This window comes from Nocardioides segetis, from assembly GCF_051390595.1.
Lineage (GTDB): Bacteria > Actinomycetota > Actinomycetes > Propionibacteriales > Nocardioidaceae > Nocardioides.
In genome coordinates this window covers 114,429-227,686 of the sequence record NZ_JBNINR010000003.1, presented here as the reverse complement: position 1 = coordinate 227,686, position 113,258 = coordinate 114,429, and the positions used below count along the sequence as shown (strand labels likewise).

General features: G+C 72.8%; 101 protein-coding genes, 3 tRNA genes and 1 pseudogene (2 of these 105 cut by a window edge). 69 read left to right on the top strand and 36 right to left on the bottom strand.

Going from position 1 to position 113,258, the window contains the following annotated elements:
• On the top strand, positions 1-775 hold the 3' portion of the coding sequence (locus ACPZVR_RS07365; protein ID WP_436698924.1) for a hypothetical protein. It extends 38 nt beyond the left edge of the window; 775 of the gene's 813 nt are visible here — the last part of the coding sequence; the start codon falls outside the window, past its left edge; it ends in the stop codon at positions 773-775.
• Positions 765-1,451, top strand: coding sequence for a helix-turn-helix transcriptional regulator (locus ACPZVR_RS07360; RefSeq protein WP_436698923.1), 687 nt, complete (start codon positions 765-767; stop codon positions 1,449-1,451). Before ACPZVR_RS07365 ends, ACPZVR_RS07360 begins: the two co-directional genes overlap by 11 nt.
• Here the strand turns inward: ACPZVR_RS07360 and ACPZVR_RS07355 are convergent, their stop codons facing one another.
• The 8 genes and pseudogenes from ACPZVR_RS07355 to ACPZVR_RS07320 all read right to left on the bottom strand — a co-directional run bounded on the left by ACPZVR_RS07355 (position 1,452) and on the right by ACPZVR_RS07320 (position 10,472).
• Complete coding sequence (locus tag ACPZVR_RS07355) at positions 1,452-2,966, bottom strand: sensor histidine kinase (protein ID WP_436698922.1); 1,515 nt, start codon at positions 2,964-2,966, stop codon at positions 1,452-1,454.
• A gap of 81 nt (positions 2,967-3,047) precedes the next feature.
• Positions 3,048-3,503 (bottom strand): TOBE domain-containing protein, encoded by a 456-nt coding sequence (locus tag ACPZVR_RS07350; protein ID WP_436699125.1) that lies wholly within the window; start codon positions 3,501-3,503, stop codon positions 3,048-3,050.
• Positions 3,504-3,650: 147 nt separating this feature from the next.
• Positions 3,651-4,127 (bottom strand): annotated as a pseudogene (locus ACPZVR_RS07345) (ABC transporter ATP-binding protein); the annotation flags it as partial.
• Positions 4,124-5,590 carry an ABC transporter permease gene (locus ACPZVR_RS07340; RefSeq protein ID WP_436698921.1) on the bottom strand — a complete coding sequence of 489 codons (1,467 nt, stop codon included), beginning with the start codon at positions 5,588-5,590 and terminating at the stop codon, positions 4,124-4,126. The gene ACPZVR_RS07340 and the pseudogene ACPZVR_RS07345, both read right to left, overlap by 4 nt.
• A gap of 71 nt (positions 5,591-5,661) precedes the next feature.
• Entirely contained in the window at positions 5,662-6,666 is a 1,005-nt protein-coding gene (locus ACPZVR_RS07335) for an iron ABC transporter substrate-binding protein (protein WP_436698920.1), read from the bottom strand.
• Positions 6,663-9,233, bottom strand: a complete 2,571-nt coding sequence (locus ACPZVR_RS07330; RefSeq protein WP_436698919.1) for an AMP-binding protein — start codon at positions 9,231-9,233, stop codon at positions 6,663-6,665. The genes ACPZVR_RS07335 and ACPZVR_RS07330 overlap by 4 nt, the downstream gene beginning before the upstream one ends.
• Positions 9,234-9,260: 27 nt before the next feature.
• Complete coding sequence (locus ACPZVR_RS07325; RefSeq protein WP_436698918.1) at positions 9,261-9,728, bottom strand: nitroreductase family deazaflavin-dependent oxidoreductase; 468 nt, start codon at positions 9,726-9,728, stop codon at positions 9,261-9,263.
• 141 nt (positions 9,729-9,869) lie between these two features.
• Positions 9,870-10,472: an RDD family protein gene (locus tag ACPZVR_RS07320; protein WP_436698917.1), complete on the bottom strand. Its 603-nt coding sequence runs from the start codon at positions 10,470-10,472 to the stop codon at positions 9,870-9,872.
• Between the two features lie 147 nt (positions 10,473-10,619).
• Here ACPZVR_RS07320 and mptB point away from each other — a divergent pair, with 147 nt between their 5' ends.
• Positions 10,620-12,158, top strand: a complete 1,539-nt coding sequence (gene mptB, locus ACPZVR_RS07315; RefSeq protein ID WP_436698916.1) for a polyprenol phosphomannose-dependent alpha 1,6 mannosyltransferase MptB — start codon at positions 10,620-10,622, stop codon at positions 12,156-12,158.
• 122 nt (positions 12,159-12,280) lie between these two features.
• Positions 12,281-13,330, top strand: coding sequence for a hypothetical protein (locus ACPZVR_RS07310; RefSeq protein ID WP_436698915.1), 1,050 nt, complete (start codon positions 12,281-12,283; stop codon positions 13,328-13,330).
• Positions 13,331-13,410: 80 nt separating this feature from the next.
• Here the strand turns inward: ACPZVR_RS07310 and ACPZVR_RS07305 are convergent, their stop codons facing one another.
• Positions 13,411-14,532, bottom strand: coding sequence for a glycosyltransferase (locus tag ACPZVR_RS07305; protein ID WP_436698914.1), 1,122 nt, complete (start codon positions 14,530-14,532; stop codon positions 13,411-13,413).
• Positions 14,533-14,762: 230 nt separating this feature from the next.
• Between ACPZVR_RS07305 and ACPZVR_RS07300 the strand changes: the two genes are divergently transcribed.
• The 7 genes from ACPZVR_RS07300 to rpmG all read left to right on the top strand — a co-directional run bounded on the left by ACPZVR_RS07300 (position 14,763) and on the right by rpmG (position 18,886).
• Positions 14,763-15,761 (top strand): pirin family protein, encoded by a 999-nt coding sequence (locus ACPZVR_RS07300; RefSeq protein ID WP_436698913.1) that lies wholly within the window; start codon positions 14,763-14,765, stop codon positions 15,759-15,761.
• Positions 15,758-16,141, top strand: a complete 384-nt coding sequence (locus ACPZVR_RS07295; protein ID WP_436698912.1) for a CidA/LrgA family protein — start codon at positions 15,758-15,760, stop codon at positions 16,139-16,141. The genes ACPZVR_RS07300 and ACPZVR_RS07295 overlap by 4 nt, the downstream gene beginning before the upstream one ends.
• Positions 16,138-16,845, top strand: coding sequence for an LrgB family protein (locus ACPZVR_RS07290; RefSeq protein ID WP_436698911.1), 708 nt, complete (start codon positions 16,138-16,140; stop codon positions 16,843-16,845). Before ACPZVR_RS07295 ends, ACPZVR_RS07290 begins: the two co-directional genes overlap by 4 nt.
• A 151-nt stretch (positions 16,846-16,996) precedes the next feature.
• Positions 16,997-18,394 (top strand): amidase, encoded by a 1,398-nt coding sequence (locus tag ACPZVR_RS07285; protein ID WP_436698910.1) that lies wholly within the window; start codon positions 16,997-16,999, stop codon positions 18,392-18,394.
• A gap of 62 nt (positions 18,395-18,456) precedes the next feature.
• Positions 18,457-18,529 (top strand) — tRNA-Thr (locus ACPZVR_RS07280).
• Positions 18,530-18,600: 71 nt separating this feature from the next.
• A tRNA-Met gene (locus ACPZVR_RS07275) sits at positions 18,601-18,674 on the top strand.
• A gap of 41 nt (positions 18,675-18,715) precedes the next feature.
• Entirely contained in the window at positions 18,716-18,886 is a 171-nt protein-coding gene (gene rpmG, locus ACPZVR_RS07270; RefSeq protein WP_028654832.1) for a 50S ribosomal protein L33, read from the top strand.
• Positions 18,887-18,938: 52 nt separating this feature from the next.
• Here the strand turns inward: rpmG and ACPZVR_RS07265 are convergent, their stop codons facing one another.
• On the bottom strand, positions 18,939-19,970 hold the full coding sequence (locus ACPZVR_RS07265; RefSeq protein ID WP_436698909.1) for a hypothetical protein: 1,032 nt from the start codon (positions 19,968-19,970) through the stop codon (positions 18,939-18,941).
• A 39-nt stretch (positions 19,971-20,009) separates the two neighbouring features.
• Here ACPZVR_RS07265 and ACPZVR_RS07260 point away from each other — a divergent pair, with 39 nt between their 5' ends.
• The 7 genes from ACPZVR_RS07260 to ACPZVR_RS07230 all read left to right on the top strand — a co-directional run bounded on the left by ACPZVR_RS07260 (position 20,010) and on the right by ACPZVR_RS07230 (position 26,606).
• Positions 20,010-20,405, top strand: coding sequence for an FAS1-like dehydratase domain-containing protein (locus ACPZVR_RS07260; RefSeq protein WP_436698908.1), 396 nt, complete (start codon positions 20,010-20,012; stop codon positions 20,403-20,405).
• Complete coding sequence (locus ACPZVR_RS07255) at positions 20,405-20,806, top strand: MaoC/PaaZ C-terminal domain-containing protein (protein WP_436698907.1); 402 nt, start codon at positions 20,405-20,407, stop codon at positions 20,804-20,806. Before ACPZVR_RS07260 ends, ACPZVR_RS07255 begins: the two co-directional genes overlap by 1 nt.
• On the top strand, positions 20,799-21,905 hold the full coding sequence (locus ACPZVR_RS07250; protein ID WP_436698906.1) for a UDP-N-acetylmuramate dehydrogenase: 1,107 nt from the start codon (positions 20,799-20,801) through the stop codon (positions 21,903-21,905). The genes ACPZVR_RS07255 and ACPZVR_RS07250 overlap by 8 nt, the downstream gene beginning before the upstream one ends.
• Positions 21,906-22,002: 97 nt before the next feature.
• On the top strand, positions 22,003-23,016 hold the full coding sequence (locus ACPZVR_RS07245; RefSeq protein WP_436698905.1) for a hypothetical protein: 1,014 nt from the start codon (positions 22,003-22,005) through the stop codon (positions 23,014-23,016).
• Positions 23,017-23,215: 199 nt separating this feature from the next.
• Entirely contained in the window at positions 23,216-24,316 is a 1,101-nt protein-coding gene (locus ACPZVR_RS07240) for a hypothetical protein (RefSeq protein ID WP_436698904.1), read from the top strand.
• Positions 24,317-24,425: 109 nt separating this feature from the next.
• Positions 24,426-25,445 (top strand): hypothetical protein, encoded by a 1,020-nt coding sequence (locus ACPZVR_RS07235; protein ID WP_436698903.1) that lies wholly within the window; start codon positions 24,426-24,428, stop codon positions 25,443-25,445.
• A 141-nt stretch (positions 25,446-25,586) separates the two neighbouring features.
• The gene (locus tag ACPZVR_RS07230) at positions 25,587-26,606 is read left to right on the top strand and encodes a hypothetical protein (RefSeq protein WP_436698902.1); all 1,020 of its coding nucleotides are present in this window, start codon (positions 25,587-25,589) and stop codon (positions 26,604-26,606) included.
• 72 nt (positions 26,607-26,678) lie between these two features.
• On the opposite strand, the gene ACPZVR_RS07225 is transcribed toward ACPZVR_RS07230, so the two are convergent.
• Entirely contained in the window at positions 26,679-27,698 is a 1,020-nt protein-coding gene (locus tag ACPZVR_RS07225; RefSeq protein ID WP_436698901.1) for an adenosine deaminase, read from the bottom strand.
• A gap of 222 nt (positions 27,699-27,920) precedes the next feature.
• On the opposite strand from ACPZVR_RS07225, the gene ACPZVR_RS07220 reads away from it, so the two are divergent.
• The 8 genes from ACPZVR_RS07220 (at position 27,921) to ACPZVR_RS07185 (ending at position 34,067) form a co-directional block, all read left to right on the top strand.
• Positions 27,921-29,357 (top strand): amidase, encoded by a 1,437-nt coding sequence (locus tag ACPZVR_RS07220; RefSeq protein WP_436698900.1) that lies wholly within the window; start codon positions 27,921-27,923, stop codon positions 29,355-29,357.
• 119 nt (positions 29,358-29,476) lie between these two features.
• Positions 29,477-30,475, top strand: coding sequence for a helix-turn-helix transcriptional regulator (locus ACPZVR_RS07215; RefSeq protein ID WP_436698899.1), 999 nt, complete (start codon positions 29,477-29,479; stop codon positions 30,473-30,475).
• Positions 30,476-30,626: 151 nt separating this feature from the next.
• Positions 30,627-30,699, top strand: a tRNA-Trp gene (locus ACPZVR_RS07210).
• 58 nt (positions 30,700-30,757) lie between these two features.
• Positions 30,758-31,021, top strand: a complete 264-nt coding sequence (gene secE / locus ACPZVR_RS07205) for a preprotein translocase subunit SecE (RefSeq protein ID WP_436698898.1) — start codon at positions 30,758-30,760, stop codon at positions 31,019-31,021.
• Between the two features lie 48 nt (positions 31,022-31,069).
• Entirely contained in the window at positions 31,070-31,984 is a 915-nt protein-coding gene (nusG, locus tag ACPZVR_RS07200; protein ID WP_436698897.1) for a transcription termination/antitermination protein NusG, read from the top strand.
• A 135-nt stretch (positions 31,985-32,119) separates the two neighbouring features.
• Positions 32,120-32,551 carry a 50S ribosomal protein L11 gene (gene rplK / locus ACPZVR_RS07195; RefSeq protein ID WP_282401252.1) on the top strand — a complete coding sequence of 144 codons (432 nt, stop codon included), beginning with the start codon at positions 32,120-32,122 and terminating at the stop codon, positions 32,549-32,551.
• A 63-nt stretch (positions 32,552-32,614) separates the two neighbouring features.
• On the top strand, positions 32,615-33,328 hold the full coding sequence (gene rplA / locus ACPZVR_RS07190; RefSeq protein WP_282401251.1) for a 50S ribosomal protein L1: 714 nt from the start codon (positions 32,615-32,617) through the stop codon (positions 33,326-33,328).
• Positions 33,329-33,440: 112 nt separating this feature from the next.
• Positions 33,441-34,067 (top strand): DUF4232 domain-containing protein, encoded by a 627-nt coding sequence (locus ACPZVR_RS07185; RefSeq protein WP_436698896.1) that lies wholly within the window; start codon positions 33,441-33,443, stop codon positions 34,065-34,067.
• A 20-nt stretch (positions 34,068-34,087) separates the two neighbouring features.
• Here the strand turns inward: ACPZVR_RS07185 and ACPZVR_RS07180 are convergent, their stop codons facing one another.
• Both ACPZVR_RS07180 and ACPZVR_RS07175 read right to left on the bottom strand, forming a co-directional pair.
• Complete coding sequence (locus ACPZVR_RS07180; protein ID WP_436698895.1) at positions 34,088-35,374, bottom strand: aspartate aminotransferase type Ic; 1,287 nt, start codon at positions 35,372-35,374, stop codon at positions 34,088-34,090.
• Between the two features lie 110 nt (positions 35,375-35,484).
• Positions 35,485-37,233: an RCC1 domain-containing protein gene (locus tag ACPZVR_RS07175; RefSeq protein WP_436698894.1), complete on the bottom strand. Its 1,749-nt coding sequence runs from the start codon at positions 37,231-37,233 to the stop codon at positions 35,485-35,487.
• A 110-nt stretch (positions 37,234-37,343) separates the two neighbouring features.
• Between ACPZVR_RS07175 and ACPZVR_RS07170 the strand changes: the two genes are divergently transcribed.
• The 20 genes from ACPZVR_RS07170 (at position 37,344) to ACPZVR_RS07075 (ending at position 65,197) form a co-directional block, all read left to right on the top strand.
• Positions 37,344-40,019, top strand: coding sequence for a helix-turn-helix transcriptional regulator (locus tag ACPZVR_RS07170; protein ID WP_436698893.1), 2,676 nt, complete (start codon positions 37,344-37,346; stop codon positions 40,017-40,019).
• A gap of 54 nt (positions 40,020-40,073) precedes the next feature.
• A complete protein-coding gene (locus tag ACPZVR_RS07165) occupies positions 40,074-40,589 on the top strand; it encodes a hypothetical protein (protein WP_436698892.1) in 516 nt (171 codons plus the stop codon).
• The gene (locus tag ACPZVR_RS07160) at positions 40,586-41,794 is read left to right on the top strand and encodes a hypothetical protein (RefSeq protein WP_436698891.1); all 1,209 of its coding nucleotides are present in this window, start codon (positions 40,586-40,588) and stop codon (positions 41,792-41,794) included. The genes ACPZVR_RS07165 and ACPZVR_RS07160 overlap by 4 nt, the downstream gene beginning before the upstream one ends.
• A 232-nt stretch (positions 41,795-42,026) precedes the next feature.
• Positions 42,027-42,695 carry a 50S ribosomal protein L10 gene (gene rplJ, locus ACPZVR_RS07155; protein WP_436698890.1) on the top strand — a complete coding sequence of 223 codons (669 nt, stop codon included), beginning with the start codon at positions 42,027-42,029 and terminating at the stop codon, positions 42,693-42,695.
• An 86-nt stretch (positions 42,696-42,781) separates the two neighbouring features.
• Positions 42,782-43,177 (top strand): 50S ribosomal protein L7/L12, encoded by a 396-nt coding sequence (gene rplL / locus ACPZVR_RS07150; RefSeq protein ID WP_436698889.1) that lies wholly within the window; start codon positions 42,782-42,784, stop codon positions 43,175-43,177.
• 277 nt (positions 43,178-43,454) lie between these two features.
• The gene (locus ACPZVR_RS07145) at positions 43,455-44,417 is read left to right on the top strand and encodes an ABC transporter ATP-binding protein (RefSeq protein WP_436698888.1); all 963 of its coding nucleotides are present in this window, start codon (positions 43,455-43,457) and stop codon (positions 44,415-44,417) included.
• A 55-nt stretch (positions 44,418-44,472) separates the two neighbouring features.
• Positions 44,473-45,255, top strand: a complete 783-nt coding sequence (locus ACPZVR_RS07140) for an MlaE family ABC transporter permease (protein WP_282401246.1) — start codon at positions 44,473-44,475, stop codon at positions 45,253-45,255.
• Positions 45,256-45,267: 12 nt separating this feature from the next.
• The gene (locus ACPZVR_RS07135) at positions 45,268-46,095 is read left to right on the top strand and encodes an MlaE family ABC transporter permease (RefSeq protein WP_282401245.1); all 828 of its coding nucleotides are present in this window, start codon (positions 45,268-45,270) and stop codon (positions 46,093-46,095) included.
• 7 nt (positions 46,096-46,102) lie between these two features.
• A complete protein-coding gene (locus ACPZVR_RS07130; protein WP_436698887.1) occupies positions 46,103-47,362 on the top strand; it encodes an MCE family protein in 1,260 nt (419 codons plus the stop codon).
• Positions 47,362-48,402, top strand: a complete 1,041-nt coding sequence (locus ACPZVR_RS07125; RefSeq protein ID WP_436698886.1) for an MCE family protein — start codon at positions 47,362-47,364, stop codon at positions 48,400-48,402. The genes ACPZVR_RS07130 and ACPZVR_RS07125 overlap by 1 nt, the downstream gene beginning before the upstream one ends.
• Before the next feature lie 18 nt (positions 48,403-48,420).
• Positions 48,421-49,389: an MCE family protein gene (locus ACPZVR_RS07120; protein WP_436698885.1), complete on the top strand. Its 969-nt coding sequence runs from the start codon at positions 48,421-48,423 to the stop codon at positions 49,387-49,389.
• On the top strand, positions 49,386-50,534 hold the full coding sequence (locus tag ACPZVR_RS07115; RefSeq protein WP_436698884.1) for an MCE family protein: 1,149 nt from the start codon (positions 49,386-49,388) through the stop codon (positions 50,532-50,534). The genes ACPZVR_RS07120 and ACPZVR_RS07115 overlap by 4 nt, the downstream gene beginning before the upstream one ends.
• On the top strand, positions 50,531-52,057 hold the full coding sequence (locus tag ACPZVR_RS07110) for an MCE family protein (protein ID WP_436698883.1): 1,527 nt from the start codon (positions 50,531-50,533) through the stop codon (positions 52,055-52,057). The genes ACPZVR_RS07115 and ACPZVR_RS07110 overlap by 4 nt, the downstream gene beginning before the upstream one ends.
• Positions 52,054-53,358, top strand: coding sequence for an MCE family protein (locus tag ACPZVR_RS07105; protein WP_436698882.1), 1,305 nt, complete (start codon positions 52,054-52,056; stop codon positions 53,356-53,358). The genes ACPZVR_RS07110 and ACPZVR_RS07105 overlap by 4 nt, the downstream gene beginning before the upstream one ends.
• Positions 53,359-53,380: 22 nt before the next feature.
• A complete protein-coding gene (locus ACPZVR_RS07100; protein WP_436698881.1) occupies positions 53,381-54,133 on the top strand; it encodes a PT domain-containing protein in 753 nt (250 codons plus the stop codon).
• Positions 54,130-55,008 (top strand): DnaJ domain-containing protein, encoded by an 879-nt coding sequence (locus ACPZVR_RS07095; protein ID WP_436698880.1) that lies wholly within the window; start codon positions 54,130-54,132, stop codon positions 55,006-55,008. The genes ACPZVR_RS07100 and ACPZVR_RS07095 overlap by 4 nt, the downstream gene beginning before the upstream one ends.
• A 296-nt stretch (positions 55,009-55,304) precedes the next feature.
• Positions 55,305-58,814 (top strand): DNA-directed RNA polymerase subunit beta, encoded by a 3,510-nt coding sequence (gene rpoB / locus ACPZVR_RS07090; RefSeq protein ID WP_436698879.1) that lies wholly within the window; start codon positions 55,305-55,307, stop codon positions 58,812-58,814.
• 88 nt (positions 58,815-58,902) lie between these two features.
• Positions 58,903-62,781: a DNA-directed RNA polymerase subunit beta' gene (locus ACPZVR_RS07085; protein ID WP_436698878.1), complete on the top strand. Its 3,879-nt coding sequence runs from the start codon at positions 58,903-58,905 to the stop codon at positions 62,779-62,781.
• Between the two features lie 149 nt (positions 62,782-62,930).
• Positions 62,931-63,482 carry a Uma2 family endonuclease gene (locus tag ACPZVR_RS07080; RefSeq protein WP_436698877.1) on the top strand — a complete coding sequence of 184 codons (552 nt, stop codon included), beginning with the start codon at positions 62,931-62,933 and terminating at the stop codon, positions 63,480-63,482.
• Between the two features lie 395 nt (positions 63,483-63,877).
• Positions 63,878-65,197 (top strand): HNH endonuclease, encoded by a 1,320-nt coding sequence (locus ACPZVR_RS07075; protein ID WP_436698876.1) that lies wholly within the window; start codon positions 63,878-63,880, stop codon positions 65,195-65,197.
• A 476-nt stretch (positions 65,198-65,673) separates the two neighbouring features.
• On the opposite strand, the gene ACPZVR_RS07070 is transcribed toward ACPZVR_RS07075, so the two are convergent.
• The 13 genes from ACPZVR_RS07070 to ACPZVR_RS07010 form a co-directional block, all read right to left on the bottom strand.
• Positions 65,674-67,446 (bottom strand): hypothetical protein, encoded by a 1,773-nt coding sequence (locus ACPZVR_RS07070; RefSeq protein ID WP_436698875.1) that lies wholly within the window; start codon positions 67,444-67,446, stop codon positions 65,674-65,676.
• A 36-nt stretch (positions 67,447-67,482) separates the two neighbouring features.
• Positions 67,483-69,255 (bottom strand): hypothetical protein, encoded by a 1,773-nt coding sequence (locus tag ACPZVR_RS07065; protein ID WP_436698874.1) that lies wholly within the window; start codon positions 69,253-69,255, stop codon positions 67,483-67,485.
• Positions 69,256-69,289: 34 nt separating this feature from the next.
• A complete protein-coding gene (locus ACPZVR_RS07060) occupies positions 69,290-70,858 on the bottom strand; it encodes a hypothetical protein (protein WP_436698873.1) in 1,569 nt (522 codons plus the stop codon).
• On the bottom strand, positions 70,855-71,208 hold the full coding sequence (locus tag ACPZVR_RS07055) for a hypothetical protein (protein ID WP_436698872.1): 354 nt from the start codon (positions 71,206-71,208) through the stop codon (positions 70,855-70,857). The genes ACPZVR_RS07060 and ACPZVR_RS07055 overlap by 4 nt, the downstream gene beginning before the upstream one ends.
• Positions 71,209-71,386: 178 nt before the next feature.
• Positions 71,387-72,844, bottom strand: coding sequence for a hypothetical protein (locus ACPZVR_RS07050; protein WP_436698871.1), 1,458 nt, complete (start codon positions 72,842-72,844; stop codon positions 71,387-71,389).
• Positions 72,841-73,551, bottom strand: coding sequence for a hypothetical protein (locus tag ACPZVR_RS07045; protein ID WP_436698870.1), 711 nt, complete (start codon positions 73,549-73,551; stop codon positions 72,841-72,843). The genes ACPZVR_RS07050 and ACPZVR_RS07045 overlap by 4 nt, the downstream gene beginning before the upstream one ends.
• 182 nt (positions 73,552-73,733) lie before the next feature.
• On the bottom strand, positions 73,734-74,411 hold the full coding sequence (locus ACPZVR_RS07040) for a response regulator transcription factor (RefSeq protein ID WP_436698869.1): 678 nt from the start codon (positions 74,409-74,411) through the stop codon (positions 73,734-73,736).
• Complete coding sequence (locus tag ACPZVR_RS07035) at positions 74,408-76,453, bottom strand: sensor histidine kinase (RefSeq protein ID WP_436698868.1); 2,046 nt, start codon at positions 76,451-76,453, stop codon at positions 74,408-74,410. Before ACPZVR_RS07035 ends, ACPZVR_RS07040 begins: the two co-directional genes overlap by 4 nt.
• Positions 76,454-76,500: 47 nt before the next feature.
• A complete protein-coding gene (locus ACPZVR_RS07030; RefSeq protein WP_436698867.1) occupies positions 76,501-77,046 on the bottom strand; it encodes a hypothetical protein in 546 nt (181 codons plus the stop codon).
• Entirely contained in the window at positions 77,043-78,320 is a 1,278-nt protein-coding gene (locus tag ACPZVR_RS07025) for a TolB-like translocation protein (RefSeq protein WP_436698866.1), read from the bottom strand. Before ACPZVR_RS07025 ends, ACPZVR_RS07030 begins: the two co-directional genes overlap by 4 nt.
• 136 nt (positions 78,321-78,456) lie before the next feature.
• The gene (locus ACPZVR_RS07020) at positions 78,457-79,266 is read right to left on the bottom strand and encodes an alpha/beta fold hydrolase (protein WP_436698865.1); all 810 of its coding nucleotides are present in this window, start codon (positions 79,264-79,266) and stop codon (positions 78,457-78,459) included.
• A 49-nt stretch (positions 79,267-79,315) separates the two neighbouring features.
• Positions 79,316-80,440 carry an FAD-dependent oxidoreductase gene (locus ACPZVR_RS07015; RefSeq protein ID WP_436698864.1) on the bottom strand — a complete coding sequence of 375 codons (1,125 nt, stop codon included), beginning with the start codon at positions 80,438-80,440 and terminating at the stop codon, positions 79,316-79,318.
• A 16-nt stretch (positions 80,441-80,456) separates the two neighbouring features.
• Entirely contained in the window at positions 80,457-81,734 is a 1,278-nt protein-coding gene (locus ACPZVR_RS07010) for a carboxylesterase family protein (RefSeq protein ID WP_436698863.1), read from the bottom strand.
• Between the two features lie 95 nt (positions 81,735-81,829).
• Here ACPZVR_RS07010 and ACPZVR_RS07005 point away from each other — a divergent pair, with 95 nt between their 5' ends.
• The 12 genes from ACPZVR_RS07005 to ACPZVR_RS06950 all read left to right on the top strand — a co-directional run bounded on the left by ACPZVR_RS07005 (position 81,830) and on the right by ACPZVR_RS06950 (position 93,396).
• Positions 81,830-82,405 (top strand): TetR/AcrR family transcriptional regulator, encoded by a 576-nt coding sequence (locus ACPZVR_RS07005; protein ID WP_436698862.1) that lies wholly within the window; start codon positions 81,830-81,832, stop codon positions 82,403-82,405.
• An 87-nt stretch (positions 82,406-82,492) separates the two neighbouring features.
• Positions 82,493-83,737, top strand: a complete 1,245-nt coding sequence (locus ACPZVR_RS07000) for a geranylgeranyl reductase family protein (protein ID WP_436698861.1) — start codon at positions 82,493-82,495, stop codon at positions 83,735-83,737.
• Positions 83,738-83,835: 98 nt separating this feature from the next.
• Positions 83,836-84,720 carry an NUDIX domain-containing protein gene (locus ACPZVR_RS06995; RefSeq protein WP_436698860.1) on the top strand — a complete coding sequence of 295 codons (885 nt, stop codon included), beginning with the start codon at positions 83,836-83,838 and terminating at the stop codon, positions 84,718-84,720.
• A complete protein-coding gene (locus ACPZVR_RS06990) occupies positions 84,717-86,006 on the top strand; it encodes a hydroxyacid-oxoacid transhydrogenase (protein ID WP_436698859.1) in 1,290 nt (429 codons plus the stop codon). Before ACPZVR_RS06995 ends, ACPZVR_RS06990 begins: the two co-directional genes overlap by 4 nt.
• A gap of 139 nt (positions 86,007-86,145) precedes the next feature.
• A complete protein-coding gene (locus ACPZVR_RS06985) occupies positions 86,146-87,480 on the top strand; it encodes a hypothetical protein (RefSeq protein ID WP_436698858.1) in 1,335 nt (444 codons plus the stop codon).
• A 148-nt stretch (positions 87,481-87,628) separates the two neighbouring features.
• Positions 87,629-88,834 (top strand): class I SAM-dependent methyltransferase, encoded by a 1,206-nt coding sequence (locus tag ACPZVR_RS06980; RefSeq protein WP_436698857.1) that lies wholly within the window; start codon positions 87,629-87,631, stop codon positions 88,832-88,834.
• Positions 88,831-89,832: a hypothetical protein gene (locus ACPZVR_RS06975; RefSeq protein ID WP_436698856.1), complete on the top strand. Its 1,002-nt coding sequence runs from the start codon at positions 88,831-88,833 to the stop codon at positions 89,830-89,832. The genes ACPZVR_RS06980 and ACPZVR_RS06975 overlap by 4 nt, the downstream gene beginning before the upstream one ends.
• Before the next feature lie 29 nt (positions 89,833-89,861).
• Positions 89,862-90,842: a DNA topoisomerase IB gene (locus ACPZVR_RS06970; RefSeq protein ID WP_436698855.1), complete on the top strand. Its 981-nt coding sequence runs from the start codon at positions 89,862-89,864 to the stop codon at positions 90,840-90,842.
• A 12-nt stretch (positions 90,843-90,854) separates the two neighbouring features.
• Positions 90,855-91,160, top strand: a complete 306-nt coding sequence (locus tag ACPZVR_RS06965; RefSeq protein WP_436698854.1) for a DUF1905 domain-containing protein — start codon at positions 90,855-90,857, stop codon at positions 91,158-91,160.
• Positions 91,157-91,651 (top strand): O-acetyl-ADP-ribose deacetylase, encoded by a 495-nt coding sequence (locus tag ACPZVR_RS06960; protein ID WP_436699124.1) that lies wholly within the window; start codon positions 91,157-91,159, stop codon positions 91,649-91,651. Before ACPZVR_RS06965 ends, ACPZVR_RS06960 begins: the two co-directional genes overlap by 4 nt.
• 203 nt (positions 91,652-91,854) lie before the next feature.
• Positions 91,855-92,130: a hypothetical protein gene (locus tag ACPZVR_RS06955; RefSeq protein WP_436698853.1), complete on the top strand. Its 276-nt coding sequence runs from the start codon at positions 91,855-91,857 to the stop codon at positions 92,128-92,130.
• 66 nt (positions 92,131-92,196) lie between these two features.
• Positions 92,197-93,396, top strand: a complete 1,200-nt coding sequence (locus tag ACPZVR_RS06950) for a hypothetical protein (protein WP_436698852.1) — start codon at positions 92,197-92,199, stop codon at positions 93,394-93,396.
• 10 nt (positions 93,397-93,406) lie between these two features.
• Here the strand turns inward: ACPZVR_RS06950 and serC are convergent, their stop codons facing one another.
• Entirely contained in the window at positions 93,407-94,525 is a 1,119-nt protein-coding gene (gene serC / locus ACPZVR_RS06945) for a phosphoserine transaminase (protein ID WP_436698851.1), read from the bottom strand.
• A 133-nt stretch (positions 94,526-94,658) separates the two neighbouring features.
• Between serC and ACPZVR_RS06940 the strand changes: the two genes are divergently transcribed.
• Positions 94,659-95,153 (top strand): GNAT family N-acetyltransferase, encoded by a 495-nt coding sequence (locus ACPZVR_RS06940; RefSeq protein ID WP_436698850.1) that lies wholly within the window; start codon positions 94,659-94,661, stop codon positions 95,151-95,153.
• A gap of 25 nt (positions 95,154-95,178) precedes the next feature.
• Here ACPZVR_RS06940 and ACPZVR_RS06935 read toward each other — a convergent pair whose 3' ends face one another.
• Both ACPZVR_RS06935 and ACPZVR_RS06930 read right to left on the bottom strand, forming a co-directional pair.
• Positions 95,179-96,045 carry an ABC transporter permease gene (locus tag ACPZVR_RS06935; protein WP_436698849.1) on the bottom strand — a complete coding sequence of 289 codons (867 nt, stop codon included), beginning with the start codon at positions 96,043-96,045 and terminating at the stop codon, positions 95,179-95,181.
• Positions 96,042-96,926 carry an ABC transporter ATP-binding protein gene (locus tag ACPZVR_RS06930; protein WP_436698848.1) on the bottom strand — a complete coding sequence of 295 codons (885 nt, stop codon included), beginning with the start codon at positions 96,924-96,926 and terminating at the stop codon, positions 96,042-96,044. Before ACPZVR_RS06930 ends, ACPZVR_RS06935 begins: the two co-directional genes overlap by 4 nt.
• 131 nt (positions 96,927-97,057) lie before the next feature.
• Between ACPZVR_RS06930 and ACPZVR_RS06925 the strand changes: the two genes are divergently transcribed.
• On the top strand, positions 97,058-98,194 hold the full coding sequence (locus tag ACPZVR_RS06925) for a sensor histidine kinase (RefSeq protein WP_436698847.1): 1,137 nt from the start codon (positions 97,058-97,060) through the stop codon (positions 98,192-98,194).
• Positions 98,191-98,853: a response regulator gene (locus tag ACPZVR_RS06920; protein ID WP_436698846.1), complete on the top strand. Its 663-nt coding sequence runs from the start codon at positions 98,191-98,193 to the stop codon at positions 98,851-98,853. Before ACPZVR_RS06925 ends, ACPZVR_RS06920 begins: the two co-directional genes overlap by 4 nt.
• Here ACPZVR_RS06920 and ACPZVR_RS06915 read toward each other — a convergent pair.
• The gene (locus ACPZVR_RS06915; RefSeq protein WP_436698845.1) at positions 98,786-99,514 is read right to left on the bottom strand and encodes a pyridoxamine 5'-phosphate oxidase family protein; all 729 of its coding nucleotides are present in this window, start codon (positions 99,512-99,514) and stop codon (positions 98,786-98,788) included. The two genes, ACPZVR_RS06920 and ACPZVR_RS06915, sit on opposite strands and share 68 nt — an antisense overlap.
• 68 nt (positions 99,515-99,582) lie before the next feature.
• On the opposite strand from ACPZVR_RS06915, the gene ACPZVR_RS06910 reads away from it, so the two are divergent.
• Positions 99,583-100,917 carry an aminotransferase-like domain-containing protein gene (locus tag ACPZVR_RS06910; protein ID WP_436698844.1) on the top strand — a complete coding sequence of 445 codons (1,335 nt, stop codon included), beginning with the start codon at positions 99,583-99,585 and terminating at the stop codon, positions 100,915-100,917.
• Between the two features lie 65 nt (positions 100,918-100,982).
• Here ACPZVR_RS06910 and ACPZVR_RS06905 read toward each other — a convergent pair whose 3' ends face one another.
• Entirely contained in the window at positions 100,983-102,326 is a 1,344-nt protein-coding gene (locus ACPZVR_RS06905; protein WP_436698843.1) for a CynX/NimT family MFS transporter, read from the bottom strand.
• 35 nt (positions 102,327-102,361) lie between these two features.
• Here ACPZVR_RS06905 and ACPZVR_RS06900 point away from each other — a divergent pair, with 35 nt between their 5' ends.
• Positions 102,362-103,033 carry a FadR/GntR family transcriptional regulator gene (locus ACPZVR_RS06900; RefSeq protein ID WP_436698842.1) on the top strand — a complete coding sequence of 224 codons (672 nt, stop codon included), beginning with the start codon at positions 102,362-102,364 and terminating at the stop codon, positions 103,031-103,033.
• Positions 103,034-103,099: 66 nt separating this feature from the next.
• Here the strand turns inward: ACPZVR_RS06900 and ACPZVR_RS06895 are convergent, their stop codons facing one another.
• Positions 103,100-104,053: an EamA family transporter gene (locus ACPZVR_RS06895; protein WP_436698841.1), complete on the bottom strand. Its 954-nt coding sequence runs from the start codon at positions 104,051-104,053 to the stop codon at positions 103,100-103,102.
• Between the two features lie 78 nt (positions 104,054-104,131).
• On the opposite strand from ACPZVR_RS06895, the gene ACPZVR_RS06890 reads away from it, so the two are divergent.
• Positions 104,132-105,004 (top strand): LysR substrate-binding domain-containing protein, encoded by an 873-nt coding sequence (locus ACPZVR_RS06890; protein ID WP_436698840.1) that lies wholly within the window; start codon positions 104,132-104,134, stop codon positions 105,002-105,004.
• A 49-nt stretch (positions 105,005-105,053) separates the two neighbouring features.
• The gene (locus ACPZVR_RS06885; RefSeq protein ID WP_436698839.1) at positions 105,054-105,668 is read left to right on the top strand and encodes a VldE C-terminal domain-containing protein; all 615 of its coding nucleotides are present in this window, start codon (positions 105,054-105,056) and stop codon (positions 105,666-105,668) included.
• A gap of 93 nt (positions 105,669-105,761) precedes the next feature.
• On the opposite strand, the gene ACPZVR_RS06880 is transcribed toward ACPZVR_RS06885, so the two are convergent.
• The gene (locus ACPZVR_RS06880; protein ID WP_436698838.1) at positions 105,762-106,865 is read right to left on the bottom strand and encodes a citrate synthase 2; all 1,104 of its coding nucleotides are present in this window, start codon (positions 106,863-106,865) and stop codon (positions 105,762-105,764) included.
• Between the two features lie 122 nt (positions 106,866-106,987).
• Here ACPZVR_RS06880 and pdxH point away from each other — a divergent pair, with 122 nt between their 5' ends.
• The gene (pdxH, locus tag ACPZVR_RS06875; RefSeq protein WP_436698837.1) at positions 106,988-107,659 is read left to right on the top strand and encodes a pyridoxamine 5'-phosphate oxidase; all 672 of its coding nucleotides are present in this window, start codon (positions 106,988-106,990) and stop codon (positions 107,657-107,659) included.
• On the opposite strand, the gene ACPZVR_RS06870 is transcribed toward pdxH, so the two are convergent.
• Together ACPZVR_RS06870 and ACPZVR_RS06865 are read right to left on the bottom strand one after the other, a co-directional pair.
• Entirely contained in the window at positions 107,611-108,624 is a 1,014-nt protein-coding gene (locus tag ACPZVR_RS06870; protein WP_436698836.1) for a hypothetical protein, read from the bottom strand. The two genes, pdxH and ACPZVR_RS06870, sit on opposite strands and share 49 nt — an antisense overlap.
• A 262-nt stretch (positions 108,625-108,886) precedes the next feature.
• Positions 108,887-109,891 (bottom strand): patatin-like phospholipase family protein, encoded by a 1,005-nt coding sequence (locus tag ACPZVR_RS06865; RefSeq protein WP_436698835.1) that lies wholly within the window; start codon positions 109,889-109,891, stop codon positions 108,887-108,889.
• A 61-nt stretch (positions 109,892-109,952) separates the two neighbouring features.
• On the opposite strand from ACPZVR_RS06865, the gene ACPZVR_RS06860 reads away from it, so the two are divergent.
• Positions 109,953-111,683: a CocE/NonD family hydrolase gene (locus ACPZVR_RS06860; protein WP_436698834.1), complete on the top strand. Its 1,731-nt coding sequence runs from the start codon at positions 109,953-109,955 to the stop codon at positions 111,681-111,683.
• Positions 111,684-111,733: 50 nt separating this feature from the next.
• Here the strand turns inward: ACPZVR_RS06860 and ACPZVR_RS06855 are convergent, their stop codons facing one another.
• Entirely contained in the window at positions 111,734-112,261 is a 528-nt protein-coding gene (locus ACPZVR_RS06855) for an rRNA adenine N-6-methyltransferase family protein (RefSeq protein WP_436698833.1), read from the bottom strand.
• A gap of 134 nt (positions 112,262-112,395) precedes the next feature.
• On the opposite strand from ACPZVR_RS06855, the gene ACPZVR_RS06850 reads away from it, so the two are divergent.
• Together ACPZVR_RS06850 and ACPZVR_RS06845 are read left to right on the top strand one after the other, a co-directional pair.
• Positions 112,396-112,983 carry a TetR/AcrR family transcriptional regulator gene (locus ACPZVR_RS06850; RefSeq protein ID WP_436698832.1) on the top strand — a complete coding sequence of 196 codons (588 nt, stop codon included), beginning with the start codon at positions 112,396-112,398 and terminating at the stop codon, positions 112,981-112,983.
• Positions 112,983-113,258 carry the 5' end (the start) of an ABC transporter ATP-binding protein gene (locus tag ACPZVR_RS06845; RefSeq protein ID WP_436698831.1) on the top strand. 1,467 nt of this gene lie beyond the right edge of the window, so only the first 276 of its 1,743 coding nucleotides appear in the window; the start codon lies at positions 112,983-112,985; its stop codon lies beyond the right edge, outside the window. The genes ACPZVR_RS06850 and ACPZVR_RS06845 overlap by 1 nt, the downstream gene beginning before the upstream one ends.

The window sequence follows — 113,258 nt, the reverse complement described above, 5'->3', positions numbered from 1 at the left end:
CGGCATCGCCGGCGGGTGCGGGGTGAGCGACGGCGCCGTACCGCCGCGGGCGCACGACCCGGCGCGGGGCCTACGGGAGGTCGACCTCGGTCTCGGCTTCGACGAGGTGGTGGTGCCGGGCGATCTCGTGCCGGGCGCGGTGAACGACGGCACCGCTCGGGTCGACATCAGCGTCGTCACCGCCGGCGGCGGCCGGCTCACCTGGACGCCGGGGCGCGGCGGTGGCGCGGCCGTGCGGACCCCGGCGTACGCCGCGGAGGGGGCGGTCCCGGCTGCCGCGATCCTCGTCCGCACCGACCCCGCCGCCCCCGACCCGTTGGACCCGGGCAGCAACGACCTCGTCGTGAGCGTGGACTTCCGGGCGGATCCGGCGACGGCCGGCCGCGCGGGGGACGACGGCGACAACCTGGTCCAGCGCGGCCGCTTCGGCGAGCCCGCGCAGCTCAAGATCCAGCTCGACCACGGTGTGCCCTCCTGCCGTCTCGCCGGTACGGCGGGCGAGGTTCTCGTCGCGGGGGACGGGCCCGTCACGCCCGAGCGCTGGTACCGGCTGACCTGCACCCGGGCGGGGGCGGCGGTGCGGCTGCGGCTGGTCGACCTCGAGGGATCCGCGGCGCCGCGGGAGTGGACGGCGACCGGCGATCCAGGGGTGATCTCCTTCGGCCACGTGCCGCTGTCGATCGGGGCCAAGGTCGCCGAGCGCGGCCGGATCGCCGGTGACTCCGCCGACCAGTTCCACGGAACGATCGACCGTGTCGTCGTCGATGTCCGTTGAGGAGCCGGTCCGCAGGATCGCCCTGGTCGCCGAGCGTCGGCTGGTCGGCCAGGCGATCGCCGCCGCCCTCCAGGGCCGGGGCCTGGCCCCGGTGCTGTTCGACTGGCCCGAGCGTGGCGGGCGGCTCTCGTTCCGCCGGGCGCTGGCACGCAGCGGGGCGTCGGTCGGCGTGATCCTGTGCGACCTGCGCACCCCGGACCTGCTGCACGACGTCGAGCTGCTCGTCGCCCGCGGCCCGATCCGGTGGCTGGTGCTCACCGACAGCGAGTTCGGCCCCCGCTGGGGGACGGTGCTGGGAGCGGGAGCGGTCGGCGTGCTCCCGACGACGACCACCACGGTCAGTCTCGCGAAGGCGCTCCGGGAGACGATGAACGGCCGGTCGCCGACCCCGCCGGCGGTGCGCCAGCGCGCCCTGCGGGCATGGGAGAGCGTCGCCGACGAGCAGCGGGAGCTGATCCGGCGCATGGAGCTCCTCACCCACCGGGAGTACGAGATCCTGGGCTCGTTGTACGACGGCATGTCCGTACGCCGGATCGCGGAGGCGTCGGGGGTCGCCGAGACGACGGTGCGCAGCCAGGTGAAGTCGTTGCGCCGCAAGCTGGGCGTCGACTCGCAGCTCGCGGCCGTCGCGCTGTACCGGCGCTCGCTGGAGGTGTTCCCGCGGGCCCGGCGCTGATCATTCGGTCGGCGGGTCCTCGGCCCGGGGGAGGGTGATCACGAAGACGGTCCCCCTGGCTCCGGGATCGTCCACGAGCTCCAGGGTGCCGCCCTGCTCGAGGACCAGCCGGTGGGCGCGGTGCAACCCGATGCCCTGGCCCGCGGACAGGCTGCGGTGGGCTCCCCACTGGAACAGGCTGGCGCGGATCTCCGGGTCGATGCCCGGCCCGTCGTCGGAGACGACGATGACCACGCGGTCGGCGATCGCGGCCGAGAGGATCGTGGTGCCCCGTCCGCCGGCATGGTCGGCGGCGTTGGTGACGAGGGTGACCAGCACCTCGACCAGCGCATCCCTGCGGGCGACGACCCGATGCCCGCCGGGGGTCCAGTTCACCCGGTGACCGAGGGCGTCCTGGGCGAGGACGAGCGGCGACACCACCTCGTCGATCGCGACGACGGTGAGCCGCCCGGGCTCGGCGGCGACGGTCCGCCGCAGCCGGGCGGCCTCGCTGTCGACCATCGCCTGGAGAGCGTCGCGCCGCGGGCCCGGTGGCACCTGTCCACTGGCCAGCAGCCGGGCGGCGGCGGCGATGCCCGCGGCCGTCGACCGTACGTCGTGCGCGACCTCTCGGTCCTGCTTCACCTCGGCCTGCGCCTCGGCGGCGAGCCGCGCGTAGTGCGCGACCCGGTCGCTGGCCTGCTCGAGGGAGAGCCGCAGCAGCGTCGCCGCGGTGGTGACGGTCAGGGCGCTGAACACGGCGACGCCGGCGACGGCCGGCAGCGGCGGGGTGGTCGCGGCGCTGACCGTCGCCCACAGCCGGGCCGCGAAGATGGCGAGGATCCCGACGCCGATCCGAGTGGAGGCCCAGGCCGGCAGCGGCGAACGGCGCAGCTGGAGCCCGATCGCGGCGAGGACGACGCCGATCAGGACCATGAGGGCCACGTCGAACGGGTCACCGGTGCACAGGTACGCCGGGCCGCGGTCCAGCGTCTGCGCGAGCGCGTGCAGGCCCAGGGTCGTGCCCAGTGCCGCGAGCCCGAGCAGCAGGCCGGCGGCGATCGGCCGCCGCGCCGGCACCACCGCGCGGCGACCCCGGCGCAGCACGACCAGCACGATGAGCACGGTGACCAGGTGGCCCGTCGTCAGGCGGTAGGAGTGCCCGGTCAGGGTCGGGTCGATCATCCCGAGCACCACCAGGGGCGCGTCCTGCATCGCGACGAGGGTGGCCGCGACCGCCATGCCGGCGCGCAGCGGGTCGCGCGTGAGGCGGGCGTCGACGGCGAGGGCGATCCCCGCCCCGAGGACCAGCAGGTCGGCGAGGAGGGTCGAGGACTGGCCGGCCAGCGTGAGGCGGGCGTCGCCGCCCTCGCCGAGGAGCGCGACGACCAGGTACGGGTGCAGCAGCAGCCCGGCGACGGCCGCGCTCCACCACCGCGACGCGCGAGCGCGGAGCTGGTCGTCGTGGCGAACCCGCCGTCGGGAGCGCGCCCGGGTGGGGCGACGATCCCGCCGGCCCCCCGGATGCGCCGTCATCCCCTCATTGTGGGGAGCGGAGCCGCCCTGCGGGAGTCGTTTGCCCGCGGACGACCGGCGACCGGTTGGGTGGACAGCGTGTTACAGCCGCTCCGGGACGTCGGAGGCGGCACCGGGGAAGGCGAGCACGTCACCGACGACCGTCACCTGCACGCGGTCGCCGGGGAGCGGGACGGAGCCGGCGGGCGTGCGCGCGGTGACCTGCTCGCCGGAGCCGAGCCGGACCCGGATGGTCGCGTCGTGGCCGAAGAAGCTGACGTCGACGACCTCGCCGGAGGTGCCGTCGGCGCTCTCGGCGGGCGCGCGGACCTGCAGCTGCTCGGAGCGTACGGCGAACCGGGCCGGTCCGGGCGGCGTACGGTCGCCCGTCGCGGTGCGGAGCGCGAGGTCGCCGAGCGCGCAGCGCCCGCGGCCCTCGGGCGTCACCTCGCCGGGCAGCAGCGAGGCGTGCCCGATGAAGCCCGCGACCCGCGGATCGGCGGGCGACAGGTAGACCTCGGCAGGGGCGGCGACCTGGAGGAACCGTCCGGCCACCATCACCGCGACCTGGTCGGCGAGCGAGAGCGCCTCACCCTGGTCGTGGGTGACGAGGACGGCGGCCGCGTCGGCCGCGCGCAGGGCGCGGACCACCGCGCGGCCGGTCTCCTCGCGCAGCGACGCGTCCAGCGAGGAGAAGGGCTCGTCGAGCAGCACCAGCGCCGGTCGGGGCGCGAGGGCCCGGGCCAGGGCGACCCGCTGCTGCTGCCCGCCGGAGAGCTCGTGCGGGTAGCGCCCGGCGAGTCCGGGGTCGATCTCGACGAGCTCGAGCGCCGCCGTCACGGCGGGCCCGGCGTCGCGGCGCTGGGCGCGGGGAAGGCCGAAGGCGACATTGCGGGCGACGCTCAGGTGGGGGAAGAGTGCGCCCTCCTGGGGGACGTAGCCGATCCCGCGGCTGCGGGCCGGCACGGTCCGGGCCCCGCCCACGACCCGGCTCCCGGCTACGTCGATGGTGCCGGCGGTGGGCTCCACGAAGCCCGCGACCGCGCGCAGCAGCGTGGTCTTGCCGCATCCGGACGAGCCGAGGATCGCGGTCACACCGGACGCCACCCGGAGATCGACGTCCTGCAGCACGGTGGTGCGGCCGTAGCCGGCCGCCAGCCCCTGGATCTCGAGTGCGGTCATCGGGTGCTCCTCGGGGACCGGATGCTGAGCCGGGCCAGCAGCCAGGTGGACGGGACGGACAGGACGATCAGGGCGAGCGCGTACGGCGCGGCGGCACCGTAGGCGATCGAGGACCCGTAGGACCAGAACTTCGTCGCCAGCGTCTCGGTGCCGAGCGGGGCGAGCAGGAGGGTCGCGGTGAGCTCGGTCGAGATGGCGAGGGCGACCAGCGCCGCCCCCGAGGCCAGGCCGGGGACGACGAGCGGCAGGGTGACCCGCCGCGCCACGGCCGGGCCGGTGCAGCCGAGACTGCGGGCGACCTCCTCCAGCGTCGGCGGCACCAGCTCGAAGGTGCCCCGCACGCTGACCACCGCGCGGGGGAGGAAGAGGATCAGGTAGCCGGCCAGCAGCAGGGCCAGGGTCTGGTAGAGGTCCGGCACCGCCCGGATCGACACCGTGACCAGGGCCAGGGCGATCACGATGCCCGGCATGGCGCTGGCGGTGTAGACGCTGCGCTCGATGGCGGTGGTGAGCAGGCCGCGGTGGCGCACGGCCAGCCACACCACCGGGACCGCGGCGGCGGTCGTGATCGCACCGCCGAGGACGGCGAGCAGCAGCGTGTTGCCCAGGGCGCTGGTGAGCTCGCCGGCCTCCAGGCCGGTCGACGTCCCGCGGACCAGCCAGCGCACCAGGCTGGCGAGGGGGACGCCGAGCGCCCAGACGGCGAGCCCGGCCAGGCCGGCCACGATGACGGGACGGCGCCGGCCGAGCCGGATCCGCGCGTACTCCCTGCTGGTGCCGGCCCCGACCCGCGAGCGCGGCCGACGTCCGCGCAGCAGTAGCTCGATGCCCAGCAGGAGCAGGCAGAAGGTGACCAGCACCAGCGCCAGCAGGGTCGCCTCGGGGCCGTTGAAGACGGTCGCGTACTGCTGGAGGATCGCCGTCGTCAGCGTGGGGTAGTTGAGCAGCTGCAGGGCGCCGTACTCCGCGAGCAGGTGCAGGCCGACGAGCAGCGCGCCGCCCAGCACAGCGGGGCTGATCGCGGGCAGAGTGACCCGCCAGAAAACCTGCCACGGCCCCTTGCCCAGGGCGGTCGCGACCTCCTCGACCGCCGGGTCCAGCCGCCGCAGCGCGGCGACCGTGGGCAGGTAGACGAGCGGGTAGTAGGACAGCGTCACCACCATCACCGCACCCGGGAACGACTGCACGGCGTGCGTCGTGGAGACCCAGCCGAAGCCGTTGACGAACGCGGGCACGGCGAGCGGCGCGCACAGCAGGCCGTGCCACCAGCCGCGGCCGGGTACGTCGGTCCGCTCGACCACCCACGCTCCCGCCACCCCGACGACCGCGCTGGTCAGCACCCCGGCGGCCAGCAGCCGGGTGGTGTTCCACAACAGCTCCCCGATCCGGGGCCGCCACAGGAAGTCGACGGCCTCGGCGCGGCCGAGCTCGGCGGTGGTCCACAGGACGTAGCCGAGCGGCACCAGCGCGAGCCCGGCGATGGCCAGGCCGGCGAGGAGGAGGACGGGGGTCGAGCGGCTCGACGTGCGGACGGTCAGAGGAAGCCGACCTCGGTCATCAGGTCGACCACGGTCTCGGCGTCGAGGTCGGAGACGTTGACCTGTGGCGGCTGGAGCTCGCTGAACGGCTTGGTGACGCCCTCGAGCTCGACCTCGGGGTTGAGCGGGTACTCCAGCGCGTAGCTGTCGGCGAGGATCTGCTGGCCCTTCTCGTTCACGAGGAAATCGACGAACTGGCGGGCCTCCTTCTTCATGTCGCTCGACTTCAGCACGCCCGCACCGGAGACGCTGACGAACGCGCCCGGGTCGCCGCCGGTGAAGTAGTGCTGGGCGCTCTGGTCGCTGACGTCGCCGTTCTCCTTGCGGTCGCGCTCCCAGTAGTAGTGGTAGACGATGCCGACCTCGACCTCGCCGGAGTCGACGGCCTCGAGGACGAGGTTGTTGCCGTCGTAGACGGTGCCGTTGGCCTTGATGCCCTCCAGCCAGGCCTTCGTCGCCTCGGGACCCTCGAGCTCGAGGACCGCGGCGACGATCGCCTGGAAGTCGGCGCCGGTGGGGGAGAAGGAGATCCGCCCCTGCCACTCGGGCTTCGCGAGATCGAGGAGCGAGGCCGGGAGGTCGGACTCCTGGACCTGCTCGGTGTTGTAGACGAGGACCGTCGAGCGGGCCACGAAGCCGGTCCACAGGCCGCTGACCGGCCGGTACTGCGCGGGGATCACGTCGAGGATGTCGGCGGGCAGCTCGTCGAAGAGCCCCGCCGCCTCGACCTGCGACATGGCGGGAGAGTTCTCGGTGAGGAAGACGTCGGCGGGCGATGCCTTGCCCTCCTGCACCAGCTGGTTGGACAGCTCGAGGTCCTTGCCGTTGCGCAGCTCGACCTCGATGCCCGTCTCCTCGGTGAACTCCGGGGCGAGCTCCTTGAGCAGGGGCTCGTGCTGGGCGTTGTAGATCACCAGCTTCGGCTCGTCCTCGCCGCACGCGGCGAGGAGAGGCGAGACCAGGGTGAGGGCGGTGACGCCGAGGACGAGCTGCTTCTTCATCGGGTTTCCTCATCGGTTGGTTGGACGGGAGCGTAGTGACGCCGCGGCCGGTCGATCCGCTGGGTCCATGCCGGCACGCGGTTGACGAGGCGCCAGGTCACGATGCCGACGGCGAGCGAGGCGAGCAGTCCGCCGAGCGGCCAGCGGCTCTCGAACCACGGGTAGACCTGCCAGTGGGTCAGGTAGACGTAGAGCGAGGCGCTGGCGAGCACTCCGGTGGGTGGGACGAGGGGCCGTGGCCACGGGACGCTCGGCACCCAGACCAGGGCGAGGGCGCCGGCGGCGATGAGCAGGTCGCGGTCGGTGCTTCCGGTGAAGCCCCAGCAGCCCGCGCACAGCACCACGCTGACCAGCACCCGGTCGCGCCGGCCGCGCGCGACGGCGGCCGCCCAGCCGCCGAGGAAGAGCCAGGCGACGAACACCGAGGAGTGGATCACGTCGCCGCCGTACGACGCCAGGTCGGCCCACGCGCGCGGCAGCAGGCCGAGCAGGGCCAGCCCCAGGGCGAGTGGGAAGCGGTGCCGGCGCTCGAGCGCCATCACCCGCGGGACGGCGGTCAGCAGCCCGGCCCCGATCGCGAGCAGCAGGACGACCTCGACGAACCAGTAGTGCCAGGCCGGCTCGGACCAGTCGCGGGAGCCGAGCACGTCGTTGAGCAGCAGGACACTGCGCCAGCCGGGCTGTCCGGTGAGGAGCGCGACCGCCCCGATCCAGAGCACCGCCGGCAGCGCGACCCGGCTCGCGGCACGCGCGACGCGCCGCAGCCGCTCCCGCGGGCCCTCGTCGGCGAGGTGGAAGCGCGCGAAGTTGACGCCCGCGACGGCGAGCAGCACGTGCGCGCCGCCGAGGACGACCCACAGGTCGGTGTGGGAGCCGACGATGAAGAGGATCGCCAGGGCGCGCAGCACGATCGTGGTGTCGACCCGCGCCCAGCGCGGGCGACGGCGGGGCGGGGAAGCGTCCGGGTCCCGGCGTGCGGCGAGCTCCGCCACCGTCCGGTTCTGCCAGTCGCCGGGCAGCGGACCGATCCGGGCCTCCAGGCGCAGCGAGAGCTCGACGTAGGACAGCGAGTCGCCGCCGAGACTCACGAAGGAGGCGTCGGGTCCGACCCGCTCGTGACCGAGGATGCGGCCGTAGAGCCGGGCGATCGAGGCCTCCGCGGAGCCGGGCTCGGCGTCGGCGCCCGCGGCCGGAGCCGGCCGGAGCCGTGCCAGCGCCTGCTGGTCGAGCTTGCCGTTGGGCAGCCGCGGCAGCACCGTGACGGGCACGCCGAGCACCGCATGCTCCGGCAGGCCGGTGGCCGTCGCGGCGGCGGCGACCACCTCCGCGAGTGTCGCCGGGTCGGGCGAGCCGGGGACGGCCACGACGAGACGGGTGCCGTCGGCGGACTCGGCGCACCCGGCGTCGTACCCGCCCAGGCCGAGGAGCGTCTGCACCCGGTCGAGGTCGACCCGCTGCCCGAAGAGCTTGGCGAAGCGGGACCGCCGGCCGACGATCTCCACCAGGCCGGTGGAGGTGAACCGGGCCAGGTCACCGGTTCTCAGCTCATCGAGCTCGGCCCCGTGGGCGAGGTCGGCGGGCGCGTCGGCGTACCCCATCATCACGTTCGGGCCGCGGTAGACGAGCTCGCCGACGCCCGACTCGGCGCCGGCGACCGGGTCGATCCGGAACGTCCCGCCGGGGATGGCGACGCCCACGGCGCCCGGGTGCGCGGCGGCGAGCTCGGGCGGCAGGAAGGCCATCCGGGCGGTCGCCTCGGTCTGGCCGTACATCACCACCAGCTCCCAGCCCTCGCGCGCGCCCTGCTCGGCCAGCGCGCGAACCCGGGCGGGGGCGAGCCGCCCGCCCGCCTGGGTGACCTGGCGCAGGGTCGGTAGGACCGGCCAGCCGGTGGTGCCGAGCAGGTCGAAGGTGTAGGGCACGCCCGCGAAGGACGTCACGCCCTCGGTCCGGGCCCGCTCCCACAGCCCCGGGTCGGTCACCGAGCGGTCGTCGAGGACGAGCGCGGCGCCGGCCAGCAGGTGGCTGTGCAGCACGGAGAGCCCGTAGCAGTAGTCGAGGGGCAGCGTCGTGAGCGCGACGTCGTCGCCCGTCAGGCCGAGGTAGTCGGCGATGGCGGCGGCGTTGGCGTCCAGGTTGGCCGCGGAGAGGCGCACCAGCTTGGGCGACCCGGTCGACCCCGAGGTGCTCAACAGCAGCCGCAGGTCGGGGTGGAGGCGGGGCGCTGGGCGCCCGGTCGGCTGCCAGGACCGGCCGTCGTGCGCCATCGAGGCGCCGTAGGCCCGGGCGAGGCCCTCGTCGTGCGTGAGGAGCGTGGCGTGCCCGCCGGTGAGCGCGGCCAGCCAGGCGGTCACGAAGTCGACGGTCGCCGCCGGCCGCAGGTGCACGAGCTGCGGCAGCCCGGTGCCGAGGGCGTCGAGATCGGCCCGCGCGGCGTCGACGCGAGCGGCCAGGTCGGCGTACGAGACCGTGCCGCTCGTCGTACGGAGCGCGGGGTGGGGGCCATGGCGGGCGAGGTCGTCGGCGATGCGCGCGACGACCTGTGCACCTGCTGTGCCTTCCCCCATGGGAGGAAGGCTAAAGCAAGCCTCGCCTTACTGCGGCGTCAGCAGGAAGACTGGGATGACACGGTCGGTCCACTCGACGTACTTCGCGTAGTTCGGCCAGATCGTCAGCATGTGGCCCCAGGCCCGCTCCTTCTCGGGCCCGGTCAGCTCCCGCCAGGTGCACACGTGGTGGCGGCGGTTGTAGTCGACCTCGACCGTCTCCGCCGCGCGCAGGTTCGCCGACCAGACCGGTGGCTTCGGGGCGCCGAAGGACGACCCGGCGATCAGCCAGCCACCCTGCCAGGGCACGCAGAGCAACGGTGTGGAGCGGGGGATCCCCGACTTCCGGCCCTTGACGGTCAGCAGCAGGCTCGGCAGGCCGGCGAGTCCCACCAGGCTGACCCGGCCGCCGGTGAGCCGCTGGAGACGGTGGTCGGTCCAGGTGATCTGGGGCAGGAGCCTCGGCATCCACGGCTGGGAGCCGAGCTTGATCGCGACGGGGGTGAACAGGCCCATGGTCGAACCCTAGAACGTGTTCTCGGCGCGGGGGTGGTGACGGCGTGACGCGCGGTCGGCGGAACTGTAACTACCTGTCCGTGTTGCCACCTGACCCGTAGACCGGTGCGGTAGTGACACGAACAGGTAGTTACAGCATGCTCAGCCGACCTGCAGGACGCGCGTGCCGCCCGCGAACTTGTCGTGCCAGCCCTGGTGGTCGGGCTGGTCGTTGTTGAGCGTGATCGCGATGTAGATCACCGCGGCCAGCGGCACGGCCCAGCCGAGGAAGAACCACCCGATGACCGGGATGACGCTCAGGATGCCGAGTGCGGAGTAGGCGTTGCGCTTGAGCGCCTGCTCCATGGTCGGCTTGCTCACGCCGTCGGGACCGTAGGTGCGCAGCTTCAGCACCATCTTGCCGACGGTCTGCCCGTAGTTGGACTCCATGAAGGCGAAGTAGCCGAGATAGATGACGGCCTGCACGATCGCCGTGACCGTCCAGAACAGGAACCGCTCGCCGAACGAGTGCACGAAGCCGGTCAGGAAGATCCCGCTGAAGACGGCATAGAGGATGCCGTACACGACGCCCAGCAGGACGTGGTCGATCAGCCGGGCCAGGAAGCGGTTGAGCAGCTCGCCGGGGCGCGGGACGCCGGCCGGCGCACCGCCGTAGCCGGGCTGCGGCGCGCCGCCGTAGCCACCCGGCGGGGGCGGCGGGGTCCCGCCCGGCGGGGGCGGGGGAGGCGGCTGGTTCTCGGACATGGGGTCTCCTCGGGTCATGGTGCAGGGGGCGCACCGGATGGCAGCAATGTAGTGCCCTGAGCGGCCTCCGAGCAGGCATTGCGAGCGTTCGTGCCCCGTTGCCCGGGCGTTCAATCCCGTGACAACGGACCCTCCTACGGTCCGACCGTGATCGCTCGCGGAACGCTCGGCAGCCTCCTCGTGCTGCTCGGGGGACTCGTCACCGCCACGCTGCCGCCGTCGACCCCGGTGCTCCGGCTCGGCACGCTGGAGGCGCTGCGGGCCCACGAGATCGGCCGGATGACCGGCCTGGTCGTGGTCCTGGTGGGCCTAGGTCTGCTGGCGAACGCGTGGCTGCGCCTGTGCCGCACGGTCGCGGTCGGCGACCGCGACACCGAGGACCCCGCGGACGGCGTGGCACTGGTGCGCTTCGCGGCCGTCGTCTGGTCGGCACCACTGCTGCTCGCGCCGCCGCTCTTCTCCCGCGACGGCTGGTCGTACGCCGCCCAGGGCATGCTCGCCGAGGTCGGCCTCTCGCCGTACGTCGTCGGGCCGGGGGCGCTCGCACCGGACACCTTCCTCCCGCTGCCGGGCTGGATCACCGGGCCCCCGATCGTGCAGGCGGTCGACCCGATGTGGTGGGACACCGCGACGCCGTACGGGCCGGTCCCGGTGTTCCTCGGCGCGATCGTCGCCGGCGTCACCGGCAACCCCTGGATCCTCGTCATCGGGCACCGTGGGTTCGCGCTGGTCGGCCTGGCGCTGCTGGCCTGGGCGGTGCCGCGCCTGGCGCGGTGGGGCGGCGCGAACCCGGCCGTCGCCACCGCCCTCGTCATCGTCTCGCCGCTGATGATGGCCAACGGCGTCGCCGGACTGCACAACGACCTCCTCATGGTGGGCCTGATGGCCGTCGCGCTCGTCGTGACCGTCGAGCACGGCTGGGTCGGGGGCGCGGCGCTGGCCGGAGTCGCCGCGAGCGTCAAGGTGCCGGGCGGTCTCGTCGCCGTCGGCATCGTCCTCGTGTCGCTGCCCGTCGGCGCCGGCCTGGTCGCGCGCCTGCGGCGGTTCGGGTCCGTCGGCGCGGTCGCGGTCGGCACGCTGCTCGGTCTGGGGGTCCTCACCGGCGTCGGCAACGGCTGGCTGCGCGCCCTCTCCGTCCCCGGCGAGGTCAACACGCCCCTGTCGGCCACGACGCTGGTCGGCGGCGTGCTCGACTGGCTCGCGCTCCAGGTCGGCCTCGGCACCGACCCGGCGACGTTCCGCGACCTCGTGCGTGGCCTCGGCCTGCTCGCGACGCTGGGGACCGGGGCCTGGGTCGGGCTGCGCTGGCCGACCGGCTCCCGGCGTACGGCGCTCGCGGCGGTCGCGGCCGTCGGGGCCGCGTTCGTCGTCCTCGCTCCGGTCGTGCACCTGTGGTATTTCCTGCTCCTGCCGCCGTTCCTCGCCGCCCAGCGACTGCCCCGGCACGCGACCGGCGCGCTCGTCGCCGTGTCCGTCCTGCTCGGCCTGGTCGCCCCCCTCGACTCCTCGCTCCACGGCGCGTACTACGCCATCGTGATCGGCTGCATGACCGTCGCCCTCCTGCTCCCGGTCCTGCTGCTCACCCCGCCCGCGCGCGAACGGCTGGCGCGGATCGTCGCTCCGCTCGCCCCGCCGCTTGTAACTAAGGGTTACGGCACGAAAACCGGCGCAACAACGCCCGGGTAGTAGCCACAGCACCCGGGTAGTCGCGCCGCGCACGGACCGACCGACCACCCGTCGTACGCGGCTATCCACAGGTCCGGGGATCCGATGTGTCGAGGGCGCCCCGGTCGGCAACCGTTCGGGTCATGCATCCTCGGATCCTGGCCGCGATGGCCGCCAACGGTGGCCTGATCACCCGTCATCAGCTGCACGACCTCGGCGTCGGGCCGGGCCAGGTCCGCTCGATGCTGCATCGCCGCCGCGACGAGGACGCACCGCGCCTGCGCGTGCTGAGGCGCGGGATCTTCACCGCGACCGAGTACTGGAACACCCTCGACGAGTACGTCGGCCGGCCACTGCTCCTCGCGCGGGCCGCGGGTCTCGCGGCGAAGCGCGACTGGGTGCTGAGCCACGACTCCTCCGCCCATCTCCAACAACTGCCGATCCTGCGCCCGCGCGACCCGCTGGTGCACCTGACCCGCCCGGGGTGGACGAACGCCTGGACCGAGTACGGCGTCAAGCATCATCTCGCCCGCTTCGACCCTGCTCAGGTGGTCGTGGTGGACGGGCTCCGCGCGCTCGACCTCGCCCGGACGGCGGTCGACATCGCCCGCGAGCACGGCTTCCGTCACGGACTCGTGGCGTGCGACGCCGCGTTGAGACGGGGCGTCGGTCGCGCCGACCTCCGGCTGGCGACGGAGATCATGACCTGTTGGCCGGGCGTGAAGGAGGCGCGCGCCGCCGTCGACCTGGCCGACCCCGGCGCCGAGAGCGCCCTCGAGAGTCTGGCGCGCGAGCTGGTCATCGAGGCGGGGATCGGAGAGCCGGAGACCCAGTTCCCCGTGCGTACGTCGCGTGGCGTCGCGTGGTGCGACCTCCGCGTCGGCAACCTCATGATCGAGGCCGACGGCGAGGTCAAGCTCACCGCGGTCGCGGACGGTGGGCTGTCGGGGGACCCGCAACGGACCTGGTTCGACGAGAAGCTCCGCGAGCGCGCCGTCACCGACCGCAGGCTGGTCGTGGTCCGCGTCGTCAACGACGACATCTGGCAGGGCCGCCGCCGCGCGGAGGCGATCCGTCGGATCCAGAGCGCGCACTCCGAGTCGGTCCAGCGGTTCGGAGCCGAACTGCACCCCGAACTGGCGCTCGAGGCCGCCGAGCTGCGCCGGGAGTACGGCGACCGGCGGTCGGCCTGAGCGCATCTACCCGGGTGCTGTGACACCTACCCGGGTGCTGGTGCAGCGCATTCCTCGCGGTAACCCTTAGTTGCCAGCGCTCAGGCGCTCAGCGCACCGACCCGGTCACCGGCATGCAGGGCGAGCATCCGGGCCACCGCCCGGTCCCAGCCGTACTGCTCCGCCCGGCGCCGGGCGGCGGTACGGCGGCGCGACTCGGACACCGCGAGCAGACGCAGCACGGCGTCGGCCAGAGCCACCGGGGACGGTGGCGCCCAGGCGCCGCACGACGCGTCGACGAGCTCCCGGGCGCCGCCGCGGTCGGCGGTGACGACGGGCGTGCCGCAGGCCAGCGCCTCGAGGACCGCGAGCCCGAACGTCTCGCCGGGGCACACGGACAGGGACACGTCGGCGCGGGCGAGCCGGTCGCGGAGGGCGGACCGCCCGCCGACGTACCCGTGGAACCGGACGGGGGCGCCGGCGGCCAGCGCCTCGAGCTCGTCGCGGTGCGGGCCGTCGCCGTACACGTCGAGCCGCAGGGGGATCCCACGCCGGTGCAGCTCGACGGCGGTCGCCACCGCGAGGTGGGGTGACTTCTCCCGGGAGAGACGGCCGGCGTGCACCAGGCGCAGGGTCCCGCCGACGTCGGGGTCGGACGGGCGCGGGCCCGGTCGGAAGGTGGCGAGGTCCACACCCAGCGGCACCCGCGCGACCGGGCAGCCGGCGGCGTCGGCGACCGCCCGGAACTCGCTCTCGGCGTAGGCCGACGTCACGACCACGGTGTCGAAGCTGCGCACGATCAGCCGGTTGAGCAGGGCGATGGAGACCTTCGAGGTCGTCTCGAGGCCCGTGCGCATCGCGAACATGTCGCCCATCCGCTCGTGCGACAGCAGCACCGAGCGCACCCCGTTGCGGCGCGCCCACCAGGCGACGGGCAGCAGCGTCAGCTTGTCGCTCCACTCCACGCTGGTCGGCGCGAACCTCTCGAGGACGTCGGTGACCCGCCACGGCTCCACGATCAGCCGGTAGCCGCCACCCACCCGGGGCGCCCGGACCTGGACCACGTCCCCGAGCGACGTGGTCCGTACGGCGTCCACCGGCCCGGGGATCACGAGCAGGCGCTCGGCGCCGGCGGCGACGTACCCGCGGCCGAGCTGCTCGATCGCAGTCCGCATGCCTCCCGACGTCGCCCCGACGAAGTTGGCCAGCTGGGCGATCCGCACGGGCACACGATCGCGGCGCCGGGTGAACCCGCACCCACGGCCCGGTTGACGGGCGGGGAAGGATGAGGGGCCTTGATCCGCGGGCAGGCGTCGTTGCGAGCGGCGGCAGAGCGGTGCGATGGCAAGGCGCCGGCGCGAAGCCAGTCTGGTTGACTGTCGAGCGTTGGCAACGCAGCCAGCGTGCCGCTCTGGCGTCGCGTAGTCGGCGCCTGTCCACGGATCGAGGCCAGATGAGCAACCCGGAAGCCCAGCCCGACGAGGTGATCTGCGAAGGCCGGCAGGCCGCCGGCGTCGAGCTGATGGAGCCCCGCGAGGTGCCGCTCGGCGGGCCGCGCGCGATGTCGGTGCGCCGCACCCTGCCCCAGCGGCAGCGCTCGCTGATCGGCGCCTGGTGCTTCCTCGACCACTACGGCCCGGACCTGGTGAGCGAGAGCGGCGGCATGGAGGTCGCCCCGCACCCGCACACCGGCCTGCAGACCGTGAGCTGGCTGTTCACCGGCGAGATCGAGCACCGCGACAGCGCCGGCAACGTCGCGATGGTGCGGCCGCAGGAGGTCAACCTGATGACCGCGGGCCGCGGCATCAGCCACTCGGAGGTGTCGACCCCGGACACCACGGTCCTGCACGGCGCGCAGCTCTGGGTCGCGCTGCCGGACGCGCACCGGGACACCGCCCCCGGGTTCGAGCACTACGCGCCCGCCGAGGTCGGCGGTCCCGGCTGGCGGGCGCACGTCTTCCTCGGCTCGCTGCTCGGCGACACCTCGCCGGTCACGACCTTCACGCCGCTGCTGGGCGCGGAGCTGGTGCTCGACCCGGGTACGACGCTCACGGTGCCCGTGGACGCGTCGTACGAGCACGGGGTGCTGGTCGACCTCGGCGGCGTCAGCATCGACGGCGTCGCCGCCCGGGCCGCCGACCTCGCCTACGTCCCGCCGGGCGCCGACGAGCTCACCGTGGTGGCGGGTCCGGAGGGGGCGCGCCTGCTCGTGCTCGGCGGACCGCCGTTCGGCGAGTCGATCGTGATGTGGTGGAACTTCGTGGGCCGCACCCACGACGAGGTCGTCGCCTACCGCGCGGCCTGGCAGGACCAGATCACCGGCGTCGACGGCCGGGTCGTCCCCGACAGCCGTCAGGTCGCGCCGGGCCGGTTCGGCGTCGTCCCCGACCAGCCACTGCCGCCGATCCCCGCCCCCGGGCTCCCCAACGCGCGGCTCCGCGAACGCCGGTGATCGCCGGGCTCACCTGGCTGCTCGCCTTCCAGGTCCTGGGGGAGGTGATCGTCCGGGTCCTCGACGTCACCGTGCCGGGACCGGTGGTGGGCATGTTGTTGCTGTTCGTCTACCTGCGGGTCCGGAGGTACGACGACCGCGGGTCGATCGTGCGCGCGGGCTCGGCGCTGTTGCGGCATCTGCAGCTGTTCTTCGTCCCCGCGGGGGTGGGGATCGTGGCCTATCTCGGCCTGCTCGGCGAGCACTGGCTGCCCATCTCCGTGGCCATGCTGGGCTCCTGGCTCCTCGGTCTCGTCGTCGTGGGCTGGACGGCAGTCGGCCTGGAGCGGCTGCTCGGCGCGCCGCGCGACGACCTCCCCGGAGCAGAGGAGGCGGCATGAGGGAGGACCTCCTCGACCTGGCGCGCTCGCCGCTGACCCTGCTGCTCGTGACCCTCGCCGGCTACCAGGCGGGACGCTGGATCCAGGCCCGGACCGGCGGTCACGCCCTCGCGCAGCCGGTCCTGGTCGCGATCGTCGTCGCCGGCACGGCGATCACCCTCCTCGACGTCGACTATGCGGACTACCGCGACGCCACCGAGCTGATCGCCTTCTGGCTCGGCCCAGCGACGGTGGCCCTCGCGATCCCCCTCCATCGGCAGGCGGACCGACTCAAGGGCTTCGTCGTCCCGCTCCTCGTCGCGGTGGTCGTCGGGGCGGCCACCTCGATCGTCTCGGCCGTCCTCCTCGCCCGCCTCCTCGGCGCCGACGACGCGCTGGAGAAGACGCTGTCCACCAAGGCCGCCACCACGCCCGTCGCCATCGCCCTCACCGACACGCTCGGCGGCATCCCGCCGCTCGCGGCCGTCTTCGCGATCACGATCGGCATCGTCAGCGCGATCACCGCCCCGGCCGTGCTCAACCTGCTGCGCATCCGCGACCGGCGCGCCCGCGGCCTGGCCGTCGGCGCGGTCAGCCACGGCATCGGCGCCTCCCGGATGCTCCGCGAGGACGAGACCGAGGGCGCGTTCGCCGGCCTCGGCATGGGTCTCTCGGCCCTCGCGATCAGCCTGCTCGTGCCGGTCCTTGCGCTCGTGTTGTTCTGAGTGCCGGCGGGTGCGCGGTTCACCTGCCGAATTCGTCGCCGATCACGCCGATGGACGACAAATTCGGTAGGTGAACCGTTCCCCACCGACCCCGCCGAACTCCGACCCTGGTCGGACGCCACGAGCGCGACGAGCGGCTAGGTTCCCCTGCATGCGCGTGCATGCCTTCACCGACGATGCCCTCGACGACCTCGACGCGGTCGGCCTGGCCGAACACCTCGCCGCCGGCAAGGTCTCCCCGCTGGAGGTCGTCGACGCGGCGATCGCCCGGGTCCAGGCCGTCAACGGCGACCTCAACGCGATGGCGTACGCCGACTTCGACCGGGCCCGCGCCGAGGCCCGCACCCCGCGTCCGGGCTTCCTTGCCGGCGTACCGACGCTCGTCAAGGACAACGTCGACGTGGCCGGCATGCCGACCCGGTCGGGCACCGACGCCTGGGAGCCGCGGCCGGCCAAGCGCAACGGCGACTTCGCCGACATGTACCTCGCCACCGGCCTGGTGCCGCTCGGCAAGAGCCAGCTCTCGGAGTACGGCTTCAGCGCCTCGGCCGAGCACCCGCGGCTCGGCGCCGTCCGGACCCCGTGGGACACCGAGCGGACCGCCGGCGCGTCCAGCTCCGGCTCGGGCGCGCTCGTCGCCGCGGGCGCCGTACCCATCGCCCACGCCAACGACGGCGGCGGTTCGATCCGGATCCCCGCCGCGGTCAACGGCCTGGTCGGCCTCAAGCCGACCCGGGGCCGGCTCGCGCAGGACAAGCTGTTCCGCGACATGCCGATCCGGATCGTCTCCGACGGCGTCCTGACCCGGTCGGTGCGCGACACCGCGGCGTTCTACCGCGAGGCCGAGCGGCACTACCGCAACCTCAACCTGCCGCCGATCGGCGACCTCACCCGGCCGATCAAGCGGCGCCTGCGCATCGCGCTCAACACCAGCGGGGTCGGCCGGCCCGCGGACGCCGAGACCCGGGCCCTGACCGAGCAGATCGCGAGCCTGCTCGAGGAGCTCGGCCACACCGTCACGGAGACCGAGGCTCCGGTGGCCCCGACCTTCGTCGACGACTTCCTCCTCTACTGGTCGCTGCTCGCCGAGGTGATGCTCCGGACCGGCCGGGTGCTGCACGGGCGCACCTGGGACCGCGGGCAGCACGACAACCTGACCCTGGGGCTGGCCCGGCACGCCCGACGCCACCTGCACCGCGTCCCGGGCGCGGTCGCCCGCCTCAAGCGCGCCAACGCCCACGCCGCGACCTACTACGAGCGGTACGACGTCGCGCTGACGCCGACGCTCGCGATGGCCACCCCCAAGGTCGGTCACCTCGACCCGACCCAGGACTACGACACGATCCTCGACCGGCTGCTCGACTGGGTGGCCTTCACCCCGTGGCAGAACATCACCGGCGCGCCGGCCGTCTCCCTGCCCCTCGCGACCACCGCCTCGGGGCTGCCGCAGGGCATGATGTTCGGGGCCGCGCCGGGCCAGGAGGCGCTGCTCATCGAGCTCGCCTACGAGCTCGAGCAGGCCCGTCCGTTCGCCCGGATCCAGGGCTGATCGGCCCGAGTGGGGCGCCGATTTCGCGCCACCCGGCGACGCGTGTATCGTTTCGCGGCGTTGCCCCTTTAGCTCAGTCGGCAGAGCGTCTCCATGGTAAGGAGAAGGTCTACGGTTCGATTCCGTAAAGGGGCTCTGAGACGGGGCGCCGCCGCACGACCCGCCCGGGATACTGGGCGGAGACGCGGAGGGCGCCCTCCTCACGTGGCGGGATAGCTCAGACGGTTAGAGCGCACGACTCATAATCGTGAGGTCACGGGTTCGATCCCCGTTCCCGCTACCGAGTACCCGGCACCACCACCAGCAACTGAAGGACTTCCTGTGGCCAGCAAGAGCAGCGACGTTCGCCCCAAGATCACGCTCGCGTGCGTGGACTGCAAGGAGCGCAACTACATCACCAAGAAGAACCGCCGCAACGACCCCGACCGCATCGAGCTGTCGAAGTTCTGCCCGCGGTGCCGCAAGCACACCGCGCACCGCGAGACCCGCTGAGTCTGCGGCTCGCACCGACATGGAAGCCCGTCTCCCTGGGGGAGGCGGGCTTTCAGCCTTCCCCCGTCGCGGGACAGCTCGACGGCTCCCAGTCGGCGAGGTCGCGTAGCTCGTACTGCGCCAGGGCCGGCACGACGGGCCGTCCGCCCCGCCGGAAGTACGGCGCCGCCGTCGACTCGCTCACGACCCACACCTTCCCGCGGACGACCGCCAGGCCCTCGGCGCCGGGCAGGAAGGCGTAGCGGCGGCGCTGGCCGCCCCACAGCTCGCCGCAGGACGTCGTGGAGCGGGTGAACCACACCTGGGCCGGGCCGGGGCCGAGGTCGGCCCAGACCGCGCCCTGGGCATCCGGCGGCCCGGATCGGGTCTCGTCGGCGTCCTCCGGCCCGACGTCGAGCCGCCCCGCCTCCAGCAGCACGGCCGGGTCGAACCAGTGCAGCGGCCGGCTCCGCTCCCCGTGGAAGCCCCCGAAGCCGATCCGACCGCTCCGGTCGGCCACCAGGTAGGAGCCGCGCAGCCGGCCGGTCAGGTTCCAGCCCCGCCGGACGACGAGCGTCTCCGGGTCGAGCAGCCACGCCTTCCGGCGCTGGGCCAGCCACAGGCCGTGCCGGTCGAGAGCGAGTCCGCCGGCGTGCTGGCAGCTCGGTGCGTCGGGCCGCCAGACCGCGGCGATCGCGGATTGGTGCCGGATCTCCTCGCCCGTGCGGAGGTCGACCACGATCACCCGGCAGGTGTCACCGCCCGCCGCCCGGCCGCGGTGGTTGTAGCCGCTCACCCACGCGCGGTGCCCGCGCACGACCAGCCCCTGCGGCACGAACCGGGGGCCGGTCGCCGGCAGCCACAGCCCGCGGCACAGGGCGTGCGCGTTGGGGACCTCGGCGAGCGGCCCGTCGACGTACGACGGCGCCGGGCCGCGCACGTCGTCGAAGCGCACCGGGCCGCACCCGGCGGCCCGGGCCGGCTCGGCGGTGTTCCCGGTGCCGTCCGCCGGGGTGCCGGACTCCCGCCCGGCGGCGCCGGTGCACGCGCTCACCGCGAGGCCCAGCACGACCGCCAGCGCTGCTGCTGTGCCCCGGACCGACATGCAGCGAGTATGCGGGACGGCACCCCATAGACTCCTCGCATGCCGATCGACGCAGCCCTGGTCGGGCGGGCCTTCCCCCCGACCGCGCCCGTTCCGGTGACCGCGGAGTCCGTCGCGGCCTTCGCCGCCTCCGTCGGCGGCCCCGGCGACGGACCGGTCCCGCCGACCTACCCGATCGTGGTGACCTTCGCCGCGCTGCAGGACTTCCTGGCGGCCGAGCAGGTCGAGCTGTCCCGGATCGTGCACGGCGACCAGCGGTTCCGCTACGCGCGCCCGGTCGTGGTCGGCGACGAGCTCACGGCGACCCTCACCGTCACCGGCGTGCGCTCCATCGGCGGCAACGACATCGTGAGCACCTCCAGCGAGATCACCGACGCCACCGGTGCCGTCGTCTGTACGGCGACCGCCACCCTCGTCCACCGCGGAGCCGCCTGATGCCCACCCTGCAGCCGGGCGCGGACCTCGAGCCGCGCACCTTCGAGGTCACCCGCGCCGACCTGGTCGCCTACGCCGCGGCCAGCGGCGACCACAACCCGATCCACCAGGACGAGGAGGTCGCGATCGCGGTCGGCCTTCCCGGCGTGATCGCCCACGGCATGTACACCCTGGCGCTGGTCGGGCGTGCTGTCGGCGAGTGGACCGGGCACGCCGAGGTCGTCGAGCTCGGTGCGAAGTTCGTCGCACCCGTCGTCGTACCCGCTTCCGGGGCGGCGCGGGTCACCGTCGCCGGCACCGTCGGCGAGCGCAACGACGACGGCCTGCTCGCCCTCACCCTGCAGATCACGGTCGACGGGACGAAGGTGCTCGGCGCACCCAAGGTCCTGGTCCGTGCCTAGCGGTCACCCGGAGGTGACCGCCGACCCCGCGCTGGCGGATCTCACGACCCTCCGCCTCGGCGGTCCGGCGCGCCGCTACGTCGCTGCGCCCGACGCCGACGCGCTGGTCGCCGCCGTCACCGAGGCGGACCGCGCCGGTGAGCCGGTGCTCGTCGTCGGTGGCGGCAGCAACCTGGTCGTCGCCGACGAGGGCTTCGCCGGCACCGTCGTCCACCTGACCGGCGGGGGAGTCCGGGTGGGGGAACGGTTCAACGACCGAATTCGTCGTGATCAGCGCGATCTGACGACAAATTCGGTAGGTGAACCGTCGGTGGCGGTGACAGTGGCGGCCGGAGAGCCGTGGGACGCCTTCGTCGCGCGTGCCGTCGTCGAGGGCTGGGTCGGCGTCGAGGCGCTGTCCGGCATCCCCGGCACCACCGGCGCGACACCGATCCAGAACGTCGGCGCGTACGGCCAGGAGGTCGCGCAGACGATCGCGGCTGTCCGCGTCTGGGACCGGGTGCTGCGCGGCGAGCGGACCTTCACCGGCGAGGAGTGCCGCTTCTCCTACCGCCACTCGCGGTTCAAGGCGGACCCCGGACGCCATCTCGTGCTGGACGTGACCTTCCGCCTCGGGCGCGGCGGCCTGTCGGCCCCTGTCGGGTACGCCGAGCTCGCCCGGACCCTCGGGGTCGCCGTGGGGGAGCGCGCCCCCCTGGCCGCCGTACGCGACGCCGTGCTGGGGCTGCGGCGCGGGAAGGGCATGGTGCTCGACGCCGACGACCACGACACGTGGAGCGCGGGCTCCTTCTTCACCAACCCCTTCGTCGACCCCGACCGGGTGCCCGACGGCGCGCCGTCGTACCCCCAGGCGGACGGACGCGTGAAGACCAGCGCCGCCTGGCTGATCGAGCACGCCGGCTTCGGCAAGGGCTTCGGCCTCGACCGCCCGGACGCGCGGGTCTCGCTGTCGACGAAGCACACGCTCGCCCTCACCAACCGCGGCGGTGCCACCACCGCCGGCCTCCTCGAACTGGCCCGCGAGGTGCGCGCCGGTGTCCTGGACCGCTTCGGCATCGAGCTCGTCAACGAGCCGGTGCTCGTCGGCTGCGCGCTCTGAGGCTGCCCGTGCTGGTTTGACGCGGGCCGCGGGCTGGTAGGTAGGGGGAGCGCGATGCCATGGGGCATCCCGATCGTTCCCGTCTCGAGGAGAGTCCGTGATCAGTCCTGTCCTGCGGCGCACCGCCGCTTCCCTCGCTCTCGGAGCCGTCGCCACGGCCGGCCTGACCGCTGTTGCGAGCCCCGCCGGCGCCGCCCTCGAGGAGGGTGCGGTTGGCGGCTCCTACTCCCTCTACGTCTCGACGCCGAGCAATGCGGGTTACACCTGTAATCCCCCCAACTCCACGAGCGGCAGTGACCGGGTGCAGTGGACCGACAACGGAGCTCCGGTTGCGCGGTCCTACACCACCACCACCACCGTCACGAGGTCCAACGCCCCGACCGACAAGGTCGTCGCACAGACCTCGGGCACGGCCACGGTCAGTGCCGGCCCGATCTCGACCGGTGCGGCCCCGGCCGCGATCACCGGCTCAGCGAACGTTACGGTAAGTGGCACGTCGGCGTTGGCCTCGACGGGCTGCAACGTCAGCATCAACGCCTACCGGGACGCCTACGGGTACTTCACCATCGACCGGCCCATGTGGGCCACGGTCTCGGGGTCGGGGACGGGCACCGGTTCCGGCATGGTCCAGGTTCAAGACGAGAACACCGGCACCATGGTCGACCTGGGCAACCGCGGGTCGGGAAGCACGACCGTCCTGCTGGCGCCGGGCGACGTGTACGTCGGGTTCGAGGCGCGCGCCGATGTCTATGTGACCGGATCGCGGGAGGGGACGTCGAGCTACTCCGGCACCTTCCGGATCGACCTGCAACCGGTCGGCGCGGCCGGTGCGCCGAGCGGCAAGGGCGCCGGCTACGTCCAGTTCGGCGCGCGCGACTGCGCGACGGGCAACATCGCCGCCGCCGTCACGAAGAAGGCCAAGAAGAAGGCCCGCAGCGTCCTGATCAAGTCCAACGGCGCCAAGGTCGCCAAGCTCAAGGGCAAGAAGCTCAAGCCCAAGTCGCTCGCCCTGCCGGCCGCGGGCGGCGCCGCTGCCACGGTCACGGCGAAGGTCGTGCTGAAGAACGGCAAGAAGGCGACCGTGACCCGGTCGTACCTTGCCTGCTCGTGACCGCCTGACCTCTCCCCGTACTCGGTGAGCACAGCGGGCCCGGCCGTCTCGGCCGGGCCCGCTTCGTGTCCCGCGGGTGACATCGTGGGCGACAATCCTGGTGAACGCTCGTCGGGAGGGGGCTGACGGCCTTAGCCTGCGCTCAGGAGACGGCCGCCGCTCCCGTGCGCCGTCACGCCCTTCTCGAGGAGCCTCCCCCATGAAGAACCATCTCGTCCGACGCAGCGTCGTCGGTCTCACGCTCGGTGCGCTGACCGCATTCGGACTCGCCGCTGTCCCGTCCCCCGCCCATGCCGCTGTCGAGGAAGGCCAGATCGGCGCCGAATACGGCATCTGGGGCAGTTACTGCGAAGGCAACAGCCAGGGGTCTGATGAGGACACGGTCACCTGGACGGACGACAACGTGCCGGTCTCCAAGAACACCTCCGCGTCCACGACGTACTCCGGAGGCGAGGGCGACACGGTCGACGCGGCGATCTCTACCAAGGCCACGATCACGGCCTCGCCGCTCGGCAGTGGACCGGCCACCATCACCGGCTCGGCGTCGGCCTCGGCGTCGGCTCTCGCGAGCGCGACCGAGACCGAGTGCGAGGTCGACGCACACGCGCAGTCCGCCGCGGTCGGCATGTTCACGCTCAGCCGGCCGATGTGGGTCACGCTGACCGCGACCGGTGACGGGCAGCGCCAGGGCCGGGCGGCCGGCGCCAGCTTCGTCGGCATCGGGACGACGGACGGCATGTCGGGCTGGTTCGGGGAGAGCTATTTCGGCCTGGGGCTCGGCGACGGCCTCATGGTGTCGGCGGGCAACCGCGGCTCGGCCGTCTCGTCGACGCTGCTGCCCGCGGGCCGGTACGGCGTCATGTTCGCCGCCGTCGCCTTCGCCGAGGCGACGCAGCCGTACGAGGGAGAGCCCGAGGAGTTCGAGTCCGCGACGGCGAACGACGGCAGCGCTTCGTACACCGGCAACTTCAAGGTCGAGCTGAAGCCCGCCGGCACGGCGTCCGCCGTCACCGGCAAGGGCGCGCCGCTGATCCAGTTCGGCGAGCGCGACTGCGCGAACGGGAATGTGTCCGTCGCCCTCAGCAAGAAGACGGTGAAGAAGGCCAAGCGCGTGAAGGTCAAGGTCAACGGTGCGAAGGCGGCCGTCCTGAAGGGCAAGGGGCTCAAGGGCAAGAAGCCGACAGCCCGGACGGTCGTCCTGCCGACCTCGGCGTCGAACGTGACCAAGGTGAAGGTGAAGCTCGTCTTGGCCAACGGCCGGCGGATGCAGGCCACGAGGTCGTACCTGCCCTGCTCGTGAGCGGGTGATTCGCCGGGCGACATTCGGCGTATGGGCGGGCCTGGTCGAAACCGACCGGGCCCGCTCCCGTTGCCGGGGTGTGTCCGTCCCCAATCTCGAGGAGCACCCCGTGAAGAATCCTCTCGTCCGGCGCAGCGCGCTCGGCCTCGCCGCCGGAGCTCTGGCCGTCACCGGTCTCAGCGCCCTGCCGACGCCGGCAGGAGCGGCGATCGACTACGGCGAGGTCCGGGCTTCCGTCGACTTCAGCAGGTGGGACCCGGAGGTGTGCGACATCGAGGAGCCGAGCCATCCGGACGCCGTCGAGCTCGTCGACAACGGCGTCCCGGTCTCCCAGTCGTGGAACGCCGCGGCGACCGTGACCCACACCGACGACGAAACCGATGTGATCGAGTTGTCCGGGTCGGGACAGGTCACCGCGTCGATGACGCCGATCGGCGCCGGTCCGGCCACCATCAAGGCCAGCGTCGCGGCTTCGGCCTCAGCGCATGCCGAGCTCGAGGACGGGGCCTGCAGCGCCAGCGTGACCGCCCGACCGGGGGCCGAGGCGGCGTTCGAGCTCCCGCAGCAGATGTGGGCGACCATCAGCGGCAGCGGAGACGGATCCGGCGCCGCGCAGGCGATGGTGGGTGACATGCAGGACGGCGTCGTGGCGCTCGTCGTGGGGCCGCAGAGCAAGGGATCGGTGTCGGCGCTGCTGCCCGCCGGACCGGTCTACGTCCAGATCCAGGCACAGGTGCAGGCGGACGGCGACGACATGGTCGGCGCCCGCAGCTACGCCGGCTCCTTCACCATCGAGCTCACGCCGGTCGGCGGGACGCCGCCCGCAGGTCCCAACGGCTCGGCCTCGCCCGTCTCCGGCAAGAGCAAGGGCGTCGTCGCCCTCGGTGCCCGGGACTGCGCCACCGGCGGCGTCGCCGTCGACCTCACCAAGAAGGCGAGGAAGAAGGCCAAGCAGGTCACCATCAGCGTCAACGGCGTCAAGGCCGCCAAGCTCAAGGGCAAGAAGCTGAAGCCGCGCACTCTCGTCCTCCCGGCCGCGAAGTCGGCCCCTGCCGAGGTCGTGGTCCGGATGAAGCTCGCGAGCGGCAAGAAGGCGACCGTCCGCCGGTCCTACCAGGCCTGCTCCTGATCACCTGAGCGCGTGGCGACCGTGGGGGAAGTAAAGGAAACGGCGAAGCCGCCTACGAGAGGGCCGCCGAGCACTACCGTCGCGGGTTGACTCCCAGATGGCGCTGGACCGAGGCGCCGTCGAACCTCTCGAGGAGCTTTGATGAAGCGACTTCTCGTCCGGCGCGGTGCTGTCGGGCTTGCCTTGGGTGGCCTTGCGGCCGCCGGTCTCGCCAGCGTCCCGACCGCGGCGCATGCTGTGGTCGTTGACCCTCAGGTCGGCGGCAACGTGTACTCCAACTCGAGCTACTACGACGACGTCCTGGACGCCTGGAAGCCGTGTGACGACAGCGGCGTCCTGGACATCGACGACATGGTCGCGTGGAGCGATAACGGCCTTCCCGTCTCTCGCAGTTTCAGCACTGTCGGAACCTACACGCACCCCGACAACCCGACCGACAAGGTCAACGTGAGCACGAGCGGCTCGGCGACGGTGTCGTCCACGCCCATCACCGGCGCTTCGTCGTCCACCATCACCGGCATGGCTCAGGCCACGGCCTCTGCGATCTCGCACGGCGCTACGACGGACTGCGACACCAACGTCGACGCTCAGAGTGGTGCGCGGGGCGGGATCACGCTGACCCAGCCCATGTGGGCGACGCTGACGATCACCGGCGACGGTACCGGCAGCGGCGGCATCCTCCTCTACAGCGAGGATGGCGGCACGCAGATCATGTCGGGCAAGCGCAGCTCTGCGAGCATCAGCACGCTGCTCGGCGCCGGTGAGGTCATGTTCCAGTTCGCCGCCATGGCCGATGCCGAGGCAGACGGCGCTGAGGAAGGTACTCGGTCCTACTCGGCGACCTTCAAAATCGAGCTGCAGCCGGTCGGCTCAGCTTCCGCGGTCACCGGCAAGGGCGGCGGCTTCGCCCAATTCGGTGCGCGTGACTGCGCGACGGGCAACGTGGCCGCGGCGATCACGAAGAAGGCCAAGAAGAAGGCCAAGCAGGTCGTGATCGCGGTCAACGGGGCGAAGGTCGCGAAGTTCAAGGGCAAGAAGCTCAAGAAGCGCTCCCTGGTGCTGCCGGCGGCGCCGGCGTCGGCCGCCGAGGTGGTCGCGACGATCACGCTGAAGAACGGCAAGAAGGTCACGGTGACCAGGTCGTACCTGGCCTGCTCCTGATCCTCTGACGCACGCAGCGACACCGCGGGCTCGGTCGTGTCGACCGGGCCCGCGGTGCGTGCCAGGTCCGGATCAGTCCGGCGCCTGAGCGAGCCAGCGGTCGATCTCGGCGAGGTTCGCGTCGACGACGTCCTTGGGTGCGCGGCTGGCGCGGAAGGACATCCGCGCCAGCTCGGCGAGCCGGTCGTCGGAGAGCTCGTGGGCGGCGCGCATGGTGGCGTACTGCCCAGCGAGACGTGAGCCGAAGAGCAGCGGGTCGTCGGCGCCGAGGGCGACCGTCGCCCCCGCGTCCAGCAGTGTGGGTAGGGGCACCGAGGTGAGGTCGGAGTAGACGCCGAGCGCCACGTTGGAGACCGGGCAGACCTCCAGCGCGACGCCGGCGTCGACGATCCGGGCGAGGAGGTCCGGGTCCTCCGCGGCGCGTACGCCGTGCCCGAGTCGACCCGCGTGCAGCTCGTCGAGGCACAGCCGGATGTGTTCGGGTCCGCGCAGCTCGCCGCCGTGGGGCGCGAGCAGCAGTCCGGCCCGTTCGGCGATAGCGAAGGCGCCGGAGAAGTCGGAGGTGCGACCCCGGCGCTCGTCGTTGGAGAGGCCGAAGCCGACCACGCCCCGGTCGACGTACTGGCTGGCGAGCCGGGCCAGGGTCCGCGCGTCGAGGGGGTGGCGGGTGCGGTTGGCGGCGATGATCACGGCGATGCCGAGGCCCGTGCGGGACGAGGCGTCGCGGACCGCGTCGAGGACGAGGTCGGTGAACGCGGTGATGCCGCCGAAGCGGGCGGCGTACCCGCTGGGATCCACCTGGATCTCCAACCAACGGCCACCGTCCGCGACGTCGTCCTCCGCGGCCTCGAGCACGAGTCGCCGCACGTCGCCCTCGGTGCGCAACACCGAGCGCGCCACGTCGTAGAGACGCTGGAAGCGGAACCAGCCCTTCTCGTCCGCAGCGGTCAGCCGCGGTGGCCAGTCCTCGACCAGGGCGTCGGGCAGGTGGATCCGATCGCGGGCGGCCAGCTCGAGGAGGGTCGCGTGCCGCATCGATCCGGTGAAGTGCAGGTGGAGGTGCGCCTTGGGCAACGCCTTGAGATCCCGCACGGCGCCATCCTAGGAGGGCCCGCAACGGCGAGGATCGGGACCCGACGCGACCGGGGACGGCCGCGGCGGTCCGCCCGCGGCAGCCGACGGAACCGTCCCGGTGGCCGGTCGATCGACCCGAGAGGGACCGGACCGCTCGCGCAAGGGGCAGTTCTGCCCTCTGCCCGGGGACGGATCCGGCGCCTAGCGTCCGGAGACGTCACCGACCCACGAGGAGCGCAGATGAACGTCGAAGAGTACGCCGTCCTGGACGGATATGAGCTTGCCCAGCTGGTGCGATCCGGTCAGGTCTCCGCCTCCGAGGTCCAGGAGGCGGCCGTGGAGGCGATCGCCCGGGTGAACCCGCTGCTCAACGCCACGGCGGCCCCGGCCTTCGCCGAGCCTCTCGCCCACGCCGCAGACGGCCCGTTCGGCGGGGTGCCGTTCGCGCTGAAGGACCTGGTCTGCCATGCCGCCGGCGTGCCGACCCAGATGGGCAGCCGGATCACGGGCGATCGCGGAGTGACCCATGGTCACGACACGGAGCTGATGAGTCGGTTCCGCAAGGCCGGTCTGGCGACCGTCGCGCTGACGACCAGCCCGGAGCTGGGTTACAACGCCAACACCGAGCCGGTCGTGCACGGATCGACTCGCAACCCGTGGGACCTGAGTCGGTCGGCCGGCGGCTCCAGCGGCGGCTCCGGAGCGCTCGTCGCCGCCGGCGCGGTGCCGATCGCCCACGCCAACGACGGCGGCGGATCGATCCGGATCCCGGCGGCGTTCAACGGCCTCGTCGGCCTCAAGCCGACCACCGGACGCGTCTCGCTGGCCCCCGACATGCAGGAGGGCCTCTACGGCTTCCTGGCCGAGTTCGTCGTCACCCGCTCCGTGCGGGACGCCGCGCTCCTCTTGGACGAGGTGGCCGGATGGGCGCCCGGCGACAAGTACCGCCTGCCCGATCCGGTGCGGCCGTTCCGGGAGGAGCTCGCCGGGGAGTCCCGCGCCCTGCGGATCGCCGTCCACACCGAGTCGTGGGCGGGAACGGCCGTCGACCCCGAGGTCGTCGACGCCGTGCAGGGAGTGGCACGCACCCTCGAGGGGCTCGGGCACCGCGTCGAGCAGGCTGCGCCGCGGTTCAGCTGGGACGAGTTCATGCTCGCCCACTACCGCTACTGGGCGGGCTTCGTCGCTGAGTCGGTGCACGCGGTGAGCCAGGTGTCCGGCGTCAAGCCGGGCCCGGACACCCTCGAGGCCTCGGTCCTGGCCGGCTACGAGTACGGCCGGGTCCTGACCGTCCTCGACATGGCGGAGGCCTCGGCGATCGTGACCTCGATCAGCCGGACGGTGGGAGAGTTCTTCGGGCAGTACGACGTCCTCCTCACTCCGACCACGAACACCCCGCCGCTGCCGCTGGGCTACCTCGACGCCGACGACCCGGCGCTCGGCCACGAGGAGTGGACCCGGCGGATCTTCGACGTCGCGTCGTTCACCCCGCTGCACAATCTCACCGGGTCGCCCGCGATCAGCCTGCCGTTGGCGCAGAGCCGTGGCGGTCTTCCGATCGGGGTCCAGCTCGCGGCCGGGCTCTGTCAGGAGTCGACCCTGATCGGGCTCGCTGCCCAGTTGGAGGCGGTGCTGCCGTGGACGGATCGCCGGCCGGCGGTCCACGCCAGCCGGTGACGACGGTCTGGGACCGCGCCGCGCCGGTCGTCGGCGCGCTCCGTCGGGACGGAGCGGTCGGGGGCTGACCGAGCGGCGCCGAGCGGTGATACTGACGGTCTACGGCGAAGGCGGCGGACATGACCGAGCAGATGCTGCGCCGGGAGGACGTCGGTTTCCGGCTGGCGGAGATCTCCCTGGCAGACCCGGCGGGGCGGTACGCGCAGGTGCTCGACCTGCTGCGCGAGGTGGGCGACGCCCCCGCGGCCGTGCTGGTCCGGCCGGCGGCCGCCGACAGCGGGGTCGAGGTGCTGGCGGCCTCCGGCTACACCCCGGAAATCGTCGACGCGATCGCCAGCAGCGACTTCGTCGTCAAGGACCCGGCCTATCAGGCGATCCTGGGCGACCCGGACCGTCCACTGCGGTGCTGGCGTGATCTCGAGTTCGACTATGCGAGCACCGACCTCGCGCGGGATCTGCTGCTCCCGGCCGGCTTCCACGGCGGTGTCTCGGTGCGTCTGGAGGACTCCGCAGGCGGCTATCGCGGTGATCTGCACATGAGCACCGAGGACCGGTCGTTCCCGACCGATGCCGCCATGGACCTGATGCGTCGCTCGGGGCCGATCCTCGCCGCGCTGTGCGGGGATCGGCCGCCGCCGCGGATCGCCGGCCCCGGCGCGCCGGGCGACGGCCGCTCCCTGCTGGTCCGGCCCGACGGCTCCGTCGATCCACTGGCCGACGGCTGCGCGGCGAGCGCCCCCGACCCGGAGCTCGTCGGTCTCGCGCGGATGCTGGCCGGCCGCGTCGGTGCCGTCGGCCGGTCGCTGCGACGGATGCAGCGCTGGCGGGGGGCCGACGGCACGCCGCGCAGCGTCTCGACCGACGTCGTCCCCGGGGGAACCCTCGTGACGATCCGCGACGAGCCCCTGCCTCATCGGCTGACGTGGCGCGAGCTCGAGGTCCTGACCCTGCTCACCGCGGGCCTGCCCAACTTCTCCATCGCCCGGCGACTCGAGCTGAGCGAGCGGACGGTCGCGCACTGCGTGGAGCGCATCTTCGCCAAGCTGGACGTCGCCGCCCGGGCGGAGGCCGCGGCCACCGCCGAGCGCGACGGCCTGACCCTCGTCGACGTCGGCTGATCACGCTCGGCAGGCCGAACCCGCCCGGGGTGCGGCGAGACGTCGGTTCGACGCGTCCGGGGTCGACCCCGTAGACTCCCCGCTTGGTGGTTCTGCCACATGGTGAGTCGCGCCCTTGGGGCGGTTGACACACTGGCGGCAGGACCTTCGGAGGGCACTAGCTCAACTGGCAGAGCATCGGTCTCCAAAACCGAAGGTTGGGGGTTCAAGTCCCTCGTGCCCTGCAAGAGATGACGACCAGCCGGCCGGACGGTCGGCGCTGACGAAGAGAAGGTGAGCAGCGTGGCGGATGCTCCGGCGGTCCGTGGCGGCCGCAAGGACTCCTCGGGTGGCAAGCAGCCCGAGAACCGCACGGGCCCGGTGACCTTCTATCGCCAGGTGGTCGCGGAGCTGCGCAAGGTGGTCTGGCCCACCCGCGAGCAGCTCGGCACCTACTTCGTGGTCGTGATGGTCTTCGTCCTCATCATGATCGCCCTGGTGTCGGCCCTCGACCTCGCGCTCGGCAAGCTCGCGTTCGAGATCTTCACCGGCGCCGACGACATCTGAGCCCGACGCGCCCGCGTCGGCTGACAACTGTTCGTTTTTCGACAACTGATGGAGCAGCACGTGTCCGAGCAGTACGACCCGGCCCAGGCTGACGAGGCGCTCGCCGAGGCGGCCCACGACGTCGCCGATGTCGAGGAGGCCGAGGACACCGCCGCCGAGGAGGCCCTCGCGGCCGACGAGTTCGCCACCGAGGCGGAGCTCGACGAGCTCGACGAGACCGTCGACGTCGAGGGTGCCGACGAGACCGCCGCCGTCGAGGACGACGCCGACGATGTCCCCGGGGACGACGCCGACGAGGAGCTCGACGGCGAGGAGACGGCCGAGGCCGCCGACGAGGACCCGCTCGAGGCGTTCCGCCGCGAGCTGTGGGCCAAGCCTGGCGACTGGTTCGTGGTGCACACCTACTCCGGCATGGAGAACCGGGTGAAGCAGAACCTCGAGAACCGGATCCACTCCCTCAACATGGAGGACTACATCCACGAGATCGTGGTCCCCACCGAGGAGGTCGCCGAGATCAAGAACGGCCAGCGCAAGATGGTCAAGCGCACCGTTCTCCCCGGCTACGTCCTGGTCCGGATGGACCTCACCGACGAGTCCTGGGCGGCCGTGCGGCACACGCCGTCGGTCACCGGCTTCGTGGGTCACAGCCACCAGCCGGTGCCGCTGAGCATGGACGAGGTCGAGAAGATGCTCGCCCCGGCCGTCGTCACCGCGGCCGCCGCCGAGGCGGAGGCCGCCGCGGCCGCTCCCGGCAGCGCCGCCGCGACGCCGGCCAAGAAGCCGATCGAGGTCGCCGACTTCGGCGTCAACGACTCGGTCCTCATCGTCGACGGCGCGTTCGCCACGCTGCACGCGACGATCACCGAGATCAACGCCGAGGCCCAGCGGGTCAAGGCGCTCGTCGAGATCTTCGGCCGCGAGACGCCGGTCGAGCTGTCGTTCTCGCAGATCCAGCGGGTCTGAATTTCGCAACTTCCCGCCGCAACGCGGAGAATGTCCGGGTTGTCCTGTCCACGCTCCGCCGTGGCCGGGCGACGCAGGTGGCAGAGGCGCACGACGTACGCCTCGTCATGACCACGAGAAGAAAGAGATAGAAGCATGCCTCCCAAGAAGAAGATCGCCGCACTGGTCAAGGTGCAGCTGCAGGCCGGCTCGGCCACCCCGGCTCCGCCGGTCGGTACCGCACTCGGTCCGCACGGCGTCAACATCATGGACTTCTGCAAGGCGTACAACGCCCAGACCGAGTCCATGCGCGGCAACGTCATCCCCGTCGAGATCACGATCTACGAGGACCGGACGTTCGACTTCATCACGAAGACCCCGCCGGCCGCGGAGCTGATCAAGAAGGCCGCCGGCCTCAAGAAGGGCTCGGGCGTCCCGCACAAGGACAAGGTCGGCAAGCTGACCAAGGACCAGGTGCGCGAGATCGCCACGACGAAGCTCCCCGACCTCAACGCCAACGACATCGACGCCGCGATGAAGATCGTGGAGGGGACCGCCCGCTCCATGGGCGTCACCGTCGAGGCCTGACGAACCGTGGAAGGGCCGCGCTGGCCCGCTGACCACACCTCCTCTTACTCCTAAGGAACCACCATGCAGCGCAGCAAGACCTACCGCGCGGCAGCGGAGACGTTCGACAAGAACGAGCTCTACGCGCCGCTGGCCGCGATCAAGATCGCCAAGGCCGCCAGCAAGAAGAAGTTCGACGAGACCGTCGACGTCGTCATGCGCCTGGGCGTCGACCCGCGCAAGGCCGACCAGATGGTCCGCGGCACCGTCAACCTGCCCCACGGCACCGGCAAGACCGCTCGCGTCCTCGTGTTCGCGAACGGCGACAAGGCCGACGCCGCCCGTGAGGCCGGCGCCGACTTCGTCGGCAGCGACGAGCTGATCGACAAGGTCGCCGGCGGCTGGACCGACTTCGACGCCGTGGTCGCCACCCCCGACCTGATGGGCAAGGTCGGCCGCCTCGGTCGCGTGCTCGGCCCCCGTGGTCTCATGCCGAACCCGAAGGTCGGCACCGTGACCCCGGACCCGGCCAAGGCCGTCTCCGACATCAAGGGCGGCAAGATCGAGTTCCGCGTCGACCGCCACGCCAACCTCCACTTCATCGTGGGCAAGGCGTCCTTCTCCGAGCAGCAGCTCGCCGAGAACTACGCGGCCGCCCTCGAGGAGGTGCTGCGGCTCAAGCCGTCCAGCTCCAAGGGCCGCTACCTCAAGAAGGTCACCGTCTCCACGACCATGGGCCCCGGCGTCCAGGTCGACCCCAACCGCATCAAGAACGTCGCGGTCGAGGACGAGGCCTGAGCCCAGGCTCCAGCCCGGTCGTACGACGCCCGCCGCTCCCCTCGGGGACGGCGGGCGTCGCGCATGTGCGGCCCACCGAGGAGACAGGTCCTGGCTAGCTAGGGTGGCCCGCGTGAAGCGCCTCCTCGGGTCCGCCCTGGTCCTCGTCGCCGCCACCGGCTGCTCCGGCGACCCCGAGGCCCCGGACCCCGGTCCGAAGGAGGATCTCGCGTCCCTGCTGCGCTCCCATGCCACCGCGGGCGGGGCCGACGTCTGTGCTGCGGAGCAGGTCGACATCACCCTCGAGGGCTACGACGTCGCGCTGGGCCACCGCTTCACGCGGATCACGGTCCGCAACGTCTCCGACCGGTCGTGCCGGCTCGAGGGGGTGCCGGGGATCGGGGCGCGCGGCGCGGAGGGCTCGACCTTCGAACCCGAGGTCGAGCAGGCGAGCACGACCCAGGCGGCCGGCCCGGTCGAGCTGGCGCCGGGCGCCGCGGCCGGAAGCACCCTGGAGTGGACCGGCGAGCTGGCCGGCGCGCACTCCGAGCACGTGTCGGTGCTGATCCTGCAACTGGCGGCGGACCAGGCGCCGGTGTCCGTGCCGGCCCGTCTGGTCGGCGACACCGACGAGACGGACCCCCTCGACATCGGTCCGGTCACGACCCTCCGGCTCGCGCCGTTCACGGCGCTGACCGCCGAGGAGGCGAGCCGCACGCCGCGGTCACGGGACGAGCCGGCCCGCCCGGACAAGCCGTAGCGGCTCGCGCCGGGGTCGGCTCACCCGCGAGTGAGTGACTCCAACGCGGCGAGCTCGACGCACACCGCGACGCCGGCCATCGCGGTCCGCACCTCGTCCAGTGCGGGGAAGGAGGGCGCGAGGCGGAGGTTGCGGTCGGCGGGGTCCTTGCCGTGGGGGTACGCCGAGCCGGCGGGCGTCAGCACGATCCCCGCCTCCTTGGCGAGCTGGACCACGCGCGACGCCGTACCGTCGAGGACGTCGAGGTTCACGAAGTAGCCGCCCGTCGGCACCGTCCACTCGGCGATGCCGAGCCCGGCGAGCCGGGTGGACAGCGCCTCCTCGACCGCCGCGAACTTCGGCGCGAGCAGCTCGCGGTGCTTGCGCATGTGGGCGCGGACGCCGTCGGCGTCGCCGAAGAACTCGACGTGGCGCAGGTGGTTGACCTTGTCGGGGCCGATCGCCGCGAAGTTCAGGCGCTGCAGGTACCACGCCTTGTTCTCCGGCGAGGCGGCCAGCGCGGCCACCCCGGCGCCGGCGAAGGTGATCTTCGAGGTCGAGGCGAACATGATCGGCCGGTTCGGGTGACCCGACGCCGCGGCGAGGCCGAGAGCGTCGGCGCTCTTCGTCTCCTGCTCGGTCAGGTGGTGCACCGCGTAGGCGTTGTCCCACAGGATCCGGAAGTCCGGGGCAGCGGTCGGCATCGCCATCAGCTCGGCGGCGACCTCGGTGGAGCAGACCGCTCCGGTGGGGTTGGAGTACGTCGGCACGATCCACATGCCCTTGACGCTCGGGTCGTCGGCGACGAGCGCGCGGACGGCGGCCGCGTCGGGCCCGTCGGGGGTCATCGGGACGGTGATCATCTCGATGCCGAGCTCGGCGAGCATCGTGAAGTGGCGGTCGTAGCCCGGGACGGCGCAGACGAACTTCACGACCGGCTCCTCCGACCACGGCCGCGGCGAGTCGGGGCCGCCCTTGAGCAGCATCGCGGTGAGCACCTGGTGCATCATGGTCAGGCTCGAGCTGCCACCCGCCACGACGTTCGCCACGTCGACGCCGAGCAGGTCGGCGAAGATCTCGCGCATCTCGACCAGGCCCTCGAGGCCGCCGTAGTTGCGCACGTCGGCACCGGACCGGTCGCGGTACGACGTCGGCAGGCTCAGCAGCGCGTTGGCGAGGTCGAGCTGGTCGGCGCCCGGCTTGCCGCGGGTCAGGTCGAGGGTGAGTCCGCGGGACTTCAGCTCGTCGTAGGCGGCGCGCACGGTCGTCAGGCGCGCGGCGAGGTCGTCGGCGGACAGGGCGGACAGCGGCGTCGCGGAGGTGGGCATGAGGACCATCGTGCCAAGTCGGCGCGCGACGTGCGCGGCCTGGTCACGCCTTGGCGACCGCGGACCGCCGTCCCCCCACCGGACGACGGCCCGCGGCCGCGCGGGGCGGGTCACCCGAGGCGGATCCGCAGGGTCGCCGTCGCCGGGTGGGTGGCGGCGTTCCCGCCGAACCGCACGCTCGCGGTGGCACGACCGACGAGGGCCGCGCGGGCCCAGCGCTTGCGCGCCGCCGCGACCTTCACGCCCACCGTGTAGCGGCAGCTGCCGGCGACCGCGGTGAGCGGCGCGGAGGCCTGGCCGCGGACCGCGACCCTCCTTCCGGTCGCCGCCGTCGTGACCTTGCCCGTGACGCCGACCGTCACGGTGCCCGAGCACGCGGTCGTGCCGGAGAGCGTCCCGGACACGGTGAACCGGTAGGGCCGCTTCCGGTCCCGGACCGGGACGGCGCCCGCGCTGAGCGTGCCGGTGACCGGTCCGGCGCTGCCGGGATTCGCCCCGGGCGGGCTCGCCGGCGGGGTGGTCCGGACCGGCTGGCCGAGGGGCACCGGTCCGGCCGCGGTGGGCAGCTCGTCGTCGCCGAGGTTCTCGGTGTTGCCGTGGCCGAGCTGTCCGGTGAGGTTGCGCCCCCAGCACTGCAGCTGGGCGGTGTCGAGGACGGCGCAGATCCAGCCGAGCCCGCCGGTGCTGGCGGCGAGGACGGTGCGGCCGGGGCCGAGCGGGATGTTCGGGAGCACGGTCGGCTCGTCGTCGCCGATGTCCTCGTTGCCGGCGATCACCAGCTGCCCGTGCTGGTCGTTGCCCCAGCAGCGCAGGCTGCCGTCGTCCAGCAGCGCGCAGGAGTTGACCGGTCCGGCGACGACGCCGACCGCGGTCCGGTTGATGCCGAGGAAGACCGGGGCGATCGACGCCACGTCCTCGTCGTCGCCGAGCGGCTCGGTGGATCCGGTGCCCAGGGACCCGACGTTGCTGCGGCCGAAGCAGCGGACCTGTCCGGTGTCCAGGACGACGCACGTGACGTTCTCCGCCGCGCTGACCGCGCGCACCGTCCGGCCGGGGCCGAGGTAGACCGGGAACTGCGAGATCACCAGCTCGTTGTCGCCGAGGTCGATCGTGTCGCCGAGGCCGAGCTGGCCGTCGGCGGCCTTCCCCCAGCACCGCAGCTGGGCGGTGTCGAGCACAGCGCAGCTGTGGTCGGAGCCGGTCGCGATCGCGACGGCCGTGCGGTTCGGGCCGAGGTAGACCGGCTCGACCGACGCCGGCGACTCGTCGTCGCCGATCGTCGTCGTGGTGCCCAGCCCGAGCTGGCCGTTGGAGTTGGCGCCCCAGCAGCGGACCCGGCCGTTGTCGAGCAGCGCGCAGCTGTGGTTGCCACCGGCGGAGATCGCCCGGGCGGTGCGGCCCGCGCCGAGGTCGACGGACGGCAGGCTCGCCACCGGCTCGTTGTCCCCGGCGTCCGACCCGTCGGTGTCGATGCCCAGCTGGCCGTGGACGTTGAAGCCCCAGCACTTGACGGCGCCGGTGTCGAGGATCGCGCAGGTGTGCTGGCCGCCCGCCGAGACGGCGACCGCCGTCCGGCCGGGTCCGAGGTCGACGGCGGGCACCGAGGTGATCGCCTCGTCGTCGCCGAGGTTGGCCTTCGAGCCGGAGTTGCTCCCGATGCCCAGTTGGCCGTCGAAGTTCGCGCCCCAGCAGCGCAGCTGGCCGTTGCCGCCGATCGCGCAGGTGTGGTGTCCGCCGCTGGACAGCGAGGCCGCAGCCACGGGGTCGCGGGTCGACTCGCCGCCGTCGGCGCGGGTCGGGGCGGGGACGAGCAGGACGGCGAGGAGCGCGACGACGACCGTCGCGACGAGCCGGGGCATGGGGAACTCCTGGAGGACGGGAGAGGGACGCGCCGAGTCTCGCCCGGCGCGAGCGTTCCAGGATTGGGGAAACCCCTCGGTATGCCCCTGCCGGCCGCGAGAATGTCGCCGTGGACGCAGAGGGGTACGACGCGGACGCGATGCTGCTGGGGAGGGAGGCCGAGGTCCGGGCCGCCGTCAGCGGCCTCGCCGCGCCCGGTGGGGTCGTGGTGCTGGCGGGCTCCGCCGGCATCGGCAAGAGCGCCCTGTGGCGTGAGGTGCTGCGTGATCCCGCGGCCCCGGACCGGGTGTTGCGCGCGGGTGCCTTCGAGGGCGACGCCGAGCTCGGGTACGCCGCCCTGGCCGACCTGCTGCGTGGACTCGAACGTGACATCGACCGCCTGCCGGCGGCGGCCCGCGATGCCCTGCGCGACGGCGTCGTGCACCCGGTGGCCGACGGTCCGGACGACCGTGCCGTCGCCGCGGGCCTGCTCGCGCTGCTGCGCTCCCTGGTCGGTCCGACGCTGATCGCCGTCGACGATGTCCAGTGGCTCGACCAGCCGTCGGCGACGGCGCTCGGCTTCGCCGTACGACGCCTGGCGGACACCCCGGTGCGCGTCCTGCTGACCCGCCGGGGCGAGGAGCCCGCGGCCGTCGAGTCGGGCCTGCGCGACCGGATGACCCTGCTGACGCTGGGACCGCTGGCCGACGAGCTCACCGCCCGGCTGGTCGAGGACCGGGTCGCGGGCCTTCCGCCGGCCGACCTCGCCGCCGCGGTGGCCGGGGCCGCCGGCAATCCGCTCTACGCCATCGAGCTCGGCCGCCACCTCGCCCGCGACGGCGACCCGGGCGCGTTGCCGCCGGGCATCGGCGCGCTGCTGGGCGCCCGTCTCGCCGCGGCGCCACCGGCCGCCGTCCACGCCCTGGCGGCGGTCGCGATCGGGCCGGGCATCCACGAGGCCGAGCTGCTGACGGCCGTCGGCGCCAGCGCCGTCGACGAGGCGGTCCGGGCGGACCTGCTGCGCACGGGCGACGGACCGCCCCGCGCCACCCATCCGCTGCTGGTGCCCGCGGCGCTCGCCCACGTCGGACCGGTCGAGGCCCGCCGCATGCATGCCGAACTGGGCCGCGTCGTCACCGAGCCGCTGCGCGGCGCCCGGCACCGGGCGCTCGCGGCGGAGCAGCCCGACGACGAGCTGGCCACGGACGTCGCCGCGGCGGCGGACCTGGCCGCGCACCGGCACGACCGCAGGATGGCCTGTGAGCTCGGGGAGCACGCCCTCCGGCTCACCCCTCCTGCCTCGGCGGCCCGGCACGAGCGCCGGGTGACGCTCGCGGAGTACCACGCGGCGGCCGGCAACGCGGAGCGCTGCACCCGCCTGCTCGCCGTACCGGAGGAGCTGCCGGCCGGACGACTGCGGGCCCTGGCCTACCTGGTCCGCACCGACGTCGAGCTGGTGCCGCTCGGGGTGCTGGAGCGCTACCTCGACCTCGCGCTCGAGAACGCCGACGACGCGGTCACCCGGGCCCGGGTGCTGGTGCAGCGCACGGCCTTCGAGGTCCGGGGCATGCTCAGCCGCACCGAGGAGGCCGCCGCCTGGGCGCAGGAGGCCCTCGAGCTGGCCGCCGGCGACCCGATGGTGCAGCGGCTGGCCCTCTACGAGCTCGCCTGGACCCGCATCGAGCGCAACCTGCCCGTCGACGACCTCCTCGCCATCGAGACGGACCTGCCGGGGAACTCGCCGTCCTTCGCCTTCGCCGTCGATCGTGCCGCCGCGATCCGCGAGATGTGGCGCGGCGAGCTCGCCGAGGCCCGACGCAGGTACGACGCCATGGCGACCCTGTGCGAGGCCCGCGGTGAGGAGGAGGCCACCCAGGTGCTGCTCACCCAACGGTGCGAGCTGGAGCTGCGGGCCGGCCGCTGGGACGAGGTCGAGCGCCTCTTGACCGCGATGGGCGGCGTCACCCAGTACCAGGCCGGTGCGCTCTCCGATCCGCGCTTCGGTGCGGCGGTCGCGGCGGGCCGGGGCGACGGTGCCCGGACCCGAGCCTGTGCCGACGAGGCCGACGCCTGCGGCGGCGACCCCGACGTGCTGCGCTGGCCACGCTTCGAGATCGCCCGGGTCCGGGGTCTGGTCGCGTTGCTCGAGGGCGACTCGGCGGCGGCGGTCGCGCTCCTCGAGCCCGTGTGGGACCACCTGCGCCGGGCCGGCTTCACGGACCCCGGGGCGTTCCCGCTGGCGCCCGACCTGGCGGAGGCGCTCGTGGCGACCGGGCGGCGCGACACGGCGGCCGAGGTGGCCGCGGCGCTCGAGGCGGTGGACGACCACCCGTGGGCGCTGGCCGCGTCGCTGCGTGCTCGCGGACACCTGGCCGACCCCGGGGACGCGGTCGCCCTCTTCGACGAGGCCGCCGAGAGGTACGGCGCTCTGGGCTGGGCCTTCGACCGCGCGCGCTGCCTGACGTACGCCGGCGCCGCGCGCCGCGCCCTGCGGCGGGTCCGGGAGGCCCGCGAGCACCTCGAGGAGGCGGTCGCCGCGTTCGACGCGCTCGGCAGCCCCGGCTGGTCACGCTGGGCGGGTGCCGAGCTCGGCCGGCTCGGTGGGCGGCGGGCGGCGGGCTCCCGGCTCACCGACGCCGAGGACCAGGTCGCCCGTCTCGTCGCCGCGGGTCGTCGCAACAGGGAGGTCGCGGCCGAGCTCTTCATCAGCATCTCGACGGTCGAGGCCACCCTCACCCGGGTCTACGCGAAGCTGGGCGTCCGCTCCCGGGCCGAGCTCGCCGGCCGGCTCGCTGCGGAGACCTGATTCCGGGGGATTCCCCCAATCCTCCGGAGCCGCCGGGACGCTTCGATCGACCCCATGATCGGTCCCCGCTCCGCCGTGCTCACCCAGGTCGTCGCCGTCCTCCTCGTGGCGCTCGGGGTCGCCTGGTTCACCCTGGGCACCCGCTCCGTGCTCGACGTCGGCGGCGCGTGCGCCACCGGCGGCCCCTATGTGAGCCGTGTCGAGTGCCCGGACGGCACCGGGCTGGTGTTCGCCGGCTTCCCGGTCGCGATGGTGACGGCGATGGTCGGCGGCATCGTCGTCAAGGGCAGCGGCGCGCCGAGCCCGCTGCTCCTGGCGTGGGTGGCCCTGTTCGGCGCGGGCGGCTGGAACTTCCTCGACTCCGGGCAGGTCTTCACCGGTGTGCTGTTCTGGGTGATGGCGCTGCCGGTCGCGGCGTACCTCGTAGCGCCGCGCCGCGTGAAGAAGTACGTCGTCGCGCTGCCCGACCCCGAGCCCGGCACCGGCCTGCCGGCGTGGTGGGCGCTGACCCTGGTCAGCGGTGCCGCGGGTGCGGCGCTCGGGGCGCTCTCCTTCGCGGCCCTCACGTGAGCCGTCGGGGCCGGGCCGCGTTCGCCGCGGAGGACGTCGCCGACGCGCGCGCCGGCCGGCCCTCGGTGGACCTCGCCCCGTGGGCGGCCGGTCGCGGGTGGGAGCACCTCGGCCAGCGGGTGCCGTCGGGCTTCGTGTCCGTCGTGCCCCGCTGGCCCGAGCATGTCTTCAACTGCTCCCGCGGCGAGCTGCCCGGCGCCGGCTTCGCCACGGCGCTGCACGAGCTCCACGAGCTCGACGTGACGCCCAGCGGTCTGGCCATGCCCGGCACCTTCCACGACGTCCGGTCGAGCGGGCGCTGGTCGTGGCTCGGCTGGTGGGCGAGCGAGGTACGCGACCAGCCCTTCCCGCGCACGGCCGTGTGGGCGCCCGCCACCCAGGTCGCGGTGCGGGTGCCACCGGCCGCGTTGCTGCCGCCCTTCACCGTTCGCCGCGCGGAGTACCTCCCACGAACGGGCACCAGTCCGCTGGGCGGCCACGGGCTCGACGGGTTCCGGCTCGCGGGCGAGGTCGCCCCCGAGCTCGTGGCGACCTTCCTCGACCCCGGCGCGACGGCAGCGCTCCACCGGCTCCCGCACGCCTTCGTGCAGGTCGAGGTGGCTGCCGGTCATCTCGCGGTGGTCCGCAACGGCTACGCCCGCCCGGCGGAGCTGGACGCCCTCGTCGACACGGCCGGCGTGCTGGGCCGTGCCCTCCGCAGCGCCGTCGCCGCCCCCGGGGACCGCGACCCGGCCACGGCCCTGCCACCTCCCCGGTGGGCCGACCCCGAGGCGCCGGGGGAGCGGTCGGACGCCTGGTCGGAGGGCTGGTGGGACGCCTACCGCACCGTGGCCCGCCAGCGGGGTCTGCGCCTGGAGGACCCGGCCGCCTTCCACCGTGCCTTCCCCGACCAGCCCGTGCCCGGCCGTGCGCAGGGCGTGCTCCGCGGACCGTTGGCCGAGCTCGGGCGCGACGCCCGCCTGGTCTGGTACGCCGACGGCGTGGTGCCCGTCGACGGCTGGGTCCGCGGGGCGGTGGTGCTCCCCGCCCGCCCGGGCTGGCGCAGCCGGACCGGCGGCCTGCTCGTCCCGGAGACCGGCATGTGGGCGGAGGTGGTGGGCGGGCTCGCCGCCTGCTGGACCGTCCGCCGCAGCCGGGGGTCCCTGGCCGCCGACGCGCTCGCGGGCGCCGCCGCGGCGACGATGGCCCGACTGGGGTGGACGTGAATTTGGCGGCGCCCGCGCGGGCGCCGTACCGTTGCTCCTCGAAACCTTAAGACCGCCGGTTGTCCGGACTACCAGTCCGGACCGAAGGCTCCGCGAGAGTGGACGGCCTGCGCAGGGGATTCAGAGCACCAACGACGCGGGTCCGCCCGCGGAGTCCACGCCCTGAGCGCCTGCGCTCGGGGCGTTCGTCTTTCCCGGACGAGTGCGGCGGTCCCCATCCGGAAGGAGACCCATGGCGCGGGCAGACAAGCAGGCCGCCGTCGCGGAGATCGCTGAGTCCTTCAGCGAGTCCGCTGGCGCTGTGCTGACCGAGTACCGCGGTCTCACCGTCAAGGAGCTGCAGGACCTTCGCCGCTCCCTCGGTGCGAACGCCAACTACGCCGTGGTCAAGAACACGCTGGCCAAGCTCGCCGCCAAGGAGGCGGGCATCGAGGGCTTCGACGAGCTCCTCACCGGCCCCACCGCCATCGCCTTCATCAAGGGCGATGTCGTCGAGGCCGCCAAGGGCCTGCGTGACTTTGCCAAGGCGAACCCCACCCTGGTCATCAAGGGTGGCGTTCTCGACGGCGCGCTCCTCGACGCGAAGGAGATCGCCAAGCTGGCCGATCTCGAGTCGCGCGAGGTGCTCCTGGGCAAGCTCGCGGGCGCCATGCTCGCCTCGCTCAGCCAGGCCGTCTACCTCCTCAACGCCCCGCTCGCCCAGGCTGCCCGGCTCGCCGGCGCCCTGGAGGCGAAGGCCCAGGAGGACCCCTCGATCCTCGCAGGTGGTGCTGGTACGCCGGCCGCCGCCGAGGAGGCTCCGGCCGCCGAGGAGGCAGCTGCCGACGAGACCACCGAGGCTCCGGCCGAGGAGTCGACCGAGGCCGCCGCCGACGAGGCCGCCGAGCCGACCGACGCCTGATTCCAGGCTGACGTACCCCACCACCTGAAACCCGGGCCGCGGCGACAGTCGCCGCGGGCCACAAGCACCAAGAAGGAGACGCCACCATGGCGAAGCTCACCACCGACGAGCTCCTCGACGCGTTCAAGGAGATGACCCTCATCGAGCTCTCCGAGTTCGTGAAGCAGTTCGAGGAGACCTTCGGCGTCACCGCCGCCGCCCCGGTCGCCGTTGCCGCTGCCCCCGCCGCCGGCGGTGGCGCTGCCGACGCCGGCGACGCCGGTGCCGGCCAGGACGAGTTCGACGTCATCCTCGAGGCCGCCGGCGACAAGAAGATCAACGTCATCAAGGAGGTCCGCGCGCTGACCTCCCTCGGCCTCAAGGAGGCGAAGGACCTCGTCGAGGGCGCCCCGAAGCCGATCCTCGAGAAGGTCAACAAGGAGACGGCTGACAAGGCCAAGGAGTCCCTCGAGGGCGCCGGCGCCACCGTCACCCTGAAGTGACCTCTTCCGGCCGCGCTGCCCTCGGGTAGCCGCGTCCGGACGGCTCACGGCACGAGGCGGGTCCCTGCGGGGATCCGCCTCGTGCTGTTTTTCGGGCGGTCCCGCGCCCCGGCGCTGGCTACTCGCGAGTTGGACGCCAGGCCTACTCGCCAGTACCTTGCGGGTCTTGATGGGCGGTGACGCGTGACGCATGCCACGGAGGCCGCGTAACGTGCGCCACGCGGCAGCGTTGTTCCTTCGCAGCCGTGCAGGCGAGCGCATGAGGGAGAGGTCAGCAATGGGCGTCGACGTACAGGTCACGAACCTGACGAAGCAGTTCGGGAAGCAGCTCATCTGGAAGGGTGTGACGCTCACCCTGCCGGCGGGCGAGATCTCGGTGATGCTCGGCCCGTCCGGCACCGGCAAGTCCGTCTTCCTCAAGGCCCTCATCGGCCTGATCAAGCCCGACGAGGGCTCCATCGTGATCGAGGGCACCGACATCGCGAGCTGCTCCGAGAAGGAGCTCTACGAGATCCGCAAGCTGTTCGGCGTGCTGTTCCAGGACGGCGCCATGTTCGGCTCGATGAACCTCTACGACAACGTCGCCTTCCCCCTGCGCGAGCACACCAAGAAGAGCGAGTCCGAGATCCGTGACATCGTCATGGAGAAGATGGACATGGTCGGTCTGCTCGGCGCGGAGATGAAGCTCCCCGGCGAGATCTCCGGCGGCATGCGCAAGCGCGCCGGCCTGGCCCGTGCGCTGGTGCTCGACCCCGAGATCCTGCTGATCGACGAGCCCGACTCCGGCCTCGACCCGGTCCGCACCTCGTTCATCAACCAGCTGTTCGTCGACCTGAACGCCCAGATCGACGCGACCTTCCTCATCGTCACCCACGACATCCACAGCGTCCGCGTGGTGCCCGACCAGATCGGTCTGCTCTACCACAAGCACCTCGCCATGTACGGGCCCCGCGAGATGCTGCTGTCGTCCGACGAGCCGGTGGTGCGCCAGTTCCTCAACGCGCAGACGATCGGCCCGATCGGCATGTCGGAGGAGAAGGACGCCGACCAGCTCGCGGCCGAGAAGGACATGGACCTCCCGCCGCTGCCGCCCATCCCGCTGCAGATGGAGCCCTCCAACGGCATCCCGCGCCGCGCCCAGGCCGCGCCCGGCGCCTGGTGCCGCGCCAACGGCGTGACGCCGCCGCCGGGATCGTTCACGCGCGAGGCCGAGCACGCGTCCGGGAGCAGCGCCAGCTGAGCGAGCGGGACATCAGGGGGACGACGACGCAGGATCAGGACGAAAGGGGCGCCAGGTGTCGCTCACCGCTGCACGCGTGATCGCGCCACTCGGCACCGCGGGCAAGCTGTTCGCCTTCGCGCTGGATGTGGGACGGGGGCTGTTCCGCCGGCCGTTCCAGGGACGCGAGTTCATCCAGCAGGCCTGGTTCATCGCCTCGGTGACGATCATCCCGACGGCCCTCGTCGCGATCCCGTTCGGCGCGGTCATCGCGCTCCAGGTCGGTGGCCTGATCAAGCAGTTCGGCGCGCAGTCCTTCACCGGATCCGCGTCGGTGCTGGCGGTGATCCAGCAGGCCGGACCGATCGCGACGGCGCTGCTGATCGCCGGTGCCGGCGGCTCGGCCATCGCCGCCGACCTCGGTGCGCGCAAGATCCGGGAGGAGCTCGACGCCATGATGGTGCTGGGCATCGACCCGATCCAGCGCCTCGTCGTCCCGCGCGTCCTCGCCTGCATGCTGGTGGCGGTCTTCCTCAACGGCATGGTCAGCGTCGTCGGGGTCGGCGGCGGCTACGTCTTCAACGTCATCCTGCAAGACGGCACCCCGGGCGCCTATCTCGCCAGCTTCACCGCGCTCGCGCAGCTGCCCGACGTGTGGATCGGCATGATCAAGGCCCTGGTCTTCGGGCTCATCGCCGCGATCGTCGCCTCCTACAAGGGCATGAACGCCGGCGGCGGCCCGAAGGGCGTCGGTGACGCCGTCAACGAGTCCGTCGTCATCACCTTCCTGCTCCTGTTCGTCGTCAACTTCACCCTGAGCACGATCTACCTGCAGGTCGTGCCCCCGAAGACGGGCTAGGGGAGCGACGACATGGCGAACATCAAGGCGATCTACGACCGGCCGCTGAAGGGTCTCGACAACCTCGGGCACGAGCTGTCCTTCTACCTCAAGGTGCTGCTCGCGCTGCCGCGCTCGATCAAGCGCTACCCGCGCGAGATCCTGCGGATCCTGGCCGAGGTCACCCTCGGCTCCGGTGCGCTGGCCGTCATCGGCGGCACCGTCGGCGTGATCATCGGCATGACCTTCTTCACCGGCGCCCAGGTCGGCCTGTCGGGCTACGCCGCGCTCAACCAGCTGGGCACGGCCGCCTTCGCCGGCTTCGTCTCCGCCTACTTCAACACCCGGGAGATCGCCCCACTGGTCGCCGGCATCGCGCTCGCCGCGACCGTCGGCTGCGGCTTCACCGCCCAGCTCGGCGCGATGCGGATCTCCGAGGAGATCGACGCCGTCGAGGTGATGGCGATCCCGTCGATGCAGTTCCTCGTCACCACCCGGGTGATCGGTGGACTCATCGCGATCGTCCCGCTCTACGTCGTGGGCCTGCTGTCGTCGTACGTCGCCAGCCGGCTGGTCGTGACCCAGTTCTACGGACAGTCCTCGGGCACCTACGACCACTACTTCAACCAGTTCCTGCCACCCGGCGACGTGCTGTGGTCGTTCGGCAAGGTGCTGGTGTTCGCGGTGGTCGTGATCCTCATCCACTGCTACCACGGCTACACGGCCTCGGGCGGGCCCGCCGGCGTGGGCGTGGCCGTGGGCCGTGCGGTCCGGACCAGCATCGTGGCGATCAACGTGATCGACCTGTTCCTGTCGATGGCCATCTGGGGAGCCTCGACGACCGTCAGGCTGGCGGGGTGATCTGCTGATGGACCGGATCCTCTCGGCGCACAAGGCGCTCGGCGTCATCTTCGTCGCCCTGCTGCTGCTCGGCGTGTGGCTGACCTACGCCACGTTCACGAAGAAGTTCACCGACTACGACCGGGTCACCCTCAAGACCTCCTCGATCGGCCTCCAGCTGCCCAACCGCGCCGACGTCAAGGTGCGGGGCGTGATCGTCGGCGAGGTGCTGGACGCCCGCTCCGGTGCCGGCGGCGCCGAGCTGACCCTCGGCATCTACCCCGACAAGATCGGCGTGGTGCCGGCCAATGTCACCGGATCGATCGTGCCGAAGACGCTGTTCGGCGAGAAGTACGTGTCGCTGGTCGTGCCCGAGACGGGGCCGTCGGGCACGATGCGTGCCGGCGGCACCATCGAGCGGACCGTGGTCTCGACCGAGCTCGAGGAGGTCCTCTCCGACCTCTACCCGCTGCTGCGCACCGTGCAGCCGGCCGAGCTCAACGCGACGCTGACCGCGCTCGCGACCGCGCTCCAGGGCCGCGGCGAGCTGCTCGGCAAGAACCTCGAGACCCTCGACGGCTACCTCAAGCGGATCAACCCGCAGATCCCCGCCCTGCTCGAGGACCTCAAGCTGACCGCCCAGGTCTCCGACACCTACGCCGACATCCTCCCCCAGGTGGCCCAGATCCTCGACGACACCGTGAAGACGACCGGGACCATCGAGGAGCGGGAGGCGGCGCTCACCGCGACCCTGACCGACATCCGCAGCTTCTCCGACACGGCGCGGTCGTTCCTCGACGCGAACGCCGAGCGGCTCAAGCGGGCCGGCGAGCTGAGCACCGAGACGCTGCGGGCCGTGGCCCGCTACGCGCCGACGATCCCGTGCATGGCCGCCGGCATCGTCAAGGCCCAGGGGCGTCTGGCCGAGGCCTTCCGCGGATTCGAGCTGCACATCGTCTTGGAGACGCTGCAGGACCAGCCGCGCAAGTACACCCCCGCCGACGCCCCGATCTTCGGCGACGACCGCGGCCCCGACTGCCTGGGCCTGCCGGACATCCCGTGGAGCCAGCAGAACCCGTTCCCGCCCCTGCCGCACCTCAACGACGGCATGAACGGCGACACCGGCAAGGGCAACCTGCGCCCCGTGCCGGGGGCCTCCGGCTACACGGGCAGCCCCGACGACGTCACCGCGCTGCGCGGTGCGCTCGACCAGGAGTACGACGGCGCCGGCTCGGACCTCAACGTCCTGCTCGCGGGGCCGCTGCTCACCGGGGGTGAGGCGTCGTGATGCTGCGCGGCCTCGACAAGAAGACCAGCGGCGACCTGGTCCGGCTCGTCGTCTTCATGGTCACGACGGCGCTCGCGACGAGCGTCCTGATCATCACCATCGGCAACCTCTCGTTCGGCGCCACCAAGGACTATGCCGCCGACTTCGTCGACGCCACCGGCGTCAACAAGGGCGACGACATCCGGATCGCGGGCGTCAAGGTCGGGACGGTGCAGGAGATCCGGATCATCAGCGCCGACCGGGCCCGGGTGACCTTCTCGGTCGACGCCGACACCCGGATCGACGAGGCGACCCACGCGACGGTGAAGTACCGCAACCTGATCGGTCAGCGCTACATCTCCCTGACCCAGGAGGGCGCGGGCGGCGAGCGGCTGGGCGAGGACGACGCCATCCCGGTCGACCGCACCAAGCCCGCCCTCGACCTGACCGTGCTCTTCAACGGCTTCAAGCCGCTCTTCCAGGCGCTCTCTCCCGACGACATCAACAAGCTCTCCTACGAGATCGTCCAGGTCTTCCAGGGCGAGGGCGGCACCGTCGAGGGCCTGCTGTCGAGCACCGCGTCGGTGACCCAGACCCTCGCCGACCGCGACCAGGTCATCGGGGACCTGCTGGAGAACCTCGACTACGTCCTCGACCACGTCGCCGACCGCGACCAGCAGCTGACCGACCTGATCGACAGCTTCCGCTCGCTGATCGGCGGGCTCAACGAGGACCGCGAGGCGATCTTGTCCTCGCTCGACTCGATCTCGGAGCTCTCGGTGCAGACGGCCGCGCTCGTCACCGACATCAAGGACCCGTTCATCAAGGACATCAAGGAGCTGCGCAAGGTCGCCGGCACCCTGGACAAGAACCGCGCGGAGGTCGACCGCGCCCTGCAGGTGCTGCCCATCAAGCTGACGAAGATCGGCCGCACGGCGACCTACGGCTCCTGGTTCAACTTCTACCTGTGCCACTTCAAGGCCACGATCAAGGTCCCGATCCTCCCCAACCCGGTCAGCGCGACGTACGGCGCGACCGCCGACCGCTGCACGCTCGGATGAGGGGAGGCGACCACTGACATGAAGCCCTTCCGCGAACGCAACCCCGTGGTGATCGGTGCCGTGAGCATCGCCGTCCTGCTCCTCGGACTCGTCGCCGCGCTGCGCGCCAACGACCTGCCGCTGATCGGTGGCGGCGACACCTACTACGCCTCGTTCGCCGAGGCGGGCGGCCTCAAGACCAAGGACGAGGTCCGCATCGCCGGCGTCCGGGTCGGCCAGGTCACCTCGATGGAGCTCGACGGCAACTCGGTCAAGGTCGCGTTCAAGATCAAGACCGACACCCCGTTCGGCGTCGACACCCGCGCCGACATCAAGGTGAAGACCATCCTCGGCTCGATGTACCTCGCCCTCGACCCCGCCGGCGAGGGCCAGCTCGCGGAGGGCGCCGTCATCCCGGTCGAGCGCACCAGCTCGCCGTACGACGTGGTCGAGGCCTTCACCGGCCTGGCCGAGACCTCGGCGGACATCGACACCGACCAGCTCGCCAGCGCGCTCACGACGCTGGCCGACCTGACGCGCAACACCCCCGAGGAGTTCCGCTCGGCGCTCGACGGCCTGTCCTCGCTCGCGGAGACCGTGGCCTCACGCGACGAGGAGATCAACTCGCTGCTCAAGAACCTCAACCGCGTCTCCACGGTGCTCGACTCGCGCGACGAGGACATCGTGGCGCTGATGAAGGACGCCGACACGCTCTTCACCGCGTTGCTGCAGCGCAAGGCGCAGATCCACCGGCTGCTGGAGTCGACCTCGACGCTGAGCACGAAGCTCACCGGCCTGATCAAGGACAGCCGCGCCGACCTCAAGCCCGCACTCGACAGCCTCGACTCGGTACTGCAGGTCGTGAAGAAGAACGAGGACAACCTCGAGGAGTCGATCCGCCTGATGGCGCCGTTCTACCGCGTCTTCGCCAGCACGCTCGGCAACGGGCCCTGGTTCGACACCTACATCTTCAACCTGCCGCCGGTGCCCGGGACGGTGAAGCCGTGAACGACTCGGTGAGCAGGATGCGCCGCTGGCTCCCGCTGGCCGTCATCGGGATCCTCCTCGTGACGGGCGTCGTGTGGATGTTCAGCAGCTCGGGCAGCGACAAGACGGTGACCGCCTACTTCCCGCGGGCGGTGTCGGTCTACGAGGGCAGCGAGGTCCGGGTCCTCGGCATCCCCGTCGGCCGGGTGCGCGAGGTCGTGCCCGAGGGCACCAAGGTCAAGGTCGTGATGGGCTACGACTCCGACCTCAAGGTGCCGGCCGACGCCGACGCGGTCATCGTCTCGCCCTCCGTCGTCGGCGACCGCTACATCCAGCTCTCGCCCGCCTACGAGGACGGCGACCCGGTGATGGCCGACAACACCGTCATCGACGCCACCAAGACCGCGATCCCGCTCGAGCTCGACGAGATCTACGGCAGCATCGACAAGCTGACGGTCGCGCTCGGCCCCGAGGGCGCCAACAAGGAGGGCGCCCTGAGCGACCTCCTCGAGCAGACGGCGCGGAACTTCGGCGGCCAGGGAGCCCAGTTCCACCAGACCATCGAGGACTTCGGCCGACTGAGCGAGACCCTCGACAACAACAAGGACGACCTCTTCGACTCCGCGGCGCAGCTCGAGTCCTTCCTCAAGACGCTGGCCGACAACGACACCACGGTGCGCGACTTCAACAGGTCCCTCGGCGACGTGTCGAGCCTCCTCGCCGACGAGCGGCAGGAGCTCACGACCGCGCTGTCGAACCTCGGTACGGCGCTCGACCACGTCGCCCGGTTCGTGAAGCGCAACCGCGAGGTGCTGGGCCGCAACATCCGCGACATCAACCGCGTCGCGAAGGTGCTCGTCCGCCAGCGCGGCGCCCTCGACGAGCTGCTGCAGGCCGGCCCGCTCGCGCTGACGAACCTCTACCACACCTACAACCCGAAGGACGGCACGCTCGACACCAACGCCAACCTCGGCAACATCCTGCACGAGCTGACGTCCAACCCGAGCGCGGTGCTCTGCGCGCTGGTGTCGGGCGCCGACGCCAAGGGCGACATCTGCGGGCTGATCGAGACCCTGCTCCCGCGCGGGGCGCCCTTCGGCACCGGCTCCTGGTACGGCCAGGCCTACGACCCGACCCTCAACGGACTGGTGGAGGTGGACCGATGAGCCGTCGCTCCGACCGCCGTTCCGTCCGCCCGGGCCTGCGCTCGGGCCTGCGGCGCCGGCTGCGCGCCGTCGCCGCCCTCCTCGCCGGGGCCGTGCTGCTGACCGGCTGCGACTTCGACGTCTACGAGCTGCCCCTACCCGGCGGCGCCGACACCGGCAAGGACCCGATCCAGGTCAGCGTCCGCTTCGACGACGTCCTCGACCTCGTGCCCAAGTCGTCGGTCAAGGTCAACGACGTCGCCGTCGGACAGGTCACCGAGGTGCGCCTCGACGGCTACCGCGCCGTGGTGACGCTCGAGCTGCGCAAGGACGTCGACCTGCCCGACAACCCGGTCGCCTCGATCCGCCAGACCAGCCTGCTGGGGGAGAAGTTCGTGTCGCTCGCGGCTCCGCCGACCGGCGCCCAGGGCCGGCTCTCCGACGGCGACGTCATCGAGGACGGCGGCCGCAACCCGGAGGTCGAGGAGGTGCTGGGCGCGCTCAGCCTGGTGCTCAACGGCGGCGGCATCGCCCAGCTGAAGACGATCTCGACCGAGCTCAACCTCGCGCTCGAGGGCCGGGAGGACTCCGCCAAGTCGGTGCTCACCCAGGTCTCGTCGCTGATGGGCCAGCTCGACCAGCGCAAGCAGGACATCGTCGACGCGATCGAGTCGGTCAACCGGCTCGCCGTCACCGCCAAGGAGCACCAGGACAGCATCGACCTCGCGCTCGAGGAGCTGCCCAGCGCGCTCGACTCCCTCGACCGTCAGCGTGAGCTCCTGGTGGCGATGCTCGACGGGCTCACCCAGCTCAGCGACGTCGGCGTGCGCGTCATCAACACCACGAAGGCCGCGACGATCGACACCCTCAAGATGCTCGATCCCGTGCTCTTCCAGATCGCGCAGGCCGGCGACGACTTCGCCCAGGGGTTCAGCACGTTCTTGACCTACCCGTTCATCGACGAGTCCGTCGGCCGCGACCCGCAGGTCGCCCGCAACCTGCACATGGGCGACTACGTCAACCTGTCGATCGACCTGCAGCTCGACGTGGGCAACCTGAACCTGCCCGACGTGCCCTGCATCCTGGTCAACGAGCTGCCGGACTCGCCGCTGGACCAGCTGATCAACCTGAAGAACCTCTGCGACAGCGCGTGGAAGACGCTCCAGGGCTGCTTGAAGACGCCGCCCGACCCGCAGAAGTGCCTGCTGCTGCCGCAGTACCTCCTCGACGACGTCTGCGCCGCCGTGAAGCTGCTCTGCAACCTGCTCGGCGGCAACAAGGGCACGCCGGCGGGTGGCAGCGCGTCCACCAGCAGCAACCCGATCCAGAACCTGCTCTCCAGCGTCCTGAAGGGCGGCGGCCTCGGGCGTCCCGCGCCGGGCGGTCACAGTGACGTCGACACCATGTGGTCGGAGTTCGACGACACCTACGACACCGACCTGGTCAGCCTGTACTCCGCTCCGCTGACCCAGTCGGGGGAGTCGGGGTCGGGGAAGTCGGGGCGGCCGGGTCAGCAGCGGCAGAAGGCGAGGTCGGCGCAGTGATCACCCGTCGCACCCGGATCCAGCTGATGGTGTTCGCGCTCATCACGCTGCTCGGCGTGTCCTTCGTGGGCGCCCGCTACGCCAAGCTCGACCGTCTCGTCGTCGACCGCAGCTACACGGTGACCGCGCACTACCCGGAGTCCGGCGGCATCTTCACCGGCGCCGAGGTGACCTACCGCGGCGTCGGCGTCGGCACGGTCGGCGAGCTGGAGCTCACCGACGAGGGTGTCGACGTGCACCTCGACATCGACAAGAAGTGGGACGAGATCCCCAGCGACACCCTCGCTCTCGTCGGCAACCGCTCGGCCGTCGGCGAGCAGTACGTCGAGCTGCAGCCCCAGACCGACGGTGGTCCCTACCTCCGCGAGGGCTCGGAGATCACCGACGTCGCGACGCCGATCGCCACCGAGAAGCTCCTCGGCGACCTGTCCGCGACGGTCGCGAGTGTGGATCGTGAGGCCCTGCGGACGACGGTCAGCGAGCTGGGGCAGGCGTTCGCCGGCACCGGCCCGGACCTGCAGCGGATCATCGACACCGGCAACTCCTTCATCGAGACCGCCGACGAGAACTTCGATCTCACCACCGCCCTGATCAGGGACAGCAACACCGTCCTGCGGGGCCAGGTGGACTCGCAGACCTCGCTGCGAACCTTCGCCGAGCAGCTGTCGCTGTTCAGCTCCGCCCTCGCCGGCGCCGACCCGGCGCTGCGCAAGGTCATCGACGCGGGCTCGGTCGCCGCCACCCAGCTGCGGACCTTCCTGGAGCAGAACGGCGTCGAGATCAGCGAGCTCCTCGCCAACCTGGTCGCGACCGGCGAGGTCGTCGTCCAGCACCTCGGCGCGCTCAAGCAGATGCTGGTCGTGTACCCGTACGCCGTCGGCGCGGGTCAGGTCGTGGTCGGCAGGCGCTCCAAGCAGGAGGGCGGCAGCGGGTTCTGGGACGCCCACTTCGGCCTGGTGCTCGCACCGACGAGCACGCCCTGCTACGCCGGCTACCTCAAGACCCGCCGCAACCCGGAGTCCGACCGCGGCAACGCCCCGATGCCCGAGAACGTCGGGTGCACCGAGCCGATCACCAAGAGCAACCCCCGCGGCACCCAGAACCTCCCGCGGGTCGCGCCCGGCGTGCAGGGCTACGACATCGGCGTCCGCGTCGACGACCAGACGGGCGAGCTGACCTGGGGCGTGACGGCCCGGGCGGAGGAGGCGACCCCGGTGCGGGGTAACGTGGCGCCTCCGTCGCTGGGAGAGGACTCGTGGAAGTGGCTCTACCTCCAACCGCTGCTCGACCCCACGCGGTGAGCCCGTCATCGAGGCCCGCCCTGTGAAGGACTCCAACGCCACGCTTCGCTGGAGCGTGCTCGGGCTGCTGCTCGCCGTGGTCGTCGCCGCGCTCGGCGTGAGCGTGTGGACCCTTCTCGACAAGGGCGCCGGCTCCAACCCCGGCGAGCGGCTGGACTCGCTGATCGACCCGCCGCGCGACGGGACCGCCGACCGCGAGAAGGCCTTGGCGGCCGCCCGGACGTTCGTGCAGCGGTTCAACACCTACGGCCCCGACCTGCTCGACCCGTCGGGCAAGATGCCGGACTACGCGGGCGTCGGCAAGCTGATGACGGCGAAGTTCCGCACCGTCTTCGACAAGAACGTCGGCTACGCCGAGGAGACGGTCAAGCAGACCCAGATCGACCGGGTGGGGACGCCGTACGCCGTCGGGGTGGCCAGCATCGACGACGACTCGGCCGAGCTGCTGGTCGCGGGGGTCGTCGAGTTCTCCTACCCCGACCCCTCCGACAGCACCCAGCGGATCCCGTTCGAGCCGCTCCGCTTCCGCTACGAGGTCTCCCTGGTCAAGCAGGACGGCACCTGGCTGGTCGACGACCTCGACGACCTCGACGACGAGCTGCCGTCCTTCGGTGAGGCCTCGATCCCCGAGGGCGGCCCGCCCGCCGGCCAGCCCTCGGGCCAGCCGAGTGACCAGCCGAGCGACCAGCCGACCAGCCCGACCGGGCAGCCGAGCGACCAGCCGACCGGGCAGCCGTCCGACGACGCCGCACCGAGCACGGGGGAGGGCCGATGAGCACCAACCTCTACGACCTCCTCGACGTCGAGGAGAGTGCGACCGAGGACGAGATCCGCGCTGCCTGGAAGGCCGCGATCGCCGATCTCGACCCGACCGAGCGGCGCTTCCGCGCCTACAGCGACGCCGCCGGGGTGCTGCTCGACCCGGCCAAGCGCGCGGCGTACGACGCCGAGCTGGCCGCCGCGCGCGCCGCCGAGGCCGAGGCCGAGACTGCCCTCGAGGACGAGCCTGGACGAGAAAACTCACGCTGGGACGAGGAAGCTTCCTCGTCCCAGCGTGAGTTTCACCGGCCGGCCGGTGAAACTCACGCGGCGTCGCCCGCCGCCCCGCGGCGCACACCCGGCACGGTGGCCCTCGTCGTCGCCGGCGTGGCCGCGGTGCTGGCCGTGGGCCTCGCCGTCACCCTCGCCCTCCTGCCCGGCGCGCGCGGCGAGCTGAGCGCGAAGGAGCTGGCCGAGCGCAACCTCCGCTTCGAGCGGACCTCCGTCGAGGTCGAGAACGCCGCGGAGCGGATCGTGGGGCCCGCCTTCTCCTACGGCTACCAGACCATGGCCGCCGACCTGGAGCGGGTGACCCAGTACCTCAGCCCGGAGCTCGCGGCCAAGCAGACCAAGCTGTGGCCGGAGCTGACCGACGAGGCGACGAAGCAGAAGATCGTGGTCGAGGCCGCGGCCGACGGCGTGGCGCTGACCCGGCTCAGCGACGACGGCGAGGTCGCGACGGTCGTGGTGTTCATCCGCCAAGACAGCGTGCGCGACGGCGGCGAGCGGAGCACGCTGCGGATGTGGGCGACCCTGCAGCTGGTGCGGGACTCCGGCAGCGAGCAGGGCTGGCTCCTCGACGACATCTGCGTCGACTCGGACTGCGGCTGAGCCGCAGGCCGAGACCCGAGGAGGCCCGAGGAGGCCCGAGGAGGCCCGGGCGGCTGCTTGACCTGAGCGGGTCCGCGCAGCATGATCGGGCGGACCGGATTCCACCCGGTCCCCGACGGGACCACCGGAGCCGACTCCGGCTGTGTGAGGTTGCGCAGCCGATATTGTCGAGCGCCCGTGCGTGGTGTACCGTGGCTCCTTGCGCCTGCCCTCAGATGCGCTTCGGCCTGCCCGGTGGCCGATGACGTGGTGGGTCAGGGCGCTCTCGAAGAGTCGAACCCGTCGAAGGACAACTCTTGGCCGCGCGCACCACCCCCGGTAAGTCCCGCATCTCTTTCGCGAAGATCCAGGAGCCGCTGGCGCTCCCACAGCTCCTCTCTCTCCAGACCGACAGCTTCGACTGGCTGATCGGCAACGAGGCGCACAAGTCCCGGATCGACGCCCGCCTGGCCGAGGGCCAGGACGCCACCCACAAGTCCGGCCTCGAGGAGATCTTCGAGGAGATCTCCCCGATCGAGGACTTCTCCGAGACGATGTCGCTCTCGTTCGAGAACCCGGTCTTCTACGACCCGAAGTACACCGTCGACGAGTGCAAGGAGAAGGACCTCACCTACTCCGCCCCGCTCTACGTCTCCGCCGAGTTCACCAACAACGAGACCGGTGAGATCAAGGGCCAGACGGTCTTCATGGGCGACTTCCCGCTGATGACCCCCAAGGGCACCTTCGTCATCAACGGCACCGAGCGCGTCGTCGTCTCCCAGCTCGTCCGCTCGCCGGGCGTCTACTTCGAGCGCACCGCCGACAAGACGTCCGACAAGGACATCTACACCGCCAAGCTGATCCCGAGCCGCGGCGCGTGGCTGGAGTTCGAGATCGACAAGCGCGACATGGTCGGCGTCCGCCTCGACCGCAAGCGCAAGCAGAACGTGACGGTCCTGCTCAAGGCCCTCCAGGCCATCGCCGAGGACACCGGCGAGGAGTACGACTACGAGGCCGTCATGGCCGACCTGCGTCAGTTCGAGTCGATCCAGCTGACCGAGGAGAAGGACAACACGCAGGGTCCCGACGACGCGCTGCTCGACATCTACCGCAAGCTGCGCCCGGGCGAGCCGCCGACGCGCGAGGCCGCGCTGACGCTGCTGAAGAACTACTACTTCAACCCGAAGCGCTACGACCTCGCCAAGGTCGGCCGCTACAAGGTCAACAAGAAGCTCGGCCAGCACGAGGCGTTCGACCAGCAGACGATGACGATCGCCGACATGGTCGCGACGATCAAGTACATCGTCCAGCTGCACAACGGCGACGAGTTCGTCGCCGCCATCGGTGGCGAGATCCGCAAGGACGCCGACGGCAAGGACCTCCCGGTGCTGGCCGACGACATCGACCACTTCGGCAACCGGCGCATGCGCACCGTCGGCGAGCTGATCCAGAACCAGCTCCGCACCGGCCTGGCCCGCATGGAGCGCGTGGTCCGCGAGCGGATGACGACCCAGGACGTCGAGGCGATCACGCCGCAGTCCCTGATCAACATCCGCCCCGTGGTCGCGGCGCTGAAGGAGTTCTTCGGCACCTCGCAGCTCTCGCAGTTCATGGACCAGACCAACCCGATCGCGGGCCTGACGCACAAGCGGCGTCTCTCCGCGCTCGGCCCGGGTGGACTGTCTCGTGACCGCGCCGGCATGGAGGTCCGTGACGTCCACCCGTCGCACTACGGCCGGATGTGCCCGATCGAGACGCCGGAAGGCCCCAACATCGGTCTGATCGGGTCACTGGCCTCCTACGGCCGGATCAACCCCTTCGGGTTCGTCGAGACGCCCTACCGCAAGGTCGAGGGCGGTGTGGTCACCGACCAGATCGACTACCTCACCGCCGACGACGAGGACCGTTACGTCATCGCGCAGGCCAACGCGGCGCTCGACGCCCAGGGCCGCTTCGCCGAGGACCGCGTCCTGGTGCGCCAGCGCAACGGCGAGGTCGCCGAGGTCCCGGCCGACGACGTCGACTACATGGACGTCTCGCCGCGCCAGATGGTGTCGGTCGCGACGGCCCTGATCCCGTTCCTCGAGCACGACGACGCCAACCGCGCGCTCATGGGCGCCAACATGCAGCGTCAGGCCGTGCCGCTCATCAAGAGCGACAGCCCGATCGTGGGCACCGGCATCGAGTTCCGCGCCGCGGTCGACGCGGGTGACGTGGTGGTCGCCGACAAGGCGGGCGTCGTCAAGGAGGTCTCCGCCGACCTCGTCGAGACGATGAACGACGACGGCACCTACTCGTCGTACCGCCTCGCGAAGTTCAAGCGCTCCAACCAGGGCACCTGCATCAACCAGCGGCCGCTGGTCGAGGCGGGGGACCGGCTCGAGGTCGGCTCGCCGATCGCCGACGGTCCGTGCACCGACAACGCGGAGATGGCGCTGGGCACCAACCTGCTCGTCGCGTTCATGCCGTGGGAGGGCCACAACTACGAGGACGCGATCATCCTCAGCCAGCGCCTCGTGCAGGAGGACGTCCTCACCTCGATCCACATCGAGGAGCACGAGGTCGACGCCCGCGACACCAAGCTGGGCCCCGAGGAGATCACCCGCGACATCCCCAACGTCAGCGAGGAGATGCTCGCCGACCTCGACGAGCGCGGCATCATCCGGATCGGCGCCGAGGTGTCGACCGGTGACATCCTCGTCGGCAAGGTCACGCCCAAGGGTGAGACCGAGCTGACCCCCGAGGAGCGGCTGCTCCGGGCGATCTTCGGTGAGAAGGCGCGCGAGGTCCGCGACACCTCGATGAAGGTGCCGCACGGCGAGTCCGGCACGGTCATCGGCGTGCGGGTCTTCGACCGCGAGGAGGGCGACGAGCTCCCGCCGGGCGTCAACCAGCTGGTCCGCGTCTACGTCGCGCAGAAGCGCAAGATCTCCGTCGGTGACAAGCTCGCCGGCCGCCACGGCAACAAGGGCGTCATCGCGAAGATCCTGCCGATCGAGGACATGCCGTTCATGGAGGACGGCACCCCGGTCGACGTCGTCCTCAACCCGCTGGGTGTGCCGCGACGGATGAACATCGGCCAGATCCTCGAGCTGCACCTCGGCTGGCTGGGCAAGCAGGGCTGGCACATCGACGCCGACCTGCAGGACCAGGACTGGGCCCAGCGGCTCACCGCGATCGGCGCCGACAAGGCCGAGCCGAACACGAAGCTGGCCACGCCGGTCTTCGACGGTGCCCGCGAGGACGAGATCACCGGCCTGCTCAGCGCCACGATGCCCAACCGCGACGGGGTGCGGATGATCGGCGAGAACGGCAAGGCCCACCTCTTCGACGGCCGCTCCGGCGAGCCGTTCAAGGACCCGGTCTCCGTCGGCTACATGTACATCCTCAAGCTCCACCACCTGGTCGACGACAAGATCCACGCGCGCTCGACCGGCCCCTACTCGATGATCACGCAGCAGCCGCTGGGCGGTAAGGCCCAGTTCGGTGGCCAGCGGTTCGGCGAGATGGAGGTCTGGGCGATGGAGGCGTACGGCGCCGCCTACGCCCTCCAGGAGCTGCTCACCATCAAGTCCGACGACGTGCCCGGTCGCGTCAAGGTCTACGAGGCGATCGTGAAGGGCGAGAACATCCCCGACTCGGGCATCCCGGAGTCGTTCAAGGTTCTCGTCAAGGAGATGCAGTCGCTCTGCCTCAACGTGGAGGTGCTGTCGCAGGACGGCACCACCATCGAGATGCGCGACGCGGAGGAGGACGTCTTCCGCGCCGCCGAGGAACTCGGCATCGACCTGTCCCGCCGCGAGCCCAGCTCGGTCGAAGAGGTGTGAGCCGCGGGGCGCGCCCCACCGGGCGCGCCCTGCCTCCACCCCCAACCAACTTCACTTTTCTCAGATCCAACGAAGGGTTGCAGCCATCGTGCTCGACGTGAACTTCTTCGACCAGCTTCAGATCGGCCTGGCCACCGCGGACGACATCCGCACCTGGAGCCACGGCGAGGTCAAGAAGCCGGAGACCATCAACTACCGCACGCTCAAGCCGGAGCGTGACGGCCTCTTCTGCGAGAAGATCTTCGGTCCCACCCGGGACTGGGAGTGCTACTGCGGCAAGTACAAGCGCGTGCGCTTCAAGGGCATCATCTGCGAGCGCTGCGGCGTCGAGGTGACCCGGTCCAAGGTCCGCCGCGAGCGGATGGGCCACATCGAGCTCGCCGCGCCGGTGACCCACATCTGGTACTTCAAGGGTGTCCCCAGCCGGCTGGGCTACCTGCTCGACCTGGCCCCGAAGGACCTCGAGAAGGTCATCTACTTCGCCGCCTACATGATCACCTCGGTCGACGAGGACGCGCGCCACCGCGACCTCTCCGACCTCGAGGGCAAGATCGGCCTGCAGCGTCAGTCCATCGAGAAGCGCCGCGACGCCGGCCTCGAGGACCGCACCAAGAAGCTGGAGGAGGACCTCGCCGCCCTCGAGGCCGAGGGCGCCAAGGCCGACCAGCGGCGCAAGGTCCGCGACGGCGCCGAGCGTGAGCTCAAGCAGCTGCGCGACCGCGCCCAGCGGGAGCTGGACCGCCTCGAGGAGGTTTGGGAGACCTTCAAGACCCTCAAGGTGCAGGACCTCATGGGTGACGAGGTCCTCTACCGCGAGATGAAGAACTGGTTCGGCAAGTACTTCGAGGGCCACATGGGCGCCACGGCGATCCAGAAGCGCCTGCAGAGCTTCGACATCGAGGCCGAGGTCGAGAACCTGCGCGAGACCATCGCGACCGGCAAGGGCCAGCGCAAGGTCCGTGCCCTCAAGCGGCTCAAGGTCGTCGACGCGTTCCGCAAGACCGGCAACAAGCCCGAGGGCATGGTCCTCGACGCCGTCCCGGTCATCCCGCCGGACCTGCGCCCGATGGTGCAGCTCGACGGCGGCCGGTTCGCGACCTCCGACCTCAACGACCTCTACCGTCGCGTGATCAACCGCAACAACCGGCTCAAGCGCCTGCTCGACCTCGGTGCGCCGGAGATCATCGTCAACAACGAGAAGCGGATGCTCCAGGAGGCCGTCGACTCGCTGTTCGACAACGGCCGTCGTGGTCGTCCGGTCACCGGCCCGGGCAACCGGCCGCTGAAGTCGCTGTCCGACATGCTCAAGGGCAAGCAGGGTCGCTTCCGTCAGAACCTGCTCGGCAAGCGCGTCGACTACTCGGGCCGCTCGGTCATCGTGTCAGGTCCGCAGCTCAAGCTGCACCAGTGCGGTCTGCCCAAGCAGATGGCGCTGGAGCTCTTCAAGCCCTTCGTCATGAAGCGGCTCGTGGACCTGTCGCACGCGCAGAACATCAAGTCCGCCAAGCGCATGGTCGAGCGGGCCCGCCCGGTCGTGTGGGACGTGCTCGAAGAGGTCATCACCGAGCACCCGGTGCTGCTCAACCGTGCGCCCACCCTGCACCGCCTCGGCATCCAGGCCTTCGAGCCGCAGCTGATCGAGGGCAAGGCCATCCAGCTCCACCCGCTCGTGTGCACCGCGTTCAACGCGGACTTCGACGGTGACCAGATGGCCGTGCACCTGCCGCTGTCCGCCGAGGCGCAGGCCGAGGCGCGGATCCTGATGCTGTCGACCAACAACATCCTCAAGCCGTCGGACGGCCGTCCGGTGACCATGCCGACCCAGGACATGATCATCGGCCTGTTCTTCCTCACTACCGAGCGTGGCGAGGCCACGGTCGAGGTCGACGGCGAGACCCGCCTGCGGACGTTCATGTCCCCGGCCGAGGCGATCATGGCCTACGACCGCGGCGAGATCGCGCTGCAGGACAAGGTCCGGATCCGGCTCAGCGACTACGCCCTCGAGGGCGTCGAGCAGGGCGAGGCCACCGTCGTCGAGACGACCCTCGGCCGCACGATCTTCAACGACGCCCTTCCGGCCGACTACCCCTACGTCAACGAGGAGGTCGGCAAGAAGCGCCTCGGCGCGATCGTCAACGACCTCGCCGAGCGCTACCCCAAGGTGGTCGTCGCGGCGTCCCTCGACGCGCTCAAGGACAACGGCTTCCACTGGGCGACCCGCTCCGGTGTGACCGTGTCGATCGCCGACGTCATCACGCCCCCCAACAAGGCCGAGATCCTGGCCGAGCACGAGGGCGCGGCGGCGAAGATCCAGAAGCAGTACGAGCGCGGTCTGGTCACCGACGAGGAGCGCCGTCAGGAGCTCATCGAGATCTGGACCAAGGCGAGCCAGGAGGTCGGCAAGGCCCTGCGCTCCACCTTCGAGGCCAACCCGACCAACCCGATCTACGTGCAGGTGCACTCGGGTGCCTCGGGTAACTTCAACCAGATCAACCAGGTCGGCGCCATGCGTGGCCTGGTGGCCAACCCGAAGGGCGAGATCATCCCGCGGCCGATCAAGGCCAACTTCCGCGAGGGTCTCTCCGTGCTGGAGTACTTCATCTCCACCCACGGTGCCCGCAAGGGTCTGGCGGACACCGCGCTGCGGACCGCCGACTCCGGCTACCTGACCCGTCGTCTGGTCGACGTGTCGCAGGACGTCATCATCCGCGAGGACGACTGCGGCACCGAGCGCGGCCTGCCCAAGGTGATCGGTGTCAAGGACGAGAACGGTGTCGTCGTCAAGGACGAGAACGCCGAGACCGCGGCGTACGCCCGTTCGGCGGCCAAGGACATCACCCACCCGACCACGGGTGAGGTGCTGGCCGGCGCGGGCGACGACCTCGGTGACGTCAAGATCGCCGAGCTCATCGAGGCCGGCATCGAGGAGGTCACGGTCCGCTCCGTGCTGACCTGCGACGCCCGCACCGGCACCTGCGCCAAGTGCTACGGCCGCTCGCTGGCCACCGGCAAGCTCGTCGACATCGGCGAGGCCGTCGGCATCATCGCCGCGCAGTCCATCGGTGAGCCCGGCACGCAGCTGACCATGCGTACCTTCCACACCGGTGGTGTGGCGTCGGCCGACGACATCACGCAGGGTCTGCCCCGCGTGGTCGAGCTGTTCGAGGCCCGGACCCCCAAGGGTCACGCGCAGATCTCCGAGGCCGCCGGCCGCGTGCAGATCGAGGAGACCGACAAGGCGCGCATCATCGTCGTCACCCCCGACGACGGCAGCGACGTCAAGGAGTACCCCGTCTCCCGCCGCTCGCGCCTGCTCGTCGAGGACGGCGGCCGGGTCGACGTGGGCGACAAGTTCACCGCCGGCACGGAGGACCCGAAGGAGGTGCTGCGCATCCTCGGCGTCCGCCGCACGCAGCAGCACCTCGTCGACCAGGTCCAGGAGGTCTACCGGTCGCAGGGCGTGTCGATCCACGACAAGCACATCGAGATCATCGTGCGGCAGATGCTGCGCCGGATCACGGTGCTCGAGTCGGGTGACACCAACCTGCTGCCCTCCGACCTCGTCGACCGCGTCCGCTTCGAGGAGGAGAACCGCCGCGTGGTCTCCGAGGGCGGCAAGCCGGCCTCGGGTCGTCCCGAGCTCATGGGCATCACCAAGGCCTCGCTCGCGACCGAGTCGTGGCTCTCGGCGGCCTCCTTCCAGGAGACCACCCGGGTCCTCACCGACGCCGCGATCAACGGCCGCTCCGACAGCCTGCGTGGTCTGAAGGAGAACGTGATCATCGGCAAGCTGATCCCGGCCGGCACCGGCCTGGAGCGCTACCGGAACATCCGGGTCGAGCCGACCGAGGAGGCGCGCGCCGCGGCGTACGCCGTCACGGGCTACGAGTCCTACGACTACGAGTTCGGCAACCAGGGCCAGGCCGTGGCGCTGGACGACTTCGACTTCGGCTCCTACCAGAACTGAGTCAAGGTGCCGAAGGCCCTCCCGAGCGCAGCTCGGGAGGGTCTTCGTCTTGTCCGGGGAAGACTGTGGAGAGCCGTTTGCAGCACTCGGGGGATGCCCGCAGGATCGAGGCATGACCCGGGTCGGAGAGGCGGTGCACAATGGGAGCCATGACGGTAGACCTCGACCTGCCGCAGGGGCAGGTGCTGACGGCGTACGACGTCTGGCAACTGTGGGAGCCGGATCGTCGGCTCGAGCTGATTGACGGGGTGGTCACGGTCATGGCCGGGCCGTCGATCGAGCACCAGCGCACGCAGATGCGGCTGATCAAGCTGCTGCTGTCGGCGCTGCCGGCGCACCTGGAGGTGCTGGCGGCGCCGTTCGACATCCTGTCGGCGGACACTGCCGTGCAGCCGGACGTCATGGTGATCGATCCCGCCGCGGTCGTGGGAACGGACCCGATCGAGGTCTGCCCGCTGCTGGTGGTCGAGATCCTCTCGCCGAGCACGGCGCTCTACGACCTGAACACGAAGTACAAGCGCTACGAGCGGGCCGGGGTCCCGTCGTACTGGGCGGTCGACGCGCTGGCGGGTCGGCTGATCGCGTGGGAGCTGCGCGACGACGCCTATCTCGAGATCCTCGACAGCACCGGTGCCGAGCCGTGGACGGCGACGGCGCCCTTCCCCGTGACGATCGTCCCGGCCGACCTCGTCGGGCGCTGACCTGGTCGAGGACGAGACCGACGGCCCCGGAGCGCAGGAACTCTGCAAGCCGCCGGACCCGCTTGCCGCAGCTCGGGGAGGAGGTCAGCGCTTGGTCAGCGTCAGCCTGGGGGTCTCGGTGGGTCCGTCTCGTCGATCGCGCCGTCGATCGGCCACTGGTCGACGAACAAACGACCATGGCGGCACGGTTGCATGGCCGGCTCGACCTCGGGCGCGGCCATCGCCAGGGTGCCGCCGACGCGGGCGTCTCGGGTCCGCCCTCCGAGATCGACCGGCTCCGTTGCGGGAAGCATCGCTCCCGGAGCCGTTCCTCGTCCACAGGGGCTGGGGAGGACGGGGCCCGATGTCGGGGGTAGGTGGTCGAATGAGGGTGTTCGAGGTCTCGGGAGGTTGTCATGTCGCTGGCGACGCTGGCTCCGCCGCATCCGATCGTGGGGTGCGCGGGCGAGGTCCGGCGGGCGCTGGCCGGGGTGGCGCAGGTGCAGCCGGTGTTCATGACGACCGACGACAAGGAGGCCGTTCTGGTCGAGCTGGCGGCAGCGAAGGCTCAGTTGGTTGAGCTCGAGGCCCGGGTCCTCGCCGCGTCCGAGGATGTGGCGGTCGAGCATGGTGCCCGGGATGTGGCGGACTGGCTGGCGCAGCGGGTGCAGGCCGATCCCCGCACCGCACACGCAGAGCTGCAGCTGGCCAGAGCACTGGACCGGCATCCGGTGGTGGCGGCCGGGATGCGCGCGGGCACCGTGTCGGTGGCGCAGGCACGGGTGATCATCGACACCGTGGACGACCTGCCGCCTGAGTTGGGCCCGGGGTTGGTGGTGTCGGCGGAGGAGACGATGGTGGGCTACGCCGAGCACCACCGCCCCCGCGAGCTCCGGAGGCTGGGTGAGCGGATTCTGGAGATCGTCGCGCCCGAGGTCGCCGAGACCGAGGACGGACGCCGGCTCGAAGACGCCGAGCGCCGCGCCCGTGAGAAGGCCTCCCTGCGGTTGCGGGACCTCGGCGATGGGCGGACCCGGATCAGCGGAGTGCTGCCGACCACCGTGGCACAGCGCCTCAAGCACTACCTCAACGCCTACACCAACCCGCGCCGAAACCCAGAGCGTGACCCAGAGCGCGACACAGAGCGAGGTGGTGAGGCTCCCGCCACGCCCTGGCATGGTGGTTCGGGCTGCTCGGCCGGCTCAGCGGACCGGGTGCCGCAGCACCGGGCCTACGCCCATGCCTTCGCCGCGCTGCTGGAGCACCTCGACCCCGACGGCCTGCCGGAGCATGGTGGGGACGCCACCACCGTCCTCGTCACGTTGACGCTGTCGCAGTTGTTGACCGATCTCGCCGCGGCCGGGGTGATCGCCGGTGACGGGCAGCACGCCATCTCCGCCGAGCAGGCGCGCCGGTTGGCCTGTCAGGCCTCGATCGTGCCGGTCGTGCTGGGTGGGAAGGGGGAGGTCCTCGACCTGGGTCGGCGGATGCGGTTGTTCACCCGGGCCCAACGCCGTGCGCTGCGGATCCGGGACCAGCGGTGCCGGGCGGAGGGGTGCACCATCCCCGCGGCGTGGACCGAGGCCCACCACCTCCAGCCCTGGTCGCAGGGTGGTGCCACCGACCTGGCCAACGCGGTCAGCCTCTGCGCGCATCACCACCACCGCATCCACGACCACGCCTACACCCACCACCGCCTCCCCTCCGGCGACATCCGCTTCCACCGACGCACGTAAGCCGACCGGAGCGTCCTCATCGGCGCACCTTCTTGGGATGGGCGGTGACACGAGAGTCCGGTGGCGGAGGTCGCGGCGACCCGGGCGGTCAGCTTGCGTCCGCGGTCGGCCTTGCGAATCTGGTAGGTCTTGGTCGCGCCCCTTGATCGGCTTGCCCGCCCGGCAGCCACTGGTAGGTCCAGGCCGGGCGCGGTGAGCTGGGGGAGGACGGCGCGCAGTCGCGTGCCCACGCGAGCCTTGCCCTTGATCCTGGCCGGCTTGGCGACACTCCAGGCGGGTGCGCCGGTCCCCGGATGCGAGCGGATAGAGGGCGGGTCGGTGACGTCGAGACCGACGGTGTAGTTGCGGGTGGCGGTGGTGCCGGCGGCTCTGGCGTCCCCGAGTGACCGCTGACATGCCGAAGGCCCTCCCGAGCGTAGCTCGGGAGGGCCTTCGTCCTTTCCTCTCGGGTGGGGGTTCCTCCGTGGGGGAGAGGACTAGACCCGGACCCGCTTGGCTGGTGAGACCGAGACGAGGTCGGTCCGGCCGGGGGCGGAGGCGGTGACCCGGACGCTGAGCCTGCGCCCGCGGTCGGCCTTGCGGATCCGGTACGTCGCCGTGGTGGCCTTCTTGATGGGCTTGCCGCCCCGCAGCCACTGATAGGAGTACGAGGCGGCGGGGCCGGTGAGCTGGGGCAGCACCGCGCGGAGCCTCTTCCCGGTCTGGGCCTTGCCCTTGAGGCCCGCGCCGGTCTTCACGGTCCAGGCGGCGTCGCTGCCGGGGTCCGGGCCGTCGGTGGGCGCGTCGGCGATGGTGACGCTGCCGGCGCCGCCGGGGAAGGCGCAGGGGACGGTGAGGTCGGCGTAGCCGGTCTTGGTGAAGACCTGGTGGCAGGAGAGGGTCCTCCCGAGCTGGGCGCGGGTGAGGATCAGCTGGTTGCCGGTGGCGACGGTGTCGCCGTCGATGACCCAGCGGCTGGCGGCGGGGGCAGCGCTGGGAGCGACTGTCCCGTCGGCGAGGGTCAGCGTGCCGCCGACCCTCGCGGCGCCGCTCACCTGTGGTGGGCTGTCGACCTCGAGAGCGGGTGGCACGACCCAGACGGCGCCGCTCCGGTCGCTGGTGACGTCCAGGTAGCCGGTGCGTTGCGCGATGGCGACGAGGTCGACGGCGATGGTCTTGCCGACGTCGGTCGGATGGACGGTGTAGAACTCGCCGTCGCCGACCTGCTCGTCGTCGGCGTACCACCTGTAGGTGACGCTGTGCGGCTCCGGAGTGATCTCGGCCTTGACGATGCGGAGCCGGTCGCCCGGTCGGGCAGTGGCGGGATCGCCTTCGATGCCGGGCTGTCGGCTCACCTGCAGTGGTCCGGGCTCGACGAGCAGGTCGCCGACCCGATCGGTCTGGGTCTCGCGATAGCCCGGGACCCAACCCCAGGCGTAGACGGAGACCCGCTTGCCGAGAAGCTCCGGTCGCGGAGCGAAGACAGGACCCCGGCCGACCCGTTCGCCATCGACGATCCAGGTGTAGCCGAAGGAGGTCGATGGAGCGGGATCGAAGACACCGCCCGAGACCCGGAGCTGGTGGCCGACCTTGGCGTTGGCGGGGGCGCCCTCGATGACGGGCTGGCCGACGACCCGCAGCGGCCGGACGACCTCGACGTTGATCGTGCGCGTGGCGACTCGTCGGACCCGGTCGGTCGTGGTGACCACGAGCCGGCGTGAGCCCGGCTGGGAGGTGTCGATGGAGCTGCCGGAGGTGATCGGGACGCCATTGTCGGTGGCAGCACAGGAGACGATCGCGCCCCCGGGATCGTCACAGGAGAACTGGAGTGGATAGCTCTTGCCGACATCCAGTACGTCGTGGTTGGTGACGCCGCCGACGGTGAGGACGGGGTTGGTCACATCGACGCCGACGCCGTACTTGGCCGTCGCGGACGAGTTGTCCCTGGCGGTCGCCGTGATCGAGATCAAGGTGCTGCCCTCGGCCTCGATCCGCAGAGTGAGCGTCGAGCCGTTGACGCTGCCCGATCCTGCCTGGCTGCCGCTGAGGGAGTAGGACAGGGTCGCGATGTCGCTCGAGGCGCTCGCTCGCAAGGTGACCGCGACCGGGCCGTCGTACCAGCCGATCCAGGGTCCGGTGCCCTGGCTGGGGCCGACCTCCACGGCGATGACCGGTGCGGTGGTGGCGGGCGTCCCGGCGCGTGCCGGGACCGCGCAGAGGGCGGCCAGCGCCGTCGCGAGGGCGAAGAGCGTCAGGAGGCGGCGCTTCACAAGGACTCCTTGGTTCGAGAGCGGATGCGGCGTCGGTCAGCGGCTGACCCGGACGGCCTTGGCGGTGGAGACGACGACCATGCCGGTGGGAGAGGTGGCGGTGATGCGAACGGTGATCTTCCGTTTCCGGTCGGTCTTGCGGACCTTGTAGGTGGCGGTCGTGGCCTTCTTGATGGGCTTGTTGTTGCGCAGCCACTGGTAGCTGTGGCTCGCAGCCGGTGTGGAGAGCTGGGGGAGGACCGCGCGGAGAGTCTTGCCGGGCTTGGCCTTGCCCTTGATCCCGGCCGGGGTCGTGACGGTCCAAGCGGTGTCGCTGCCAGGGCCGCCGGTGCGGGTGCCGGGGATGGTGACGCTGGTGGTGCCGCCGGGGAAGGTGCAGGGGAGGGTGAGGTCGGTGTAGCCGGGGGCCTTGAAGGTCTGGTGGCAGGTCACGACGCGGCCGGCGTGGGCGCGGGTGAGGGTGAGCTGGGTGCCGGTGGCCACGGTGGTGCCGTCGACGGACCAGTGACTGCTGGCGGGCGGGGTGGTCGGGGTGACGGTGCCGTCGGTGATGGTCAGGGTGCCGCCGACATCGGCGGTGCCGGTGACGGCGGGAGACTGCGGGTTCTGGAAGATGTTCGGTAGCACTTGGACTTGGCCGACGCGAGTTGTCGCGGTGTCCAAATAGTTAGGGTGGGGCGCGCCGGCGAGGGCATCCATGGCGATGGCCTTGCCGACGTCGGCCGGTCGGACGGCGTACTCCTTGCCGGTGCCGACCTGCTGGCCGTCGGCGTACCACCGGTAGGTGATGCTGCTGGGGGTGGGGGCGAACTCGGCATCGGTGGCCCGGAGCACTTGACCGGGTCGGGTGGTGGTCGGGGCGCCCACGATGATGGGCCCCTTGTTCACCCGCAGGTCGTCTTTGACGAGGACGTCGCCGACCGGCGCGGTCTGGGTCTGGTTGCCGAAGAGCGGGCCTGCGTCTGAGACGAAGACGCGCAGCGAGATCCGCTTGCCGAGGTGGTCTGCTCGGGGGACGAAGGGGTTCTCGTGCGAAACGACGCGGCCATCGATGAGCCACTCATAGATGAACTGCTCCGGAGTGGGCTCGACGATCCCACCGCTGGCCCGAAGCGGCTGGGCGACCTTGATGCTGGTGGGATCGCCCTCGATGGCGGGCGGGCTGACGAGGGTGTAGCGAGTGACGCGATAGGGATAGGTGTACCTGGTGATATTGCCGACCCGGTCGGTCGCGGTGACGTCGACAGTGTGTTCTCCGGCCTGGGAGGTGTCGACCCGGCTGCCGGAGCTGAAGGGCGCGCCGTCGTGGGTGGCGACGCAGGAGACGATCGCGCTGGTGGGGCCGCCGGGGTCGGCGCAGGAGTACTCAGCAGTGCGGCTCTCGCCGCGGGGAACGCCCGCATTGAGGCCGGTGACGACGGCGGTGGGGTCGGTGAGGTCGATGCCGACGCCGTAGCTGCGGGTGGCGGTGTTGCCGGCTGTGTCGGTGGCGGTGATCTCGATGGTGGTCAGGCCCTCGGCGGAGATGGTGACCGGGAGCAGCGCGCCGGCGATGCTGCCCTCGCCGTTCTGGGCGCCGGTGAGGCGGTAGGACAGGCGGGCGATGCCGTCGTCGTCGGTCGCTCTCAGCACGGCCGAAACGGTGTCCTTGTACCAGCCGACCCAGGCCCCCTGGCCGTCGCTGGCTCTGACGTCGACCGTGATCACCGGCGGCGTGGTGCCGGCGAGCGCGTCGGAGCGCGAACTTGGGGCCACGGTGAGCACGGCGGCGAGGGTCAGGGCGAAGGCAGTCGGCAGGCGATGTCTCATGATGGGCGATCCTTGAGTGGGTGCGGAGCAGGTCTCAGCGGATGCGCTGGGGCTTCGCGGTCGAGACGACGACCGCGCCGGTGGCGCTCGTGGCGGTGATGCGGACGGTGATCTTGCGTTGCCGGTCGGTCTTGCGGAGCTTGTAGGCCTTCTTGGTGGCGCCCTTGATCGGCGTGCCGTTGCGCAGCCACTGGTAGGTCCAGGTCTGGGCGGGTGCGGAGAGCTGGGGCAGGACGGCGCGCAGTTTCCTGCCCACGGCCGGCTTGCCCTTGACCGCCGCGGCGCTCAGCAGGCTCCAGGAGCCGGCGGCGGGACCACCCGGCGCGGAGCCGCCCGGCGTGGGACCGCCCGGCGCAGGAGCCCGCGGGACGACGCGGACTCCGGCGGTCTTCGTGCTCGGCGTATCGAGGTGGTCGGGATGGCTGGCCACGGCCAACAGGGAGATCGACGTGCCGAGGTGCTCGGCACCGGGCGTCCACGTAGGGGCGGTGGCGACGTGCTTCGCATCGGCGAACCACATGAAGTCCACCTTCTCCGGCTCCGGAGAGAAGGTGCCGCCGGCGGCTTCCAGCACGTCACCCGGCGAGACGGTGGTGGGACTGCCCTTGATGAAGGGCTGCTTCACGACGGTCATCGGGATCAGGGTCGGACGCACGTGGACGTCGCCGACCGGCGGGGTGTAGGTCTCGCCGTACTGGGTCCCGGAGCCCGAGCCGTACGCCCTCACGCTGACCTGCTTGCCGACGTGCTCCGCGGTCGGCTTGAAGGTCGAGCCGTTGGCGACGACCTGGCCGCCGACGGCCCACTCGTAGCGGAAGGTGTCCGGCGCCGGGTTGAAGACACCGCCGGTGACACTCAGCTCCTGCCCGACCCGGACGATGGTGGGGTTGCCGGTGATCACCGGCAGGCTGACGATCCTCAGCGCCGCGCGCCCGACCTGGTAGTCGACGACGCGCTCGAAGACGCGACCGACCCGATCGACGGCGGTGACCCTCAGCCGGTGTGGACCGGCCAGGTTAGTGGTGAGGGGACTCCCGGAGGTGAACGGAGCGCCGTCGTTGGTGGCGGTGCACGACGCGATCGCGCCGCCCGGGTCGGTGCAGGAGAACTCTGCCCGCCGGACCTCCCCGTTCTTCAGGGTTGCGCCGTCGGCGAGACCGGTGATCGCGGCGGTCGGGTCGGTGAGATCGATGCCGACGCCGTACGTCTTGGTGGCGACGTTGCCGGACAGGTCCCTCGCCGTGATGGTGATCGTCGTGACGCCCTCGGCGCGGATCGTGACCTGCAGCAGCCCGCCGCCCGCGCCGTCCGTACCGGTCTGGGCGCCTGAGAGCCCGTAGGAGATGCGATCGAGGCCGCCCTGGTCCGACGCCCGGAGGTTGACGACCGTCTCGCCTCGATACCAGCCGACCCATGCTCCGGTTCCGGGGCTCGGGGCGACCTCGATCCAGATGTTCGGCGGGGTCGTGTCCGGGACGGGGTCGGCCTGTGCCGCTCCGGTCGCGGTGAGGGCGAGAGCGAGGGACGCGATGAGGGCGACCAGGAGGCGAGCCCGGACGGCGATGGTCAGGGCGCGCTGTCGCAGGGGCGTGGTGATCGTCATGGGCCGAGCCTCGGCGCTGCCGCGGCCCGGACGACAGTTGAGTCCTGCCCGACTTTCTGGGCCGCGGGCCGGGACATCGGGCCGGGACAGCGGCGGACCTCCTTCGGCCGGGAGACGGTGACGGTGTCCGGGCGGCGGGCCGTCGAGGCGGTGACCCGGGCGGAGATCCTCCGCTGGGCGTCGGCCCGCTGGAGCTGGTCCGTCGCACCGGTGGCGCCGGCGGGCACCGGGGCGCCCGAGGCGAAGGACAGGTCGCCGAGGGCCGCGACGCAGGTCAGTACGGCCGTGGCGGCGTCGGCCGGCTGAGAGAGGTGATGCCGGTGTCGTCGGTGGCGGAGGCTCACCGGCACCGGTTCGGCATACCAGCCGATCCTGGAGCATGGTCCGGGCTGGCGGGCAGGTCGATCCGGATCGTCGGGAACGTGGTGTCGACCATGGCCGCGGCGGTTGCCGGGCTCGCGATGCCCGCGGTGGCGCAGGCCAGGGCGAGCATCGCGAGCCGTCGGCGTCCGCAGGGCCGGTGCCGGGTCATCGGCGCACCCGTTTCGGGGTGGCGACCGAGACGGTGTCGGCGCGGTGCGCGGTCGACGCCGTGACGCGCACGGTGACCTTGCGCCTCGCGTCGGCCCTGCGGAGCTTGTAGGAAGCGCGGGTGGCGCCCTTGATCGGCTTGCCGTTGCGGAGCCACTGGTAGGCGTACGTGGTGGCGGGACCGGAGAGCACGGGGAGGATGGCGCGGAGCTTCTTGCCGACCTTGGGCTTGCCCTTGAGCGCGGCCGGTGTGTGCACGGTCCAGGCGTGACCGGTGACGGTCGCGGTGGTGGCGCCACCGGGGAAGACGCACGGCGCGTGGGCGTCGTCGTACCCGAGGCTGGTGTAGACCTGCTCGCAGCGGATCTGCTGTCCGACGTGGGCGGCGGTGAGCCGCAGCCCAGGCTCCTCCGATACCTGGACGCCGCCGACGGTCCACCTGGTGCGGACGGTCTGGGGTGTGGGGGAGACCGCGGCCGGGATGACGGTCAGGGTCTCGCCTTCGATCCCGCGGCCGGTGGAGGCGGGATGTCCGGTGACCTGGTGGAGGCCGGGCAGGACCGGCACGCCAGCGCCGCAGTGGGTTGACGATCGGGTCGGGCTGTAGCCGGGCCGGGTGCCGGTGGCGCGGACGCAGAGCTCCTCGCCTCGATACTGGGGCGTGACCTCGAAGGTGTCGCCGCTGACACTCTGGCCGGCCCGATATGCGACCCATGCGTAGGTGATATCCGAGGCGGCCGGGGCGAAGGTCGGCGGTCGTACGGTCAGCACCTGGCCGACCCGGACGACCACCGGATCGCCGACGATGCCGACCGGCGCCGTCACCTCGAGGAAGGGATCGAGGACCTCGTAGACGTTGGACGACTCACGCCGGTTGCCGACGGCGTCGATCGCGGTGACGACGATGGTCTTGAGGCCGGTGGTCTCGGTCGGCACCGGGCCACCCGAGGTGAAGGGGGCGTCGCCGATGCGGGCGGTGCAGGAGACCACGGCGGTGACGGCGTCGGTGCAATCGTAGGTGAAGGTGCGCACTTGGCCGCGTTCGACCGGAGGGCCGTAAACCGTACCGCCGATACTGACCGCCGGCCTGGTCAGATCGAGACCGATGCCGAGGAGGCGCTCGGCCTGGTTGCCGGCCGCGTCACGGGCCCGGACGGTCAGCGTGGTGACGCCTTCGACCCCCACACGGCGGGTGATCGCGGTGCCGGTGCTGTCGCCGGTCCCGGTCTGGGCGCCGGTCAGCTCGTAGCTGAGCGAGGTCACGCCGGCGTCGTCGGTGGCGGACATGACGATGTCGACCGGCGCGGCGTACCAGCCGGCCCACGTCCCGGTGCCGGGGCTGTCGGGCACGATGATGTGGATGGTGGGCGGAGTGGTGTCGGCGGCGTATGCCGGAACGGCGACGCTCGCCCCGGCACAGGCCAGGGCGAGCGTGCCGAGGATCCGGAGGATCACGGCTGGGCCGCCGTGATGGGGCTGCGCCCGACGGCCAGCCAGATGCCGGCGACGATCAGCCCGACGATGATCATCGACGGCAGGCCGGGCACGCCGGTGAAGAAGACCGCGATCAGCAGGGCGGTGGCGAAGATCGCCGACAGGGCGCCGAGGCCGCGGGAGACGAGACGCTCGCGGAAGGCCATCCACGCCAGGCCGTACGACGACGCCAGCAGCGGGATGAAGGCGATATAGGGGCTGAAGTCGGTCATGATGTAGTAGCTGTAGACGCCCGCGGCGTCGTACGTGTCGCCCTCGGCGCCGGTCGGGAGGTAGTTGCCGACCGCGCCGCGCCAGCCATAGGTCAGCGTGACCAGGGCGGCGGTGGCGATCACGCCGTAGGACACGGCGGTCGCGCCGGACGAGCCGGGGAAGCGGCGCTCGACCCGGTGGCGCCACAGCACGGCGGCCGCGATGAGGAGCAGCGCCAGGACGTAGCCCACCGCGCCGGAGAGCCGATACGGCACGTGGTCGAGGCCGAGCACGTCCTCGGCCGTCACGGGGTAGTCGAAGTCGCCGTTGCCGTCGGGCCGGCCCTCGAGGAAGAGGGCGATGACACCGAGCAGCCCGCACAGGGAGATGAGCAGCGGCCAGGCGGTGAAGCCGCCGCCGGTCGAGGTGCCCGACGACGCGGGCGCGGAGGAGGACAGGGGAGTGGTCTCGTTCATGCTCCGAGACTCGGTGGCGGGACGGCCCGGGTGTCAGGTCCCCGCGTCACGACCTTCCGGGCCGTCGATCGGGACATCGGGCGGGACATCGGGCAGGACATCGAGGAGAGCATCCGGCGGGACATCCGGTACGACGCCAGGCGCGACCCGCGCGGGCCGCGGGTCGAGTGGCGCTCAGCGGCTCAGCGGGCCGTGTCGTCGCCCTCCTCGCCGCCCAGGCCCGCCTCCCGGGCGCGCACGATCAGCTGGCCGCGATCGGCGACGTCGAGCTTGGCCTGCACGCCGTACACGTAGTTGCGCACGGTCTTGCTGCTCAGCACCAGACGGCGGGCGATCGTGGCGTTGTCGTACCCGCGCGCCACGAGGTCCACGACCTCGCGCTCGCGGTCGGTGAGCTCGGGAAAGGGCAGCGTGCCGCGGGTGCGGGCGCCGGAGAGGTAGAGCGCTCCGCGCTGGGCGAGCTGGGGCCCGAGCAGGAAGTCCCCGTTGGCGACCGAGCGGACTGCCCGCGCCACCTCGTCGGGCGAGGCGCCCTTGAGCAGGAACCCGCGCGCACCGGCCCGGATCGAGGCGAACAGCGAGTCGTCGTCGCCGAGCATGGTGATGACCAGGACGCCGAGGGTCGGGTCGCAGCGGCAGAGCTCGCGCGTGGTCTCGACGCCGGAGTCGTCGCCCAGGTCGAGGTCCATGAGGACGACCTGGGGCGCGTGCGCCTCGACCACGGCCAGCGCCTCCGCCTGGTCGGCGGCCTCGCCGACCACCTCGACGTCGGGCAGGGAGCGCAGCAGCGCGGCCATCCCGATCCGGAACACCGGGTGGTCATCGACGACGAGGACCCGGATCGGCTCGTTCCCGTTCACGGCAGCATCATGACCACACGGGTCCCCTTCTCCTCGCCAGGACTCACCTCGACCGTGCCGCCGAGCTCCGCGGCGCGCTCGCGCATGGACGCCATCCCGACGCCGGGGACGACGGCATCGCCGATCCCGTGCCCGTCGTCGGACACCTCCAGCCGGACCCCGCCGCTGGCGGGAAGGCTCAGCCGCACCGTGCAGTGACGAGCGCCCGCGTGCCGCGCGGCGTTGCGCACCGCCTCGGACGCCACCTGGTAGACCACGATCTGGTGGATGCCGTCGAGCCGGTCGGCGTACGGCGCGTCGACGGTGACGACGAAGCGGGGCATCGTGTAGCGCTCGGCCAGCAGGGCGAGGGCCTCGCCGAGCCGGCCCTCGTCCAGGACCGGCGGCAGGAGGACCCGGGCCATCTGGCGGACGTCGTCGGCACGGTGGCTGAGCTCCTCGACCAGGCGGCGCAGCAGCGCGGAGTCGTCGGGACTGAGCTGGGAGGTCGCCGGCACCGCGGCGAGGGCGAGGGCGGTGCCCGACAGGGCGGGGCCCAGCCCGTCGTGGAGCTCGCGGCGCAGCAGCCGGCGCTCCTCGTGACGCACCTCGACGACGCGGGCGCGGGCGTCCTCGACCGCGCGGTTGGCCTCGTCGAGAAGCGCCGCGACCGCCACCAGGCCGGAGATCTGGCGCAGCAGCCGCACGGTCCGCGGGTCGAGTCGCTCCCCGCGCGGGGGTACGGCGACCAGGATGCCGACGTCGCGACCGCGCTGGCGCAGCTCGAGGCGCACGGACCGCTCGTCCTCGTCGTCGTCGCTCCGCCCGGAGGAGACCACGGACGCTCCTCGCAGCCGTACCTCCACCCGGGCCAGGCGCAGGGCGCGGCCGAGTGCGTCGATCAGTCCGGTGAGCTGCGGGTCGTCCGGGTCCCCGGATTCCAGTGCCTGCGCCACCCGCTCGAGCAGCGCCGAGGGGTCGGCGCCCGAGCCGAAGACGAGTCGCTCGACCTGCCCCTGCACCCAGTCGCGCAACGGGAGCACGGCCAGTGCGAGCGCCGCGACGGCGACCATGCCCGTCGACTCCGCGCCCCAGGGCATGGCCATGCTGAGCGCCCAGACGACGAGCACGTACGCGGCCACGAGGGTCGTGGTGAGGAGGATGCCGACCAGCGTGCGGGAGATGGCGAGGTCGACGCGCCACGACGGCTGGCGGCGGATCAGCACGAACACCGCGGCCAGCAGCATCACCTCGGCGATGGAGAGCAGGACGATGCCCGCCACGAACCAGGTGCCCTCGAGGCTGATCCCGATCTCGAAGGTCATGTACGCGAGTGCCACGAGCAGCAACGCCACGAAGAGCCACGACAGCCCGCGCCGCTGCTCGGCGTCGCCGGTGCGGAGTCGATGGGCGAGCCAGCCCACGACGGCCAGGCCGAGGAGGAAGTAGATCGGGATCAGGCCGGCGTCGGCGTCGTAGGCGAAGTCGGAAACCGCCTCGGAGCGGCCGGCCAGCGGGTTGACGGGTGCCCCCGGTGTCTGGATCAGCAGGCGGAAGGCGCTGGCCAGGGCGACCACGGCCGCGCCGGCGACCGCGAACCGGCGTGCCCATCCGGTGGGCGCGGTCGGCGTCAGCAGGAACGGCAGGACCAGCAGGGAGGTCAGGGTCGCGGTCGTCCACCCGGTCAGCAGCAGGGGAGCGGCCACCGCGGCCCCGGGCAGGCCCGGATGTGCGACGCACAGGATCGTCCAGGCCTGCCCGGCCGCCGTGACGGCGTACCCGCCGCCGATGACGAGGAACGCCCAGCCGACGGCGTGCCCGCTGCGGACCGCGATGAGGGCGCCGAGCGGGCCGTACATCAGGCAGGCGATCAGGTCGAGCGGCGCCAGTTCTCGCCGTATCTCGTACGGCGGGTCCGCGACGTCCGCCGTCGTGAGGAGTGCCGCGAGGGTCGCGGCCGCGAGCACCGCCAGCGCGACCCCGGTCCCGGCCGCGACGAGCCCGGCGACACCCGGACGGGCCGAGGTGTCGCCGGGACTCGGCGAGACGGTGGACGCGGGCACGTGCGTCATCATCGTCGCTTCGGCCGTCCGGTGTGACGCGTTCCGGGTCAGCGGGCGAAGGCCAGCACGAAGCCGCCGTCCTGGGGCGTGACCTGGATGACGACGCCGTCGGCGGTCGCCGTCACGATCGGTCGCCCGACGCCGTCCTGGTCGCGGACCGCGTCGTACGCCGCCAGTGCGGTCTCGTAGCCGGCGAGCACCTCGTCCGCCGACGCCGTGGTGGCGTAGGACGCGGTCTCCTGCGCGCCGCCGACGGTCTCCGCGGTGATGCACAGCGTCGCCTCGACCGGCGGGTCGGGAAATCCGTCGGGGAGGAGCGCGAGCTCGCCGAGCTCCGCCGGTCCCAGTGCCTGGGGGAAGGCGTCGCGGCACTCGTCGGGGACGCCGGCGGGACCGTCGTCACCGCCGGTGCCCTCCTCGACCGTGCCGCCGGTGCCACCGCTGCCACTGCTGCCACCGGCGCCGTCGGTCCCTGCGTCGTCCTCGTCCCCGCCACCGCAGCCGGCCAGCGTCACCAACGTCACCAGTGTCACCAGCACCGCCGAGGCCACGACCGCCGCGCGCGGGCGCCTGGTCGTGCGTGCGGTCCTCATCGCTTCACCTTGACCTTCTTGCTGACCGCGACCGCGTCGGCGTACCAGCCCCGGCTGACCGTGACCCGGACGCTCAGCTTGCGGTTGCGGTCCTTCTTCTTCACCTTGTAGGACGGACCGGTGGCCTTCTTGATCGGCTTGCCGTTGCGCAGCCACTGGTAGCGCACCGCGGTCGGCGCCGGGCTCCACGAGCCGGCGGTGGCGTGCAGCTTCTTGCCGACCTTGACCTTGCCCTTCTTCGCCGTGACGACGGGGTCGGCGCCCTTGGCGAAGCTGTACGTCGGGCGGACCGACTGCAGCGCCGCGTTGGTCCAGTGCGGTGCGTAGGCGCCCGGGATCGTGAGGGACGCGGCGTTGCAGTCCAGCGGGTCCTCGGTCATCCAGATCCCGTCGCCTGTGGCCCAGGCGAGGGAGGAGCTGTCCGGCGAGAAGGTCGGGCTCGAGAACTGGGCCTGCTCCCACTTGCAGGTCAGGGTGGGCCAGATGGCGGGCTCGCCGGCCCGGATCGGGCCGCGCAGGATGTCCCCGTTGAGCTCCCAGGCCCCCATGTGCTGCTCGGTTCCCACGCCGCGCACCGTCGCCATCATCGTTCCGTCGCGCGAGATCGTCGGCTCGAACAGGTCGTGCGGGTCGGTGACATTGGGCTGCGCGTCGTAGAACCACGCGTTCTGGCTGACGCCGGGGTCGAACATGTTGAGGTCGTCGCTGGTGCCGCCGAGGACCAGTCGGGAGCCGGTGACCCAGGACGGGTCGGGGTAGAAGGCGAAACCGTACTGCCGCGCGTCGGTCAGGCCGGTGGACGCGCTGATCGCCGTGGTCTGCCGCAGCCGGCAGGCGCCGTGCGGCGGGCAGGTGTGGTGCTCGTAGGTGTAGGCGACCCGTGAGCCGTCCGGAGAGACGACGGCGTGGACGATGGTGCCACCGATCGTCTGTCCGGCGGAGTCCCACAGGTCCGGCGGGTCGAAGCTGTTGAGCTCGGTGCCCCACTGGTCCATCCGGACCACCCGTGTGCCCCGGGCGGCGACGACGGTGCCGTCGTCGGCGCCGCTCGGCGTGCGCCAGGGGTTCGCCGCGGTGCCGTCGGTGGTCAGGCGGCGCTCCCCGGAGCCGTCGGGTCGGGCGACGTAGATGTCGTAGCCCTTGAGGTAGACGATCGTGCCGGCGGTCGAGGGCGCGGCCGCCGCCGGCGAGGGGCCCGCGCCGGGCAGGCCGAGGACGCTGACCACGAGAGCCAGGGCGGTCAGGGTGAGGAGGCGTAGTCGAGACAGCTGCATGCCGCGACCCTCGTCGGCCGGTCGGCCCGGATTCCAGTGGCGGGTTGCCCGACTTCCCGGGACGGGCCCGTGACGGTCACGCCGATCGAGCGAGGCGCCGCCCGGCGGTCGCGTCACCGGTCCGGTCCGGTCCGGCTCAGGTCAGCCCGTCCAGCAGCGCGCGCAGCTCGCCCGCCACCTCGGCGGGGAGCTCGATGCCCGGGAAGTGGGTCTCGCCGCCGAGTCGGGTGTAGCTGAACCACGGATGGGCGGCGGCGTACTCGGCGTGCAGCTCGTCGTACTCCGCGGCGTCGGGGTGGCTGAAGACGTGCCGGATCGGGCGCTCGCCGGTCAGCTGTGCCATCCGCTCCATCGGGGAACCCCACCGCTCGTAGGCGGCCTGCACCTCGCGCCCCGAGCGTGCCCACATGTCGTAGCCGAACCCGCCGGCGTCGTATCGGACGTGGTCGAGCACCGGCTGGTTGGTGCTCCCGTCCAGCCAGGAGCGCAACAGCCCGTCGCGCGCGGCCTTCCAGGTCGCGCGGTCCTGCAGCGCGGCGACGCCAGCCGCGAACTCCGGCGGCGGCGGCGTCATGATCAGGTCGAGGAGCATGACCGCCGGCACCCGGTCGGCACCGAGCCGGTCGGCCATCTCGAGGCCCACCCATCCGCCGTGGGCGTGGGAGAGCGGCACGAACCGTTCGACGTCGAGCTGGTCCAGCAGGCCGATGGTGTCCGCGGTCTGCTCGGCGACCCCGAAGTCGCCGCGCGGTGTGCGGTCCGGGCCGTGACCGCGCCAGCAGACCCGGATGACCCGGAAGTCGTCGCGCAGGTAGGGCAGCAGCCGGTTCCACGCCCGGTGGTCGTGTGCCCAGCCGTTCAGCAGCACGATCGCCGGGGTCGTGGGGGCGTAGCCCTGGTCGTCGAACGCGATGTCGACGTCTCCTACGCGCATCGTGGTGATCATCGATTCCTTCTCCCATTCCTTCTCGTTGTCGGGGGCTCGTGGGGTGTGCTCAACGCGGCAGGCCGGCGGGCCGCTCGCGGGTCGCGGCGAGTGAGGAGCTCATGACGCCGGGCACCCGGCCGGCGGTGACGAGCAGTGCCGACCGGAGCGCGTTCGGGAGGCGGTCGAGGGTGCGCATCCGGTACGACGTCAGCTGGGTCCGCTCCACCGCGGGCCGCTGGACGCGCTCCCAGATCCGCAGCGCCTCGGGAATGTCCGGCGTGGCGGTGACGATGTCGGCCAGGGACAGCGCGTTCATCATGGCGGTGCCACCGCCCTGGCCGAGGTACGGCGGCTGGGCGTGCGCGGCGTCGCCGAGGAAGGCGACCGAGCCGCGCGACCACGCGGTGAGGCGGACCAGCTCGAAGCGGCCCCAGGGCACGACGGACTCCGGTCGTGCCCGCAGGAGCGGGCCGAGCGTCGCGAACTCCTCGTCCCAGCCGTCGGCCGGGTTGCTTCCGGGCGCGGTGTCGCCGGGCGCCTCGCCGACCAGGGCGACGTAGACGAGCTCGGACGTGCAGGGGGTGACGAGCACACGGCGGCGGGTGCCGAAGTACTCGGCGTGCACGTCGAGCCCGCCGGCGGCTTCGACCGGCACCATCATGCGGGCGGCCCCCTCGCGCATCTGCACCCGTTCGGACACCAGCCCGAGGCGGTCGCGCAGCCGCGACCCGACACCGTCCGCGCACACGACGAGGTCGGCGCGTCGCTCGGCGTCGGCGAAGGTGACCACGCCGTCCGGGTCGGCCGCGAGGCACTGCGCATCGGTCCGGAGGGTGACGCCGGAGGTCTGCGCGGCGTTGCGCAGCGCGGAGATCAGAGTCTCCCGCAGGACGGTGAAGCAGCGGGTGCCGCCCGCTTCGTTGATCGGGATCCGGTACAGGGTCCGACCGGTCGACGAGCGTGCCTCGACCGCCGGTGCGATGTGGGCGCCGCGGGTGGCCTCGTCGAACGCACCCAGGCCCTCCAGGGCGGCGAGGCCGTTGTCCCACAGGTAGATGCCGGCGCCGACGGCGCGCACGGCGTCCTGCCGCTCGTGCAGGGTGACGGTCCACCCGCGCTGCGCGAGTGCTGTCGCCGTGCTGAGTCCCGCGATGCCTGCGCCGATCACCTCGGCGACACGTGACGTGGACATGCCCACTCCTTCCGGTTCAGAGCTCGTACGGCGCACGTCCGGCGACGTGGACGTCCCAGTCGGGGTCGCCGTCGGTGACGAAGCCCGCCCAGCGGCTCCGCAGGGAGGCGCGCTTCTCGGCGAGTCGGGCGGGCGGCGTGCCGCGCAGCATGGGGGCATCGCGCCAGCCGGCGTCGTCGCCGAACAGCAACGGCAGCTCGATGCAGTGGCAGGCGCCGAACGGGTTCGCGGCGTCGAGGGCCCCGACGCGGAAGAGATGGGCGCGCCCGCCCGCCCGGGACCAGCGGTCGGCGAGGTCCGCGGCACCGCGCGTGAAGACCCGCTCGGTCATGACGCGCTGCAGCCGGTCCAGCGCCCGCGTCCCGACCAGCGGCAGGCGTCGGACTCTCGAGTACACGGGGTGCGGGTCGGCGAGGAAGGTGGCCGCTTCATCGGCGGTGGAGCCGATCATCAGCTCCACCTCCCGTATCCGCGCCGCGAGCGCGCGGTCCCAGGACGCGGGGTCGGGCAGCGGGTCCACCCCCCACACCGGTTGGAAGGGCGGGGTGGCCCGGAGCATGCCGGGGCCGGCCAGGGCGATCGCCGATCGCTGCTGGGTGGCGAGGATCTCCTCGACCGCGCAGGTCCCGAGGTCGGTCCGCCCGTCGCCGGCGATGGCCTCCGCGGCGCGGGCCGCGTCCCGCGCCGAGTGGAAGCCCAGGCCGAGGGGTGCGCTCTGGACGATCGCACGGTGGAAGAGCCCCCGCGTCGATTCGATGCCGAGCATCGCGATGATCGACTGCGCGCCGGCCGACTGGCCGGCGAGCGTGACCCGGCTGGGATCACCGCCGAAGGCGCCGACGTTCGCCTGCACCCAGGCGAGTGCCGCGATCTGGTCGGCCAGGCCCAGGTTCCCCGGAGCGAGGCCCGGCGAGCTGGCGTAGCCGAGCAGCCCGAGACGGTAGTTGACCGAGACGACCACCATCGGCCCGGTGGCGGCGAGGTCGGTCGCGTCGTAGAGGTTCCAGCCGCCCGAGCCGGTGAGATACGCGCCGCCGTGCAGCCACACGAGGACCGGCAGGGTCCGCCCGGGCTCGGCCGGCGGGGCGAAGACGGTGACCTCGAGGCAGTCCTCGCTCTGCTCGACGGGCGCAGGCGTGCCCATGACGAGTGCGATGCGGCTCGGGCCCTGTGGCGCGGCGACCGAGCGCCCGCCCGGCTCCGGCACGCCGGCGAAGGCGACCGGGCGCGGTGGGGCGAAACGCTCGGCATGCGCGTAGCGGATCCCGCGGTAGGTGGTCACGGTCTGGGTCATCGGCTCTCCTCCGGACAACGCAACTTGACTTGCGTTAAGGCGAGGGTAGGGGTCGCCGGGCGTTAACGCAAGAGTTCTTGCGATACGCTGCGGTCATGGCCCCTGTCGCACCGACCCCGCAGAAGCGCGGCGAGAAGCTGCGGCGCGCCGTCCTCGACGCGACGCTGGAGCGCATCGAACGCGAGGGCATCGACCGCGTCCGGATCGCCGACGTGGCTGTCGCGGCCGGGGTCCACGAGACGTCGATCTACCGCCGCTGGAGGACGCTGCCCCAGTTGCTCCTCGACGCGCTGCTCTCCCGCGTCGACGAGCAGATCCCGATCCCCGACACGGGCGAGGTCGTGGCGGACCTGACGGAGTTCATGCGCTCGCTCATCGCGTTCTGCCGCTCACCGGTCGGGTCCGCGCTGGTCCGGGGCGGCTCGCTCGCGGACGATCCGGACGTGGCGACGGCCCGCGCCGACTTCTGGGCGGTGCGGATGGCCGCCTCCGAGGAGATCGTCCGGCGCGCGGTCGCGGCCGGCGAGCTGCGGCCGGACACGGACCCGCACCTGGTGATCGCCATGCTCGGCGGCCTGGTGCACATGTACGTCACCCAGTTCGACGGCGCGATGCCCGACGACCTCCCGGAGACCGCGGTCGCCCTGGTGCTTCGCGGGGCCGCGCGCTAGCGCCGGGCGTCGCGGGGGCCTTACCCGGGCGCCGGAGCCGGTGGCCCGACGTCCGCCCGCGCGGTGGGCCCCTGACACAATCGGGGGATGAGCGCAGCCCCTGACCTGAGCACCGACGTCCTCGTCGTCGGCGCCGGACCCGCCGGCTCCGCGGCGGCTGCCTGGGCGGCGCGGGCGGGCCTCGACGTGGTGCTCGCCGACGCGGCCGTCTTCCCGCGCGACAAGACCTGCGGCGACGGGCTGACCCCGCGGGCCATCGGGGAGCTGGAGCGGCTCGGGCTGCGCGACTGGGTCCGCTCGCACACCGTCAACCAGGGCCTGCGGGCGCACGGCTTCGGCCAGACGCTGCACCTGCGCTGGCCCGGAGGCAACCTGCCCGACTGGGGCAGCGCCATCGCCCGCACCGAGCTCGACGACCACCTGCGGACCACCGCGCTCAAGGCCGGCGCCCAAGCGCTCGACGGCGCCCGCGCGGTCGGCGTACGGAGGGACGGGGAGCGGGTCGGTGCCGTCGAGTTCAAGGACGGACGCACGGTCGCGTGCCGACGGCTGGTCGTCGCCGACGGCGTTCGCTCGCCGCTGGGCAAGGTGCTGGGGCGCGAGTGGCACCGCGACACCGTGTACGGCGTGGCCGGCCGCTCCTACGTCACGTCGACCCGCGCCGACGACCCGTGGATCAGCTCGCATCTCGAGCTGCGCGGCGAGCAGGACGAGATCCTGTCGGGCTACGGCTGGATCTTCCCGCTCGGCCGGCAGAGCGGCGAGGTCAACCTCGGCGCCGGCACGCTCGCCACGGCCAAGCGGCCCGCCGACGTGGCGATCAAGCCGCTGATGAAGCTGTACGCCGACCGCCTCCGCGCCGAGTTCGGACTGGGCGAGGAGCTGCGCATGCCCACCTCGGCGCTGCTCCCGATGGGTGGCGCCGTGTCCCACGTCGCCGGCCGCAACTGGGCGCTGATCGGCGACGCCGCCGCGTGCGTCAACCCGCTCAACGGCGAGGGCATCGACTACGGCCTCGAGACCGGCCGGGTCGTCGCCGAGCTGCTCGCCGAGTCACCCGACGCCGACCTCGCGACGGTCTGGCCGACGCTGCTGCGCGAGCACTACGGCGAGTCGTTCTCGATCGCGCGCCGCCTCGCCGGCCTCGTGACCGTGCCCCGGCTGCTCCCCGCCCTCGGCCCGATCGGCATGCGCTCCGACCTGCTGATGACCCTCGCCCTGCGCTGGATGGGCAACCTGGTCACCGACGAGGACCGCGACCGCTCCGCGCGCATCTGGCGCTGGGCCGGTCGGCAGTCGCTGGCCCGCGAGCACCGCCCGCTCTTCTCCTGACGTCGTACCGGACCCAACGGTCGTGAGATCGGCCGATCCACGACTGTTTTGTCCGGTACGACGGCGGTCCCTAGGGTAAGGAAGAGGAGGTTCTGTCGATGGGCCAGCGGGTGCAGCGCCTGGCGGCGTACGCCGTCATCGTCCGCGGCGACCAGATCCTGCTGTCCCGGCTGGCGGAGCGGGTGACCAAGCGGGAGCTGTGGTCCCTGCCCGGCGGCGGGGTCGACCACGGGGAGGACCCGCGCGACGCGGTGATCCGCGAGGTCTACGAGGAGACCGGGCTGCACGCCCAGGTCGGGGAGACCGCCCACGTCCATTCGCTCCACGTCGCCGACTCCTGGCGGCGCGGCCGGCGGGTCGACGCCCACTCCGTCCGGATCGTCTACGAGGGCTGGGTGCCGGCCGACGCGCCCGAGCCGCACGTGACCGAGATCGACGGGTCGACCGCGGAGGCGGCCTGGAAGCCGATCGCCGCCGTGCTCGACGGCACCGTGCCGACCGTCGGCCTGGTCACGGAGGCGCTGGCGTCGTACGCCGTGCGTCGGCGCCAGCGCACCGCCGCCTACGCCTATGTGGTGCGGGACGACGCGATCCTGCTGACTCGCACCTCCGACCTCGCGCCCGACCCCGGCACCTGGCACCTGCCCGGCGGCGGCATCGACCACGGCGAGTCGCCGCGCGACACCATCCGCCGCGAGCTGTGGGAGGAGTGCGGCCTCGAGGGCGAGGCGGTCGACCTCCTCACGGTGCTCGACCACCACTTCACCGGCACCGCCCCCAACGGCCGCGAGGAGGACTTCCACGCGATCGGGGTCATCTACCGCGCCCGGGTGGGCCCGGGGGAGCCGCACGTCGTGGAGGAGGACGGCACCACCGACCAGGCCGCCTGGGTGCCGCTGGCCGATGTCGCGGCCCGCCGGATCAAGGTCTACGGGTCGGTCCGCGCCGCCATCGAGGCGGCCGGGGATACCGTGTCGGCGTGACCCCGAGCGAGACCGTCTTCACCTACGCCGCACCCGCGCTGAAGTTCGGGCGCGGCGCCGCCACCGAGGTCGGGTACGACGTCCGCGGCTGGGGCGCGCGCCGGGCCCTGCTCGTCACCGACGCGGGCGTGCTCGCGACCGGGCACGCCGAGACCGTCGCGGCGTCACTGCGATCCCACGGCGTCGACGTCGTCGTCTATCCCGGCGCCCGGGTGGAGCCGACCGACGCCTCGCTGGAGGAGGCGGTCGCGTTCGCCCGCGGCGAGGGCCCCTTCGACGCGGTCGTCGCGGTCGGCGGGGGCTCCTCGATCGACACGGCGAAGGCCGTCGCGCTGCTCGTGACCAACCCCGGCGAGCTGATGGACTACGTCAACGCGCCCATCGGCAAGGCCCGCGCTCCCGAGCAGCCGGTCCTCCCGCTGGCCGCCGTGCCGACCACGACCGGCACCGGCGCCGAGTCGACCACCATCTGCGTGATGGACGTGCTGGCGCTCGAGGTGAAGACGGGCATCAGCCACCCGGCGCTGCGCCCGCGGCTCGCCGTGGTCGACCCCGCGCTGTCGGCGACGCAGCCGGCGGGCGTGATCGCGGCCGCGGGCATGGACATCCTGTGCCACGCGCTGGAGAGCTACACCGCCCGCTGGTACGGCGAGTTCCCGGCCAAGCGGCCCGCGCAGCGCGTGCCCTACTGCGGCGCCAACCCGATCGCCGACCTCTGGGCGGAGCGGGCGCTGGGCCTGCTGGCGGGGGCGTTCCGGACCGCCGTACGCGATGCGCGGGAGGGGGGCGCCGACACGGGGTCGACGGGGGCGAGCGAGCAGATGGCGCTCGCGGCGACCTTCGCGGGGCTCGGTTTCGGCAACGCGGGCGTGCACATCCCGCACGCCAACGCCTATCCCATCGCCGGCCGGGTCCGGGACTTCCGCCCCGCCGACTACCCGCAGGACGAGGCGATGGTGCCGCACGGCATGGCCGTCGCGCTCACCGCGCCCGAGGCGTTCCGATTCACCTTCGACGCGGCGCCCGAGCGGCACCTGCGGGCGGCACAGCTGCTCTCGCCGGGGGCCGTGGGCCGGGACGCCTCCGTCCTCCCGAAGGTCATCGCGTCGCTGATGCGCGACATCGGGCTCCCCAACGGCCTCGCCGAGGTCGGGTACGCCGCCGGCGACGTCGACGCGCTCGTCGAGGGTGCGCTGCAGCAGCAGCGACTGCTCGCGACCGCGCCGAAGGAGGTCGCCGGCGAGGACCTCGCCGCGATCATGACCGCCTCGCTCGATCTGTGGTGACCACGGCCTGACCGCCGGCTCGGGCGGACCGAGCTGCCCGGGCGTCCCGGGCGTTCGGGGACTCCTGCATCTGTCCGCCGGGCCTCGCGGGGCGCGACGGTGGGGACGACCCAACCGTCCCCTCGACCGTGGAGAACCCATGACCCACCGACCCGGCCGGATCGCCGGTGCCGGGCTCGCCGCCCTGTGTGCCGGCGCCCTGCTGCTGCCCCTCCCACACGTCACGCCCTCGGTCGCCGCCGCGGCCTCGGGCGGCGGCACGATCACCTACATCAAGGACCACAACGTCTGGATCGCCCGCGGCGACGGCACCGGGGCCCGCCCGTTGACGACCAACGGCACCGCGGGGCTGCCGTACCGCGCTCCGAGCCAGTCCGACGGCGGCGTGATCGCGGCCGTGCGCTACCAGAACATCGTGACCCTCGACCAGCAGGGCCGGGTGCTCGCGGAGATCGACCCACCCCGCCTGCCGAGCTCGATCGGCGGCACCATGGACGGCAGCCCGGTCAACGCGGCGATCTCACCGGACGGCGCCCTCGTCGCCTACACCTTCGCGGAGCACTCCTGCACCAACGGCTGCGGCTGGCGCACCGCCACCGGCTACGTCAGCACGACGGGCGCGGGCACCCCCGCGGCGTACGGGACGTCCTTCTACAGCGACCCGTCCTGGGTGACGAACCGGCGCACGCTGCAGAGCGGCGGCTACGGGCACCAGGTGATGGTGCACGACGTGGGAGCCGCGACCCAGCAGCACTGGTTCGACGACGGCGAGATCTGGTACCCCAGCGAGGACTTCGGCAACACCGAGGTCTCGCCCGACGGCACGATGCTCGCGGGCGTGCGCGGGTACGGCGATGCCCGCGACATCATGACCTACCGGATCAACGGGAACATCCGCTCGGGTGCCGTCCCGGGCCTGCCGGATGACGCCTGCAACCTCGACGGCCAGGCCTCCGACAAGATCACCGACCCGACCTGGTCGCCCGACAGCACCACGCTGGCGTTCGGGGCGGCCGACGGGATCTGGACCTTCGCGGACAACAAGAACCCGGCCTGCACCGGCGCGCTGAGCCTGCTGCTGCCGGGTGGCAGCGAGCCCGACTGGTCCGCCGCGCCGCTGAGCCCGCCTTCCGGCGGCGAGCCGCACGGCGGGGGCCAGAACGGCGGCCCGAACGGCGGTGCGAACGGAGGCCAGCCCGGAGACGTCGGGGCCGTCGCCGTGGTGGCGCCGCCGAAGGCCCGCGGCACGGCCCGGGTCGGCAAGGTCCTGCGCGCCACCACGGGCAGCTGGTCGACGACCGTCACGTCCGTGCGCTACCAGTGGCTGCGCAACGGCCGCCCGATCAAGAAGGCGACCAAGGCCCGCTACCAGGTCACCCGCGCCGACCGCGGGCGCCGGCTGTCGGTGCGCGTCACCGTGCAGAGCGGCTCGTCGAGCGGGGTCGCGGTCAGCAAGGCCAAGCGGGTGCGCTGATCCGGCGCCGGGCGCGTGGATCCGCCCGTCTACGATCGACGGGTGAACCCACGCCACCGCCGCCTGATCATCCCGGCCGCGCTGGTGGCGCTCCTGCTCATCGTGATCGTGGCGGCGCTCCTCAAGTGAGTGTCCCGGTGAGCACCCGATGAGCACCCGGCCGCTCGACGAGGGCCTGGCGCAGGTCCGGGCGGACCTGCTGGCCGACGACCGACTGGTCCGGGCGGTGGCGTCGGGCCGGCGCCGGTCCGCCGCGCCCCCGTGGCGCCGCGTCGAGCTGCGCTGGGTGGACCTCAAGGCGGGCCGCCACCTCCAGGTCGTCCGGTACGACGCCACGCAGGCCCACACCGCCAACCACGCGCACGGCGGGGCGGCCGAGGCGGCCGTCGACGCGCTGCTGGCCGAGCCGTTCGGCAACTGGACGGTCGAGACCGCCGAGCGGCAGCTGAGCCTGCGGGTCACCAAGAAGGGCGCCGCCGCGGTGCACACCGCCGCCCGGACGGGCGAGGCCCCCGTCGAGCGGGACCACGACCGGGCCAAGGAGCGGCTGCTGCCCGAGGACGACCCGGTGTTCGCGGCGCTCGGGCTCGCCGACGCCCAGGGCCGGATCAAGCCCAGCCGGATGGCGAAGTACCGCCAGGTCGAGGACTTCCTGCGCATCCTCGACCGCTCCGTCGCCGATGCGATCGCCAAGGGCCGCCTCCGCCGGCCGAGCGCGGCCGACCCGCTGCGGGTGGTCGACCTCGGCTGCGGCAACGGCTATCTCACCTTCGCCGCGCAGCGCTACCTCAGCGAGCGCCGCGGCCTGCCGGTGCGGCTGACCGGCGTCGACGTCAAGGAGCAGTCGCGCGACCACAACGCGTCGGTCGCCCGCGCCCTTGGCATCGACGCCACCTTCGTCGCCGGCACCATCGGCGACGCGGTCCTCGACGAGGCGCCCGACGTCGTGCTCGCCCTCCACGCGTGCGACACCGCCACCGACGACGCACTCGCCCGCGCCGTCGGCTGGGCCGCTCCGCTCGTGCTCGCCGCCCCTTGCTGCCACCACGACATCGCCGCCCAGCTGCGGAGCGCGGAGCCGCCGGCGCCGTACGCGTCGCTCGTGCGCGACGGGATCCTCCGCGAGCGCTTCGCCGACACCCTCACCGACACGCTGCGCGCCCTGCTGCTGCGCCGCGCGGGGTACCGGGTCGACGTGATGGAGTTCGTCGACAGCCGGCACACCCCGCGCAACACGCTCCTGCGTGCGGTGCGCACCGGGAGGCCCGCGGACGGCGCGGAGTACGACGACCTGGTGGCCGCCTGGGGCATCAGGCCCCGGTTGGGCGCCCTGCTCGCGGAGCCGCGCGGGTGACCAGGCGCGGGCGGTTCCTCGCGGGCCTCCTGCTCGCGGTGCCCTTCGCGATCGGGTTCCTCGCGCCGGGCGCCGCCGGCGAGCCGCTGTCGGGGGAGCCGGTCTTCCGGTTCACCGATCCGGAGATCACCGAGTCCAGCGGCCTCGTCGCGCGTGACGGCCTGGTCGTCACGGTCAACGACTCCGGCGACGGCAACCGGATCTTCACCGTGGATCCCGCGACCGGCGACACCGTCGGGACCACCCGCTGGCCGGGCGAGGCGCGCGACATCGAGGCGCTCGCCCCTGCCGGCGACGGCGAGGTCTGGGTCGGCGACATCGGCGACAACCTCGGGTCGCGCGAGCACGTCGAGGTCACCCGGGTGCCGTTCGGCCGCGGTGCGCGCGAGGTGGACCCGCCGACGTACCAGCTCGTCTATCCCGACGGACCCCACGATGCCGAGACGCTGCTCGCCGACCCCTCGACCGGGCGGCTGTACGTCGTGGCCAAGGCGTTCATCGGACGCCTGTACGCCGCGCCCGAGCGGCTCGATCCCGACGGCCCCAACGAGCTCACGGTCGTCGACGAGGTGCTCGGCATCGCCACCGACGGCAGCTTCCACCCCGACGGGAGTCACCTCGTGCTGCGCAACTACGGCCAGGCCGCGGTCTACACCTGGCCCGGCCTGGAGCGGGTCGCCCAGGTCGACCTGCCGCGCCAGCAGCAGGGCGAGGGCCTCGCGATCGACGAGGCCGGCGGGGTGCTGCTGAGCTCGGAGGGCACGCGGGCCGAGGTGCTCCGCGTCGAGCTGCCCTTCGGCGAGCCGGCCGCACCGCCGTCCGCCTCGCCCACGCCGCCTCCGTCCGCGTCAGCACCGCCCTCCGCCTCGCCGGGCGCCGACGAGCGGTCGCCGGTCCGGGCCGACGACGAGCGCTCCCTGTGGCCCTGGGCGCTGGGCGGCGTCGCGGGGATCGTGATCGTGGGCGTGCTGCTGCGCTCGCTGCGGCCGAGGGACTGAGAGCGACCGGTTCCGGGTACCGGCGCGACGTGGCCCGGCTGCGTCGTACCTCACCCGACGAGCCGGGCTGGACCCGCCGCCGGGCGGGGCGCGGCTTCGTCCACCTCGGCCTCGACGGCCGCCCGCTGCCGCCGGAGGACGCGGCCCGGTGCAAGGCACTCGTGATCCCGCCGGCGTGGACCGACGTGTGGATCTGCCCCCGTCCCAACGGCCACCTCCAGGCCGTCGGCGTCGACGCGGCCGGACGGCGTCAGTACCTCTACCACCCGGACTGGGTCGAGCAGCGGGCCGAGGAGAAGCACGCACGGGTGGTCGGTCTGGGACGCCGGCTGCCGCGCCTGCGCGAGCGGGTGCTCGCCGACCTCGCCGACGACGACCTGGGCGCGCGGGCGACCTGCGCCCTCGCCGTCCGGTTGATCGACCTCGGGTGTTTCCGGATCGGCAACGACGTCTACGCCGAGGAGTACGGCTCCTTCGGCCTCACCACCCTCGAGCGCCGGCACGTGCGGCGCTCGGGCGACGTGCTGGTCTTCGAGTTCACCGGGAAGTCGGGGATCGAGCACCACGTCGAGATCGACGAGCCCCAGGCCGTGGAGGCCCTCGACCGGCGCCGCCGGCGGCGGCGTACCGACCCCCGGCTCCTCGACGTCACCGGCACCGACGTCAACGAGTACCTGCGCGACGCGAGCGGGCTCGACGTCACCGCGAAGGACTTCCGGACCTGGCACGGCACGGTGCTCGCCGCGGCCGCCCTCGCCGAGGCGCCCCCCGCGCCGGAGGTCTCGAAGACCGCGCGCAAGCGGGCCGTCGCCGCCGCGATGCGCGAGGTCGCTGACTTCCTCGGCAACACGCCCGCGCTCGCGCGGTCGGCGTACGTCGACCCGCGGGTGGTCGACGCCTACGAGGAGGGCCGCACGATCCGCGCCGCCGTCCGTCGGCGCTACGACGACCCCGACGCGCGGCGGGCGGGCCTGGAGCGGGCGACGCTGCGGCTTGTCGGCGGCCGGTGACACCATCGTCGCGTGACCGAGCACGAGTTCACCGCGCCGTTGTGGCGCTGGCAGGCGCGCGACGAGCAGTCCGGCGGGGCGTGGTTCTTCGTCAGCCTGCCGTTCGAGGTGGCCGACCTCATCGACGAGGCCGGGCCGCGCAAGGGGTTCGGGAGCGTGCGGGTCGAGGTGAGCGTGGGCGGCAGCACGTGGCGCACCTCGGTCTTCCCCAGCCTCGAGGAGAGGACCTTCGTGCTTCCCGTGAAGAAGGCGGTGCGCACCGCCGAGGGCCTGGTCGAGGGTGGACCGTGCACGGTGCGGCTCCGTACGGTCGGGTGATGGACATCGAGGTCGTCGAGGGCGACATCACCGCGCAGCACGTCGACGCCGTCGTCAACGCCGCCAACCGGGCCATGCGTGGGGGTGGCGGCGTCGACGGGGCGATCCACGCCGCCGGCGGTCCGGAGGTGCTCGCCGACTGCGTGCGGCGCTTCCCCGACGGCCTCGCGACCGGTGACGCCGGCTGGACCACGGCCGGGGCGATGCCCGCGCGGTGGGTGATCCACGTCGTCGGGCCCAACCGCCGTGCCGGTGAGACCGACCGGGGCCTGCTGACCTCCTGCTACCGCCGCGCGCTCGAGGTGGCCGACGAGCTCGGCGCGCGCTCGGTCGCCTTCCCGCTGGTGAGTGCCGGTGTCTACGGCTGGCCCAAGGAGGACGCCGTCGACGCCGCGCTGGAGACCCTGCGCGCCACGCCCACCGACGTCGAGCTGGCGCGGCTGGTGGCGTTCGGGCGCGCGGCGTACGACCTCATCGCGGTCCGGCTGTAGGTCGGACCCAGCCTCGCCCGTCGTCCTGGTGCCGAACGATCGACCCGGCGCGTTTGAACGCGCCGGGTCGACGCTTCTGCGGCGTTCAGATGCGCCGGGTCGATGGTGCCGACCCGGGACCGGGTCCCGAATTCGGGCCGGGGTCGTCACCCGGCGGGGCGGTCGTCGTTGGTCAGGCACCGATCCACCGAGAGGAGCCGACCATGCCACTGGAGCTGACCACCGCGGTCCTGGCGCTGGCGTTCGCCCTCCTCTGCGCGGGCTGGTTGGCCCGCGCTCGTGGAGCGGTCACCTCGATGCCGGGCATGGGGCCGGACATCGAGGAATGGCGCTCGGCCGCACTGCGGCACTTCCAGGAGCACCGGGACCTCGAGCGCACCGTCGCCGAGGTCCTGGCCACTCCGGGCGCCGTCCGGGGTCCGGCCCGCACCGAGCTCTTCGTGGCGCTCGGTGCGCGCCGGGTCGACACCTACGCGTGATCGGGGCCGTCTCGGCTCGGATAGGGTGACGGACCGTCCCGTCCGTCGAGCGAGGAGCCGTCTCCCATGCGCAGGGTGGATCTGCCCGCACCGTTGCCCGCCGGGTCCCGCATCCTCCACATCGGACTCCCCAAGACCGGGACCTCGGCCCTCCAGGCGTCCTTCCACGCCGCGCGCGAGGAGCTCGGCCGGCGCGGCGTCGACTACGTGAGCAGGGGCGCCAACCCGCTGTCCGCCGCACGGTTCGCCGCCGGCACCGCGCAGGGCGACACCGCCCCTCTCGAGCGGCGCTGGGACCGGCTGGCGGAGGACTTCCGTACGTCGAGCGCGCCCTATGTCGTGCTGTCGAGCGAGGGCTTCAGCGGCGCCGCTCCCGACCGCGTGGACTGGATCGCCGACCGGCTCGGTGGGGACGCCACCGTCGTGGTGACCCTGCGGCCCGTGGCGGCGCTGTTGCCGTCGATCTGGCAGCAGGCGCTGCGCCGGGGCGGTCTCGAGTCGTTCGAGGAGTGGCTGGCCGGCGTCCTCGACCCGGCGCATCCCCACGCCGCGAACATCGGACGCTACGACCCTGCCACGATCATCGCCACCTGGGGGAGCCGGTTCGGGGAGGAGCGGCTGGTCTTCGTCTGCGGCGACCCCGAGGACCGGATGCTCAACCACCGCGCCTTCGAGAGCCTGCTGGGCATCGAGGGGGTGCTCGAGCTCCAGCCGGTGCTGAACTCGTCGCCGCCGTACCCCGAGATCGAGATGCTGCGCCACTTCAACCTCGCGCACGGGCGCGCCGGCGCGGACGACGAGCTGTGGACCCGCGTGCTGCGGCGTACGGCGCGCCGGATGGGCGATGCGCCCCCGAGCGGCGCCGGCACCGCGAAGGTGCGGGTGCCGCGGTGGGCCGCCGAGCGGATCAACGAGCAGACCCGCGCCTCGATCGCGGCGCTGGAGGCCTCCGCGGCGACGGTCGTCGGCGACCCCGCCCACCTCCTGGTCGACCCGGCCGACCACCCCGTCGAGACGTCGCCACCGGGTCAGGTGACGGTGGCCTCGGCGGGCTGGTTCGCCGACACCGTGGCCCGGCTCGCCGTCGACGAGACCGACCAGCGCGCCGCGGCGAGGACCCGCCGCCTCGAGCGCAAGGTCGCGCGGCTCACCGAGCGGCGCAAGGCCGCGACCACCCTCGACGACGCGTCCGCCCGCGACCTGCTCCGGGCCCTCGCGCGCAAGGCGGGGAGCAGGGCGCGGAGCAGGTCGCGGCGCGACCGCTGACGAGGCTGCGTCAGAGGCGACCGACGACGTGGTCGATGGACGCCGTCAGCGCCTCCACGTCGGCGGGGTCGATCGCCGGGTACATCGCGATCCGCAGCTGGTTGCGGCCGAGCTTGCGGTAGGGCTCGGTGTCGACGATCCCGTTGGCGCGCAGCACCTTCGCGACCACGGCGGCGTCGATCGCGTCGTCGAAGTCGATGGTGCCGATCACCAGCGAGCGGTTCGCCGGGTCCGCCACATAGGGGGTGGTGTACGACGTCCGCTCGGCCCAGCCGTAGAGCGCGTCGGACGAGGCGGTGGTCCGCTCGACCATGCCCTTGAGGCCGCCCTGGGCGTTCATCCAGTCCAGCTGCTCGGCCATGAGGAAGAGGGTCGCGACCGACGGGGTGTTGTAGGTCTGGTTCAGGCGGCTGTTGTCGATGGCCGTCTTGAGGTTGAAGAACGGCGGGATGTAGCGGTCGGACGCCGCGATCCGCTCGGCGCGCTCGATCGCCGCCGGGCTGAAGATGCCGAACCACAGGCCGCCGTCGGAGGCGAAGCTCTTCTGTGGGGCGAAGTAGTAGACGTCGCTCTCGCGGAGGTCGACCGGCAGGCCGCCGGCACCCGAGGTGGCGTCGATGAGGACGAGTGCCCCCTCGTCGACGCCCGCGGGGCGGATCACCGGTGCCATCACGGCGGTGGAGGTCTCGTTGTGTGCCCACCCGTAGACGTCGACGCCGGCCTCGGCGACCGCGACCGGCCGCGTGCCCGGGTCGGCCGCGATCACCGACGGCGCGTCCAGCCAGGGCGCCGCCTTGACCGAGGAGGCGAACTTGCTGGAGAACTCGCCGAAGGTGAGGTGCTGCGACCGCTTCTCGATCAGCCCGAAGGCCGCGATGTCCCAGAAGGCCGTGGCGCCGCCGTTGCCGAGCACGACCTCGTAGCCGTCGGGCAGGTCGAAGAGGTCGCTCAGGCCCTGGAGCACGCGGCCCACGGTGTCGCGCACCGGCGCCTGACGGTGCGAGGTGCCCATCAGCGAGGCGCCGGTCGCGGCCAGCGCGTCGAGGTGGCTGGGCTGGATCTTCGAGGGCCCGGCGCCGAAGCGGCCGTCGGCGGGCTTGAGCTCGGCGGGGATCTGGATGTCGGTCACGTGGTCAACCTTCTCATCGTGAGGCGAGCGAGGCAGGGCTGACGACGCTGTCAGGGACGGGCGTCCGTGGCCGCGGGTCACGGACGCCGCCATTGTGACAGGCCGGGCGTGGCGCTGTTCAATCGGTTTCGCCATGCAAGCGTTCCTGGACCTCCGCCCGGTCGGCTATCTCCATCCCGACGCCGCGTCGCTCGTCGCCCGGGTGCAGGAGGAGTACGTCGAGAGGTACGGCTCGCCCGACGAGAGCCCCGTCGACCCGGCCGGCTTCGAGCTCCCCGAGGGCATCTTCCTCGTCGGGTACGACGCCGGCGCGGCGCCCGCCGTACCGGTCGCGACGGGTGCCTGGCGCCGGTCGCCGGTCCGCGCCCTGGGCGGTGTGGACGCGGTCGAGGTGAAGCGGATGTTCGTGCTCGCCGAGCACCGCGGACGTGGCTTCGCCCGCGCCGTCCTGGCCGCGCTGGAGGCCACCGCCCGCGCCGCCGGGCACGACCTGGTCGTCCTCGAGACCGGCCTCCGGCAGCCGGAGGCGATCGGCCTGTACCTCAGTGCGGGATACGAGGAGATCCCCGGCTTCGGCTATTACCAGGACGCCCCGCTGTCGCGCTGCTTCGGCAAGCGGATCCGCTGACTCCCCCCGGCAACGCCGACCCGGGTCAGATGACGTCGCGACGCCGGACCAGCGCGATGCTGGCGACGACGGCGAGGACGACGTAGACCGCGACCGTGATCGCGGCCCGGTCGGCGGGGACTGCGTCGAGGACGCCCGGGGTCTGGTCGCCGGAGTCCGGGTCGAGACCGATGACGGCGCCGATGAGGGAGCCGGCGGCGGTGCCGGGCAGCACCTCGGTGAGGCCCTCGACCCAGCCGAGGAGCTGGCCGACGCCGCGCAGCAGGTTCTCGACGACGAGCGCCCAGACCAGGCCGAGGCCGACGGACAGCGCCGGCCCGCGGGCGAGCGTGCCGAGCAGGAAGCCCAGCAGGGCCCACATCTCGAGGACCAGGAAGCCGCTGCCGGCGGCCTCGGCCACCGAGCCGAGGGACGGCATCGCGATGTCCTGGGACTCGGTGCCCGCGATGAGAAGGGAGATGGCGAGATCGAGCCCGAAGGTCACGACGAGGGTGCCGACCACGACGCCGGTGAGCGCGGCGATCGAGCCGAGCAGGGCCGGGGTGCGGCGCACGCCCTGGGAGAAGAGCGTCTTCCACGTGCCCCAGCCGTAGCCGTTCCCGGCGACGAGGGCGCCCAGCACCATCATCAGCGCGCCGCCGAACATCGGCATGCCCTGCAAGAAGACCTCGGGTACGGCGTCCGGCATCATCCGGGCGAGCTGCTCGGCCTGGGTGGTGCCCTCGTCGGCGAAGGTGGGGTCGCCGCTGGTGTAGGACAGATAGGTGAACAGGTAGCCGAACATCATGCTCAGCACCAGCCAGGCTCCGAGGGTGATCCACACCGCCGGCCAGGCACGCAGGCGCATCAGCTCGGCGCGGGTGCTGCGGGCGGTGGCGGTCGTCGTACTCATCGCACGGACTCCTTGTGGCTCGTCATCTCGAAGAAGACCTCCTCGAGGCTGCGCTCGGCAGCGGTGATCTCGTGGAGGTCGACGCCGGCGCCGACGAGGGCGCGGGCGACATCGGGGGCGCGTTCCGCGGGCAGGGTCAACAGCAGCGCGCCGTCGGCCTCGCGGCGTACGCCGTCGTCGCCGGCCAGGCGCATCGCGACGGCGAGCGCCTCCGGCTCGGGGGTCGCACGGAGCCGGAGGGAGACGCCGCCGCGGAGCTCGGCGACGGTCGACTCGCGCAGCAGCCGGCCGTCGTTGATCACGCCGACGCGGTGGCAGATCTCCTGCACCTCCGCCAGCAGATGGCTGGACAGCAGGACCGTCTGCCCGCCGCGGGCGAGGTCGACGACGAGGGCGCGCATGTCGGCCATGCCGGCCGGGTCGAGCCCGTTGGTCGGCTCGTCGAGGATGATCAGCTCCGGGTCGCCCATGAGCGCGGCCGCCACGCCGAGTCGCTGCTTCATGCCCAGGGAGTAGCCCTTGAACCGGTCGTCGCCCCGTCCGGCGAGGTCGACCCGCTCCAGGACCCGCTCGACCTCGGCGTCGGACAGTCCGCGATGGCGGGCCAGGACACGCAGGTTGGCGCGGCCGGAGAGGTACGGATGGAAGCCCGGTCCTTCGATGAGGGCGCCGACGGACGGGCCGATCCGCGCCTCGCCGGCGGTGGGCCGGATCAGGCCGAGCAGCATGCGCAGGGTCGTCGTCTTCCCGGCGCCGTTGGGGCCGAGGAAGCCGTAGACCTCGCCGCGCCGCACGGTCATGGTCACCTTGTCCACGGCGATCCGGTCGCCGTAGACCTTCGTGAGGTTCTCGGTGCTCGCCACCGGTGTGTTCGCTGTCATGGGCTCCACGGTCGTCGGTCCGGGCCGCTCGCGCGTCCGCCGTGCGGCGGCGTCCGGCTACGCGATCCTGCGTACGCCGGTGGCGCCCGTCGGCGTACACCGACGCCCGCGCGCCGTTCTAGCCTCGCTGCATGAGCGCACCGACCGCCCGCCGCGCGACCCATCCGACGGTGGCCGAGCTGACCCGCGCCCACCGTTCGTGGTGGCCGTGGGCCGTGCTCGTCATCGTGCTGCTCGGCACCGCGGCGTCCAACGGCAAGAACGACGTCGACCACCCGGTGCCGCTGGGCGTGCTCCTCGTCGTCGTCGCGACGCTGCCCGCGGTGCTCCCGCCGCTGCCGGGCCGGCTCGCCGGGCTGGCGCTGCTGGCCTCCGGGGCGCTGTGCGGGCTCTACTTCGCGCTCGGGTACGCCGACGGGCCGGTCTTCCTGGCCCTGCCGGTGGTCACCTTCCTGGTGGCCGCGGCGGTGCCGGTCGGGCGGTGGCTGCCGGGTGCCCTGGTCGGTGTCGTGCTGCTCGCGGCGGGCCTGGCGGCCCGGTGGCAGTGGCATGCCGACGAGCCGCACAAGAGCCTGTGGCAGGGCATCGGGATGCTCGGCGTGGTGCTGGCGGCGGGCGCCGTGGCGACGGCGACCCGGAACCGGTTCGAGGCGCGCGCCGAGCGGGTCGAGCGAGCGGCGACCGAGGAGCGGTTGCGCATGGCGCAGGACCTGCACGACGGCGTCGGGCACGGTCTCGCGGTGATCGCGATGCAGGCCGGCGTCGCGCTGCACGTGCTCGACCGCGACCCGACGGCGGCCCGGACGAGCCTCGAGGCGATCCGGCGCACCAGCAGGGAGGCACTCGACGCGCTGCGTGCCGAGCTCGCGGTGATCGCGGGGGAGCCCGCTCCGCGTCGCCCCGCGCCCGGGGTCGCGGAGATCGATGCCGTGATCGAGCGGGTACGCGCGGCGGGGCTGCGCGTCGACGTCGTGGGGGAGCCCGGCGAGGTCGACGCGCCGGTGGGCGAGGTGGCGTACGCGGTCGTGCAGGAGGCGCTCACCAACGTGCTGCGCCACGCGGGCGCCGGTGCCGCGACCGTCGCCTGGGAGCGGGGCACGGACACCCTCGCGGTCCGCATCGTCGACGACGGACGCGGCGGGGCGGTGCAGGATGAGGGCATGGGCATCAGCGGCATGCGCGCTCGGGTGGCCGCGGTCGGCGGCACCTTCCGGGCCGGACCGATGGAGCACGGCGGCTTCGAGGTCGCCGCCGTGCTGCCCGCATGAGCGGCCCCCGGCCGGTGCGGGTCGCGCTCGTCGACGACCAGCCGCTGGTGCGGATGGGCGTCGCGACCCTGGTCGCCGCGGAGCCGGGGCTCGAGCTCGCCGGAGAGGCGGCCGACGGGCGCGAGGGCCTGGCCCTGATCCGGCGGACCCGACCCGACGTCGTGCTCTGCGACATCCGGATGCCCGTCCTCGACGGGCTGGGGCTGCTCGCGGAGGTCGCGGCCGACCCGGACCTGAGCGCGGTGAAGGTCGTGATGCTCACGACCTTCGAGCTCGACGAGTACGTCTTCGAGGCGCTCCGCAACGGCGCCAGCGGGTTCCTGCTCAAGGACGCCGAGCCGACCGCCATCCTGGACGCGGTCCGCGTGGTCGCCGACGGCGGCTCCCTGCTCGCGCCGTCGGTCACCCGCACCGTGATCGACCACTTCGGCGCCCGTCGTGCCGAGCGGCCGCACCCACGGATCGGCGACCTCACCGAGCGCGAGCGCGAGATCCTCGGCTGGGTCGCGACCGGCCGGTCGAACGGCGAGATCGCGCAGGCGCTGGTCGTCAGCCCCGACACGGTCCGCACCCACGTCAGCCGGGCGATGGTCAAGCTGCAGGCCCGTGACCGGGCGCAGCTGGTGGTGTTCGCGATCGAGTCCGGGCTGCGCCGCTGACGTCGTCGGGTACGCCGGTCCCGGGCGGGTTGTCGGCCGCCGGCACCGGGTCGCCGAGGACCCGGAGGACCGGCACGTGGCCGCCCCAGACGCCGGCTGCGACGTCCTCCGGATCATCCACAGGGCCGCCGGCGCGTGCCTTCATCGACGCCTCGCGGAGGGGGACGGCGAGCACGGCTGTCGCGGCCAGCTCCTTGCGGGTGCTCGGCCGCAGGGTGGCGGCGCGGCCGGGGACCATGTGGTCGACGATGAGGTCGAGGGCGTGCTGTCGCTCGGCGGGATCGTCGACGAGCCGCGCGCGGCCGATGACGACGGCGGAGCGGTAGTTCATCGAGTGGTGGAAGGCGGAGCGCGCGGTGACCAGGCCGTCGAGCTCGGTCACGGTCACGCAGACCGTCGCGTCGCCGGCCTGCCGCAGCCACCGGGCGGCGACGGACCCGTGGACGTAGAGCGAGCCGCCCGCGTCGGGGCCGTCGACGTCGACGGCGTAGGCCGTCGGCAGCACGACGGGATGGTCGCCGACGGTGACGCCGATGTGCGCGATGAACGCGTCGCGGAGCAGGGCGAGCAGCGCGCCGCGGTCGGCCACGGCGCGGTTGCGTCCGCGCCGCACCCGGGTGCGGTCGGTCGGCTCCAGGGGCTGCGTGCTCAGCGTGGTCATGGCACCATCGTGAGCGACAGGTGGTCTGTGCACACGGGCCAGTTCCCTCGCATTCCGACAGGCCAATCTTGCTTCCCGTCCGACTCGACCGCGCCGACCCGCGTCCGCTGGGCACCCAGCTCGCCGACCAGGTCCGCCAGCTGGTGCTCGACGGCGCCCTCGCCCCGCAGGACCGGATGCCCGCGACCCGTCGTCTCGCGGCCGAGCTCGGCGTCTCCCGCACGGTCGTCACGCAGGCCTTCGACCAGCTCCTCGCCGAGGGCTGGCTCGAGGCGCGGCAGGGTGCCGGCACGTGGGTGGCCGGCGGGCCGGCCAGCCGACGAGCGACGCCCGCCCGGCGTCGTACCTCCGGCCGGGAGCGGGCGCTGGTCCCGCTCGACGCAGGCACGCCCTGGATCGACCCGCGGCACCAGGCGGTGTGGCGGAGGGCCTGGCGGGAGGTCTCGGCGGCCACCCCGCCCCGCGGCTACGACGACGCGCGCGGTCTGCCCGAGCTGCGCGCGCTGCTCGCCGAACGGCTCGGGCGCACGCGGGGGCTCGCCGTGGACGCCGACCGGGTGCGGGTCACCGGCGGCACGGGCGCCGGGCTGCGTCACCTGCTCGCGGTGCTGGCGCCCGGCGCCGTCGCGCTGGAGGACCCCGGCTACCGGGCGGCGGTCGCCACCGTGCGCGGGTCCGGCCGGCCCGTACGGGACCTGCCCGCGCTCGAGCCGGTCACCGAGCTCGACGGGTGCGCCGCGGCGTACGTCACCCCGGCTCACCAGCATCCCCTCGGCCGGGTGCTGCCCGCCTCCGACCGGCTGCGCCTGCTGGCGACGGCCCGGCGCGACCAGGCGGTGGTCATCGAGGACGACTACGACTCCGAGTTCCGCTACGACGTCGCCCCGGTGCCCGCGCTGGCGTCGCTCGACCGCGGCCGGGTCGCCTACCTCGGCACCGCGTCCAAGGCGATCCTGCCCTCCCTGCGCCTCGGCTGGGCGGTCGTGCCCGACGGGCTGCTCGACGCCTTCGACGCGCACCGCGCGCTGACCCACGACGCGCCGCCGTGGCCGGTGCAGCGGGCGCTGGTCACGCTGCTGCGCGACGGGTACGTCGACGCCGTGGTCCGCTCCGCCCGGCGGGTGTACGCCGAGCGGGCGCCGCGGGTGGTGGCGGCGCTCTCGCCGTACGCCGAGCTCGCCGGGCCGGTCGCCGGCATGTACTCCACCTGGCTGCTGCCCCACGCCCGCGCCGTCCGGGCCCGCGCCGCCGCCGAGCAGGCGGGCTTCCGGGTCAACCTGCTGCGCGACTACTGCCGCACCGCCCGGCTCAGCGGCCTGGTCGTCGGCTTCGGCGGTCCGACGGACGCGGAGCTGGACCGGGCGCTCGGGGTGCTCGCGGGGGCGCTGAACTCTTGTAACTAAGTGTTACGTACGCGATTGGGGACTGGTGGGGCGCATGTGGTGGATAACCGTGCTGTAACCCTTAGTTACAAGCGGTTGCCGCTGATCCGCACCGGCCGCCCGGCGACGTACCCGGCGCCGATCTGCACCACGCCGATCCCCGCGAGGATCGCGCAGGGCAGCCGCCAGCCGCCGGTCGCGTCGTGCAGGACGCCGACGAGGAGCGGGCCGCCGGCCGCGATGAGGTAGCCGATGCTCTGTGCCATCGTCGACAGGGAGGCGGTGTCGGCCGTCGAGGTGGTGCGCAGCGCGAAGAACGACAGGGTCACGGGGAACACCGCTCCGCCGGCGCCGAGCAGCGCCGCCCACAGCCACGCGCCGCCGGCGGGGGCGAGGGACAGACCGGCCCAGCCGAGCATGGTGAGCAGGGTGAGGGCGAGGACCAGGTGGCCCTGGTGGCGCAGCCGCACCGCGAGCGTGGGGGCGATGAAGAAGAACGGGAGGCCGATGGTGATGCTCACTGCGAGCAGCAGGCCGGCGGTCGCGTCGCTGAACCCCGCGCCGGCGTACACGCTCGGGAGCCAGCTCATCATGACGTAGGCGTAGAGCGACTGGGCCCCGAAGAGCACCGTGACGGCCCAGGCCGTGGGGCTGCGCCACAGGGACGCGCGGCGGACCTCGGCGCGGCGCGGGTCGCGCCGCCGGCAGTACGGCGCCCAGGCGAGTGCGGCGGCGAGCGCGGTGAGCGCCCACACGCCCAGGCCCACGCGCCAGCTGCCGGCGGCGTTGGCGATCGGGACGGTCGCGGCCGCGCCGATCGCGGAGCCGAACGACAGCACGGTCGTGTAGGCCCCGGTCATCAGTCCGATGCGGTGCGGGAAGTGCTCCTTGACGATCGCCGGGACCAGGACGTTGCCGAGGGCGATGCCGGCGCAGGCGACGGCCGTGCCGGCGATGAGGGCCGGCGTGCCGTCGACCACGCGCAGCAGCAGACCGGTCGCGAGCAGCGCGAGCGCGGCGACCAGGCCGCGATCGACGCCCATCCAGCGCGTCACGGCCATCGCCGTGGCGCCGACCACCGCGAAGCAGAGCACGGGCAGGGAGGTCAGCAGGCCCTGGGTCGCGGGGGAGACGCCGAGGTCGCCGAGCCGGTCGAGCAGCGCGCCCAGCGAGGTGATCGCCAGGCGCAGGTTGAAGGCCACGAGCAGGACGGCGACGACGAGGCCGGCGCCGGCGCGCGCCGACTGGCCCGGCGCGGCGGTCCCTGCGGAACCGGCTGCGGAACCGGCTGCGGAACCGGCTGCGGAACCGGGTGCGGGGGCTGCATCGGGCGTGGACGCGGGAGCCGGCGCCGGCCCCGTCGCGGCGGCGGGCGGGCCGCCGGCTGCGCACTCCGGCTCGGCGGCGGCATCATGGACGGAGGCGGACATGTGCCTAGGATGCCAGACATAGGATGATTGGACGAATGACGGAGGTCACTGTGCCCCTTGCCCCCACCAGCTCCGCCTCGCTGGTCGACCAGGCCATCGACGGCATGCGCGCGCTGCTCGAGAGCGGTGAGTGGGAGGTCGGCACCCGGATCCCGCCCGAGCCGGCCCTCGCCGCGGCGCTCGGCGTCAGCCGCAACACGGTGCGCGAGGCGGTCAAGGCGCTCGCCCACCTCGGGCTGCTGCAGGTCCGTCGCGGTGACGGGACCTATGTCGCCGCCAGCACCGAGATGCAGGCGCTGATGCACAAGCAGCTCGACCGGGTCGAGCTCGGGCACCTGTTGGAGGTGCGGCACGCGATCGAGGTGCGGGCCGCGGCGCTGGCCGCCGCGCGGCGTACCGTCGACGACCTCGCCGCGCTGGACGCCATCATGGAGCGGCGCCGTGACGCGGTTCGCGACGACGAGGGCGCGGCCTTCGTCGACGCGGACGTCGACTTCCACTGCGCGATCGTGGCCGCGGCCCACAACCCGCTGCTGGTCGAGCTGTACGACGGTCTGGTCGCCACCCTGCGGGCCAGCATCCAGCCCCCGACCGACTCCGACGTGCTCGCGGACGAGCACGACGCCGTGCTCGAGGCGATCCGGCGAGGCGACCCGGTCGCCGCGGCCGCGGCCGGTGAGGAGCTGCTCGACCACGTCGTGCGGTGACGCGGATCCACCCGCACCGGACCGGACCACGCCCGACCCGACCGCACCGCACCGACCCGGGCCGGATCAGCGTCGGGTGAGCTGCCCGCCGAGGATCGCCGCCAGGGCGAGTGCGAAGCCCGCGACCTGCAGGGGGCGCAGTGCCTCGCCGAGCACCAGCCAGCCCAGGGCGGCGGCCACGACGGGCGACAGCAGCCCGAGCAGCGCGGTCGCGACGACCGGCAGCGAGCCGAGCCCGCGGAACCACAGCAGGTACGCCGCCAACCCGCCGACCGCGCCCAGCCACAGGTAGCCGCCGGCCGCCGGGGCGTCGATGGCCGGCGGTGCCCCCTCGACGAGGAACGTCAGCGGAAGCAGGACCAGGCCGCCGGCCGTCAGCAGCCAGCTCACCAGGACGCCCGAGCCGACGCCCTCGGGCCGTCCCCAGCGCCGGGTGAGGACGACGCCGGCGGCCATCGACAGGGCGCCGCCGAGGCCGGCGAGGAGGCCCACCGGGTCGAGCGCGGCCTCGGGGCCGATCACGACGAGCGCCACCCCGCCGACGCCGGCCAGTGCCCAGGCGACCCGGGCGACGGTCGGGTGCTCGCCGAGGAGCGGAAGGGCGAGCGCGATCACCAGCAGCGGCTGGACGGCGCCGACGGTCGCCGCGACACCTCCCGGCAGCCGCTCCGCCGCGACGAACAGGAGCGGGAAGAAGATGCCGATGTTGAGGGCGCCCAGGACGAGCGAGCGCCACCACCACACGCCCGCGGGCAGGCGACGCAGTACGACGAGCAGCAGCAGGCCGGCCGGCAGTGCGCGCAGGAGGCCCGCATAGAGCGGATGACCGGGCGGCAGCAGCTCGGTCGTCACGAGGTACGTCGTGCCCCACACCGCCGGCGCGAGCGCGGTCAGCGCGGTGAGCCCGGCGCTGGCGGGAGCGGCGGGCACGGCCGGGGTGCTCGGCGTGCTCGGCGTGCCGGTGGTGCCCGCACCGGGGCGTGCGCCGGGGGCCGATTGCCGGAGCTGGGTGGTGGTCATGGATCCAGGGTGCGCCGGATCAATTCATGAGTCCAACACATGCTTTTCATCTGATCGATCGTGATTCAAGATGGATGGATGGAGCTGCAGCAGATGAGGTACGTCGTGGCGATCGCCGAGCACGGGAGCTTCACCCGGGCGGCGGAGGCCTGCTTCGTCGTGCAGTCCGCGCTCAGCCACCAGGTGGCGCGACTGGAGCAGGAGCTCGGCGTACGGCTCTTCCACCGGACCAGCCGCCAGGTCCGGCTCAGCCCGGCCGGCCAGGCGTTCCTGCCGGTCGCCCGCCAGTGCCTCGACGCCGCCGACCGGGCGCGGGCCGAGGTCGCCGCCGTGACGGGCGAGGTGCGTGGACCGCTGTCGATCGGCGTGATCCCGACGGTCGCGGCGGTCGATGTCCCCGCCGCGCTGCGCACCTTCCGCGAGCGACACCCCCAGGTGCAGGTCCGGCTCACGAGCGGCAACAGCGACACCCACCTGCAGCAGGTCGCCGACGGAGCGCTCGACCTCGCGTTCCTCGGGCTGCCCGAGGGCTGGGAGATCTCGGGCGTGGCGGCTCGCCGGCTGGCCCGCGACCACCACCGCGCGGTCATGGCGCCCGGCCACCCGCTCGCCGGGCGCGCCCGGCTGAGCCTGGACCGGCTCGCCGGGGAGACCTTCGTTGACTTCCCGGCCGGCAGCACCGGTCGCCTCCAGGCCGACCGGGCGTTCGCGGACGCCGGGCTGCGCCGGGAGGTCAGCTTCGAGACCACCGACATCCTGTTGATGGCGCGCATCCTGCGCGCCGGTCTCGCGGTGGCGCTGCTCGCGTCCACCTTCGTCGAGCAGCTGCCCGGACTGGTCGCCGTGCCCGTCACCCGCGCTCCGGTCCGTACCGAGCACGTGGTGTGGAGCAGGTTCGGGCCCGCGCCCGCCGCCGCCGCCTTCCTCGAACAGGTCGGCGTCGCGGTCTGAGTGCGAGCCCGTCGGCTCAGGTCGGCGCCGTGGGTGCCGATGGACCGGCGTGTCCGTCGTGCGCCCGCTGCTTGCTGCCGCCCTCCTGGCGACGGCACTGACGCTGTCGCCCGGGCCGCCGGCGCTGGCCGGGCCCGCCGCGGCGCCGGGTCTGCGGGCATCCGCCGCGCACGCCGATGCGGCCCCGCTCGAGGACTACGCCGCCTACGAGCCGCCCGTCCGCTGCTCGCCGCGCGACCGGCGCGGCACCAAGGCGCTCGCCCGATGGACGGTACGGCGCTTCGGCGGCGGCTGGGGTGGCATCTCCCGGTCCTGCGGCGCCACTCCGTCGGAGCACAGCGAGGGCCGCGCGTTCGACTGGACGGTCGACGTACGCCGCGCCGCGGACCGGCGCCGGGTCCGTGCGCTGCTCGACGCGCTCTTCGCGCCCGACGCCGCGGGCAACCCCGCCGCGCGCGCACGCCGGATGGGCGTCATGTACGTCATCTGGGACGACACGACCTGGTCGTCGTGGCGGCGGTTCGCCCCCGCGCCGTACCTCAACGCGGCCTGTCCCTCGAAGCGCGAGTGCTCCCGCACCCTGCGGCACCGCGACCACGTGCACATCTCGCTCACCCGAGCGGGTGCTCGCGGCCGGCTCTCCTGGTACATCGGCCGGGTCTAGCCACCCGGACCGCGACGCACCCGGCATCCGGGTCGTCGAATCGGTGGATTCACGACCGGAATGCCGGGTGCAACGGTCAGACCAGCCCGCGCGTCACTTGCCCCAGGCGGCGTCCCAGCCCTCGATGTCGCTGGCGGGCCGGGCGGCCGGGCCGGTGTAGATCGCGGAGGGGCGGATCAGGCGGCCGGTGGTCTTCTGCTCCAGGATGTGGGCCGACCAGCCGCCGGTGCGGGCGCAGGTGAACATCGAGGTGAACATGTTGGCCGGGACCTCGGCGAAGTCGAGCACGATCGCCGCCCAGAACTCGACGTTCGTCTCCAGCACCCGGTCGGGACGACGGGCGCGGAGCTCGGCGAGGGCGGCCTTCTCCAGCGCCTCGGCGACCTCGTAGCGCGGGGCGTCGAGCTCGCGGGCGGTGCGGCGCAGCACGCGGGCGCGCGGGTCCTCGGCACGGTAGACGCGGTGCCCGAAGCCCATCAGCCGCTCGCCGGAGTCGAGCAGGCCCTTGACGTAGCCCTCGGCGTCGCCGGACTTCTCGACCTCCTCGATCATGTGCAGCACCCGCGACGGCGCACCGCCGTGCAGCGGGCCGCTCATCGCGCCGATGGCGCCCGAGAACGCGGCGGCCACGTCGGCCCCGGTCGAGGTGATCACCCGGGCGGTGAAGGTGGAGGCGTTCATGCCGTGCTCGGCCGCCGAGGACCAGTACGCGTCGATGGCGTGGGCGTGCTTGGGGTCCGCCTCGCCGCGCCAGCGGATGAGGAACTTCTCGGCGAGCGTCGTGCCCTCGTCCACCACCTTCTGGGGTACGACGGGCAGGTGGAGGTCGCGCGCCGACTGGCCGGCGTACGACAGGACCATCACGGCCACCCGGGCGAGGTCGGCGCGGGCCTGCTCGTCGCTGATGTCGTAGGTCTGGCCGAACCCGAAGGCCGGCGCGAGCATGGCGATCGCCGCCTGGACGTCGACGCGCACGTCGCCGGTGTGCACGGGGAGGCTGAACGCCTCCGCCGGCGGCAGGCCGGGGGTGAAGGACCCGTCGATGAGCAGGCCCCACACGTTCTCGAAGGGCACGCGGCCGACGAGATCCTCGATGTCGACGCCGCGGTAGCGCAGGGCCGAGCCCTCCTTGTCGGGCTCCGCGATCTGGGTCTCGAAGGCGACGACGCCCTCCAGTCCGTGGTGTACCTCGGGCATCGGCGAACTCCTTCGAAGCGATGAGTGCAGGTGCGTCCGAGCCGGGCGACCCGCGGGCCACCCGGCATTCTGCCCCACGTCGCTCCGGTGCCGGCGTCGCAGGTGGCACCTAAGGTGGGCCCATGGCCGCCGACCTCACCCCGTCACCCGACCTGGCCGCCCTGCGCAGGGAGTACGGCGACCGGGGACTCGCCGAGGCCGACGTGCCCGCGACGCCGTGGCCGCTGTGGCGGCGCTGGTTCGACGACGCGGCCGCCGCGGGTGTGCACGAGCCGAACGCGATGGTCGTGGCGACCGTCGACCCGGACGGCGCCCCGTCGGCGCGGATGGTGCTGCTCAAGGGCGTCGCGGCCGACGGGCCGGAGGAGGGGTTCACCTTCTTCACCAACACCGGCTCCCGCAAGGGTGCCGCGCTGGGGGCCGAGCCGCGCTGCGCGCTGCTCTTCCCGTGGCACCCGCTGGAGCGCCAGGTCCGGGTCGAGGGCACGGCGCACCCGCTGTCCGCCGAGCGGGTGGCGGCGTACTTCGGCTCCCGCCCGCGCGGCGCGCAGCTCGGCGCGTGGGCCTCGCCCCAGTCGCGGGTGGTCGACGGCCGGGCGGAGCTCGACCGCCGCTACGGCGAGGCCGAGGAGCGCTTCGCCGGAGCGGAGGTGCCGGTCCCGCCGGCCTGGGGCGGCTACCGGGTCGCCCCGGCGTCCTTCGAGTTCTGGCAGGGGCGGCCCGGCCGGATGCACGACCGGCTGCGCTACGCGCGCACCGCCACCGGCTGGGAGGTCACCAGGCTGGCGCCCTGAGGTGCGCCGCTGTCGTGCGGCCGGTCGGACTTCTGTGCCGCCGCATAGATCGCTCCGAGCAGGATCAGCACCGCGATCACGCCGACCAGGATCAGTGTCTCGCGCTTGTCGGCGCCTCCGACGGCGGGACGCCGCGGGGCCTGCTCCCGGGCGGCCGGGACGGGCGCGGGCTCCGGCGCGGACGCGCGGGCGGGCTCGGGTACGCCGGGCTCCCGGTCGGTCGCGACCTCGGCGGCCTCGGTGGCCGCGGCGGCGTCGGGGATCTCGTCGGGGATCTCGTCGGGGATCTCGTCGGGGATCTCGTCGGGGATCTCGTCGGTCTCGATGTCGGCGGCGACGTCGGCGAGCCCGGCGGCCTCGGCGGGTTCGGCGCCGGCGACCTCCTCGGTGGCGTCAGTGCCGCTGAGGTTACCGAGGTCACCGACGTCGTCGAGGTCCTCGATCTCCTCGATGTCGTCGGGATCCGGTACCTCCCGGCCCGGGCCGACGGGACGCGGGCGGGTGCTGTGACTCGCGGAGCGGCGGCGCTTGGTGCGGCGCCGGCGCACGATCTCCGAGCCGAGGCCCGGGACGTCCCCCGCGCCCTCGAGCGGCTCGAAGCGGGGGACGGCGCGGCTGCTCGCCACGACCTGGCGGAACGCCTCGTGGTCGTCGTGCGCCGTGAGCACCGCCGCCGCCTCCGGCGCGGCGTCGGCGGCGGTGGCGCGGACGGCCTCCGGAGCGCCGGCCGCATCCTCGTCCGCGTCCTCGACCGCAGCGCTGGCCGCACCGTCCGCAGCACCGTCCGCCCCGGCAGCCGAGCGCGGCGCGGGGTCGGCGAGGGGATCGGACGGCGGGTTGAAGAGCGGGTCGAAGCGGGGCACCTCCCGCGACGGGGTCAGCAGCGACCGGAACGCGGCGTGCTGGCGCCGCCGCTCCTCGCGGGTGAGGTCGTCGGCATTCGAAGCGTGGTCGTCGGGGGACACGGGGTCATCCTCGCCGATGGCGACGTGCGGCCGGCCGCTGGTGGGCCACAGGTCGGGATCGACCGCCTCGGGGACGACCAACAGACCATGGATCGTCGGCCAGCGGCTCCGGGGCCGCTGCGGCGGTCAGGGCCTCCAGCAGGGTGCGCTCGTCCGGGTGGACCCCCATGTCCATGCCCGCATCCTGCCCGCTGTGCCGGTCCCGTGGGGCGGAATCGTCGACCCGCCCGGCGGCTCACCCCGCCGAGCGGGGGCGGAGCCTTCAGCGCCCGGCGTCGTCCAGCGCGGCCTTCGTCAGCGTGCGGCCGAGGTCGAGCAGCTCGTCGGCGCGGTGGAAGTCGATGGTGCGGGCGGCGCTGAGCGGGACGGTGACGAGGACGTCGGGGGGCAGCGCGGCCAGGCGGTAGCGGGTGATCAGGCTCTGCATCGCGTCGAACGACAGCGACACGACCTCCGAGGTCCGCACGTCCGGGCGGACGTCGACCGCGTCGCTCGGCGGGGCCTCCGCCGGCGCCTCGGGCGGGGCGGACGGCGGGGCGGCGGGCGGGACGGAGGGAGATCCCACCTCGCCCGGGTCCTCCGCGCCCCGGCGGACCGGGTCCTCCTCGCCCCGGCGGACCGGGTCCTCCTCGCCCCGGCGGAACCGGCGGCGCAGGTCGGCCGCCCACTCCGCGCGGCGCACGGAGAACCCGCGGGCGGGCGAAGTCGGCTCGTGCGGCGCGCGTGGCCCCTGCAGGGAGACCGCGACGGTGAAGTCGGCGGCTGCCGCGGCGGTGGGCTCGAGCGGCAGCGGGTTGAGCAGGCCGCCGTCGACGAGGACCCGGCCGTCGACGACGGCGGGCGTGAACAGGCCGGGGATGGCGAAGGAGGCTCGCATCGCGGGGATGAGCGGTCCCCGCTGGAACCACACCTCGCGTCGGGCGGCGAGGTCGGTCGCGACGGCCGTGTAGGGGATCGGCAGCGACTCGATGGTGACGTCGCCGACGATGTCGTCGAGAGCGGCCATCAGCCGCTCGGCCGTGGCCGCGCCACCACCCGCCCAGGTCGGGTCGGCGAGCCGGACCACCCGTCGTCCCGTCAGCGTCGAGGCCCAGGCGGCGAACTGGTCGTCCTTGCCGGCGGCGACGAGACCGCCCACCACGGCGCCCATCGATGTGCCGGAGACGGCGACGATCTCGTGGCCGCGGTCGCGGAGCTCCTGCACCGCGCCGAGGTGGGCGTACCCGCGGGCGCCGCCGGAGCCGAGGACGAGCGCGACGCGTGCCATGACCCCATTGTGGGTCGGCCGTCGCGACATAGCCCAGGCGTGACCGTGTCGTTGTGCTCACATGGGACCGCGAACCATCACCAGACTGGTCGTCGCCCTCAGCCTCGCCGTGACCGGCCTCGCCGCGTGGCCGCGGCCGGCCGGCGCCGACGACCCGGATCCGCCCGCGCGGGTGGTCGTCGACGACCGGTTCACGACCTCCGACGGCGTCGAGCTGCAGGCCACGCTGACGAGCGTCGGCCCGGTGACCGCGAAGCCGACGGTGATCGAGTTCTCGCCCTACGGCGACGGCAGCCAGACGTTGGAGGTGACGCCGGACTACAACTTCCTGCTGGTCCAGATCCGCGGCACCGGCGACAGCGACGGCTCCTTCGACGCCCTCGGTCCGAGGAGCCAGCGCGACGTGGTCGAGGTGCTGCGGTGGGCGTGCACGCAGCCGTTCACTGACGGCAACCTGGCGCTCAACGGCTTCTCGGCCAGTGCGATCGTGCTCTACAACTCCTGGCACCAGGAGCTGCCGTGCGTGAAGGCCGCGATCCTGCGCTCCGGCACCCACGAGCTCTACCGCGACCTGCTGGTCCCCGGCGGCGTCCTCAACCTGGTCCCCGGCGCCGGCGTGATCGGCATGATCGGCGCACCGGCCCTGCTCCAGGGCATCGACCGGCTGCGGCGCGACCCGGGCTCCTCGCTCGACGTGGTCGGCGGCCTGTTCGCCAGCGGCCTCGGCGTCCTGGGCCACCTGAGCCTGGACTCCTGGTGGGTCGAGCGCGGCTGGCGCGGCGACGCCAACGACATCCCCGTGCTCATGCTCAACGGGTTCTACGACGTCGAGTCGCGCGGCGTCTTCCAGGCCTTCCAGGCGCTGCGCGACGACGGCGCTCATCTCGTGATGGAGGGCGGGCACGACGGTACGCCGGCCGGCACCGACGGCGGCGTCGGGGAGGCCCACGCCTGGCTCGACCACCACCTGCGCGGCGTCGACAACGGGATCGAGCGCCGGCCACCGGTCCGGCTGCTTCTCGCCCACGGCGACCGGGCGGCGTACCTCGCCGGCGACTACTCGGTCCGGGAGGCCGCCGACTGGCCGGTGCCCGGGACCACCTGGACCGAGCTCGCCCTCGGCGCCGGCAAGCGACTGACGACCACCGCATCGGCCGCGTCGCGCAAGGAGGCCTATCTCACCGTTCCGACCCTGCCGACGATGTCGGACGTCCCGACGTGGTCGCTGCTCGAGGCCGGGGGAGCGAAGGCGCTCACCGGGGCGCTGCCCTTCCTCGGCCGCACGGACGCGGTGGCCGTCGACGGACTGACCGGCCTGACCTACACGACCGACGCCCTGGCCGCCGACGTCGCGCTGGCGGGCCCGGTCGCGCTCGACGTGCCGCTGGCGACCACGACGCCCGGCTCGGGCATCTGGGCGATCCTCTCCGACGTCGCCCCCGACGGCTCCTCGCACCCGCTCACCGTCGGCCGGCTCTCGACGAGCTACCCGAACCTCGTCCCCGGTCGATCGCTGACCGACGCCTCTGGCGCGGTGGTCCAGCCCTACGGCGACTACGCCACCGTCGACCGGTCCGGCGCGGGGAAGCTCCGGCGCTACCAGGTCGAGCTGTGGCCGGTCGGCAACGTCTTCCGGGCCGGCCACCGGCTGCGCATCCAGCTCGTCGGGACCTCGCTGTTCTCGCCGCTGGCCCTGCCCGCCGTGCACACGATCCGGGTCGGTGGCCCGGACGGCGCCCGGCTGCGGGTCCCGGTGCTGCCGGGGAGCGACCTCGGCTCGGCCCTGCGCTGACCCGGCCGGGCGCGAGCCGCCGACTGCCGGGCCGCCGACAGCCGGACCCGTCACCGCTCGACCCGCAGCACCACCGAGTCCACCCGCGGCGGCGGGCGGAAGGCCGCCCGCGGGACGGCACGCCCGACCCGGAGCCGGTACCGACGGGCGTGCCGGGCCCGGGGCGGCGCCGCCGCGATCCGCCGGGCGGTCGCCGACTGCAGCACGAGGTCGGCCGAGAGCAGCCGGTCGGTGCCCAGCAGCAGGCGGACCAACGGCGTGCTCAGGGAGTACGGAGGGCTGGCGACCACGCGGAACGGCCGCGAGGGCAGGCGGAGGTCGCGCAGGTCGCAGCGAACCACGCGCACGCCGCGCTCGGCGTACCGCTCCCGGAGCGCGGCGGCCCGCCCGGGATGCAGCTCGACCGCGATCACCCGGGCGCCGGCGTCGGCCAACGGTCCGGTCAGGGCGCCGTGCCCGGCGCCGATGTCGAGGACCAGATCCCCCGCGGCGACGGGGCTCTCGGCGACGACGCGCCGCGCCCAGTCAGGCCGGAGCGGGTGCCATCCCCAGTCCCGCCGCGTCCGCTGCCCGGACACGACGCACCATCACGTTGACGTAGCTCATGACCCGGACCCTACGGAGCGTCCCGGCGACGCCGCATCCCCTTTTGCCGCGTCCGGCGGCGGAAAAGGACTTGTGAGTGAGTACTCACTCATTTACTGTGGCCGCCATGCCACCCCGCGCCACGCCGCTGTCGCCCGACGACCGGCGGGAGATGCTCATCCGGGCCACCCGGCCGCTGCTCTACGAGCACGGGCGGCGGGTCACCACCCGGCTGATCGCCGAGGCGGCGGGGGTCGCCGAGGGGACGATCTTCCGTGTCTTCGACTCCAAGGACGACCTGATCGACACCACGATCGCGCGCGCCTTCGAGCCGGGGGACGTGCTGCACCGGCTCGACGAGATCGATCTCGGGCTGCCGCTGCGCGAGCGGATGGTGGCGATGACCTCCATCCTGCAGCAGCGATTCCTCGCGATCTTCGGGCTGATGAGATCCATGGGCTTCGTCGGCCCACCGGACCACCTGACCGAACGGCCCGAGATCAAGCAGGGCCTCGCCGAGGTGCACGACCGGCTCTACCTGCTCCTCGCCCCCGACATCGATCGGTTCGACCGTGATCCCGACCGGGTCCTCCATGTCTGGCGGCTGCTGACCTTCGCCGCGTCCCACGAGGAGATCGCCGACGGCGACCTGCTCACCCCCGTCGAGATCGTCGACACCGTCCTGGACGGTGTGCTGAGGAAGGACTCGCACTGATGCTGATCGGCCTCCTGCGCGACCACCTGCGCCCCTACAAGGGCTGGCTGTCGGCCATCGTCGTGCTGCAGTTCACCGGCACCGTGGCGATGCTCTACCTGCCCAGCCTCAACGCCGACATCATCGACAAGGGCGTCGCCCGCGGCGACACCGGGTATGTCGTCAAGATCGGCGGGCTCATGCTCGCCGTCGCGCTGGTCCAGGCCGCCTGCTCGATGGCCTCGGCCTGGTTCGGCGGACAGACCGCCATGGCGTTCGGCCGCGACCTGCGCAAG

What these genes read in the sequence shown, in the direction of transcription:
- ACPZVR_RS07360 (WP_436698923.1), top strand. Translation starts at nt 765, where the DNA reads ATGTCCGTTGAGGAGCCGGTCCGCAGGATCGCCCTGGTCGCCGAGCGT.
- ACPZVR_RS07355 (WP_436698922.1), bottom strand. Translation starts at nt 2,966, where the DNA reads ATGACGGCGCATCCGGGGGGCCGGCGGGATCGTCGCCCCACCCGGGCG.
- ACPZVR_RS07350 (WP_436699125.1), bottom strand. Translation starts at nt 3,503, where the DNA reads ATGGTGGCCGGACGGTTCCTCCAGGTCGCCGCCCCTGCCGAGGTCTAC.
- ACPZVR_RS07335 (WP_436698920.1), bottom strand. Translation starts at nt 6,666, where the DNA reads ATGAAGAAGCAGCTCGTCCTCGGCGTCACCGCCCTCACCCTGGTCTCG.
- ACPZVR_RS07330 (WP_436698919.1), bottom strand. Translation starts at nt 9,233, where the DNA reads ATGGGGGAAGGCACAGCAGGTGCACAGGTCGTCGCGCGCATCGCCGAC.
- ACPZVR_RS07325 (WP_436698918.1), bottom strand. Translation starts at nt 9,728, where the DNA reads ATGGGCCTGTTCACCCCCGTCGCGATCAAGCTCGGCTCCCAGCCGTGG.
- ACPZVR_RS07320 (WP_436698917.1), bottom strand. Translation starts at nt 10,472, where the DNA reads ATGTCCGAGAACCAGCCGCCTCCCCCGCCCCCGCCGGGCGGGACCCCG.
- ACPZVR_RS07310 (WP_436698915.1), top strand. Translation starts at nt 12,281, where the DNA reads ATGCATCCTCGGATCCTGGCCGCGATGGCCGCCAACGGTGGCCTGATC.
- ACPZVR_RS07300 (WP_436698913.1), top strand. Translation starts at nt 14,763, where the DNA reads ATGAGCAACCCGGAAGCCCAGCCCGACGAGGTGATCTGCGAAGGCCGG.
- ACPZVR_RS07290 (WP_436698911.1), top strand. Translation starts at nt 16,138, where the DNA reads ATGAGGGAGGACCTCCTCGACCTGGCGCGCTCGCCGCTGACCCTGCTG.
- ACPZVR_RS07285 (WP_436698910.1), top strand. Translation starts at nt 16,997, where the DNA reads ATGCGCGTGCATGCCTTCACCGACGATGCCCTCGACGACCTCGACGCG.
- ACPZVR_RS07265 (WP_436698909.1), bottom strand. Translation starts at nt 19,970, where the DNA reads ATGTCGGTCCGGGGCACAGCAGCAGCGCTGGCGGTCGTGCTGGGCCTC.
- ACPZVR_RS07260 (WP_436698908.1), top strand. Translation starts at nt 20,010, where the DNA reads ATGCCGATCGACGCAGCCCTGGTCGGGCGGGCCTTCCCCCCGACCGCG.
- ACPZVR_RS07255 (WP_436698907.1), top strand. Translation starts at nt 20,405, where the DNA reads ATGCCCACCCTGCAGCCGGGCGCGGACCTCGAGCCGCGCACCTTCGAG.
- ACPZVR_RS07240 (WP_436698904.1), top strand. Translation starts at nt 23,216, where the DNA reads ATGAAGAACCATCTCGTCCGACGCAGCGTCGTCGGTCTCACGCTCGGT.
- ACPZVR_RS07230 (WP_436698902.1), top strand. Translation starts at nt 25,587, where the DNA reads ATGAAGCGACTTCTCGTCCGGCGCGGTGCTGTCGGGCTTGCCTTGGGT.
- ACPZVR_RS07220 (WP_436698900.1), top strand. Translation starts at nt 27,921, where the DNA reads ATGAACGTCGAAGAGTACGCCGTCCTGGACGGATATGAGCTTGCCCAG.
- ACPZVR_RS07215 (WP_436698899.1), top strand. Translation starts at nt 29,477, where the DNA reads ATGACCGAGCAGATGCTGCGCCGGGAGGACGTCGGTTTCCGGCTGGCG.
- nusG (WP_436698897.1), top strand. Translation starts at nt 31,070, where the DNA reads ATGGAGCAGCACGTGTCCGAGCAGTACGACCCGGCCCAGGCTGACGAG.
- rplK (WP_282401252.1), top strand. Translation starts at nt 32,120, where the DNA reads ATGCCTCCCAAGAAGAAGATCGCCGCACTGGTCAAGGTGCAGCTGCAG.
- rplA (WP_282401251.1), top strand. Translation starts at nt 32,615, where the DNA reads ATGCAGCGCAGCAAGACCTACCGCGCGGCAGCGGAGACGTTCGACAAG.
- ACPZVR_RS07180 (WP_436698895.1), bottom strand. Translation starts at nt 35,374, where the DNA reads ATGCCCACCTCCGCGACGCCGCTGTCCGCCCTGTCCGCCGACGACCTC.
- ACPZVR_RS07175 (WP_436698894.1), bottom strand. Translation starts at nt 37,233, where the DNA reads ATGCCCCGGCTCGTCGCGACGGTCGTCGTCGCGCTCCTCGCCGTCCTG.
- ACPZVR_RS07165 (WP_436698892.1), top strand. Translation starts at nt 40,074, where the DNA reads ATGATCGGTCCCCGCTCCGCCGTGCTCACCCAGGTCGTCGCCGTCCTC.
- rplJ (WP_436698890.1), top strand. Translation starts at nt 42,027, where the DNA reads ATGGCGCGGGCAGACAAGCAGGCCGCCGTCGCGGAGATCGCTGAGTCC.
- rplL (WP_436698889.1), top strand. Translation starts at nt 42,782, where the DNA reads ATGGCGAAGCTCACCACCGACGAGCTCCTCGACGCGTTCAAGGAGATG.
- ACPZVR_RS07145 (WP_436698888.1), top strand. Translation starts at nt 43,455, where the DNA reads ATGGGCGTCGACGTACAGGTCACGAACCTGACGAAGCAGTTCGGGAAG.
- ACPZVR_RS07135 (WP_282401245.1), top strand. Translation starts at nt 45,268, where the DNA reads ATGGCGAACATCAAGGCGATCTACGACCGGCCGCTGAAGGGTCTCGAC.
- ACPZVR_RS07130 (WP_436698887.1), top strand. Translation starts at nt 46,103, where the DNA reads ATGGACCGGATCCTCTCGGCGCACAAGGCGCTCGGCGTCATCTTCGTC.
- ACPZVR_RS07125 (WP_436698886.1), top strand. Translation starts at nt 47,362, where the DNA reads ATGCTGCGCGGCCTCGACAAGAAGACCAGCGGCGACCTGGTCCGGCTC.
- ACPZVR_RS07120 (WP_436698885.1), top strand. Translation starts at nt 48,421, where the DNA reads ATGAAGCCCTTCCGCGAACGCAACCCCGTGGTGATCGGTGCCGTGAGC.
- ACPZVR_RS07110 (WP_436698883.1), top strand. Translation starts at nt 50,531, where the DNA reads ATGAGCCGTCGCTCCGACCGCCGTTCCGTCCGCCCGGGCCTGCGCTCG.
- ACPZVR_RS07095 (WP_436698880.1), top strand. Translation starts at nt 54,130, where the DNA reads ATGAGCACCAACCTCTACGACCTCCTCGACGTCGAGGAGAGTGCGACC.
- ACPZVR_RS07080 (WP_436698877.1), top strand. Translation starts at nt 62,931, where the DNA reads ATGACGGTAGACCTCGACCTGCCGCAGGGGCAGGTGCTGACGGCGTAC.
- ACPZVR_RS07075 (WP_436698876.1), top strand. Translation starts at nt 63,878, where the DNA reads ATGTCGCTGGCGACGCTGGCTCCGCCGCATCCGATCGTGGGGTGCGCG.
- ACPZVR_RS07065 (WP_436698874.1), bottom strand. Translation starts at nt 69,255, where the DNA reads ATGAGACATCGCCTGCCGACTGCCTTCGCCCTGACCCTCGCCGCCGTG.
- ACPZVR_RS07060 (WP_436698873.1), bottom strand. Translation starts at nt 70,858, where the DNA reads ATGACGATCACCACGCCCCTGCGACAGCGCGCCCTGACCATCGCCGTC.
- ACPZVR_RS07045 (WP_436698870.1), bottom strand. Translation starts at nt 73,551, where the DNA reads ATGAACGAGACCACTCCCCTGTCCTCCTCCGCGCCCGCGTCGTCGGGC.
- ACPZVR_RS07030 (WP_436698867.1), bottom strand. Translation starts at nt 77,046, where the DNA reads ATGAGGACCGCACGCACGACCAGGCGCCCGCGCGCGGCGGTCGTGGCC.
- ACPZVR_RS07025 (WP_436698866.1), bottom strand. Translation starts at nt 78,320, where the DNA reads ATGCAGCTGTCTCGACTACGCCTCCTCACCCTGACCGCCCTGGCTCTC.
- ACPZVR_RS07020 (WP_436698865.1), bottom strand. Translation starts at nt 79,266, where the DNA reads ATGATCACCACGATGCGCGTAGGAGACGTCGACATCGCGTTCGACGAC.
- ACPZVR_RS07015 (WP_436698864.1), bottom strand. Translation starts at nt 80,440, where the DNA reads ATGTCCACGTCACGTGTCGCCGAGGTGATCGGCGCAGGCATCGCGGGA.
- ACPZVR_RS07010 (WP_436698863.1), bottom strand. Translation starts at nt 81,734, where the DNA reads ATGACCCAGACCGTGACCACCTACCGCGGGATCCGCTACGCGCATGCC.
- ACPZVR_RS07005 (WP_436698862.1), top strand. Translation starts at nt 81,830, where the DNA reads ATGGCCCCTGTCGCACCGACCCCGCAGAAGCGCGGCGAGAAGCTGCGG.
- ACPZVR_RS07000 (WP_436698861.1), top strand. Translation starts at nt 82,493, where the DNA reads ATGAGCGCAGCCCCTGACCTGAGCACCGACGTCCTCGTCGTCGGCGCC.
- ACPZVR_RS06995 (WP_436698860.1), top strand. Translation starts at nt 83,836, where the DNA reads ATGGGCCAGCGGGTGCAGCGCCTGGCGGCGTACGCCGTCATCGTCCGC.
- ACPZVR_RS06985 (WP_436698858.1), top strand. Translation starts at nt 86,146, where the DNA reads ATGACCCACCGACCCGGCCGGATCGCCGGTGCCGGGCTCGCCGCCCTG.
- ACPZVR_RS06980 (WP_436698857.1), top strand. Translation starts at nt 87,629, where the DNA reads ATGAGCACCCGGCCGCTCGACGAGGGCCTGGCGCAGGTCCGGGCGGAC.
- ACPZVR_RS06955 (WP_436698853.1), top strand. Translation starts at nt 91,855, where the DNA reads ATGCCACTGGAGCTGACCACCGCGGTCCTGGCGCTGGCGTTCGCCCTC.
- ACPZVR_RS06950 (WP_436698852.1), top strand. Translation starts at nt 92,197, where the DNA reads ATGCGCAGGGTGGATCTGCCCGCACCGTTGCCCGCCGGGTCCCGCATC.
- ACPZVR_RS06940 (WP_436698850.1), top strand. Translation starts at nt 94,659, where the DNA reads ATGCAAGCGTTCCTGGACCTCCGCCCGGTCGGCTATCTCCATCCCGAC.
- ACPZVR_RS06935 (WP_436698849.1), bottom strand. Translation starts at nt 96,045, where the DNA reads ATGAGTACGACGACCGCCACCGCCCGCAGCACCCGCGCCGAGCTGATG.
- ACPZVR_RS06930 (WP_436698848.1), bottom strand. Translation starts at nt 96,926, where the DNA reads ATGACAGCGAACACACCGGTGGCGAGCACCGAGAACCTCACGAAGGTC.
- ACPZVR_RS06925 (WP_436698847.1), top strand. Translation starts at nt 97,058, where the DNA reads ATGAGCGCACCGACCGCCCGCCGCGCGACCCATCCGACGGTGGCCGAG.
- ACPZVR_RS06920 (WP_436698846.1), top strand. Translation starts at nt 98,191, where the DNA reads ATGAGCGGCCCCCGGCCGGTGCGGGTCGCGCTCGTCGACGACCAGCCG.
- ACPZVR_RS06915 (WP_436698845.1), bottom strand. Translation starts at nt 99,514, where the DNA reads ATGACCACGCTGAGCACGCAGCCCCTGGAGCCGACCGACCGCACCCGG.
- ACPZVR_RS06905 (WP_436698843.1), bottom strand. Translation starts at nt 102,326, where the DNA reads ATGTCCGCCTCCGTCCATGATGCCGCCGCCGAGCCGGAGTGCGCAGCC.
- ACPZVR_RS06900 (WP_436698842.1), top strand. Translation starts at nt 102,362, where the DNA reads ATGACGGAGGTCACTGTGCCCCTTGCCCCCACCAGCTCCGCCTCGCTG.
- ACPZVR_RS06895 (WP_436698841.1), bottom strand. Translation starts at nt 104,053, where the DNA reads ATGACCACCACCCAGCTCCGGCAATCGGCCCCCGGCGCACGCCCCGGT.
- ACPZVR_RS06890 (WP_436698840.1), top strand. Translation starts at nt 104,132, where the DNA reads ATGGAGCTGCAGCAGATGAGGTACGTCGTGGCGATCGCCGAGCACGGG.
- ACPZVR_RS06880 (WP_436698838.1), bottom strand. Translation starts at nt 106,865, where the DNA reads ATGCCCGAGGTACACCACGGACTGGAGGGCGTCGTCGCCTTCGAGACC.
- pdxH (WP_436698837.1), top strand. Translation starts at nt 106,988, where the DNA reads ATGGCCGCCGACCTCACCCCGTCACCCGACCTGGCCGCCCTGCGCAGG.
- ACPZVR_RS06865 (WP_436698835.1), bottom strand. Translation starts at nt 109,891, where the DNA reads ATGGCACGCGTCGCGCTCGTCCTCGGCTCCGGCGGCGCCCGCGGGTAC.
- ACPZVR_RS06860 (WP_436698834.1), top strand. Translation starts at nt 109,953, where the DNA reads ATGGGACCGCGAACCATCACCAGACTGGTCGTCGCCCTCAGCCTCGCC.
- ACPZVR_RS06850 (WP_436698832.1), top strand. Translation starts at nt 112,396, where the DNA reads ATGCCACCCCGCGCCACGCCGCTGTCGCCCGACGACCGGCGGGAGATG.